This is a genomic window from Bacillus sp. MT94 (assembly GCF_058792475.1).
In genome coordinates this window covers 173,015-276,243 of sequence record NZ_JBXAEZ010000006.1, presented here as the reverse complement: position 1 = coordinate 276,243, position 103,229 = coordinate 173,015, and the positions used below count along the sequence as shown (strand labels likewise).

Sequence of the window (103,229 nt, the reverse complement as noted above, 5' to 3'; positions counted from 1 at the left end):
CCTTCTGGTTTTCCGCCTTCGCCTTCTGGTTTTCCGCCTTCGCCTTCTGGTTTTCCGCCTTCGCCTTCTGGTTTTCCGCCTTCGCCTTCTGGTTTTCCAGGGGGAATATTTTTTGATATAAATTCAATATTCACTATTTTTTCGCAAACTCCAAAACCATAATCAACGATAAATTTAATTGAATATACTCCTGGTGAACTACTAGTAAAAGTGTAATTTCCTGTCTGCATGACTTTAGGAGGGGTTTGAACAAGTACACCTATATTAGAAGCTGAACTATTTTGTCCATGATCTAAATGAAGAACAATTGAATCTCCTACATGTGATTTTAAAGAAGGACCAATAATGTTTAATTCACAAATAAATTCGCCAATAATAGTCCCCTCAGTTATACATTCTTGTCCATCGTTATACGTTACAATAAATGTAATTTTATATACGCCCTTATTAATAACTTTAAATGTTCCATTCCCAAGACTCTTTAAACCATTCTTATCATAGTTCGTATCAATGCGTAGAATACCAGATTTATTTGTGTGTACAAGCGAGAATGTAACAACCTCTCCTACTACCTTATTAAATCGTGATGTAATTAAATTTAAACCACAGCTACTAATTGGGATATCATTAATAATCTGTATTTTTGAAGGCCTTGAAATTGGTTCTAATACAGGAGTCTCTATTCTTTTAAAACAACCCGCATCTTTTAACATACCTATACCTGCCATTCTAAAATGGGTAGAAGGCCTTTTAGTAAAAGCTGAGTCCCCCTCTACAATCGTCACGTAATATTCATCATTATATTCTGATTTTTTGTTATCCTTGCCCGCATCATCAGAATCATGACCATCTTTTTCTGGAGGAACGCTAGGCACCAAGTTGTCCCATTGAAAAGGAACCCTTAAATGCATTTCTTTTCCTAACCCTGTAATTACTTTTATCCAGACTTCATAAATGCCTTCTTTAGACATATTCATAAAGTCGTACATAGGTGTACCATCACCTAGGTCTTTTTGCGTAAAAGCAATTCCTTTAACTCTCCTTAATTCATGGTTTACTTCATCATCCTCTAAAGCAATTACTGCCCCAGCTTCTCCAATTTTATAGGGTTCCTCTATTAAAAGCTGATCTTTTTCTCTTAAAAATCTGATATATGCTGTTACTTCAACGATATCAGTATCTTTTAGGAAATAAACATCAAGGTAAGATACACCATGCTTGTTAATATCTATGGTAAGTGGCCCATGAGAATGATATGTAATTACGTCATCTACGTCTTTAAAAATGTACCTGGATGGTAAATGCCTCCATCTAATTGAATGTATAATTGGTAGTGAATCAGTTCCTTTAAACCCTTTATTTTGCGGTACTGATAAATTAGGAACGGGAGTTAATGCCATATCAAAATCACCTCTACGCTTTTATAATTTCCACGGTAAAGCCTTGTAATTCTAAGTCTCTTTTAAAATATTCCATAAGATATAATTTATTAGATTTATTGATTGTTGGAGGATTTTTTCCGCTCTTTGTAATTAATTTATGTGGAATCCCCTTAATTTCTCCTCTAAACCTTATTCCAGTTTGAACATTCAAAATATTATCCAAAGATTTTACAAGAGATTCATTATTACCGCTTACTCTGACTTGATGTTGAATATCACCTTCATTATCAATAAAGGCAAAATCTTCTCCTCTTTTTATCTTAAGAATCATTATATTTTACCTCCTACAGTTTTGGATCAATACCCATTTCTTTTAATTTATTAACTATAAAATCGTGTTTATCTTTAAAATTTCTAGCTAAAAATTGTCTATTAATGATATACATCATAAAGGCCTCAGCAAAATCTTCGGCCGGGCTAAAACATCCATAATCTGATACCGGAGCAAGTTTTCCATTATCTAACGCTGTACCCGGCGAGCTTTTCGTTAGTTCATTAAATGAACCATCAATATTCTCGATCCACCCACTAATATTTAACCATTCTTGCATTTCATGTAGTTTTTCACCTAATATGTCATATCCATAATTAGATAATGCATGACCCATCTCATGTACAGCTACTTCTGCGGCAACATAAGGTATATAATTATCATCAGTCATATCCTGTAAATAATATGCTTTATATTCTCCATCAACAACATGACTGCCAAAACCTATGTTAGGTTTTATATAGTCATATGGGCGATGTGCCTTGGCAGCTGAAATATTATAAAGCAGCACCTGAGGTTCAAAGTTAACTAGAGAACGAAAAGAAGATAAAATATTTTCCTTTTTCCCATTACTATGCATGGCTGTAGCAAAACTATCCATTACCCAAGCTCCAACAAGACCTGTATCATCTTCGTTTTCAATAAATACGTTATTAAAGTCAATCCAATCATATATAGCACTTGGTACTTTCTTAATTAAAGGAAGCATTTTATCTAATATATCGCCCTTTAAAAACCCCTCTGAACCTGGGAAAAATAAGACAGGTTTATTGAGTTTAGCTGACATAAATACTGAGGCTTTTTGCAATTCATTTAAACAAGGTAAATTTGCCTTTCCCCACTCGTTAAAATCTAGCCATCTATCTTGTAAACTATAACCTTCATCTTTAATATCTTTTAAAGTTTTCCATAAAAATTTATGAAAATCTTCAATTTTTATTTTAGAGTTATCCAAATGATACTGACTTTGAGGCTCCTGTAAATAATCTAACCAATCATTTCGCCCCTCCCAGAACGATTTGCTTAATTCCTTTCCAATACCATCTGTGCTGTTAGCCAAATAATCTTGCGTAATAACAGAGGGATTCCAATAAGTATCATCTACTGCTTGTGCCCTTACTGCCCCATCGCAATAATAAGAAAATTTATTACCTTTATCAGAATTGGAATTAGAATTATTGGTTGAATCTCCTAAATGCACATGAAGATTATTCAGTTCGCTTGTACTCTTAGCAATTCCCCACTCTAATTTAGTAGATTCTTTAGGTACCTCAGGTTGATATTGAGATTCATTACATTCTTCACACCAATAAGGGAACACTAACTTCTCACCTTCGGAAACATTAATAACGGGCAGAAGTACGATATTAGGAATATACCCTAATACCCCATCTTCAGGATGCATGACTGTTGCACGAGATGTATGAATCTTATTACTATACCTAGATGCATGAAAATCGTATTGATAGTAACCATATCTTAAATAATTCCATGCCCTTGGGTACTTACGAGCATATTCTTCCTCCTTCTCGGTTCCTTGTGCATTTTTGACCATTCTTAATTCTTCACGAGTAGGTGGCATTAGATTAGGTGGCACGTTCCAACGTAAAAAATGTTCTTGATAACGTGCTCCATATTTTGTTTTTTTGATCATAACGGAATCTACTCCGTTTGATGGATGGTTTACATAATTTCTTGTGATAGGTTGTAAAATTTCAGTTTTAGTCTCTATACTATCAAAGTCAAAAAATTCTCCTACTTGCCTACCTCCAAGCATAGCGATTGGTGTTTCATTTTTCGAAGATGTATTTTTAGATACTAGATTTCCAAAGAAAAAGGGAATTAAAGTCACCATATTATTTTCCCAGCTAGGAGCCGAATCTACTTTTAATGTGAAAAATGCACTTGTCTCATCAAATACACCTTTTAACTGAATTAAAGAGTCCCCCCACCAATTCGTATTAGTTCGATAATTTAATTTCCCTATGGAGGCAACTAAATCACCTGTATCTCCTTTTAATTGCATGGTAATAATCGGTGATTGTTTCATACTTTCATAGTATTCATCCTCACCGTAGTACTCTATATCCATGCTATCCCTAAATATATCCAAACCATGATTTTCACTCATGATAGTAACTGGAGCAAGTTCACCACTAGGTGATACATAATGCGTATATCCAGCATATGTGTCTAGTGTGTATGAATAAACAGTTGTATAGTCTACAGATTTTCTATAAAAATTAGAAATCCATTCTAAGAAACCTTCTTTTTCTCTAGGAATATCTTTAGTGTTAATTTTTACAGCCCCTGTTGACTGTGCGAATGCTAAATACTCATTATCCCACCTACGCATAATCATATGCCGAGTGATGCATAACATACCTTCTCGAGATTCAAAAGGGGTTAGATATCCCTCTTCTCCTTTTACAAATAACCCTTTTTCAAAAGTAATTTTATATAGATCTACTTTTGGAACTTGATTGTTAAAATTCTGCCACCAGTAATTACCTGATTTATCTTTAAATCTTCTAAATACTTTATCAAACATATCATCTAAAAAATTATCGTGTCTTAATGTTTCCTCTACCCAAGGCATTTATATCCACCTCTCTTATTTGTTGGGATTATCCCTTAAACATTGAAAGTTTATCCAAACATATTTCGATTGCCCACCTTTATTATCAAAGCGGAATGTAATTGGGGTACCTGCTTTTACTGTTTTCACAGCCATTAAATAAGCACCTTCTGGTAAATCCTTCGTATATATTTCATCAAATATGTAGTTATTTTTATGATTATCTCCAATAAACAAACTCCAATTATCAAAGGAATGATATCTAGACGCTCCTACAGCTACGGAAACCAGCTCAATATCAAAATCAGGGATAAATTGAATATCAAAGTGCCCTAAAGTACCTAGTACCTCTAAAATTTTCCCCTTTATATAAGGAACTGTTTTTGTAGGCATAAATGGATAATCTAAACGTCCACCACCCAATCTACCTACTCTATCTATTTCCCCTCCAACTACTACATTTGCTCCAAAACTCATGTAGGACCTCCTCTCTAAATTTCATCTGTTACCTTTGGTCCGAGTTCCACATTCACATCTACAGGAGACGATGGATTGTATCCATCAGACCAACCATCTGGAGAGATTTCAATTTCTTCATTAGATGCATATCCTATTTCTGCATAGTCTACATAATCTTCTACTATCACTTCTTCATAATTACTATATTTACCGTTATAAAAATCAGATGGATTTTCATATTTAGACGGTATAGAATCTTCTTCGATTTCTTCCTCACTCGAGCCCCATTCCGAGTCAAAATACGTAAGTTTAACCTTTTTAAAATTACCGTAATCATTTTCCCTTGTAATCTTTGCAACAACTTCTTGGAATTTACCAAACCACTCTGTTCTTATAGAAACTTCTGTAATCATAATATTGTTGATGTACTCATAATCTTGAATTTCATCAGATACAGGTGGATTGAGTCCACGGACTAAAGAGATTTTATCTATTGCACCATTTCGATAAATAATTCTAATCTCATTAATTACATGATTAGCTATTGAATTTTCTGTTTCCCTTATGACTTCAAATGACTCTACTTGCCATTGAGAAGAATTCAATGTTGTTACACCATTGTCGTTATCATTATTGAATAGCGGACTAGTAAAATGGTGTCTTGTTCCCTTTCCTTGATTAACTTTTCTATTGATCATATCAAGTATTGGATATACATCATTTACGTTCATATGACTCTTTTGCGCCATTTTCCCACCTCGCTTTCCATAGCATTATAAGAAAAAACAAGGAGATTCCTAACGTTCTGTAGGAATCTCCTTGTTTTTTTAGCTATAATAATTCTCTTTGTCATGCCAAGTAAATTCTAGGAAATTTAACATCCCTTCCTTATTTCCAACAAGTCGGTTCCCTTTTATGACATAATACCCTGCATTAGAAGTATTACTATCATAAACATAACAACCATCTAATAACTCTATCATTGGATTTCCTTTAACAACGGCATTAAAAGTACGGGCTTGTCTTTTCATATCAAAAAATAATTTGTTCGAAATATCCTCTTTGGTTCCTCTTGCATTTGAACCAAATCGCTCATCAATCCAATCAGCAACAATCTTAGCCGTTCTCATATTACCCTTTGTAGATATAAGAAGATCTTTATCTACAAAATGCTCAATTTGCCCACCATTACCAACAATAATAAGATGATTACGTATACGAGAATGGTCAATAGAAGTGGAAAGAGAATATAAATTCTCACCATCTATAAATGACCATTTTGCCTCACTTGCATTAATTTTACGGATATTTTCCAATCTAAATGTTCCATAACGATCACAGTAGGAGCGATACATAATATCTCCAATCACTTCATGAACCGCATCAGATGCCCTTGTACCTTCTAAAAAATCTATCGCCTGTACATAAGGATTTTTATAACCTTGTGCATCTTGTACAGTTGCTATATCTTTTTCAACATATTGTTGACTTTTAGTATCCCAGACGATTGCCTTTTTCCCACCCCTATCAATATCAATATAATACGTTTCTTCAATGATTGCATCAGCATATCTCAAATCATCTTCATGGATTCTCCATCCAATCATTCCTGCCTCATTTACGATATTATGAATAATAGATGATTTAACCCACATGGTTACTGGTTGTTTTTCATCACCATGTATCTCATCTCTTCGAGGAAAAGTTAGGACCCTATCAAAAACATGTTCTTCTAACATATCGTACATATCTACACAATTAATAGTAATTGTTTTTTCATCAGAATTTTGCTCAATTTCTCCTCTTATACGTCCTGTAAAAACCCTTACTAGGTTTTCACCATAGCCTGCATAAATACGTACTGGGGTAGCTTCACTTAACACATGTCTGATTGCACCATTCTCATAATATGACATCTCTGCTTCTCTTAAATTTTCAGGGAAGATATTGGCTCGTTCATATGTAGGAGAATAAATACCATGTTTATTGTCTAAAGTAATTCTTGCAGTTGCGACTCTGGCGTCAAAATGGCTATTTATCTCCCACTGTAATACATCTTGGTCTACTGTAAAGGTTTTATCGTATACAAATGCCCCTGTATCAACCCATACATCACGTTTACGAGCCTTAATTCTTTCATCAACATATTGTGCGCCGTATTGAGTTTCAATTTCCACTACTTTAAAGCATTTTAGTCCAAATACAGCCTCACCACTTACATTATTTAAGGAGAAATCTAATATATGTGAATTGACTCCTTGTATATCACTTGCAACCCATTTTGCATAAACTGGAGGTTCATATGTAGGTTGTGTTGTATTGTTCTCTTTTGTATATCGTTTTACAATCATTCCGTCATATGTAACCGTTACAGAATCTCCTTCTTTAAGATCTGCATAGAAAGCATATTCATAAAATCCGTCTGAAGAGAAGTTATGTTTATATCCAAAATCTTCAACGGCTCCTTTGGCAATATTCTCATTAAAGCCTAAATACTTTTCACCTGTTGACCAAGCTGTAAAATGGGTTATGTTCTCTTGTCCGTGCCAATTTCCATCCAGATTTGCATCCCTATCAAAACACTTATTAAACTTAATATTTTGGGTAATGGTCATTTGGGGTGGTGGTTGACTAACACCACTTCCATTTCCTGTACTATTATCATCTCCACCACCTTCACCATTTCCGCCCGTGTTACCACCGCCATTATTATCTCCACCGCTTGGTGCTACTCCCAATTTTTGAGCACCTGTTAAAACAGGATATGGATCAATATGATTATTTCCACCATAAATCCATTCACCTTTCCAAATTTCAAAGTGTAAATGAGCACCATAAGATTGACCTGTATTCCCGGCTTTTCCTAAACGTGTTCCTGGATTAACTAAATCACCTTTTCGAACCTGTAAAGAATTATTTTGCATGTGGGCATAAACTGTCATATATCCATTACCATGTTGAATCATTACACAATTACCATAAGATGTACTTTTATAAGCTTTATGTACATATCCAGCCCAAGCCGCTACTACCCACATACCATTAATCTTACCTTGGGATGTATGTACAATATCAGTACCCTTATGCCCTGAACGTGCACCTCCGCCCTTATGTTTCATATGGTGTGAAGATACTTTCGCACCATTTCCAAATGAAATTCCTTCAACAGGAAAAGTAGCACCGGATAACGCATTAGAGCTTGCATTATGAACTTCTTTCCTTTGTTCCTCAATTGTATAAGTCTCAGCTTTCTCACAACCACAGTCTTCCTTCTTCGAAACATTTAGATTTGTAGAATGCTTTGGAAACAGATTTTTATTAATAATAGAACCAGATTCTTTACAATGCCATTTTTTTTGACTAGATTCACCAATAATTCTATCAAAATAGCTTTTCACAAGTTTTTTCCAATTAGGTCCATCTGCTGACCATTTCCATTTTTTATACCCTTTATCTCCACCTTCATGGAAATAATCAACATCACTAGCATCCATATATCCATTAGAAATTTTTCCGTATCTGCTCCTCATTGCCTCGGAAAAACGTTTTGCAGCATACTTCGCTTGGGTATCTATACCTTTATATGCAGGCTTGCATGAACCCGGGCAACCATATCCTACTATATAACTTCCATTTTCAGGTTTCCCTTGTCCCAATGTTCCAAATCCTGTTTCATGTTTCGCTACAGCTAATAGAAAGAAATAAGCAACATTGGGACACTTATAATGTTTTACCCATTTATTTAAGGCACATTTAATATACTCAAATCTATCCCCTGACTCTCCACCTTTTGTAACAGAACTTGGCTCAGCACCTGCTACTGGTGTTGTTAAAGTCGCCTCTGCTGCCTGATGCACAATAGATGCTTCTCGAATTCTGTCCCAAACTTCAAACTTATTTTTCATTCCTGGTACATAGGCCATTTTGTCAAATTCAATAATAACCCTAGGTTCATGACCTAAAGCATTAACTTTTCTCATTACGTCATTTAACAACTGAGGCGCAGGAGTTCTATGATCAAATACGTTCGGCATACCTTATTCCCCCCTATCTAAATCTTTCTAGTGCCCATTCTGTAAATCTATGTAAATATACAATTGCTTCAGCTCTAGTTACACATACCTCAGGTTGAAAGGAATCATCTGCGTAAAGTGGAAATACATAACAACCATCATTAAATTTTTCATCTAATATATTTAAGACTGATTCGGCATACCATTTTCCTACAATCTTATCTTTATCTTTAATGTATCTCTCTGTTTGCTTAATTGTGTTATTCACATATCCTCTATCTGTATATCGATTATAAATATTCATTCTAAAACGTTGTAACAAAGTAAAAAACTCTCCTCTATATATCGTTATATCAGGAAAGAATCTATCATTATAGAGTGCGCAACTTGACATAGGGACAACTTTTTCTCCCTGCCTATTTTTGATTTGAGCACCCTTTTGATAATTATAATTTACATAAATAGGAAATTGATTTAAATTATAAGATACATAAAGATATCCATTAATTATAGTAAAACAGTCTCGTTTAAATCCTAAGGTTCTTGTAAGCGCATCTTGTATGGATTCATCTTCATTTACATCTACATGTATTCTCTTTAACTTCTTGTTCATGCAAACTGCTATTTCATTTAAAGAGTAAGTGATATCAAATACGTAATTATTTGCTTTTTCTAACTTTTTTGCCGGATATGCTAATGAGCATCCGCTCATCAAAGGATAAATCTGACAGTTTTCAGGTGTATGATCTCCTTCATGCATTTCCACTACACCAGATAAAAGAATACTAACTTCTCTTCCATTGGTTAACGGGTAACCAATATGTATAAAATTATCCTCAAGTTTAGATGGAAGTGTAGGCACCCCATCAATATAAACAAACACCATTTCCCTAGAATCAGGTTTATATCCACTTACTTCAAACTTGGTTTGTCCCTCTGTGGAAGTAAAATTATGAACCTGACGTGACTTGCCACCAATAAATTGGTTATAGGTTTTTCCACTAAATAAGGTTTCTTCTTTTTTTGCATCAATAAACATATTATCTGTTTCTAATACTGCGCGATAAAACCAATCCTTTGGACCCACATCTAACCATCGCTTTGGCATTTTTAATACCCCCTCAATATCTTTTCGATGTATTTAAAAGTCCTTGTCATATAGGATGCCGTTTGAGCCCTTGTAATCCAAACTTCAGGTTGAAAATATTGTACAGGTGTTCCATCACTAGCATAAGTAGTGACAAGGCCCCTTTTTTGCATTTCATCTATATACGTTTGCGCCCAATGATTTTCAATATCTATAAAAGGATATTGATGACGATATTCGAAATCTTGTTTTCGAATTAACATAAGGTTTACAGTAATGATATATTTCGTCTCAAATTCTGCTGTTTTAATATCTAAATCACCATTAACAATCCCTAAATAAATTGTGCCTTTTTCATCATAGTATTTGTGTTCTGCGCCAATAAACTGCAGCCAATCTGCAAATTCCTCTTTGCTCGCAAATAAAAATTGAATGGTAGTAGAATAATGAGAAGTCCCTTTCCCTACCAATCCTGCAGAAGATTGAATATTTTCGTTTATATGGGATTTTAATACTGGTGTTGGTGGCTTATAATCGCCAGTCATACGCCCCCTTACTTGTACAAAACGAATCCCGTTATCATAAAATAATTTACGTTTAAATACATCATCATTAGATTTACTTGGTTTTTGTTGTGCCATTTAATCACCCCTTAGTATTATAAGAAACCCCACCTAATAATTAGATGGGGTTTTGTAATTAGAATGTTGGATATCCCCAAGGGGCTGAATTTAACTGATTTCGTAGTGGTGTTGTTCTACCTTGTGCTAACCCTTTTCCTAAATTCATTCCAAGATTCGCTAACTGTTGACTAGAAGTTTGTCCAGTTACATTAGGTAAAGTAATATTGACATACATATCTCCTGATTGAACACTAAAGTTTGAATGTGTACCTTTACTTGTTAGATAATCATACTGAGACATAACCTGTACGCCTTCAGGAAGATTAAACGTTCCACCCATTTGTGCTCTTAACTCTTGGTGGATACCAATCTGTGCTTGTAAAGATTGCTTTGTCAATTCTCGAATATCTTTCATGATTTGTTCGTATTCAGATGAACCTTCTTCAAACTTACCACTATTTCGCTCTGCAATTCTTACCGCTAAGGTCTTATCTATAAGTGATTTACGATCTTGTAATTCTCTTACTCTTAGGTCACGTGCTAAGAAACTATCATCTCCTATACTTGGTCCAAAGTTCACACGTTCCTGCATGTACTTAATTTCCAAATCATCCATATTATTACCGAAATCATGTCTCCAAGCTGTAAGCCTTTGTATCCTTAAATTTTTAACTTCTAATTCAGCACTTGCGATTTGTTGACTCAATCCTTGAATAGTATCTTGTAACTGACCATCTGGATCTGCTAACTGTTGGGATTGCAGATTTGCCAGTTTACTTTTCATTTCTCCAATCATAGATTGGCTTGAAACAATTTGCGAATCAATATAAGTAGGGCTCTCTGTGTTCATACTAATAGCATTTAATGTATCCTTATACTGTTTCTTAGCCTGAGCTCTAGAAAACCCTTTCTGAGTGTCGTTAACATAAAATTCTGTTTTAATACGTTGTGCTTCAATTTGTTTTTTCTTATATTCTAGATCAAAATCAGCTTTTAATTTCTTTTCTTTGTCCTTACTTCTTTCAACAGATTCTTTAATTTTTTTATAATCATCCGTCTCTATTCTTTCTTTAGTTTCTGGATCCTCAGTATATCTTTTTCCATTTTTTTCTAAATATTCCAACTCAACTTCTCGCTGTTGAGTAAAATTATGAAGCTCGTCCATCTCTTTTTTGTAAGCTTCGCGCTCTTGTTGAATTACTTGTAATCTAAGTTTCATATACTCTTTTGAGTCAGCTTTCACACCATCTAAAAGGGCGGTAATTAAGTTAAGTTCTCCCTTATTATTAGCAACTTTCTGGCTCTCTTGAATACGAGATTTTAAATCATCATAAGAAAAGGAATCATATTGACCCTCACCTAACATTTTATTTTCCCGGGCTTTACGAGCTTTTTCTGCATCATCCCTTCGCATATTCTGCTCTGATTCAGAGATGGCTGCTTTCGTATATTGATCTATAAACTCTTCTTTTTCCAATTGCTGCTTCTTAGCATACATTCCAGATTGATTTAAATACGATTGTGTTAAATCTGTTAAAGATGCTTTTGAATAATTCCCATCTTGACCTTTAGATTTTGCATCATTTGCCCTTTTCTCATTCTCTTTTCCTAAAGCTTCATTCCAATCTGATGTTCCATATTCTTTCTTCATCCAATTTTTAAAGTTTCCTTCAAACCCCTCTACATCTGTAATATCTAATTCAGGATGTCCCGGCGATGCTAAATTTACTAATCCATTCCAAGCCAATCCTCCTTTTCGTAAAATATTTCCATACCAACTATTACCTTCTTCATTTTTAACATAAGCATCTGCGGCCCCTGTAGTTTTAATCTGGTAATCACGTATTTTTTCCTGGTTTGCCGTTAACCCTAGAGTTTCAGCACTATTTGATATAACGTCACCCACAGCCATGGCAACCGCTATTTGTTTTACAAAACGGCCCATGCTACGTGCTAATCCTACAATTGCACCACCAGCACCTTTTGCACGTTGAGGAATAGTGTCAAGAAAATCAAGAAATCCCTTCATTCTATTTTTAGATGCACCTTCAGCTTCATCAGCCACTTTTTTTACAGCACTCGATAAATCTCTATACGCAGTGGTACTTTGTCTTGTTTGTATAGTAACCTTACGGTTATTAGCCTCATATTCATCGAGTGCCTTATTAAGTCCATCCATATTATTTATTGATTTGCCTACACTTTGATAGTTTTGATCTAGATAGGTCTCAAATCCAATACGTTTTTGATCATCCATTTGAGCCAAACGACCAGCTGTTGATTTTTGATTCTCATTCATACTGTCAAAGTTAGTTCTATTTGATAAGGTATTGACTAAATGCTCTGAGAAATTTGTAGTAAAAACGTCTGTTAATAATTTACTTTGGGTAAGGTTGCGAGCATTATAGGCTGAACGAGTATGTAATTCATCAGCTGTTAATTCTTTCTTTTCACCTTTATAATAGCCTTTAGATTCATCCATGATGCTAAGAAAATCGGCCATATTTTCAGCTTTTCCACCATGATCTTTTACATATTCTTTTATCTCATTCTTTCTATCCTCTTTTAAATTTGCTAATTCTTCAAAATAACCTTTTAACGTATCATTTTTCATAGCCGCACGGTAGAATTTTTTGTTATTTACTTGATTACGTAAATTTTGGCTCTCTCCCAAAACATGATCATTTAAAAAACCTACCGCTCCGTCCTCTTTACGATTTGTTAGAGATGTACCACCAAAGAATTTATTTTCCATATTGGCTTTCTTGTAATACTCTTCATAATTACTCAATTGACCTAATCGTTTTACTCCATGAATAGCACCAAAACCTACCAAGGCATTACCTAAAATCGTAATTAACTGTGCAAATAGCCCTGCATGTTCCTTCATTCCCTGGGCTAAGTTTGTAATAATTTTTGCTAAAGTTTGTACCTCTGGATTTAGCGCATCTAATACTGACACTAATGCGTTATTAACAGATACCCCAGCTCGTTCCATTGTCACAGAAGGTGATTTCATTGTCACAGCCATCATTTCTTGAAGACGTGCAGGATCTTTTTTAAATTCATTAATTTCTTGCTTAATTTTCCAATACGATAAATCCTTACTGTTATTTATCCCTTCTTTATGCATGGTCTCTAAAAAGGACATCAGTTTTGGTGGCTGATTTGCCCCACCTTCTCCATACAGAATGGATTTTACTTTATCTTCTCCAATATATTTATTTTTGCTTGCTTTCGCGGTGTCTGATAGGATATCAATGAAATTCCGACGTACTTTCATACCACTCTCATTTTTTTCAAATACCTTTACACCATAATTTTCTAATTGTTTAGAAACAGATGGTAAAGTAATACGCTCTGCAATCGTTTTTATGGCTGCACCTGCATTCTCCCCTGTTTCTCCTGAAGTTTGAATAGCTAAAGCATTTAATGTCACAGCATCTTCTGCATTCACTCCCACTGAATGGAGTGCTGTACCCGATTTTGACATAGCCTTCATAACATCTTCACTGTTCGCTTTAGTTTGACTCGTAGCAACAGCAAAAGAGTTAACTACTCCATCCAACTCCCAGACAGATAATTTAAACTGTGCCATAATTGTCTGTAATCCTGGAGCAATTGTTTCAACTAAGTCTGATTTGTTATCTAAGCGATAAACCTTAGAAGCTTGATCAACAAATTGTCGTGCAGATTGTTTATCTCCTGTTACATTTGATGCTATACCAGCTACCTTAGACATTCTTTCATAATCAATACCGTAAAGAGTGGATAAATCACGTACATTATTCATTAGATTTCCAGTATCATTATCTAATTTTAACCAATCTGTATTTCCATTTTTGTTTTTATATTCTGGTTTCAAAGAGAAGTTTTGTGTAATCTTTAACTGTTCTAACTGAGCAATTTTAAAGGTTTCCATTGCCTTAGATATTGCAGCCATCGGATCTAGCATTGAGCCCGAAGCAAGGCTCCTAACTTGTTTGGTAACCGCTCCAGCCATTCCAAACCCGTCAAAAGGATTGTCTTGTTTTGTGGATTTACTTGTACTAGAATCGCTATTATTTTTATTTGTATTACTATGATTTGATCCACTTGAGTTATTTAAAGTATTAGCACTATTTCCTGCAATAAAGCTTAACTGTCTATTACTATTCGCCTTTTGAGGGTTAGTATTAATTTCTAGAATTTCATTTCTTATATGTGCAAACTGCTTATCAACGGACTCCTTGATTTTTTTAATAATTTGCTTATTCAGCTTGTTAATTTCACTAGTTAAATATTGCGTAATATTAGAATGAGGTTCAAAGTCCACAGCTCTTACTGATTGTTTCATTGACATCATTATTTTATTTGTTCCTGCAGTTAATTTTTTATTAATTGTATTTTCCATACCCTCAAACTGCCTTTTTAAAGCATATCCTCTTAGAGATCCTCTATCCACAGAATGAAAAGTATGAGCTAACTCGGCTGGAGAAACACCTAAATCATTTGCAATATACCTTTGAAGTTGTTTAGATATATTTTTCATAGGTACTTCTACAGATTTGAGATCAATCTTTTGCAGCCCTCCTCGTATGCCTTTTATATAATTTTCTATTAAACTATCAATACGCTTAGCTGTTTTTATAATCTCGCTATCAATGCTATTCTCTTCGCTAATAACACCCTCGAAATCAAATTTTATAGAATCTTTTATTTTCCCTCTTACTTTTTTCGTTAATTCAGATAAATCTTTCGATGAAATTGTGAATGTCTGTCCTTCAATAGCAACCTCAGGGTTCAGTAAAATAGGTTTTAATTGATTTTTAATACTTACTAAAATTTGCTTAACCGTTCCCTTAGAAATATCTAATTTAAGTCCACTCAAGTTATCTGCATTTACTAAATCCCCCCCATTTTCGCGAATGGAATTTACTAATTGTTTAATTTGATTACTAATTAACTTAGAAATTTCTTTATTAATTTTATTAAATTCATCTTTTCCAACTGGTACTACGCTATTATTCATAGCAGAATCCATATTAATGTTTATATTTTTGATCATCTTTACAATCGTTTTATTTAACTCTTTATCTACTTTAGACATCAATTGTTGAACGGTTTCTTGTTTAATACTTAAAGGTGCTGTCCCAACTGAAGATAAAGGAATACCATTTGCCTGGACGATATTATTTAATTCTTGCTCAAGTTTTGCTCTAAGGTTACTTCCCGCTGCCTTAGATGTCTGAGCCGATAACGAAGATAAAGAGCTTTTCATAGTATCTATACGTTTTTCTATACTACCAAAACGATGATCTAGCTGTTCCAACTGTACTCCAAACTCTTTCATATTTTTTATTGACTTATCAAACTCTAGTGCAATAGTAGCACCAATATTTTGATTATTGACTGTCACTTATTTCACCTTCCTTTTACATAATAAAATCCCGCCCTATCCTCAAATAAAAAGGAAGGGCAGGATTATTTATTAGAGAATACCTGCTAACCACTCCATGTCATCAGCATTTGCAACCTCATATCCGTCAATTACTTCTTTTCCATCACTATGTTTTAGATTATCCTGTTCGGTAGCTTGAGCTGAACCGCCCCCAAATAACCCAGTGAAGGACATTGAATGTACCTTAACTGTAAACTCTATATGCTTATGGCATTTCTTTAAGTAATAGTTTAACTGAGGTAATGTCAAATCCCATATATCCTGTTTTTTCATCCCCAGGTAGTGACCTAAGTTAAAGAAAATTTCTGCCCAATCAACGTAGGCATTTTCGTCATATTCTTTTTCTTCTTCCTCAGAGTCTATAAAGACTTTTTTAAGCCATTAAGTCCAATCATAATATCTATAATTTCTTTAGCTGTTACAATATCAATATAATCCCCTAAATACTGAGCTGAAATTTCTTTATAATACGGTTTAAAGCCCATCAATAGGACCTCTAATAGTTCATCATAACTATCATTACCTGTTTCATCTGCAATTAAATTAGCAATAATGACACCTGTATCAATTGTATTCAACTTTTTCATTAGGTTTTTAGCATCTTTTAATCCTAAAGGAGGGATAGCATAGGTTTTTCCATCACGTAATGTTACCTTTTCATCCTCTTCGAAGAATACTTTTTCAATAAACTCTGATTCCTGCTTAGTTAACTTTACTTCCTCTTGTTTATTAGGTTCTTGCTGTTCAACCTTTTTCTCTGCTTCCTCTACAAGAGTAGGTTCCTCAATAGCTTCTTCTCTACTTGGAATTGCTAAATTACGTTCACTCATTTAATCTCCCCCTATATTACTCTATTACCCCTTAATAAATTTATAGAGGACGCAAGGAAGGGGATCACCTAAACGACCTCGTAACTAATATAAGAATTTATGTGTTAAATGTAACAACCTTATGAAAAAAGGTTTAAGTGATAGATATTTTTTATAATCCATTCTCACCCTTATCTAAAGTTTTAAAAATGAATTAATAAAAAAAGAGGATACATTAGTATCCTCCTCTCTAATTAACAAACATCGCCATTTTTTTCAATTTGATAACGCTTAATAGAACCTAAACGACTGTCTGTACGTTCCCCATCAATAACTGTAAGTGTAATACTATGAGTCGCTGCTGTTTGTCGTGCTGTGTCTAATGTAAAATTAGATTTCACTCGGCAAGAATACAATTCAACTTGGAATCCTTGAATGCTACCATCCATTTGTTCAAAATGTCCATCATGAACAACAGATACTGTAAGAGGAAAATCACGAGAACCAATTGCCATTACATCTACAACTTCTGGTCGTTTGTAGTTCACATAAATTTGCTCTCCTTCAAGATAATCATTAAACTTAATCTCCCCTGTAGAAGGATCAATTGTATACTCACCTTTTGCAGGATTAGTTGTTACTTTCTTAAGTAATTTATTCTCTTTTACTAATCTTACAGATACATGCTCTGTCTTAGAAGAAGCTGAACCTAAAGATCCACCAAATAGAGGATTCTTAAGAGTTACTAGTCCACCTTTAACATCATGACGTTCTTCTAATACCCATACAAAACCATCAGGATCGATAGAAGATGACGCTACAGGATAATAAACTACTACAGTATCACCTTCAACCGCACCACCTTTTAGTGTTACTGCTGATCCATTTACTGTAATTGCTGATTCTGGTACAAATGAACCTGCAACTTGGTTGAAAATTTGTACTTTAGGTGCTCCGCTACCTGTTAATACTGGACTAGATAATTTAATAGAAACAGGTTCAGTATCACCAGCAATTGTTACTGTTTCATTTTTCAATTCATAGGCTAATCCGCTAACTCCTTCTCGAAGTTTTGCCCCTAACACAAGACGTACCATGTTTAAATCAAATTTTGCATCCTCTGCAGTAATATCAATTACCTTTTTACGTAGTAAAGTATCAATAGGTGCTGAAGAGTCTCCCCCTTCAATATCAACCATATCCAACTGCACATCAAGACGCATATTCGCCATGTGACCTAGTGTAATTAATTCATCACACCCTGGAATTTTAGCCATAAATTTACCTGCACCTTTAATAATCATTTTCTTATTTTTACTGTTAAACTTGTCAAATTGTGACATTAACTACACCCCTCAATTTCAAAAATAAATTCAAATCTAGTGAAATACTTATAAGAGTGTTCTATTTCACTTGCAACCTCTGCAAATCCTACATACTGACCCTTGAAAAATACTCCTTTAAATAACCGCAGAGATTGATTATCGAATAATTGATTTATTCTATCTGCAAGGTCTAATGCCAATTCCACACCATCATTTGTGTAAATATCGAAGTCAAATGTTACCACATGAATATTATTGTTCCGTTCCTTTTGAACAAATGAATTGTAAAATACAATTAAAGGAATTTGTTTATTTAGTGCCTCTTTAGGAGACATACGCTTTTGTATGTGCATATCATTTTCCATATCTACTGTAATATTATTAAGACCCATACATTTACGTATTACACTATCTTCTCTCAATGTCTTATATATGCAAGCATAAACATCAATGATACGTGGAAAGAACAACTCATCAAACCCTCTTGTAAGTATTTGCAGTAACAATATAAGAAAATCACAATGAAAATTTAACATCACTTAGAATAAATTTAGTCAAACTCTATCTCACCCCATAATTACTCTTAACGAAATTGATTTTTAAACTTAGATTCTATTAAACACTCACGTACATTCTTAACTATTGAATTGACGTGATCAAAGATTTTCTTATTTATTCTTCAATTAACAAATTAGCAATTCTATTAAAAGAAGTATTTGTCATTTAACATAAAACATGTAAACGATTTATTTCTCTGAATTTGTTTATAAATTACACTAAATAATTAAATCCACTTTGAAATTGATGGAATTCAATATAAAAATAATGGTTTTAAATATTTTTAGTTTCTAAAATGAGATAGCATTGAATCTATTTTTATATCAAATAATCATTATTAAATAATAGATAATAATTTATTAATAATATTATTTAGCTTTAATATGGTTGATTCAGCTTTTACCTTTAAATTAAATGCTGCAATTTATACTTTGTGATTCAGCAACAACCTTTAAACTAATAAGTCTCTTTAAAATTCACTTGCAACTATAGTTACTTAAATCTCGATAACTACAGTGAGGTGATATCTTGAATTTACATAAAGATAGAAATTTAAATGCTACTGATATAAAAAAATATTTTTCATTTTTATACAATGATAAACAGATAAGAGTCGTTCTTACTACAAGTAATCAATTCTTATTTGTTGGATACGATATAGGAAAAAATGCGATTGGAATAAAAAATCCTTATAGCTTAATCGAAAATATGGACAATCGATCTAAATACAGTGCTGTAATTACCTTTAATCAGGATATTAACCCTCAACGCTATATTTTAGTTGATTTAGAGGGACTCCATCATATGGTCTATAGAGCCAGAAAAGTTAAGGTTAATAGATTAGATTTTATTCATTGGGCCATATCTATAGAAAAAAATATACTTTAATTCATTTTATTAAATTGGCTTTTACTGAAGTAACTATCCTTCATATGATTTAATAAATATCCCGGCTAAATATTAATTATTTTGTAACCCTCAACTTTCTAACAACTTATTACGACTTTTAAATAGGAATTGGAGGTGAGAAAATGAATTTAGATATAAGTATAAGCCTGTTGCTATTTATATCCTTAGGGGTACGCGCATTTTTATTTGAAATAAAATTTCAGTACACACGTGAAAGATTACGCAGTATTCATGAATTGTTTGAAATTTTTTTAGACTGTTCTTTTTGTAATGGCTTTTGGACTGGATTTTTTGGTTATGTAATTGTAAATGGTATTGATATTATTCTAATACCATTTGCTATTTTAGTTGGTTCTTCCTCATACCATTTAACGTTATTTGTTAAAAGTCTTACACAAAAAAATTAAGAAGCACAGTTTATGTCGTTTATTTCCTAAATTATCCATTACACATCTTTATCTACTTAACCCTACTAAACTTTAGTAGGGTTTATTTAATATTCCTATTATTTCTATCTCTATACAAATTTCCAAACTAAGAAATTGCTCAAAATAGCAAAGTACATTTTGTACCTTACCTTGTTTACGCAACTAAAACAATAAATAAGACGACTATTAAAGTATCGATTACCTTTAGAAATGGAGTGAACAATATGATTTTCTTTTCAAGTAAGCACCGAATTAAAGATCTTTCTTTTCTAAATAAACTTTGGATGACACCCGTAGCTTATGGACTAAAATATCTTGCCGGAACTGTAATATACATTGCAGATAAATTTGATGAAAAGGTAAGATTTGAAATCCTAAAAAGACATATCTAAAATGGAGGAAATGAGAAAATATATTCTCTTTTTAAAACAAAACGGACACCAATTCATTAAAACGTTTTTTTATCGCTTTAATGAATTGGTGTCCTCTAATTTTTTGACCAAAATATATCTTATTTTAAAGAATATTTTCAGTTCCTTTTTTCTCACGTCTAGTAAAATTTTGTATTTTCTTTAAAATTCATATTAAGAATATTCTTCAAACCCTGAAAGTATAAGTTTGCGGTAAATTTATGCTTTCTATCACATTCCACACCAATTAAGATAGTTAACACTATTAAAATAGTGCTAACTATCTTAATTGAATATTAGTAATAGTGAATCTACATATTATCAATTCACTTTATATTACATATATGTAAAAATAATAACATGATAAGCTTTTTCAAATTATTCTCCTAATAAAAATTTGAAATTAGCATTTCAATACTCTCCTTACTGTTAATATGCCTAGAAAAAGAACCCTATAGGGTTCTTTTTCAGTTCATTCCCAAAAATCCCATAAAAAAAGAAGAGGGATATCTCCCCTCTTCACCAATAAAATCGAACATATTTACAATTAAGAAAGAGCATACATACATTCATTCATCAAGAAATGAAACGAACAATAATAGTTCATTTAGTGAATTATAATACAAATCCAATTCCACTAATAGATATTATTTACATTTTTGGAATAGTAATCAATCAACTGTAATACCCCCTCCATACAAAAATAAACTCAACGAAATATTCACTATAAAACCAACGTATGTAAAAAAAACAGCTACAAGTCCATTCATAGTTTTAAAAATTTGTCCTCCTCTTCTTCTAAGAATATTCAAAATCTCAAATAGATTATCTTATATCGCCACCTTATGTATGCAGAATTACATATCAAGCCATATCGAAAATCATTCTCATTGTAACTATAATGGTTTCAAGAAGTGGTATTTTTACTTCCTTTTCAAATCTCAAAATATATTAAAGGAGGCACTAACATTATGAAAAAAGCTATTTTAGCAGGGGCACTAGGAATTATAGTACTATCAGGTATGAATTTATCAGGAGTAGAGGCATCAAAAGCAAGTGCAGCAACTACAAATTTAGAAATTCAAGAAGTTACAAAATACTACTCTATGAGTTCCTATGAAGTTTCCCAAAAAGAATCATTTAATCTTAATAAAGGGGAAGAACTTACTGTCTTTGTACAAAATTCCGGGTTTCCAATTTCTTATACAGTCTTTGATGCAGATAATCAAGTAATTGGCACATACAATGCTAATTCACCATATGGTCGCGTATTCAAAGCACAAAAAGACGGTAATATTTCTGTTCAATTTCAAGCAGGAGTAAATTCTTCTTACATGAAGAAAATGAATTTCACAGCTCTATTCGCAGTTTCTAAACTTAACCAACAATAAAAAATTTAACGATCCTCTTTAAAAACAAATTAAAAAGGTATATCCCTTCAATAGGATATACCTTTAACTTTAGTGAAGTTTATATTGACCAGATAACCGCTCTTGCGCCATACGAACTAAACGTTTCGTAATCTCTCCACCTACTGAACCATTTGCTCGTGAAGTTGAATCTGGTCCAAGTGTAACGCCAAACTCCTGAGCAATTTCATACTTCATTTGCTCAATTGCACTTGCTGCCGCCGCTACCAAAATCTCGTTTGAATTATTATTTTCTCGAATTTGCATTTCTAACACACCTCCATTTAATTGGTAATATCATGCTCTATTTCCAATTAAATATGCAAAATTTATATTTATTTAAGTAAGCGTGTGATTTACATTAATACATTCCAATTAAAAAAGGTTTTTCAAATGAATCAATATAATCCTTATTGAATTTTAAACTCTCCAATTAATTCTTGTAACTCTTGTGATAGCCCACTTAATGATGTTGCTAGTTCTGCAATCTCTTGTACATATACTTCTTGTTCTTTCATACTAGTCTCTACATTACTACTGCTATCCACATATGTATTGGCAATATGTGATAATTCATTTACAATCTGAATTATAGTTTGACTATTTTTAAAAATATCACTTGAATTACTCGAAGTCGCTTTAATTTGATTTGTAACAGCTTGTGCAGATTTTGAAATTTTTTCGAAGAAAGCACCACTACTTTGAACAGGAGTTATTCCTGATTCGACTTCTTTTGAGCTCTTTTGCATTGAAACTACAGCCTCTTCTGCTTCAGCTTGTGTTTCACTAATTAATTTAGCTATACCCTTTGCAGATGCCTTCAAAAGTCGTGAGTTTAGTGTTTCACTTAACTCTTTGATGTTCGGATATTAACAATATATTGTTAATAATCACCATTTTATAGGTACACCTACATATAGGCCAAGTATGCAATTACAGAACGTTTGTTATAAAAAAACGTAAACATGTCAAACAAAAAAGACTCAATTACTATATCTCATCCCTTCTTTTAAATATAAATCTACTACCTCGTTCTTAAATTCTACATTGTTAGTGACTCTAATTTTCCCCATAGAAAAATCCGCTCTTAACTCTCAATTAATTTCTTAAATTTCTTTTCTAATTGATCTGGTGGTAATACACCTCGTACATGATCTACTATAATTCCATCTTTATTAACAAAAAATGTCGTCGGTAAAGAGAATACTTTATAATCTAGTCCAGCTACTCCGTCCATATCTAATAGAACAGGAAACTCAAACCCATAGCGATTAGCAAATGCGCTTGCTTCTTGTACTGGGTCACTAACAGTTGCATTCACCGCAAAAATTTCAACATCCTTTTTATATTTATCATACATATGAACTAAATCAGGTGCCTCCATTTCACACGGCCCACACCATGATGCCCAAAAATTAATAATATATGGTTTTCCCTTAGCATCATTTAACGACTGCAACTTTCCGTCTAATCCTTTTAATGTGATGCTAGGTGCTTTAAAACCGACTTGTGGTAATACTTCTTTCTCCTGTAACTCTGCTTGCTTTGCTTTTCTTTCCTTTTCTTCTTTCTTTGAATTATAAAAGTTAACCCCCGCCCAAACGAGAGCACCTACTAGTATAATAGCAATTAGTTTCTTCACTTTTCTTCCTCCTCATTTTTAAAAACCTGTAAATCCACCGAATAGTCGAATAAAGAATGCTGTAATTTTCGTCATTTGATTTGTATACAATAAAATACCCGTTACAATCATCATTCCACCGCCAATTTTCATCATGACATTGGCATATGTAACAATCCATTTTACCTTCCCAATAAAGAATGCCATCACGAAAAATGGAACCGCAAACCCAAGAGTATACGCTGTAATATAAAGAAGTGCCCCTTCAGGATTCGTCGCGCCAAGCATGAGTACAGCTAAAAATATCGGTCCAACACATGGCGTCCAACCCGCTGCATATGTCATACCGACTAAAATCGAGCGAATAAATCCAGTCGATTTACTTCTATACTGCACCTTTTTCTCTGCCATAAGCCACTTAGGCTGAAACAAGCCCGTCATAAATAGCCCCATTAAAACAATAAAAATCCCACCAATTTGTTGAATCAATTTTTGGTTAGATGAAAATGTTATTCCAATCCAACTTACCGATAAACCTAACGCGTAAAATATAACCGAAAATCCGATCATAAAAAATACTGTATGTATAATCGCTGATTTTTGCATAATCCCACGATTTTCTTTTAAATCTTGAATAGACACACCTGTAATATAAGATAAATAAGATGGATATAGCGGTAAAGAGCACGGTGATATAAATGACAATACTCCCGCCCCAGTCACAAGCCAAATTGTTAAATCTGCTGCATTCATTTTATTCCCCCTGAAACACTACAATGAGTAGTGTTTATCCTAAAAAAAAGAGGCTATATGCACTCTCCAACAATAAGTACAATCGACACACAGAATAACCCTATTGTTACATATACCGAGTTCGTATGTAACGGAATAGTAAGCTTAGCAACCTTTTCATTTAACACTTGCTCGATTCGTAAATTTATTGCTGTTTTTGCAAATGAAGCTGTAACACATCGATTCTCCATTGTCTTTATTTTAATTAATTTTAATAACGCGCTACCTAACTCAAATGAAGATTCCATTTTTTGCATCGCATATTTATCTGCTGCTAACTCTTGATACGTATGATATCGTTGTAACAATTCTTTTAATATCGGGATGTACATCATTCCTTCTGCTAATAACGTAAAACAAAATAATTTTAGCGGATCCCAATTATTTTGATGATATTCTTCATGGAAAATAATCGCATCAATCTCTTCATCTGAAAACGTCTGAAGCAAACCTTCCGACATGACAACTTTCGGACGGAATAATCCAATTGTAAACGCTGCAACTTCCGCAGTCGGCAGTATATATATTTGTTTTCCTTTTCTAATAAATGGGATAAGTACTTTTTGTACTTTTTTACTATAGAAAAATTGCCGCCAAATTCTTTTACACACAATCAATACAGTAATTAATAATAACCCCGCTACTATAATACGAACCATTGATAGTTCTTTCATATGTTTTTCTAACTGAAACAAGCAAAACTTTGAAAGGAAGAATGCCTTGTTTTGAAAGAGAAATGGATATGTAACATAATACAATAACAAGCTGAAAAAGAGGGTACTAACAATGAGCGCTAACAATACGATTTTACGCATTTGCCATTTCATTTCATCGATCCTCTTTTTTTAACTGATTCAATTTGTCTTCTAATTTTTTTATTAAATTCGGATCAGCCTGCTCTAGCTCATCTATCATATGAGTTACAACTAAATCTCCAAATTCCCCCACTAATTCCTGTGTCATTTTCTTCGTTTGATTGGATAAGAATTCTTCTTTTGTTTGTACAGCACGATATATGCCACTTCTTTTTACAGTCTGTTTTTCTAAGTGTAATTTCTCTACTAACCTGTTCATAACTGTCATAACAGTGTTAAAATTCACAGGTGATTCTTCACTTAATTTCTGCTGCACTTCTTTAATAGTAATACCTTCAGTAGACCAAATAATCTCCATAATTTTCGCTTCAAGCGGTCCAAAGAAATGATTTAATCCTTGCTCATTTAACCTATAGTTTTGCGTAAACATCGTATGACTCCTTTCACACTACGAATTGTAGTACAAATTAAATGAGAGGTCAAACGCGAGTAATATAAACTAAAATTCAGTACCTATAAATACGTACATCATTCTATTCATTATAAGCCTAACTTATCTCCAAATGTATCAAAGAGATACTGCTCTAATATTTGTACACTAAACTTCTCATTACGCCCAAGGGCAAATAATTCCCGATCTTTCGCTACGATAGTATCTAACGGAATAACTACATTATCCACTATTTTTACAATTTCGATTATATTACTTTTCACATTCACTTCTGTTTTAAATTCAACGTTTTCTAACACTATATGTGAACGTCTTCCTGATGCAAAAAAAGTAAAATTAGGATTTTTAACAACGCCAATTTCAGTCTCTAACGCATATAAATAGTGAAAAATTACATCTCTATGTCCATCTTTTATTATTTTTTCATCCTTCTCATCGTCTAAGTATTCTTTCAGCTTCGTTGTAAATTCAAATCGAAAATCCACTTTTTTCACGCTCCTTCTTTGTATTTCATATTAAATAAATATATTGAAATAATTTTACCATATTGTAATACAACTTCCTATTAAAAGTAAAAACTGTTTTAGAAAATCGCTATTATTTCCGATACCCTTTTAAAATATAAGTATGAATTCAATATGAATGAATGCGTCATTATATCTATTTAAACATATTTTTTCCATATTTTGAAACATTAGTATGAAATATTATATATCAATGAATGGTTTCTAATGCATTGGTATATATAGTCAGTGGTTTCTTTACTATTCCGATATACTTAAGCTATATTTTCTAATTATTGATTACATTACGGAAGGAATGTAACTCTCTTCTATCGAATTTTTATATAACAAAAATGATTAGGTGGTGCTTTACTATGAAATTAGCTGTCATTGGTGGCGGTGATTTACAAGATTCAAATCACTTGCCTATTAATGAACGCCTTATAGAATTAACAAATAAACAGTATCCAAAAGTATTGTTTATTCCAACGGCTAGTCATGATGATGAAAGCTATATAAAATTATTTTTAGACACGTTTGAAAAACAATTACATTGTGAAGTACAAATTTTACGCATTACAACAGATTCACCTTCTAAGTATGAAATAGAGGAGATGATTCATTCAGCCGATTTAATTTATCTAGGTGGCGGAAACTATATTCACATGCTTACGCAATGGAAAGAACATAGACTTGATGAAAAATTATTATTGGCTCTGCAACAAGGAACACTTATTGCTGGTTATAGCGCTGGTGCTATGTGTTGGTTCACGTCTAGTATCCGATCAGATTATGAAGGTTCTGGTTACATAGAGAGTAACGGATGGGGTATTGTTAATAAAAGATTTTGTCCACATTATAATCAATTAAACAGAATGAACGCCTTCCATTCCTTTTTACAAAATCATCAAGGGAATATAGAAGGAATTGCACTGGAGGATAATTGCGCTTTATATATTACAGAGGAATCCTTTGAGATTATCGGTGAACCGGAAAAAGCGTGGGAGTTTTATATGAGTGATAAAACACTCATTAGACAACATTTTGATATAACTTTAAAAAGCTATTTGTAAACCTGCACTTACGAAAAAATGTCCCTAAGTCTAATAACTTAGGGACATTTTTCTATTTAACTAACTAATCGTGTAATTCGTTTCTTTTGCCATGAAAGCTTATAATATGCATACTGCAATAGTAAGCTGACAATAAATGCTGCTGGATACCCGATCCAAATGCCTTCTATTCCAAGACTTGTATGGTAAGAAAGATAATATGCTACGGGTACTTCTACAAGCCAAATTGAAACAACTCCAATAACAGTTGGCCAAAGTACTGTACCGCTCGCTCGCATTGTCGCACTAATAATTTGTGCATGACCGAAAATTAAATAACTCCATAACGTAATCATAACTAAGCTATGAGCAATTTCAATTGTAGTTTGACTCGTTAAAAATAGTGATAAAATGTCTCTTGAGAATAAATAAATAAGAGATATTAACACACCACCGATGACGTAGTTCATAATAATTCCGGCCTTCACAACTTTCTGCAATCGATCAAATTGATTCGCCCCAATTGATTGTGCTGCAAAAATAGAAACTGTAATACCAAGGCTAACTGCTGGCATTTGTACATAACTTGCAACTTGATTCACAACGCCGTAAGCAGCTGTTGCATCCGAACCGTAACGATTTACAAATGCGATTACGGCAATCTCAGATAATGAAACTAATATCATATTTATACTTGCCGGTATACCGAGCCTTAGCAATAGCTTTAATAACTCCCCATCCATTCGAAGGTATTTTCTAACCGTTCCATCTAGTTGTAATGGGTGATTTTTCTTCTTTAAATACACAAGCATGACAATAAACGTAATAACTGTAGATATAACAGATGCATAGGCTGCTCCATACACATCTAATTTCGGAGCTCCTAACCATCCAAAAATAAGAACTGGTAATAAAATCATATTTAGTGCTGTACTTACAATTAAAAAGTAAAATGGCGTTTTAGAATCTCCTGTACCTCTCATAAATGTTGTATATGCGAAATATAAAAATAATACTGGCATCGATATAAATAAAATCCGTGCATAATGTACACTTATTTCAATAATATTTTCTGGCGTTCCCATTAGACGCATAATATCCATCGCAAAAATACTTCCTATTATCGCCAACACAACTCCAATAATAAAGGTAAATGTCAGCGTCGTACCAACGATAGCTTTTAAACGATCTTCGTTTTTAGCACCAAACGCCTGACCAATTAAAATAGAGCTTCCTGAACCGATACCAATTACAAATGAAACGAGCAAGAAAAATAATGGGAAGAATGCTGATATGGCCGCTAAATCATTAACTCCAAGCCATCTTCCTACTACTACCATACCAAATAATTGTCCAACTGATTGTAGTACATTACTTAATAATAACGGTACTAAAAACATCGACATCGATTTCCAAATTGGTTTACTCTCACTTTCCAACTTATGTGACTCCGCACCTTCTTTATTGTTATCTGCAGGTGGTTTCAAATTTCATTTCTCCTTTTCTTAAAAATCTATTTTCAATCTCTATCTCTTTGTATAGTTGTTATAATACTGTGCTTCTATTCATTTTCTTTTCATATGATTATAACTTCACCCAATATTGACTTCCATCGGCTGTTCGATCTAAAAATCCATATTCGATTAAATATCTTCTTAACGTTACGAAATCAGGGTATACATTTTCTATCACTGTATTTACTTCTTTTTCAGTATACTTTTTATTACTATCAAACTTCTTCACTAAATGACGCAATATAATTAATTTACGCTTTTGTTTCTTCGGAAATTTAGAGAGAGGTCCATCTAACCCTTCTGTAAAATGAGCTTTTAATACTTCATCATTTTCTTCTTCCGTAATATTGTATCGATCATCCACCATCGTTGCTGTTCTATGAATTGGCACAAATTTCGTTTGTACTTTTGATTTTTCTTCTGATAATTCCATTAGCGCTAAAAATACTTTTGCTTGTTTCATTTTCTCTCGCAGTGTAAATCGATGATTACGAATTGTTGATGTACTTCCGCCATCCATCTCTTTTACAATTTCTTTATCATTCAGTCCCATATAGAAAAACTGAACCATTTTCTTTTGTAAATCCGTTAATCCAGTAAATTTCTTATCCATATTTAGCAAATAATCAAACATAGACGTATGCTCATTTTGAATATGCAATTGGACGAACTTCTCTGCTTCATACAAAACTTGATTATCTTGATAAATAACACCTTTAATAAATGTTTCACCACAAGCTAAGCAAATGTACCCCTCTTTTTCTTCATCAAACACATACCCTTTCTTTAATTCCTCTATTGACGCATCCCAAAACTTCTCTGAAATATCGCTCATACTAAACACTCCTTCAAAATGTTTATTTAAAAACCAAACAAATCGCTATATCGTTTATTATTACTTCATCATCTTATCACAACACAAACAAACATTTCAACGTTTCGTTTGCCCATTTTATAAACTTTTATAAAAACATCTATCGAAAGGATTTAATACAACGAAAAGCGAATATGTTTATACAAATTCATTTTATAGGATGTAAAATAGAACATGAATATTCTTCAAGACCCTTGGTTTACCGTTAAGTAAATTGCACAGAACGCATATGCGATTAGTGAATATGGAACTGGTATTCACTCATTACAAAACTTCAGTATTCAATTTTAACTACAAAAAAGATGTTTTCGTATAAGAAAACATCCTTTACTTTTTATATATTCTATTTACAGTCTCTACTAAAACCTTACTTGCTTGTACAAATGTATGCTTTCGATTTCTATCTTCAACAAATTTATTAGCACAACTACTCATAATCATCATACAACTAATTATGACTAACGCTATCTTTCTATTCTTGTAAGTCACTTTATGCCACTCCACTATTACAAAACTTCTTTTGAATTTATCCCATCAAGACATTTTACATGAATAATAAAACGTGTGAATATGCAATTCTGCATATTCACACGTTTTATCACAATGTTATGATTTAATTTAGTTAAAGAACAAGTATACCGAGGTGACTAACTTGAAATTTAAAGCGAAAAAAAATCCATTCCACGTCATTTTCATTACATTATTTATAATTATTTTTTTCGTTTCGTTATTCTTTCAAAATGAAAATTCTATTTTTTTCACTCTCATGATGCTGCTAAATATCGTGAATCTTTCTTCATTCTATTTCTCTCACTACAACGTAACGGAATCATCTCTTGTTGTAAAACACGGTTTCATACTTCGTACTGAAATCCCATTTAAAGACATTCGCCATATTAAGCACTCTGGCAAAAAACTTCGTTCAAAAAAATGGACTAGGCAACAATTAGAAATTAATTATAATTTATTTGACTCAGTGACCACTTTCGTACCACAAGAAGAAGAAAAATTCATTTCACTCTTAAAAGAGAACTGCCCACAGATGAAAGTAATGAATACGCCTGCTAACAAATAATATATTTTGAAGCTTGCATTATTGCAAGTAGATGAAACTTAAAAATGAACATCAAAAAAGCCAAGATTCTATACTAAGAATCTTGGCTTTTTCTATTACTCTTTTGGAGCAATCATTTTCTTTGGATCTACAATTTCATTAAATTGCTCTTCTGTTAGTAGTCCAGATTGCAACGCTGCTTCTTTTAAAGTTAATCCTTCTTTATGAGCATGCTTCGCAATTTTCGCTGCATTTTCATATCCGATATGTGGGTTTAGCGCTGTTACAAGCATTAGTGAACGATTCACATTTTCATTAATTACTTCTTCATCTGCTTCAATACCAACTGCACAATTGTCATTAAACGAAACAATTGCATCCGCTAATAAGTGAGCTGATTGTAAGAAGTTATAAGCAATAACAGGTTTAAATACATTTAACTCAAAGTTACCTTGGCTCGCAGCAAATCCGATTGTTGCATCATTCCCCATTACTTGCGCTACAACCATCGTTAACGCTTCACTTTGCGTTGGATTTACTTTACCTGGCATAATAGAGCTTCCCGGTTCATTTGCTGGAATAATAATTTCTCCAAGACCACTACGTGGACCACTTGCAAGCCAACGTACATCGTTAGCAATCTTCATTAGATCCGCAGCTAATGCTTTTAATGCACCGTGAGTATATACAACTTCATCATGGCTCGTTAATGCATGGAACTTATTTGGTGCAGAAACAAATTGTTTACCTGTAAATTGACTAATTTCCTCTGATACCATCTCACCAAATTTAGGATGAGCATTAATACCTGTTCCAACCGCAGTTCCACCAATTGCTAACTCTTTCATATATGTATTGCTCTCTGCAATCATACGCTCTGTTTTTTCAAGCATACGGTGCCATCCGCTAATTTCTTGCCCTAAAGTTAACGGCGTTGCATCTTGTAAATGTGTACGACCAATTTTTATAATATGTTCAAATGCAGTTACTTTTTCTGCTAAAGTTTCTTTTAATTTCGTAATTGCTGGTAATACGTGATTTTCTACTGCGATTACACAAGCTACATGAAGCGCCGTTGGAAATGTATCATTTGAACTTTGTGACATGTTCACATCATCATTCGGATGAATATGTACGTCAGATCCCTTCTCTTTCAAAATTTGATTCCCACGATTTGCAATTACTTCATTCACATTCATGTTTGACTGTGTACCACTACCTGTTTGCCATACGACAAGCGGAAAATGTTCATTCCATTTCCCTGCAATCACTTCATCCGCAGCTTCTACAATTGCTTCTGCTTTTTCTTCTGATAGCTTTCCTAATTTTTGATTGCTAAGCGCTGCACTCTTCTTTAAAATTGCAAATGCTTTTACAATTTCAAGCGGCATTTGCTCTGTTCCAATTGGAAAGTTTTCTTTACTACGTTGTGTTTGTGCTGCCCATAATTTATCAGCTGGAACTTTTATTTCTCCTAATGTATCTCTTTCAATTCTGTACTCCATGTTTTCATCCCCTTGAAAATATAATACCTACATCTCTTATAATAACAGACTTTCTCTTAAATGATAAGGATTCTCACTCTTATATATAGATATTCTATATTTATTTTAAAAAATTCCTCTTGACCTAAACTTAAGTTTAGGCTGTATCCTTTCCATTGTAACCTACTATAACACTACTGGAGGAATTCAATATGAAAAAATATGCTTTTATAACAGGTGCGAATAAAGGAATTGGATATGAACTTGTTCGTCAATTAGCAGAAAAAGATTACCACGTATTTTTAGGTGCTCGTAATGAACAACTTGGACAACAAGCCGTAGAATCTTTAAATGTTTCAAACGTTTCCTATATTCAAGTAGATATTTCAAATTCACAATCCATTCAAGAAGCAACAAAGAAAATTTACGAAACGACTGACCACTTACATTTATTAATTAATAACGCAGGCATAGCGCTAGACTTCAATACGCTACCTAGTGAATTAAATATTGAAACTTTACGCCAAGGATTTGAAGTTAACTTTTTTGGAACTTTCCAAATGATGCAAGCCTTTTTACCATTATTAAAGAAATCAAGCAACAGTAAAATCATAAATGTAACAACTGACATGGCCTCACTAACAATGTTTGCTAATGGTGAAACACATCCAATTAATACACTAGGATATAATTCTTCCAAAACAGCTATTAATGCTTTAACATTAGCTTTTAGTAAAGAATTTGCCACTAACGGTCCAGAAGTATTTGGAGTAACTCCTGGTTTTACAACTACGGATCTTAATGGAAATTCCCCCGGTGGCCATACAACCACTGAAAGTGCTAAAATTATTATTAAATATGCATTAAGTGAAACAAACTATAATGGTAAAATATTTAACAAAGATGGCATTATACCTTGGTAATAAAAGGATGAATGATATGTATTATACAATTGGGCAAGTCGCCAAAATGCAACACTTAACTATTTCTCAAATACGTTATTACGATAAACAAGGACTGTTTCCTTTTCTGCAAAGAAACGAAAAAGGAGATCGAGTTTTTGATGAAGAAGCACTGAAATATTTAGAGATGATTTTGTGTTTAAAAAACACTGGTATGCCAATTCAAAAAATAAAACAATTTATCGACTGGTCTATGGAAGGAGAATCTACCATCCTTCAAAGGTTAGAATTAATGAAACAACAGGAGACCAATGTCTTACAGCTCATTCAAGACACTGAAAAAAACTTAAAAAAGATACAACAAAAAATTGCTAAATATGAGAATGAAATAACTTCAGAAAATGCTATTAAAAAATAAAAAAATCACCTTCTACATATTGTAGAAGGTGATTTTTATTTTATGATGCTTGCTTTCCTTTATCTGCATCATCTACATACCAGATGAATTTGCCTGTATATCCGTAAATAACTGCTAAAATTAACGATACGAAGCTTAACCACATAAACGGAACGTATGAGAACGTTGCTACACCTAAAATACCAGCCATAAAAATACCATTATCAGACCATGGAACCATACCTGAAGTTAACGTTCCACCTACTTCTGAGTTACGTGCTAATACACGACGGTCTATTTTTAATTTATCATAGCTATCTTCCATAATTTTTGGTGTTAAAATTAGTGATACATACATCGCACAACCAAATATATTAGCTAAGAATGCCACGATTAATGTAGACAATGTTACATTACCTGCAGAATTTAATTTCTTCTCAAATTTTGATACGATTACTTTTAAAACACCTAGTTTTTCAAGTAATCCACCAAATCCTAAACCGAAAATAATAACGGCTACTGAGCCAAGCATGCCGTTAATTCCACCACGGTTTAATAACTTGTCAACAAACTCAACACCAGATTGAATTGAGAATCCGTTATAAGCTGTTCCAATCGCCTCTCCAAAGTTCATCCCTTGGAAAAGAGTTGCCCAAATTGCACCAATTAAAGCTCCCATTGCAATTGTTGGCATAGACGGTTTCTTCATCGCTAATAGAACGATAACAATGACCGCTGGAATAAGCATCCATATTTTAATATCAAATTGCTTTAATAAAGCTTCTTTTAAAAATTCTACTCGATTCAAATCTACATTATCGCCGCCATACATCCAACCAGCTACAGTAAACATAATACTAGTAATAATATAAGCCGGAACATCTAATACGAGCATAGCTCGAACGTGAGCAATAACATCTACTTTCGCCATAGAAGCTGCAAGAACTGTGCTATCAGAAAGTGGTGATAATTTGTCGCCGAAATAAGCTCCTGAAAGAACTGCACCAGCAACAAGCGGAAGTGGTAAACCAAGTCCTTCACCAATCGCCATCATAGCAATACCTGCTGTTCCCACTGTTCCCCAAGATGTTCCTGTTGCGATAGAAGTTATAGAACAAATAATTAATGTTGCTAATAGGAATATGCTAGGGTGAATAAATTCTAATCCATAATAGATTAATGTTGGTACTACCCCACCAGCAATCCATGTTCCAATTAAAGCACCTACTGCAACTAAAATCAGTATTGCTTCTAATCCGTTAGAAATCCCTTTCGTAATTGCATCTTGCAATTCTTGATAACGAAATCCTAATCTTAATCCAAGCGCAATTACTAAAAACCATGAAATAAATAGCGCTAATTGAATTGGGAGATCAAAAATCGTTTGGAAGGAAAAGACAACAGCAAGAAATAGTAATAAAAGAACTATGATTTCTAGCATCGATGGTAATCTTACACTTTTCATTTTTTTCTCTCCTTACAAGTCGATAACATGACGTATGTCGTCTTACATGTATGTAATATACAATTAGCGAAGACAAAACAAAATTTTCATATTATTTCGATTTATTTTTCCAGTATAATATATTCACAACCCTTTCTATTGTAAAAGTAGATTACGTTTTTCGCAATGAAAAATATAAAAAATGTTGTATTTTTATTTATCCCGATATTTTCGGTCAATAAGACCCTTGTATCAAAATTTAGTAAGTGCAAAGTACCTAGTTAAGAAATTAACTACTGTAAAATCCCGGATTGATATGAACGTATTAAAGCTTTATTTTATTTACAAGGAACAATCCCATACTAACTTTTTTAATATTTGCTGCAACAAAACTTTTTACAACTATCTTAACTTTTTAATTCACACCATTATTTTCTACATAAAAAATAGGGCACACATCATAAAAATGATGCATGCCCTACCTTTATTTATACATATTTTGTATTTCTTTTTTATTTTTAAGTATTTCTTCAAACTTATCACTACAACCCTTCGGAAATAACACTCCCAGTCCATATGAATGCGCAAATTGAAAATGAGGATACTTCGCTTTTACCTCATCCCAAAACTTATATACGCCGAAATCACCACTTCTAACTTCAATATCATGAAATAATACAATACCGTTTTTCGCGACTTTCGGTAGCCATGTATTATAATCGTGAGAAACAGCTTCATACGTATGATAGCCATCAATATGCAAAAGATTTATCGTTTCATCTTGAAACCGCTCTACAGCATCATCAAAAGTAGATCGAATTAAATTTCCTATATTAAGGTAGTTATCGCTCACTACTTTTTCTACTATTTGAAAAACCCCTTCTCCATATGGACCTGTATGCCCATCTCCAGCCCAAGTATCTACTGCAAAGCATTTAGTCGATAACCCTCCATCTTTTACTCCTTGACAAAAACTGAAGAAAGAAGCACCTAGATGTGTACCTAACTCAACTAAAGTTTCTGGTTTTTCAAATCGTACTAAGTCATATGCAAAATCTAAATGTCCACTCCACGCAGATTGTGACCGAATAATAGGACTAAATGTTTCAAATTCAAATGATGGTTTATGAGTAACCCAGTTCATCGCATAACTCCTTCTGCACATATTTTTAACAAACCAAATTACTCTTATCTTTATTTTTTTATCGCCATGATTATGATTCTATTTCATGAAAATATGAAGAATTTATTCTTTTCTATTGAGGTAAAGCATCATATACATATGGGTCAGTTGGCTTATTAATTTTCTTGATTTTGTTTACTTTTACAAGTGGAAAGACTGTTCCTTTATATGTCGTTTCACCTAATAATCCTGTTATTTCCACCCATGTTTCTTCTGGAATTTTTTCAACATTTTGCCCGGTAACAATCATCCCCCAGACTGATGCATCCGCAATACAACAAGTTATGCCATATCGAGCCACTACTGTTTTATTACCCGTCACATCTTTATCCTTATATATAAACCCTAAGAATGTAATTTCTTTCCCTTTAAACCAATTAACATTTTGACCAATTACATTCATTGTTTGAACATAGTCCTTATCCTTTACTTGTAGTTTACGCTGTCCTAACATACTTTTTACTACTTGCTCTTCCGTTTTATAAGTCGTTGATAAATTTGATGTTTCTTCTGGATCAACGGATACTTCTCGCCCATCAAAATTAACCTGCTCCCCCTCTTTTTCATTCCTTTCCAGACTTCTCGACTGTACACTTTGATTCATACCCCTTTTTCCTGCTAAACTTCCATCAATTGTTACACTTCCAAAGAGAAAAGCACTAACTATCGGAACGACAAATAAAACATATACAAAGAAACTTTTTATCCCTGATTTTGATGTTGTATGATGTTTACAACAATTACAATCATGCTGTTTCTCTCTTCCATCTCCCCAAACTTGTACAGTACCAAAAATTAAAATTACTACAAAAGCTATATACGTAAATTTGATCATTTTTGGAGCGATAAAATTATAAATATTACCTGTTACAAGTAGTTTAAATAAGAGCATTGCTAAACCAATTAAAATAATGCCACGTATATAGCGATGATACGCCTTCTGCTCCTCTTTCTCCATTCTTTCTCACCTCCTATAACATTATGATTTGCAGGATGGTATACACAGATGCAATGACAATTCCTATCAAAAAGAATACAAATCTCTTTTGAAAATATGCAAATAGCATTAACGTATTTTTCATATCAAGCATAGGCCCAAATACAAGAAATGCGAGAAGTGCCTTTACCGAGAAAACATGTCCAAAAGATGCCGCTATAAAAGCATCGGCTGCAGAGCAAATTGATAAAACATAACCAAATCCCATCATAATAAAGGGGGCAATTACTTCGTTATGTGCTACTGCATCCAGTACATTCCGATCAAAAAACGTTTGAAATACACTTGCTAAAAAAGCACCAATCAATAAATACTTACCAGTATCAAAAAACTCATCTACAATATGATTCATAACATCTTTCCAACTCTTTTTATTGCTTGTTTGAACTGAAACCTCTACGTCTTTTAAAACATTTCTTTCGCGATAGCAATAATACACAATTAGACCTATGAATAGAGCAACTAAAATTGTTATCCCAAAGCGTGCATATACTACGTAATCATTTTTTGGAAACGCATATACAGTAGATAAAAGAACAACTGGATTCATAATGGGTGCACTCAGTAAAATAACAATGCCTACATGAAGTGGTAACCTCTTTTGAATGAGCCTTCTTACAATTGGTATAATGACACATTCACACATTGGAAAAAGAACTCCCACAAATACTGCCGGAATCATTGCAACAATCGGAGATTTCGGCATTACTTTTTGAATCATATCTTCCGTCACAAACACTTGAATACATGAAGAAACAATTACCCCTAATAAAATAAAGGGTATTGCTTCAAAAATGATACTTAAAAATACTGTATTCACATTTAACCATTCCTGTGGCATATTTTTGTGCAAATTTGCTAGACTTGTAAAATCTACAAAAAATAATAAAAAGAGAAACATAGCGATAAGAGCTATGCCTACTAATTCTTTTGAAACTCTATTAAAGACCAAGCTTCTCGCCTCCATTTTATTTATATGTAAACATGTGCTTGTCCAAATGCTTCATACTACAGCACAAATTTTATAGTCTATTTCTATTCTTAAATCGTAATCATTATGATTTATTCTTGCTTTTTCTTTTCCCATCGTTTAACATAAAGCGTAATCATTACGATTTAAAGGAGAGATCATTTCATGAAAAAAGTACCTATCACTGTATTAAGTGGTTTTTTAGGATCTGGAAAAACTACCTTACTACATCACATTTTGACTAATAAGAATAGCTTAAAAGTAGCTGTCATCGTTAATGATATGGGCGAAGTAAACATTGATGCATCTCTTATAAAAAAGGGTGGTTTTTCACGTACGGAGGAAAAACTAGTAGAAATTCAAAATGGCTGTATTTGTTGTACACTACGAGAAGATTTAATGATAGAAGTGAATCGTCTTGTTGAAAATGGTGATATTGACTATATTATTATTGAATCTTCTGGTATAAGTGAGCCTATTCCAGTTGCTCAAACGTTTACTTATACAGACGAAGTTCTTAACATTGATTTAACGAAAAATTGCCGCCTCGATACGATGGTTACAGTTGTAGATGCAAATAGATTTTGGGATGATTTTGCAGACGGAGAAAGTTTATTAGACCGAAAACAAGCAATCGATGAAAATGATACCCGGGAAGTTATTGATTTATTAATAGATCAAATTGAGTTTGCAAACGTAATTATTCTTAATAAGATAGATTTACTAGAAAAAGAAGATGTGATAGAGCTTCATCATTTACTAAAAAAATTAAATCCTAATGCAAAAATTCTTGAATCTTCGTTTAGCAAAGTACCATTACAAGAAATTTTAAACACAAATCTATTTAATTATGAAGACGCTAGTCAATCGGCCGGCTGGATACAAGAATTAAATAGTGAACACCATACACCGGAAACGGAAGAATACGGTATCAATTCCTTTGTTTACCGTCGCAAATATCCTTTCCATCCCGAGCGCCTTATGAATTGGCTAGAAAAATGGCCTTTAGATGTTGTAAGAGCGAAAGGATTCTTCTGGCTTGCATCTCGTAATAATATGATAGGACTTCTATCTCAAGCAGGTTCCTCTATTACAATTCAAGGAGCCGGTGAATGGATAGCCGCATTACCTGAAACTGAAAGAAATCAAATGATTGCAGAAGAACCAGAAGTATTGAAAAACTGGGATAAACAATATGGAGATCGAATAACTGAGCTCGTATTTATCGGTATTGATATGAATCGTTCTGTGATTGAACAATCATTAGATGATTGTCTATTAACAGAAAAGGAAATGGAACAAAAGTGGAATACATTTATTGATCCTATTCCGGCTTTTACTTATACTTCATAACAATTAATAAAAGGCTTCAGTAGAATGAAGCCTTTTTACTTTATAGTACTCTTATTTAATAAGTTTGCTTTAATTATAAATACAACTGTACCTAAAACAATTAATATAGCATATATGATACTAACTACATCACCTATTTTTTCTAAGCCAAGCGGTAATATTATAGTAGCAACTCCGACTATATAAGAAAATGCTCCTGAAAGCTTCGCTAATTTATTTTTATCTCCAACAAACGTTTCTTCTTGATATCCTGCTAACAAAAACAACCTCTTTTTCACATGTATTTGATACACTAAAAAAATGATAAGTAACCCAACAAATAAACAAACTAAAAATCCAGCTAACATATACTCCCCCTCCTCTACAATATTTTACTATACATAAAAAACAAATCAGAAATTTCAGTTTATTAACGAGTCATTCTGTGATATATTGCATATTGTATTCAATTTATATTTTTAGAAAGGAGAATTTTAGATCATATGGATTCAAATCGATTAAAAGGAATTATAATGGTCATAATCGGTGCTTGTTTATGGGGCTTGTCTGGTACAGCTGCACAACAACTTTTTCAATATGACAATGTTTCAACCGAATGGTTAGTTACGATCCGTTTACTTATATCTGGAATTATTTTGCTCATTATTTCCTCATTCGGAACGAGAAAAAAAGAGATATTTGGCATTTGGAAACAAAAATCTAATGCTATTAAAATGATTTTGTTTGGTCTATTCGGTATGCTTGCTGTACAGTATACGTATTTCGCTTCAATTAAAGAAGGAAATGCTGCCGTGGCAACATTATTACAATATTTAGCTCCTATATTCATCACTGTATACTTACTTTTCAAATGGAACGTTCGTCCATCAAAAATTGATTTCATTTCAATTACCCTTTCATTAGTAGGCACTTTTCTCTTACTAACAAACGGGTCTGTTCATAACTTGGCTGTTTCTACACCAGCTATTATTTGGGGTGTTTTATCTGGATTATCTCTCGCTTTTTATAGTTTATATTCAAAGGAATTGTTAGAAAAATGGTCTTCCTCCGTTATCGTTGGATGGGGCATGATTATTGGGGGTATTGGTGTAACGATTGTACACTTTATTTCTACAAACGAATTCATTTTATTATCAACTATGAAATATGTAAAACTAAGTACCCTACCGCTCATCACATTTGTCGTCATTTTCGGGACACTTATTGCCTTTTATTTATACTTAGACAGCATACGATACCTGACTCCGAAAGAAACAACATTATTTGGTTGCACAGAACCACTCGCAGCTATTATTTCTTCTGTACTTATATTGCACGTGCCATTTCAATCTTTTCAGTTATTAGGCGCTTTTTGTGTCATTGTAATGGTGCTCATCTTAAGCCAAAAACCGGATGAAGGGAAACAAAAATTAAAGCTTGTTCATGCAAAAAAGGAAAATATACAATGAAAGGATTGAATTCACTATGCCTGTCCCTCAAAATTATAAAAAACCAGGAAGAATTTCAGCAAAAACACTCGTTTTAAATCAACTACAAAATTGGATTATTGAAGGTGTACTGAAGCCCAATGAAAAAATTAATGATGGGGAATTGGCTGAGGCACTAGGAGTAAGCAGAACACCTGTAAGAGAAGCACTTCAAATATTAGAGCTTTCTGGATTAGTGGAAATGGTACCAGGGCAAAAAACGAAAATTGCTCCTATTAAGTTAGACGACGTATCTATCATTTATGAAACGATGGCTGGTCTTCACTCTATTATAGGAAAGCAAGCTCTTCAAAACATTACAGACGCTGATATTCAACTACTTTCTGAAATAAATGATCATTTTCAGCACTCTATAGAGAAAAAAAACGCAAAACAAGCTTTAGAATTAGATATACAATTCCACAATACAATTTCTTCTATTGCTAAAAACCAATATATTGAACCCTTTCTAGAAAATATGCAACTTCACGTTTTACGTCTTGAATATTTGTTTTTCCAAAACTTTGTTCCGGCAAGTCAATCTATTGAAGAACATCACTCTATCATTCAAGCATTACAGAAGCAGGACGAAAAACAAATGGAACAAATAATGACCCAAAACTGGCTCCGTCCCATGAAAGAAATACAAAAAATAATTTCTACGAAATAAAAAGAGAGCTGGTTACACAAAATCGTAACCAGCTCTCCTTTTACTAATCTATATAGCTATGCCTGGATATTCGCATAATCTTCCATATCTTCGTACTCTTTTTCCAATTCCTCTAAAGACAGCTCGTATAATTGTCGGTCGCGAATCTTAAACACACCTGCTCCAATTAACTCATCAATTAAATGCCTCTTACGATTTTCAACAGCAAAACGGAGTTGACTACTCATCTTTTAAAAAACTCCTTTCTACGATCATTGAAAATGATAATCTTTATCAATTACCACTTTTGATTATAAAAGATGACTCTTTATAAGTAAAGTAATTTCATGAAATATTTACCTTGCAAAGTATTTGTGGCCACATTATATATATGTATGCCGTGCGAAAAATGTTATGACACTTTTTCTTATCCTTTTTCTTTCATACTTTGCAAGTTGTCTCATCATGATTAAATTCACCATCTATTTCTACTTGAATGGTGACATGTTCTACATGAAATTTCTCCTTTAATACATACGTAGCCTCTTTTAATATACTTTGCGTTTCATTCCCTTTAATAATAAGATGACATGTTAATACTTGAAAATCTGATGTGACAGACCATATGTGCAAATCATGAACTTCTTTGACAATCGGAATATTTAATAACGTACTTTTTACCTCTTCAACATTTATGTGCTGTGGTGCACCTTCCATTAATATATGAACCGTATCACGTGTTACACGCCATCCACTAATAATGACTAAAATAGACACAAGAATACTAGCAATCGCATCTGCAGCAGTCCATCCGAAAAATTTAATAAGTAACGCAGCAATGATCGCTCCGACGGAACCCAATAGATCGCCTAGTACGTGCAGGAAAGCACTTCTTAAATTCAAATTACCTTTCACATCTCCGCCTCTCATTAATATCCAAGCTGATAAAATATTAATAAGCAGACCAAGGACTGCAATAATGAGCATCCCATTACTAGCAATCTCAACTGGTTCTTTAAAACGACGGATTGCTTCAATAAAAATGTATACCGAAATGACAATAAGAACGACACCGTTACATAATGCTGCTAACATTTCGACTCGCTTATATCCATATGTTTTCACAGTTGTTGCTGTTTTTTCTCCGAGCTTAAACGCAAGTAAACTTAAAGCTAAAGATACTGCATCACTTAGCATATGCCCCGCGTCAGATAGTAGTGCTAAGCTATTTGTTACAAATCCACCAATAACTTCTGCAATCATAAAACTTGTTGTTAGTAGGAAGGCAATTAGTAACGCCTTTTTATTTTTTGAATGACCGTGATCATGCGAATGTCCCATACTTATACTCCTTTAAGTACAATATCTGTATGTTAGTATGAAACAAACTCCCCATCTTTATCCCGAATCGACTGATTGTAAACGCCCGCTTCCTCTGTATACACACTTCGCTATTTTTTAGACAATCCCTTTTTCTCAAATAAAACAAGACTACTTCTTTTTTATTTTCATATTGTTTACTAATGAAAGAATTTTAAGGAGGTTACTTAAATGAAACGTTTATTTCTCTGTATGGAACGTGAACTTGTTGTAGTGAAAGAACAATATGATAACTATGAAACGACTTACCACTTACAAAATATGCAACCTACCTGTATCGCTGTTGATCCGTTCCACCCAAACCGTGTATATTGCGGAACATTTGGACGAGGTCTATGGTTAAGTGACGATAGCGGGGATTCATGGAGACCAATTGGAGATTCTTATCGTTACTTTGATTTCCCTAAAGAAGATGGTATTTTACACTCCTCTATCACTTCCATAACAATAAGCTCAAATGAACAAGTGAACGGATATGGGGTCGTTTATGTCGGCACAGAACCGAGCGCTTTATTTCGCTCTGAAAATGGTGGTGAAACGTGGACTGAACTTAAAAATATGAAATCATTATTATCTTCTTATACGTGGGCTTTCCCGCCTAGACCTTTTACCCATCACGTACGCTGGATTACAGTTGATCCAAACAACCCTAATACAATACACGTTTCAATCGAAGCTGGTGCTGTTATTCAAAGTAATGATAAAGGGCATACATGGATTGATAAAAAATTCGGTGCTCCTATCGATGCTCATCAATTACTTATGCACCCTGAAGCACCAAATCGTCTTTATGCATCATGTGGTGACGGATTTATGGGCGGACCTGATCGTGCTTATCTTGAAAGTTATAACAATGGAAACAGCTGGATCTCATGTAGTGAAGGACTTGAACATCATTATTTATACAGCATGGCAATTGATCCAGCTGATTGCAATACGATTCTCGTTTCAGCTGCACCGAGTGCTGATCTGGCTCATCACCGTATCCCTTATGAATCTTATATTTATCGAAAAACGAAAGATACTCCGTTCCAGCAAGTACAACAAGGGCTACCATCTGCAATCGGTACAGTCATTTCGATGTTTGCGACAAACAAGGCTGAACCACATACGTTTTACACGTTAAATAACAATGGCGTCTTTCAATCCAATGATAGCGGCGAATCGTGGGAACAACTAAATATTCCGTGGAAAGATGAATATAAAACGCAGCATCCGCATGCATTGCTCGTTACTAGTTCTTAACGAAAAAAAGACTGCCTAAATGGTTTTAGGCAGTCTCTCTTTTATTTCTTTAAATCAATGACAATATCATCTAACACAATATCTTTACTCTTCGCTTCTTTTTTCGGCACTTCTATTTTCTTCTCTTTCCCATTCACATACTCTACTCCACCATGATTTTCAGGTGTATGTACTCGCAAGTGCACGCGAGGTGTAACGATAAGCTTTGTTGCATTTTCGTTTAACTTTTTGAATGTAGCACTCCAACTACTTTTATGTGGCTCCGCTACTGTACTACTTCCGCCATTTCCTTCACCAGCATAATGATTTCCTAAATCATCTTTTATTTCTAACTCAACATCCGCACTATCCCATATATTTCTTAATACCTTAGATTCTTCCTGATTGAAAAAAACGATATATGACATCGGGGTTACTTCCATTTTGTCTATATTTACTTTTATTAATTCATTTTCAGACACCTTATTAACTTTTAATTCCTTACTATCCATTGCTTTTAAACTAAGCGCGAAATTCCAGTTCCCCTTTATTGCCTTATCTTCATAATCCAACTCAATTGCCTCTATATCCCACCAAACATTTGCAACATCTAACCTTTCACTACCATGACCACTCATCGTAGTCATACCTACATATTTTCCCTCTCCAACTTTTGTAACGTTCGAACTACCTCCTCCGCCATTAAAGCCCCTAACTTGCGGACTTCCAAATGGGAACGGTTTCTCTCCTAAATCTTTTTCGCTTTCAATAGAATATGTGATTGTAATTGTTCTACCATCAAACACAGCATCATTAATGGTAACCTTAACTCCATTACTCTCTCTCGTCATATTCAACTCAGTCGAAAATTCTTTATAATTTTCATATAACCCTGTTCTACCATTATCTAAAAATCGGAATATGTCACCGACAATTGGCAATCCCCCTGCATATGTAGGAAATCCGATACCGAGTGTTGCAACTGATAATCCTACTAAAATAGATGCAGCAGCGACACCTTTTTTCCAACTTTTCATCTTTTTCTTCGTACGTATCGATTGTTTTACATTTCGTTTTACTTTTTCCTTTTCAATTTCAGAAGCCTCAATTTCTTCTAGTTCTTTTTCATCTATATCAATATCATTTAATAGTTCATAAATGTCTTTCATATCGCACTACCTCCAAAACTAATATTCGTAGCATTTTGTTGTAGTTTCTTTTTCCCCCGGTACACTCGATTATCAATTGCTGCCCGAGTTAATCCTAACTTGTCACCTATTTCCTCTGTCTTCATACCAAGTAAATATTTCATAATGAACACCTTTTGATCTAGCGGTTCTAATTGATTAATGAGCTTCAATAATTCTTCCCTATCTTCCATAACGATTAATTCGTCTTCTGCTGATTTTTCTGTACTGATATGAAACTCATCTGAAATGATTTCTACTGTTTTAGTCGATTTCCGGTAATAATCAATTGCTTTAAACTTCGCAATCGCTACAATCCACTTTTTAAAATCGCTCGGCTCTCCATGAAATTTATTTGCGTTATTCCAAATGGAAAGAAATATATCGTTTATACATTCCTCTATGAGTCCATCATTTTGAATTGGAAGTAGCACTTTATGCGTGATCCCCTTTATGAGTGGTAAGTATGTATCGACAACAAATTCTAACGCGTCTTCTTTTTGCCGCTGTAATCTTTTTATAAAATTTTTCTCATTTGATTTCATGTAGCGATTCCCCTTATTGTTTTGTAAAAGCTTTTACACCCTATATAACGTCTGAGAAAATTTTTTCTCTCATCTTTTTTATTTTTTGTATGTAATGGAATACTTTTCCTTAGCCATTGTCTCACATAACTATGCGTTCAAAGAAAATTTTCTCAAGTCTACAATTTGGTTCATGTAGTACACTATTTATATAGTCATTCTTTAACTTAGTGTACATTTTATTTCGTTAATCTACTATTTTAAATTAGGAGATGAGATATGTATGTGTGGAATTACAGGTTGGGTAGATTGGAAAGAAGACCTTTCAAATCAACATGTTATTTTAAAAAAGATGGCAAATAGTATTCAGCATCGTGGTCCGGATGCTGAAGGATTTTGGTTTTCACCTCATGCGGCCTTTGCACACCGGCGTTTAATTGTAATTGATCCAGAAGGCGGGACACAGCCGAAGACATTCCGTGCTGGTGATTATACGTATGCTCTTACTTATAATGGAGAAATTTATAATTTCCGGGAACTTAAAGAGCAGCTTCAAAAATGTGGGCATGCATTTGAAACCCATTCAGATACAGAAGTATTACTGCATGCTTATTTAGAGTGGAAAGAAGACTGCGTACGACATTTAAACGGAATTTTCGCTTTTGCCTTATGGGATGATCAGAAGCAACAATTGTTTTTAGCACGAGATCATTTAGGTGTAAAACCACTCTTTTTTACAGAAAGAAATGGTAGTATTATTTTCGGCTCTGAAATTAAAGCATTATTAGCGCATCCATCTGTCCCTGCTGAAATTGATGCGGATGGAATTAATGAAATATTTGGATTAGGCTTATTTCGCACTCCAGGATGTGGCGTCTTTAAAAATATTCAAGAAGTACGTGCTGGACATTCTATAACATTTACACGTCATAAAAAAGTAGTTACGAAGTATTGGAATTTAGAAAGTAAGTTCCATACAGACTCTATAGAAGATACATCTTCGCATATTTTATCTATTTTACAAGATACAGTAAAAAGACAATTAATTGCCGATGTTCCTCTCGTTTGTATGTTATCAGGCGGATTAGACTCTAGCGGTATTACTGCACTTGCGGGTAAAGAATTTGCTGCTGAAAATAAAACACTTCATACGTATTCTGTTGACTTTGTAAATAGCGCAAAAGACTTCGAACTGACATTTGCTCGCACTGGTTTAGATGCACCTTGGGTAAAACGCGTTTCTGAACATGTCGGGACAGCGCATCATGATATTATTGTGAATGCTGAAGAATTAGCAAATCAATTATTCGTTCCCCTTCATGCAAAAGATTTACCGAGTGCTGGTGAAATGGAAACTTCACTATATTTACTATTTTGCGAAATGAAAAAAGATGCGACCGTAGCTTTATCCGGCGAATCGGCTGATGAAGTATTCGGTGGATATCCTTGGTTTCATCAAGAAGAACTACTATATGTAGATAAGTTTCCTTGGCTAACAAATTGGAAAAATACATCTCCTCTTCTACTAAATGAAGTAAGTAACCAATGTAATCTAGAAGACTATATTGATACACGATTCCAAGAGGCGATACTTGAAGTACCTACTCTTGAAGGCGAAAGTAAAAAATCCGCGAAACAACGTCAAATGTTTTATTTATTTTTAACAAGATTCCTTCCTTTCTTACTTGACCGTAAAGATCGCATGAGTATGGCTGTTGGATTTGAAGTTCGTGTACCGTTTTGTGATTATAGATTAGTTGAATATTTATGGAATGTTCCTTTCAACATAAAAAGTATTGATAATATTGAAAAAGGCATTTTACGTAGAGCACTACAACCAGCTTTACCTGACGATGTACGCAATAGAAGAAAAAGCGCTTATCCAACTTCACAAGATCCACTCTACTTACAAACAATCCGTAATTTAACACTTGATATGTGTAACAATAAAAACAATCCTATTTTCTCACTTATTAACCATTCCATCTTACTTTCAATTGCTGATCAAAGTAATAAAGAGATTAACAATTTTGAGGCAAGAAGTGCCATGGAGTATATGCTACAAGTAAATGAATGGTTGAAAACATATCACATCCATATTGCTTAACAAAAAGGAGTTCAAGGATAAAAACCTTGAACTCCTTTTATATTAATTAGCACATTGTTTATTATCAGTATCAATAGACCATCCAATAATCGTGGCACAGTCTCTACCTTTCCACTGCAGTACATTTGTTAATACGGGCTCAATCTGCAAGCTATTTCCGTCGTGCAATATTTCTACTAAAGATTGATCATCATCAAACCTTCGTTTGTCACACTCTAAAATACCGTCCGTTGCCATTACAATGTGATTCATTCCTTTTTCTAATCCTCTTACACCTGACGTAAAGCAAGGTGTATTTGCTGCAAAAATATTTTTCCTGCCAATATATTCGTAATTCTTCCGTTTATTTAATCGTCCTTTTCCATTTTTCGTTTTCTCAGAATGGAATAAATACGCGAAACAATCACCAACTGATAACCAATATAAAAATTCCCCTTTTCGTAAACAAATTAAGCAAGCGAGTTCCTCATCATCTTGATCACACTTTTTAATAAATAACTCATCTGTAAATAACGCTAATAAGTACATATGTGTATGATGGAAAGCTAAATGTATTGGATATGAGAATAACTCTTTTAGTTTTTCTTTTCTTTCCGAAATCGCTTCTATTATATAATCTATATTTTTTGTTTTGTGATGTGTATCAAAAATCATAACAAATTCAAATTGTAATTCAGGATCCCACCAAGCCAGCACCGCATCTCCTCGTTCATATGCATCACTCTCTTGATTTCCCCCATATACGCCGACTGAAAGAGGACCACATTTTTCAACATGTATTTCATCTACATACATCTGTTCATGACTAATCCATTTGAATGTATTCACAGCTATCATCCTCTCTCTTGCTAAATGTATACCTTTACACATAGATTACCTTATATTTCAATAAAAATAAACTTTTTCAACATTTTTTATCCAAATAAAAGGATTTTATTTCTAAAACAACGAATATATCTTACTATACGATATAAAAAAGGGGATTTATTATTATGAACAACATTAATCAACATTGGGAGAGCATTTATTATCACTTACGATACGAATACGAGGACAACCTTTCCCACCAAGCAATTCGTATTTTACAAATCGTTTCTCGTGAGAAAGATATAACAATTGGAAAAGTCGCTACTGAACTTAGTCTTTCTCATAACACAGCGTCTGAACATATAAAACGCCTTATTCAAAAGGGTTTCATCGTTAAAGAGAGAAATAAAAAAGATGAAAGAGTGGTAAACCTTACATTAACAATTGAAGGAATTGAAGGATTAGAAAAACATACTTTACTAGATAAAGAAAAGATAAAAATATTAGAATTACAGTTATCAAAAGAAGAACAACAATTAATTGAAAAAGCATTTTCGTTATTAGCGAAGGAGGCAAAATATGCATTTCCTCGTTAAAGTAATCGTTTCGGCACTTATTATCGGCATTATCACTGAAGTCGCTAAACATTACAGTACGATAGGTGGCTTTATTGCTGCCCTTCCTCTCGTGAGTTTACTTAGTTTATTTTGGATTTCATTCGAAGGCGGAAATAAACAAGAATTGAGTCAATTTGCTTTAGGGGTATTATATGGATTCCCCGCATCAGCACTACTATTATTTATTGTCTATATTGGTTTAAAAAATTCATTTACACTTAGTACATCTGTCCTACTTGGTATAGGTGTTTGGTGTATCGTTTTTGCTTGTCAAAAATTATTTCAAGCTTAGGAGGAATTAACATTCATAAATTTGTAGAAATAATGGGGCAAAATATAGAAGTACATATAAAAGGAGATGGTAAACAAACTGTAGTCATTCAAACTGGAATGACTTGCTCATTTTATGATTGGTTTCCTATTATAGAAAAGCTTTCAGAGCACTTTACAGTTGTTTCATACCATCGCCCAGGTTACGGAAAAAGTGATTTAGGCAATCAGCCGCGTACAATAAGGCAAGTTACAAAAGAGCTACATATGTTACTAAACAAACTAGCTATTCAAGAACCATTTATTCTAATCGGTCATTCCTATGGAGGATTATGTGCACAACATTTTGCGATGTTACATGAAGATAAGCTGCAAGCACTTATTTTAGTTGATTCTACTTCGATGAACTTACACCGTTTAGATGAACTTCATTTACCAATTTCTGATCAAACTGATTCTGATGATGTTTGGTTTCAAAAATATAATATATATTCCAAAATGGATGTAGACACACTTTATAATGAACTAAAACCTATTCTCACCGATCAATCAAAACAGCAAATTGAATTCTCTACCTCGCCTTCATTATATAAAGCGACAGCTTCTGAACTATCGGAGTGGAAAAACTGTGCTCTCTCACTAAAAGAGCTATGTAAAACATTAGAAATACCATTAATCGTTATCGGTAGAGATCCTCAATATTCTATTACTCAATTGACTAATGGCGGCATGCCAAAAGAGGAAGCAATACAACTTGAAGCAATGTGGCAAGAACTAATTCACGAACAATTACACCTCTCAACTAACAACCAATATATTCTTGCCGAACATGCTAGTCACGATATAGAAAATGATCGACCAGATATTATTATTGAGGCGATTCATTTCTTACAAATAAAAAAAGGAAGCAACTAAAGCTGCTTCCTTACTTATCTATTCATAATCTTCTTCATCATCGATTTCTTCGTAATATGAACTTCCATTACTTACATATATAGGGCCATTCGCAACATCAATACGTAGTACCCACGCCCATGGCACAGCTAAACGTTTATGTATCGCTCGCCAAAAGCTCATTGATTTTCTTTCGTACTCCTGGAACTCCTGAAGTAACTCTTTGTAGGAGGAACCGTCTAACTGAATATTTGCTTCTAACAAACGAGAATGGGCATAGTACTGTAACTCTAGTTCAGCAGCAATTTCCATTTCTTCTTCCGTTGCCATACCAATAATTGTTCCATCTTCTGGTGCAATTTCATATACGTTTTGAACTTCAATAAGCCCTTCTTTCTCTTTCTCAAACATGTAAACAGCCTCCTTTAACATATATTTTTTATGTTACAAAGTCATACTTCTACAATAACTTCTCTCTTTCCTCTTTTTTTGATAAACTTTTACAAAATATTTAACCGATGACCTGTTTTCTCTATTCTTTCAGCAGAAATGAAACGATTTTTATCAAAATTTAATTTATACACATCAGGCATATGAAGTGTTTTCCAAAACTCAAAATCATATTTCGAATTAAAATAATTCATGAGTAATACCATAATATTTCCATGCGTACCTATTACAATATTCTTACCTTCATATTGTTTTAATATATTTTGCATACATATTACAGCGCGCCTTTGTGCGATATCATTCGATTCTCCGCCTTCGTATGCAAAACTCCAATCTTCCCACACATTCTGCATAGCATCATTAAAATTTGATACTGGCTCTGTGCTCAATAATCTTTCACGCAAATCTTCTTCTGTTTGTATTAATAATTTATATGTATTCGCAATTCCTTGTACAGTTTGGATTGCTCTTTTATACGGGCTAGAAATCACAACCTCAATATGTTTATCTTTTAATAAGCGTGTTACATTCTCTGCATCTAAGTACCCTTTTTCAGATAAAGGTCGCTCCCGTTCTTCTTTTGTATAGGTAGAATGGGCATGGCGAACGAAATAGATTGTTGTCATTTATTCATCTCCTTTTTCCGTTTCTACCCAAATTCAATACATTACCATCAAATCCCTTTACCTTTATAATAAGTGCTTTCAAATTTAAATGTTGATTTTCATATTAATAAAAGGGAAACACCCCATATGGTGTTTCCCTCATTTAAAATAGACTACATTCAATTAAATACTTTATCAATTTTATTTCTATCGTATTCTAATATCCAATCATTATATGTATTATAAATATCCCTAATTGTATCAGGAGAGGTAGCTAATACATCACAACCTCTATCATCATAAACGTGAAATATAGTATTCTTGTTAACATTTATAAAATACACCCTATGAAAAATACTCGGTTTTATTCCCATATCTTGATTACAAATTGCTTTTAGCATAGGAATGTATGTAAAGTCAGAGATTTTACATTTCAAAGTATATCTATGTGTTTTATATGCTCCATCTTCATCTTCTTCTGGAAAAACATAAGGGATTGTATTTTTCTGTAACTTAAACAAATCGGACTTCTCTTTGACATACTTAGAAAAGATATTCAATTTCTGTTTGAAAATTTCACCATTTGCATAGTCATTTACATCCACTACAATATAAATATCATCTTTTGTTGAATGTAAAGACTGAAATAAAGTAATCGTCCTTTTATAAACGCCTTCTAAATATAGACAATTTTCATAAATGTTATTACAATCATAGTCCACACCTAATCTAAAACGAATACCAATATCCCAATTATAAAATAGAGGTGGTCTAAGTTCTAAATTCGGAAACGTTTCAAGCATATACTCATTCAACCTCATCTCAATACCTACCTTTAATAGCATGTTGTTTACATAATAAAATTATTTTATTATAATTTATTTCTAAACTCTTCATCTGTTATAGCATCTTGAATAAAATAATTTATATTATTTCTCAGCTTTTGATATACAACTTGATCTTCTATATCGTTAAACATAATTACAACTTCTACTTTATTCCCTTTCTTATCTGTAGTATACAAGCTTTTTGTCAATACGAATGCGGTAGAACCACCTTTTTGCCCCGCAAATTCTAACTTACTATTATTAACTGTTCCTTTGAAAATATTCTCGATTTCTTCTTGCATTAATTTAGGAAAATAATTTCTACTATTTATTTTTTCCATTATACTCATATAATCTTTAGCGTTTGCACTCACTAATCGATCTGACCAAATTCGCTGAAATTCCATATCTACCTTTAATGGAATTTCACGTTTTTTCCATTCTTCTTCATCTTTCATCCATTCATGAATTTGTAACACATGTTTATTATACTCATCCTTTGACATGTTACGTATCATTTCTAATGATTGATTTTCTGGCTTATGAAGCTCTTTTTCTACATACCCTCTCATATATAGTGAAGCTGTATACGAAGAGAACTTATCATGACTAGTAAGCTCTAACTCTTTTATACTTTCATTTACTCTTTCTATTCCAAGCTTATCTAACAAATATGTTGTATTTGCGTTAGAACTATAATGAATCATTCCTTTAGCGACTTCTTCTAAAGCGATTTGTCCATTTTTCACTAATTCTCTCGCTTTGGCATCTTCTAACCAGTTAGGATGTGCTCCACCATCAGTATCTTTAACGTAATATTTTTCTAGCTCGTGCAATGAAATTTGTTCATCACGACTTATTTTTCCTTCTGACACTTGCTTAGCAAATTCAACTGCTATTACGATTTTTGCCGTACTCGCTAATGGCAATTTTTTATTTTCATTTATAGATGTTAATATCTCACCATTTTTTCTAATCAGTAATGAACATGTCTCATCGTCTTTATGTTCTTTTATATAGGTTAATACGTAATCAGAATCTTTTTTTGACAAATAATACTTCATTATGACAAAGAAAGCTATAATTGCTACTATAATCACTCCTGCAACAATTCCTATAATCTTTAATATGTTCACAATATACCTCCTCTAACAAATTTCCTTCTATATCATAATTATACCGAACTAAATTACAAAATTATACAAAACAGAATAACTCTTCCTACACATAAAGAATTATTATTTTATTTCACACTGTATTGCACGAAAAAATCTCATGAATATGTCTAACATTCACATAACAAAAAAACATGCTTTCATGATGAGAGCATGTTTTGTGATATTCTTTACATTGTTTCGTTAAAAAATTATCTTTTTATTTACCATGATGTAACATTAAATCACTAAGTTCTTCTTCAATGTGATTTAATTTCGCAACGCCTTCTTTCCATTTATGAATATAACGTGAAACCCCAACGAAAAACAAAACAATAATTGTGGAAAGAATAATACCATATACGATTGCTACAGTACTCATAGTTACACTTCCTTATAATTAGTAATGTGGTTATTAGTTATATTTTTATTATAAACCTTTTTCTTTTAAAATACTTCGATTTCAACTTTTTGTAACAAAATTGATTTTTCTAACATTTCGTTCGTAAAAATGGCATATTTTTCACAAATTATACAAAACTTCACCATATGTACTATTACCATATGAGTTATATTATTAAATAGAATAAAGGGGATGATATACTATGACGACTTGGTTTATTGTGATGTTAGTTGTATTTGGAGCATTTAAAATTATCGTTTCTAGCCTTCCTAACACTGTTATTGAATCCATTATTAGCAAGTACGAAACACATCCACAACTTGACGAAGAGAATGTGACTATTACAATTCACGGAAATAACGTAGAAGGCGAAAAGAAATCAAAAATTATTCATGATTTTAACGAAGGTTTATTTTTAGATCGCTATTATGCACCACCCCATAATGAAGGCACTCCTTTAATTATCAATGCAAAACGTGGTAAAAAAGATTTCACATTTTATATTTACAGTCATGAAGAGCATGTTGATGTTGTAAAACAATATAAAAAGAAGGTAGTTGCTTATAGTTTACGCTCTAAAAATCTTCAAAACAGTGATATGTTCGTATCAGCTGATTTGTATAGTGATAATAAAGTTATTGAATTTTGACTAAAAAAGATAAGAGCCTTACTACATTCTATATGCAGCAAGGCTCTTTAAAGTTGTTTCAAATTATATCCATCTGCTTATGTAATGCTTAAAAAATGAATAATAAAGTTGTTTACTTCTTATTAAACTAACGCCCCCGTTAGTTTAAGTGTAACTCTTCACAATTATTTGATATTATATAGATAAATAGAAATATAAATCAGAATTTAGTTTATAGTTATAAAAATAAGTTATTTATACCCTTATAATTCTTCAGAAAGGAGAGTGTATGAAAAAGACTATTGTTTTTGTATTAACGATATTTATATTATTCTCAGGATTCGCAACACAAAGTTATGCGTTGTCAGATTCGAAATCTGTGGCAATACAAGCATTGCTAGATGATGCCTGTCGTACGTCAGGTGTGCCTGGAATGTCACTCTCAATACTTGCTGATGGTGAAGTGTTCTACTTTTCTTCTGGGTATGCAGATCTTGAAAAGGGACTGTCTGCAAGTGAAAATACACTCTATGAGTTGGCCTCGGTGAGTAAAGCTTTTACTGGTATGGGGATTTTGCTATTGGAAGAGCAAGGGCTGCTATCAATGACTGACCCTATCCAAAAATATTTACCTTGGTTTACGTTAAAGTATCAAGGTAAACCTGTTGATATGCAAAACCTTACACTAAATAACTTTCTTCACCATACCAGCGGCCTAACAAATATTAGACATCTTCAAAATATTCCACAAGGTAATACGCCTGATATGTTGCAAAAGACCGTGGAAACGCTGGTAGATGCAGAATTGGCGTTCTCTCCCGGTGAACAATATAACTATGGAACCGTTAATTATGACGTATTGGGTTTGGTTATTGAGATTGTATCACGACAAAGCTATGAAGACTTTATGAAGGAGCAGGTATTTATACCCTTAGGTCTTCACCAGACCTATGTTTATAAAGAAGATGCTCAAGCCACTGGACAGTTAGCACAGGGCTACCGTTCTTCCTTTTTTATAACAACTCCATTTAACGCTCCGGATTATGCTGGGAATAAACCTGCCGGCTATATCATTTCTAATACAAAAGATATGGCGCGTTGGATGGGCATACAGATGGGTATTGTGCAGGACATACCCGAAATATTTCACAGGGCTATCGAAAAATCACATAGGGGTGATATGTCTGTTTCGGCTGTCAATGATATGTATTATGCGGCAGGTTGGTCGGTAAACGCCGAACAAACGTTTATAGAACACACTGGGGGTAATCCAAATTTTAGTACCAAAGTAGCCATACTGCCAAATGAAAGAACAGCCATCTGCTTACTGAGCAACGGCGCAAATACCAATATAAACCTGGTACTAAAAGTTAAAAATATATTAAACGGCAATCTAACTCAGTCATATGAGATAAGCGGCACACAGCTTTTGGACATCATTTTGTCGTCTACCACAATTATTCTTTGCCTATTAGCCGTTCTGTTATTTTTCTTAGGATTAAGAAAAAGGAAAACGAATGAGCAGCAGCCAATGACAAAAAAGAGAACAATCGTAACAATTATTTTCCTAATCGCTACGATTGCCCAGTGTATAATGTTTTTTGCCCTCGATTGGTCAACGATACTTATTTGGCAAACATATAGTGTTCTTACAGCTTTAATTTCGTCAACATTATTAACAGCAAGCATTACTTGGTTTGTATTTACTCACCGATTAGATGCCTCGTTCCGAAAATAAGTATAATGTTAAGTAAATAAATCCTAATTTATCGATATTTTTAATTTAAAAAACAGAAGACACTTCTCCTAGTTAAACCCACTTGCTATTTCTTCCACTAACCTGCCTCGTTAGTAGAAGAAGGATTTTTAAACAACTATATTATTTTTTAAATGACTTTATTGTAAATTAAACAACTTTATTATCTCTGTACATGATTTAGCTTAATACTCATATATAAAAAGGAATCCACGAAATATGGATTCCTTTTTTCTCATTTACTGAAAAATAAGCTCTGTCTTCAAACTATCTTTCGGTAACAACCAGTCTTTTTTCTCTAAACTCCCCATTAATAATTCCCTTTGTTTTGTCGCAATACTTTCTTCATTTGTTTTAAATGACACTTCTATTACGAAGTCATCTTCTAATTTCCCAGTATTACTTAATGGCCAAATTTCAATATTTGCTTTTATGTTTTCAAACTCTCCTGTATATCGCTTCATTAATACAGGACCGTAAATACGGGAATTCTTTAACATCTCTTCTCCCCAATTTGTATACAACCATTTGTTCATTTTCCCTGGTAATTTTTCTATTAACATGTTTTGAGCAGCTTGTTCATTTGGTAAATCAAGTATCCCATATCCTTTAGCACTGTAACTTTTCTTATTTGAAATGCTTAATGTTTTCTTCTCAAATCCCCAATCTATTTCCGCCTCATAACTATCCGTATTACTATCGAATCCTTCTTTTTTAGCTACTTCTAGTGCATCTTGAATTACACCATTTTGAATAGGATATCTTTTTTTATATGTTAGTTCAAAATCTTTACTAAATTCTTTCTTTCGAATTCTAGCAAACCAACCTTCATCACTTAAACTTTTATTTGCAGTATCTAAAAATTGCACTTGTATTCTTTCATATTTTGTACCAGCCTGGAAATGTTCTAGCACCTCTTGCTTCATCTCTTTGTTATAACCTAATACTTGTTCTGGCTTTAATAATAACTTCACTTCAAAACTAGGTTTCATTGGACTAGCAGTAAACCCTTCCTTAACGTTATAAAGGAAACAACAAAAGAAAATGCTTACGAATACAAATACTTTTTTCATATACCTATCCCCTTTGTATTTTAAATGACTTCTATACGTTCCATTGCAAGTGAATATACATTTTCATATCCTGCTGTACTTAGCTTTTGTTGTAATCGATCTGTATCCTCTTTCAAAGCGTGTACTAGCACCGTATGTTCTGGTAATAATGTATTTAACATCTCTTTAACGTCTCTTATACTTTGGTGAACTTTATACGGAACTCGCTTCACCCTACATGTACTCCTTACAGGTTCTTTCATAACTCTTTCTGCAAAACTCCCTTTCGCAATGTGCCCAGTAAAAATAACGGCATTCCGCTTTTCATTCCGAAGCTGTTCATAGCATAACTGTGCTCGTTTCGTTTGCATATTCGCATCACTCATTACAACTATTCCGTAACTATTTTGCATACTAATATCATTATCCATCACTATTATGTTTCTTTTTAAACTCTCCATAATCCATTTAAATTCTTCATTATTTTTTATCCAATCTTTATATACGAACATCTCTTCAAATCCAGCCAAGATTTCTTTATCTACTATAAGCGGAAATTCTTTATATCGTTCATATAAATACAATACTATATCTTGCGCCCTACCAAGTTGTGGCAGCGGTAATAATGCTATTCCTTTATTTTGCATAACTCGTTCAATTTCTGCACATAGATCGTCTAATCTTTCATTTTGCGAAACATCATCTGTGTGATAAGCGGCATCCACAATTGCGACTTTTATATTATGGCCCAATTTCTCAGGTAAATTAGCTCGTAGTATATTAGACTCTGCTGAATAATCGCCTGAATAAAATACGTATGTATTACACATATCAACTAAAAACCAAACAGCTCCCAATACATGCCCACTATATCCCCATTGAAACCGCAATGTAGGAGTAATTTGTACCCATTCATTTGGATTACTAATCTCATCAATACATACATAATTTAAATCTTTTATGTGCTGGTCGCTATAAGGTAAATCCCACCCTTGCATCACATTATAGTTTCTCCATTTTTCATAATATAACGGCAGTTGCTCCTTCGTATAACGAGTCGTCCAAATTTTTTTCTTATAGCCATACTTCGCTAATAAAGGTAAACCCATCGTATGATCTTCATGGATATGTGATAAAAATACCGCATCTAAAAATGGAACAGCTTCTCTCTCTATTTTTGGATAACTATCCTCATAAGATCGATTAATACCACAATCAAATACTATTTTCACCTCTGTATTTTTTACAAAATAGCAGGAGCGACCGTACTCTCCTGCTCCTCCCCACACTTCCACTCTCATCATGCTACCCCTTTTCGCTTTTGCTCCATATGTTGCAGCAGTAATAAGCACATTGTTGTAAGTCCAACAGAAACAACGGCCATCGCCATGCCTATAGATACTTCACCCTGTTCAAATTGAGCAAAAATAAACGTTGCTGACGTTTCTACTGATGGAGGTAATACGAGAAGCGATGCTACTAACTCTCTTATCGAAATTGTAAATGTCATCGCCCATCCAGCAAGAATGCCTGGGATAATAAGAGGCATTATTATTTTTCTAAAAATATAAATATAATTTCCAGAAAAAAAACTTCCTGCCTGCATGAGAGAATCATCAATTTGTCCGAGTGATGATTTTACATATTGCACCGTGTAAGGTAAAAACAGAACAACATACGTTACGATAACCATGATTGGTGTATTGTAAATTGACATAGGCATATATGGTGAATTCCAAAATAGAATAAGACCTACAACCATAACGATTCCTGGTACCATATTCGGTAACATACCGCACATATCAAGCCATTTTTCAGAGGTTTTTTTCCCCTTTCGAATCATAAGTGCCAAAAAGACTCCAATCATTACCGCGATAATCGCTGTTACGAGTGAAAAAAGAAAACTATTCCATAAAGCCTCTAATCCCGGAGATCCTATTGTAAACAATGCCTCATAATGGCTTGTTGTAAAGTTATTTACATGTAAACCGCCGCCTCTTAATTTTGACAAAGAAGCAATAAGTATAGAAAAGTATGGAATTCCAATTGATACTATTAATAAACCAATTACATACATCCATGCTACAACGCGCGTAAATATAGACAAAGTATATCTTTTAGATTTCACACCTTTTCCACTAACCATTGCATATGAATACTTTCGATTCAATACATTTTGCATATACCAAATAAGCATACAAGCACTAAGTAATAAAGAAGATAATGCTGTTGCACTACTAAAATCAATTGGCCAACTCGAAATAAATTTATGGATTTCTGATGTTAACACGTGGAATCCTATTCTACGTCCGAATGTAGCCGGTGTTCCAAATTCAGCAATCGTCTTTACGAAAATGAGTAAAGCACCCATTACATAACTTGATACTAATAACGGCAATATTATTTTTCTTAAACGATAGAAAAAACTTCCGCCATGAACTGCTGCAGCTTCTTCTTTACTACTCCCAATCTGAAGTAACGTGTTTTTCAGCATGAAATAAAGGAATGGGAATAAATGCAGACTCATAATTAAGACCATACCTCCTAAACTAAAAAACGATGATGAAACTGTCTTTAGCATCGGAAAAAATTGTTCAAAATAGCCGTTAGGTTGCATGAACAAAATCCAGCCCATTGATCCAATATACGGCGGTGTCATAAATGGAATCATAAAAACAATATCTAACTTACTATACTTTCCTACATCTGTTTTGCTCATAATAAACGCCAATGGAAATGCAAATATTGTAGCTCCTATTACAACGAGTACACCTAGAAGCAGCGAATTCAGAAAAATCCCAGCTAATCCACCACTCTGCATCACTTCAAAAGGCTTTAAAAAGTTCCAACTGCTATTTTCATATATACTAGAAAATAAAATAAGAAAAAGGGGTATGACGATTAACATCGCCACAAGCAATAACGCTACCGTCATTCCAACTTGTCTTACTGATACGAATCGATTTACCATGGAATCACCATCTTATTGAAATACTTTCTTAAATTGTTTTCCTATTTCATCTTGCTCTTTCTCAACTGTTTTCCAATCAATATTTAATACTGGAATCTCTTCTACATTTGGTCTATTTTCAGCTTTTATATCTGTTCTACCAGGCAATAAATACGCTTTAGAAACTTGTTTTTGTACATCATCGGATAATAAATAATCAATAAACTCTTTTGCGCCTTCTACATTTTTACTATCCTTCATAATCCCCGCTGCGCGTGGACTAATAACTGTTCCGCTTTTTGGATATACGATATCAACAGGTTCACCCTTTGCTTTTGCGCTGTACGTCATATAATCAACACCCGCAATTACCATATCTTTCGCACCTGTTACAACTGGGTCTAACGCTTCCTGATTTGCTCCTGCTACTGTAACTTCATTTTTCTTAAGTTGTTCAAATAAATTCCATCCATCTTTTCCATTCTTTTTCACATATCCAGTTACAAAGTCTAAAGCTGAACCTGAAAGTGCTGGATCTGGAAGATTCACTTTTCCTTTCCATTCCCCTTTCGTTATATCGCTCCAATCTTCAGGCGCTGTCTTCACATTTTTTGTATTGTACACAATCCCTAATGCTGAAGCACTATACCCGAAATAATGTCCTTTATCATCTGACCATTCAGAACGCAGCTTATCAGCTTGTTTCGCTTCTTTATAAGCTAACGTTTGACCCTCTTTCTTTAATCCTTCCATCGCTGGTAATGATGCAAGTACGACTACATCAACGACTGGATTTTTCTTTTCAGCTTCCATTCTCGCTAAAATTTTACCAGTTGTCCCTTGAAACATTTCCACCTTTATACCAGTTTTCTTTTCAAAGTCTTTTTGAATTTTTTCTGCTAACCCTTTTGGCCCTGCACTATATACAACAATTTTCTTTTCAGTCGTATTTTTACTTTTTGCATCTGCATTGCCTGTCTTTGAACTACACCCTGTTACTACAGCCGAAAATAATAAAGTACATACAAATAAAGACTTAAGCGAACTGAATTTCTTCATATGATTCTCCCCCTATATGATGAATACATTTTTTGGGCACATATAACGATACTGGTTTACCGATGCTTAATTTACTATTGTGATAAGCTGTCCATATTCCGAGTGCCCCCATGTTTACTTTTATTTCATACCGTTCTCCTACATATGTAACGTGCTTAATTTCACCTGTATACATTTCGCACACTTCATTTTTCGTCCAGCTCACATGCTCTGGACGAACCATTTTTTTACCCTCTACAAGCCAATTCGCCTTACCAACAAATTTGGCAACAAATTTATGAGACGGTTTCACATAAATATCTTCCGGTGTTCCTTTTTGTAATACTTCTCCTTGTTTCATGACAATAATTTGGTCTGACATTGACATTGCTTCTGTTTGGTCGTGAGTGACATACAGTGCAGTTAAATCAATGGAATGAACGATATCCATAAGCTCTATTCTCATTTCTTCTCGCAAAATTGCATCGAGTGCACTTAGCGGTTCATCAAACAAAATAAAATGAGGTTTTGTTACAATTGCTCTAGCGAATGCGACACGTTGTTGCTGTCCACCAGAAAGTTCGTGTGGATACCTTTTCTCCATACCTTGCAGGCGAACTCGCTTTATCGCATCTTCTACTTTTTCTCGCAATTGATTCGTTTGCTTTGTAGCTCTTAAACCAAATGCAACATTTTCAAAAACAGTCATGTGCGGCCATAAAGCAAAATCTTGAAATACCATACCGATATTCCGTTCATGAGGAGATGTCTTTATCTTTTTTGCAGCAGAATACATGCACTGGTCTCCAAAATATATTTCTCCCTTATCCGGTTCTTCAAGCCCTGCTATCATTCTAAGTAAAGTCGTTTTCCCACATCCCGAAGGTCCTAAAAGTGTAGTGAATTCCCCTTGTTTCATTACAATCTGCAACGGCTTTAACGCCTGTATTTTTCCAAATGTCTTTTCTAATCCACTAATTGTAATATCCATTGCTTCACCTCTCTCCCCTCATTCTTAACCTGCTTTCATTCTATATGGAAGATTTATACTGAATGTTAATGTACTGTAAAGATTAAATTAAAAAACTTCTAATAAACTATTTATTTCTATAGATTTTTTCTATAGTTAAAATAAAAAAGGCGGCAATTCATAATGAATCTCTTAAAATTAGAAATTATAGTACTTATTAAGAAATACAAAAAGCTTACAATCGTTGCAGAAAAACTTGGCGTTAAACAACCAACTATTACATTTCATATAAAAAGCTTAGAAGAAGAACTCGGTGTATCTCTATTCGAATTACGTTCTGGAAGGTATTTCTTAACAGAGGCTGGTGAGGCTTTGCACCATTATGCTTGTAAAATAGATGCACTTATGAAAGAAGCTAGACGTGTCACGCAAGAGTTTAAAGATTTTCATAAAGGTGCTATAACAATCGGCGCTAGTTATGTACCAGCGACTTATCTTTTGCCAGAAGTCGTTCATCAATTTCAATGTGAATTTCCCAATATAAAAATAACGCTACTAGTGAAAACAGCCCCTGAAATTCGAATGATGCTACAAAATCACGAAATCGATCTTGGGATAATTTCCGCTGCTCCATTTGATGAACCACTTTTAAAACAAACGAATATAATGCCCGATACACTTGTTCTTGCCTTTTCCAAAGAACATTATTTTTCAAAGAAAGACAATGTATCGTTACAAAATATCGAAAAGGAACGCATACTATTGCATCGTAATCCATCTACAACGAGAGATTTACTTACACAATGGACGTTGGCGCACAACATTACATTCCAATCTGAAATTGAATTAGACTCATTAGAAACGATGAAACAAATTTTAAAATATGGTAATGGAATTGCCTTTATTTCTAAACTTGCTATCGAGCAAGAAATACAACGAAATGAGCTATGCTATATACCAATCCCTGAATTTGAATTTCAGCGTAACATTTATACGATTCATCATGAGGACAGATGGAATTCTAAAATCATTTCTTTTTTACTACAGAGCATCACTTCATTTGCAACAAAAAATTAAAAGGCTGTCATTATGCACGACAGCCTTTCAAACTATAAATCTATTTATTTTTCTTTGCCTCAATTTTTGCTTGCGCCTCTTCAGCCTTATCTAATGCTTCTGATACTTTCTTCTCTTTTTCTTTCACTTCATCTATACTATCGACAGCTTTAATAATTTTATCGATTCCTTCTTCTTCTACCTTTCTACGCTTTGCCACTCTTTCATTTACTTTCTCTTCCACATCTTTTGCTTTTTGAAGCATATTCTCTGCATTTGATGTTACAGCTTTTTCAAGTTCATCATCTTTTTTCTTTTGTAACACTTCATTTGCAATGTCTTTCGCTTCTAAATACTTACCGTCTTTTAATGCTGTTGCTCCGTGATCCATTCTCTCAGCAACTTCTTTATATGATTTCGCTTCATTTCCTGCTTTCTCTTTTTCTGCTTTTTCGAACCACATTGTTGCATCACTATACTTTTCATCTTTCAATGATTGCATACCTGTTTCAATATATGTGTCATAATTGCTACATCCAGCCATTACGACTAATAGAAAAAGCATAACAAAACTTAATTTTTTCATGCTGTTGTCTCCTTTTCTTTGCAAGCTCACTTTACTTTAACATACATGAAAAAGAGTTTCAAAAACTAAAATACTAATTTAGTCATTTTTATAATGATAAGTCAAATTTTTATTATTTTCTTATTTTTAAGCGGACACATCTACTTGTTTTTTCGCCATATGTTGCTTTACTCCAACTAATACAACTAACAATAACCCTCCACCTATTGTCATCATAACAATGCTAGTTGGCAACATATCTAATAGTAGTCCATATACAATCATACCAAGCGGTGCGATTGCAGTCGCAATTGTTTCAAGTAGGCCAAACACACGCCCTAGGTAGCTGGGATCTGTCGTTTTTTGCATATGTACTTGCATTGGAATGTTTACAATCATAATTGCTATACCAGTTAACATCATAAAAGCAATATAGTAAATAAAACTTGCTACTTTTGGAATGACAACTAACAACGGAAAGACTGTACATAAACTTAAACCTGCAAACAAAAACAGTCCAGTATAAATAGAACGAAATGGATTATTCACTTCTTTACGCACTGATAAAGCAATCGCTCCCATTAGCATCCCGACTGCTAACATTCCCTCTACAGTACCGAGTTGCCTTGAAGATAAATGTAATGTATGGACGATAATGTACGGAAGTGCAACTGTTAGACCACACGCAAAAAAGTTTACCCACAATGCTATTTTCATTAAACCATATATTTCACGTTGTCTTTTTACATATAAAAAACCTTCTTTTATACTCGTCAAGAAATGCTCTGTACTTTCAGCCACTTCTTTTTTATATAAATCAAATACGATAAATAATTGCAAAATAACCGCTAAAAAGAACGTAATGCTATTTAATAGGAAAAACGATTTAATTGAAAAGAAACCATATACAACTCCGCCAATAATCGGTCCTAAAATATTTGATAAAGAAGCTGCCGTTTGATTTAAAGCACTCGCTTTTTGAATACGTCCTTCATCTACTAAACTCGGAATAGACGAAGTTAATGCAACAGAATAAAAACTTGCACAAATTGATAATAATGCTGCTGAAATATAAATAAAAAGAAGTGATGGCCCAAATATAGTAGCAAGAATAAACATACTAAGCATCGTTAAACTACTTAATAAATCAGTACCAATGACAAGCCATTTTCGATTCACACGGTCTGCTACAGCACCAGCAATTGGGCCACAGATCATCCTTGGAAGTGATCCGCAAACGAGCGTAATTGCAAACCCCATCCCTGAACCAGTAGTCTTTAATACATATAACCCCATTGCGAACGTATAAATACCTGCGCCTAATAAAGACGTCATTTTTCCAATCATCATTAAAATGATATTTCTAGTTGCAATCTTCATTCTTGAATCATGTTGTCCTATACTTATATCTCCCATTTTTGACTCTCTCCCCTTAAAAGTTAAATTGTGTTAAACTTATTATATAATCAACTTTCCAATTTTCACAACAAAAAGTTAAATACAATTAAACTTTTTAAATATAAAGGAGCAATAATATGGCAACTCTCGGTGAAAAAATTAAAGCATTACGAAAAGATAAAAAGCTTACGCAAACAGCACTGGCAGGTTCGGAACTGACAAAAAGTATGCTTAGTCAAATTGAAAATGGAAAAGCTACACCTTCTATGAAAACATTACAATATATTGCGGAAAAACTTGAATGTGAAACTAGCTTTTTATTAGAAGAAGATGAAGAAGAAATTGTGGAACTCATTCAAAAAATGGAGCCATTAATAAAATCAAATAAATGCGATGAAGTATACAAGACTTTACTACCTATCGTTCAAAAAGAACTATCCCTTACTTTAAACACAGCACGTTTATATAAACAATTCATAACTGGAGCGGCCATTATGAACGATTATAATATTGAATATTACGTTGAAACAGCTGTTTCTATATTTGAAAAATATACTTTGTATCGTGAAAGTACCGAAACGAAATTACTGTTTTACTATATGCTCTACAAACGGAAAAAATATAAAGAATGTTTACAGTTGATTACCAAAATTCGCGATGAATATAAAACGAAGAATTTAGAAATGGATCTTATTACACATATACAATTATATTTAAAAGAAGCAATTATTTTACTCGCATATGGTAATTATGAAAAATGTGAAAAAATCATTTTAGATGCACTTGCATTTTCAAAAAAACATCAAGTGTATTATAAAACAGATGAATTTTACCGTATTTTATCTTATCAAAAAATCATTACAACCGATAAAGAACGATATTTATATTACATAAAAAAATCGGAGCAATTTGCCATTTTTACAGAAGATACTTTATCCGCTGCAAATATAGATATATTAAAAGCTTATTACTACAATACCGTTACAAATGAATATACAATTGCATTAGAACATTTAGAACAATTCCGAGAAAAACTAAAAGATGTACCGATTTTTCAAGAAGATGGATTGTATTATCTTGAAAAAGGAAAATCTCTGTATGGTTTAAAACGTTACGAGGAAGCTTTGGAAACATTAAAACGTGCTAATATTCCAGATTATATGAGTCATCCACTTGATCAGTCATGGTTATTAACAGCTGGCTCATATCGTGCCCTGTGTCATATAGAACTTCAAGATAAACCAGCTGCTCTGAAAGAAGCAAAAGAAGCAGTTCAAACGATAGATGGTTATCCTGATTCCATCTTTTCTTCATTTATTAAAGAAACATTACAAATAATACAAAAACTTTAAGAATGTCTCTAAATGGTATATTATTCCTCTTTTTTAGCAAAGATAATAATGATGGGAGGAATATAAATGAATATACAACGTGCAATAGAGCTTTCTGTGTCAGCGGAACAAGCCAATGTCAGTTTTCAAGGCATGCCTGTTATGATTCAACACGTCGATGAAAGCAATGAAACCGCCCGCATATATGAAGTAAAAAACCCAGGACGCGAATTAACTGTTCCAGTTAATAGCTTAGAGGAAATATAAGAAATGCCACTTCTCTTTTGAAGTGGCATTTTTCTTATTTCAGATTACTTATTATAAATTTCTTCAATCTTTTATTTTACATGAGCTGAAAAAATAAGAATTTTCTACTTCTTTTCTTTTTATGACCTGCTAAAATACAAACTATGGATTAATTATTCGTACTATACATTAAGGAGGAAAAATAATGGCATCTAATTTAGAAAAAAACAAGCCTTATTATGCAGTTATATTCACTTCTAATTTATCAAATGATACAACAGACTATAATACCGTTGCCGGAAAAATGGAGGAACTTGCAAAGCAACAACCTGGATTTTTAAGTGTAGAAAGTGCACGAGGTAATTCTGGACTCGGAATAACAATTTCTTATTGGGAATCACTTGATGCGATTGAAAATTGGAAAAAGAACGCCTTACATAAAGAAGCGAAAAAAAGAGGTCGTGAGCAATGGTATGAAAACTTCCACCTGCGTATCTGCCTTGTTGAGAAAGAATTTAAGTTTCAAAGAGGCACAATATAACTATGAAGAAAAAAGTAGCTCTCGTTATTGTTCATGAAATATATGGTGTGAACGACCATATGCATCACGTTACCAACCACTTTACTTCATCTCATATAGACGTATTCTGTCCTAACCTTCTACAATCGCAACATGCATTTCATTATAGTGATGAAGAAAAAGCATATGAACATTTTGTAAATCATATTGGATTTGATTATGGAAAAAAGCAAATTGAAGAATTCATTTCTCATCTTTCTAGTAGTTATACACATATTGGTCTTATCGGCTTTAGCGTTGGAGCTACCGTCTCATGGCTATGTAGTAGCAATCCGAAAATAGATTTTATTATCGGATGTTACGGTTCTCGTATACGCGACTATGTTCACATAAAGCCTACATGCGCTACACTACTTATATTTCCTGAAAAAGAAGCTAGTTTTTCAGTATCCTCTTTAATTCAAACATTGCAGCAACAAAATAATCCTTTATTAGAAATAAAACAACTACACGGTGAACATGGATTTCTAAATCCGTACACTGAAAAATATAACAGGCACTCTACAAAACAAGCATACAATTTAATAGATTCATTTCTTGTAAAGTGAAACTTCAATCAGTGGGGGGCATCCCCCACCTAATCTCTTTTCTTACGTTGAGTTTTAAGGTGTGGGTCTTACTGCCCATGCGTGATAAAAACAATCTTATAAAGGAGACTCGAATGACGCTGACATTACTCTTACTTGTTTTCATACTCATTGCCTTTATCTCAGCGCTAACTATCATTTTTAAAACCGTAAAAAAAGGACTATTTTTCAACCGCTCCTACTTACAATCTATTATCATTTGCATTTTATTTTTTACAAATTGGATTTTATATGTAACAACTTTTTATTCGTTACTCCCCGAGAAAGTTAGCGAGTTCATATTCCTGCCCATTTGGTTTTTCCTTTGTATTTTAGGATTTATCGCTTTTTGGCACGAATGAAGAAATAATCGTGTGTTCTCGATATGTATTGGTTTTCTTTCCTTTATTAGTTTTCTATTTTGGTTATTGTTGTTAGTTCTTTCGGGGATGTAATAGAAGAAGGAAGAAAAGCCAACTTTCAACTTTTCTTCCTTCTATGTTTACCTTTAGCTTTCACTGTCACTGATTCACAAGGTGTATAATATATTTGAGGCGTCGCCTTATCAACAAACATCATAAATGTAATAAAACCGAGAATAAAGAAAATAAACAACGTTAACAAAATTGCTCCTATCGTTAAAAGTATCATAACACCACCCCTATATTTTTCATGTTATTACACTTTTCGCTATTATATGAGCTAAATCCTTTTTAGAAAAAGAAACGTAACAAAATAATCACAACCACTCCCGTTAATACTGTACCTAATAAACTACGAGTATATATCGCTACAAGAAATGTTGGAATTGCTGCAATAAGATAATCCCACTGCATCGTCTCATGCATAAATAAAACTTGTGCTAAAAGCGCTGCTAATATCGCAATTGGTATGTAATTTAACCATTTTAAACCCCAGTCAGGAATTTGTAGTTTGCTAAATACGAGTAGAGGTAAAATACGTGGCACGAGTGTAACAGCTCCTGCTGCTAGTAAAAGTAATAATACATCTAATCTCATTTCCATTTTTCAATCACCACTCCAATCGTCGCAGCTAGTAATGTTGCGATAATAACCGCTATACTATCTGGCATAAATAGGTGTGAAACGTATGCGATAATAATCGATACAATTGCAACACTTAAATGAATTACTAGTTTTGGTTTACTACTTATGAGCTGAAGAACAAATAATCCGATAAACATCGCTGGTAATGCATAATCCATCCCGTATGTATGTGGATCTGGTATCCACTCACCAAATAGCCCACCAATAATGGTAGCAAGTATCCAATTTAAATACGCTGTTACGTTAAGCCCAATCATCCATCTTTCACCTAAATATCCTTTTTGCGCTGCATGCTGCACTGCAACGCCGAAAGTTTCATCTGTAATTTGCGAACCGATGATTACGTTTTTAAATAGAGGAATTTTCGTAAAGTACGGTGCAAGCGCTGCGCTCATTAATAAATGGCGTAAATTAACAAAAAATACAGTAAAAATAATTGCGGAAGCAGGAGCACCGGCTGCATACATACCAGCTAATATAAATTGGGCAGAACCTGCATAAATTAAAGTGGACATAAATGCAATTTCAATGATAGAAAAACCTGCTGTTTTTGCAATTACACCAGCTGCTATACCGATGCTCAAATAACCAAATACAGTTGGTAAACAATCTTTTACTCCTTGCTGAAATGTATCATCGCTCTGCAAAGCTACATGTGCCTCAGCTTTACTCATCCTTATCATCCTCCATTCCTTCTAAAGTTCGTTTTCCTGTTACGACATGAACTAAATCTATATTTTCACGCCATAACGTATCTAACTTATCAGCTCCAAATTCCTTTGTGATTTCTTCAACCATAATATCGTGCCGCACATACTCTGTCGCAACGAGAACTAGCGCTGGGTCATACGTTGTAACGGCCCATGAAGTGCTATCATTTGAGAAGTTCGCAATTAATACTTCCTCCCCATCACGAGCAATAACAGTTAAATGACCCCCCATTCTCTTTTCAACAACGTGGGGCGTCATATAATTATGATGAAACGTCGCTCCTATTTTTGTTTCTGGAGCTCCAAATAAGATTGAAAATATATGTACGCCTTCCTCTTTCTTTTGATGAATGTATGGCTCAATTTCATGCACTTGATCTTCCCATACAGAAATCCATAACTCTTCCTTTGCCCTATTAATTATATTGCATATTTCTTTTAAAACACGATCATTTGAGCGAATATGCGAAATTACATCTATTTGTCGCTCTTGTTCTAAACAATTTAGTTTCTCATCTAAAAATTCAAAGGATTTTTCAAAGTCTTTTCGCATTCGATTCATTAATTCGGTAGCTGGTACTGGTACATATTTAACTGGTTCAGAAGGTACAATATGCACCGCTCCTTTATCCATTAACTTACCGAGTACCTCGTAAATCATAGAACGAGGTACTCCTGTTTGTTTACTCACTTCATAGCCTGTTACTGGGGAGTGTTTTAACAATCCAATATACGCTTTACATTCATACTGGGAAAATCCTAACTTTTGTAATTCCTTTATAATTTCATCCATCGGTAACCCCTCACAATCTAAATCGCCCTTACTTCAAAACGACGATTTTGCTTCCCTTTACTTTTTACTTTATCAATAACAAGTGTTCCTATTTCACTCGTATTTTTCACATGTGTGCCTCCACAAGCTTGTTCGTCTAAATTTTCAATTGTAACAATGCGGATTTCTTGGATAGTAGTTGGCAGGAGATTTATTGCTGTTTTAATCATTCCTACAGCATTTTCTGCTTCTTCGCGGCTCATATAGCGAGTGGAAATTTCTTTATTTTGCTCAATAAGTTTATTCACTTCCTCAACAATTTCTTCTACTTCCACGCTCGATAACTCTTGTAACTCATTAAAATCGATACGGGCTTTATCAGGATAAATTTGGTTTCCGGTGCATAGAGCTCCATACTTTTCATAAACAACAGCTCCGATAAGATGCAGTAAAGAGTGATGACGCATTAAATTATGACGTCTTTCCCAATTCATCTCTAATTTAACTGGACCTAATTTTACTTGAGCTTCATCTTTTATATAGTGAACTATTTCTCCCTGCTCCTTCTTTACTTTTTCAACCTCAAATACAGACCCATCTTGTACAATAACACCCGTATCACATTCCTGCCCTCCACCAGTTGGATAAAAAACTGTTTCTTTTACAAATACTTTATTCCCTTCTACTTTTATCACTTCTGTTTCACAACTCGTTTTGTATGCATCTTCTAAATATAATGCCGTTGTCATACTCTCACCTCTTTAGTAGTTATAGTTATACCTACTAATATAAAAAATAACATTCATACAGTCAACTTATATTTCAGAATTTTTAATTTTAAACAAAAAAAGCCTTTTACAATAAGGCTTTTTTCTACATACTATTATTTATTTTAACTGTAAAGTATTTAATATGTTCCCCGCCAAATGCTCCCGTAAAGTACAACCTGTATACTCTTCCCTAAATACACCCGCCTTCACAAATAAAGGGATGACTTCACTAAAGAATAGATCTAGTGACTTTGGAGGTCCTCCTGGAATGGCAATAAATCCATCTAACGCCCCTGCCTCAAACCTATCCATAATTTGCTTCGCAACGTCTTTTGGTGTACCAACTGCAACCCAATGAGCCGATCCAACAACTTCTGGTCGTTCTAGTATTTGTTCAACTGTTGGTTCATTTTTAATAATGAAGTTCCGTAATAACTCGGCATGAGTTTTACTGCGAACAGTTTGATCCCGACTTGGCAGCATCTCTTCCGTAATTTTACTTTCTAGCGGAATCCCTCTCGCATCTAATCCGAGAACCATTTCAAGTAACGTATATCTCTTCTCTTTTGTGAGATGTTGATGAGCTTGCCTATGCATTTCTAACGCTTCTTCATATGTATCACCTATAAAGAAATATAATCCAGGTAATACACGTATAGCATCTTGCTTGCGGCCATGCTGTTCTGCTCTTCTTCTTAAATCTTGACGAAGTTCAATACCTGACTCTACATCTGGCGTTGCAGCAAAAATTGCATCAGCAACAGAAGCAGCAAAATTCCGACCAGACTCTGAAGCACCGGCTTGAAATAATGGCATTTCTCCTGATATATGCTGCGGAATATTAAGTGGACCTTTTACCTTAAAGTACTCACCATTATGCTCAATAGGCTTTACCATCTCTCTAATAACATCAGTATTATCTACTTTCAATACTTCATTAGGGTGACTCCTCCAAAGTTTTCTTACTAACTCTGTACATTCTGCCGCTTTCGCGTATCGTTCCTCAGATGATGGCATCCCTTCCTCACCAAAGTTTTCAGCACCGTCAATGGATGTAACAATATTCCACCCTACTCGGCCGTTACTAATCCAGTGTAACGATTGTAATTGCCTTGCTAATATATATGGTGGATAAAACGAAGTTGAAGCAGTTGTAACGACTCCAATTTTTTCTGTCGCATAAGCAATAGCAGTAAACAGTAACGTCGGGTCTAAAATGACACTCCCTTTATTACGAGCAATTAAATCTGGGTGCGCCACTAAATAATCGGCTTTAAAAACAAAATCTAACTTAGCCTTTTCTGCCTGTAGTGCCAACTCTACTTGTTCATCAATTCCGGAATTAAACTCATTCAATTCTTCTTTCTTTCTAGAAATTAAACATAATCCAATGCAAAGTTGATTCTTTGTAGACATATATACACCATCCCCTTGTTTTTAATTCACTTAGTTAAACAAATGTTGCTGTCATTATGAAATTCTATTCTTATGAAAAAAGATATAATGATATTGATAATCATTATCATTTTATGATGTAACTGTAATAAAAGCAATAACAAAAAAGACTCCCACTTTTGGAAGTCCTTTATCTCAATATTTCATTCGCTTCTTTTTCATAAATTTTATCAAATGACGTCATAACGCGCTGTGATGCTTGAATCATCTTTTGATCCGTCATAAGATCGGCCATCTCTTTCGTCATATCTACATTTGAATTTTCTAGCATATGATTTTTTACTATTCCTGTTCCGTTCGGTAAATTAGCAATGTTTCCTTCTGCTAGTGTAAAGCTTTTATTTTCACGTTGCACGAGTCGAGCATTCGTTTCTGCATCTACTGTTTTTGTTTGTAAACGAGCAATATTATTTTGTGTTACTTCATCATATAATGTACCGTCTGCTTGTACAGCAACCTTTGCTCCTTCCGGAATACGAATACGCTCATTATTCTCTCCCATTACGAAAGCACCTGAAGATGTTTGTAAATAACGATCACTATTTAATGTGAAACTACCATCTCTCGTTAAAAACGTTTCATCATTTTTAGAAGTAACGAAAAATGATGCTGTGCCGGCTGCGCCGTCATCTAAAAAGAAATCTGTAGCGCTATTTGTCATTTGTATATTTCCTTGTACTAAATTCACATGTGTTGCAGCTGGTACTACAGCATAATCGACCGAACCGATATTTGTTACCGCCCCATCTCCGCGGCGATATGTGTCTTGTACATCAAATACTTTAGACGTCATATTTTCTGCTTTAAATCCTGTCGTTTGAGCATTTGCAACGTTATTCGAATGAACATTAATTCGCTGCATGTAGTTCATCATACCCATAGAACCTATATAAAGACCGTTCATATTCGTTTGAATAAGGCAAGCGCCTTATTCTTCACCTCTTTTCTACGATGTTTGTAACATTTGTTTCGCTAAATGTTCAGCTGTAGCGATATGTATATTTTTCCTTATGTCTTGGCCGTCTGTCATTAATACAATAGGAGCTGATGATACTGCTGGAATTTTCAACAATTCACCACTACTTGCTGTTTCATCAAATTTTGTAAACACAATACCATCTATATGAATATCTTTAAAGTTTGTAATGATTTCAATCATATCTTTACTTTTCATCGAAGCTGATAACGTTAAACAAATATAATCTGGTTCTACTTGTCCCATCGTTTCAATCATTTCTTCCACTGTTTCTGTCGTACGATAATTTTTTCCGGCTGTATCAATTAAAATATAATCGACGCGTGCTTCTTCTTTAAAATACGTAAGCGCTCTTGTCATTGCAGCTTCATCACGCACAGCAATTACTTCAGATCCAATTGTTTTTACGTTATCTTGCAATTGCTGCACTGTCCCTATGCGCGAATGATCTGTCGTTATAAAACCAACTGTTTTGTTCTTACCGTGAAATTGCCATGCCATTTTCGCAAGCGTCGTCGTTTTACCAACACCAGTTGGACCGATTAATGCGATTGTTTGTACTTCTTTTTCAAAGACGTTTTCCGTATTGAAATGAGATTTCATATCTTCCAATATGTACCTGATAACTTCTTCTTCTGTAATCATCGTTGCATTTTCAAACTTTATTTTTAACTTTTCAGCATATGCATAAATGAAATATTGTTCTACATCGTTTTGTTCTAGCATCCGAATTACTTTTTGAATAATAAACGGTACAGATTCTTGATTTTCTTTCTTTGGAACTACTTCTTCTTTCTTTACCGGAACGACTTGTTTCACAACTTTTTTCTTTTTCGGTACTTCCGTTTCTTTCGTCTGTTTCACCACGACAATCCCTTTTTCAAACAGCTTTAATAGTTTTTCTTTTTTTCTTGCCCATTCTTCACTATTTCCTGTTTGCATTGCCGCGTATGACATAGAAGTCGTTACGTTTTCTAAATTGTGCAGTACTGATTGAATTCCATTCGCCTTCACAATTTGTTCTGAAGGATCATTCACGACATCCATTAACTGTTCATGAAATTGTGCTGTACCTTCATTCACTTCTTCCTGTTTTTCTTCTGGAAAAGCAACTAACATTTCATAATCCTTTTTCCAGAAAAACGGTATATTTCGTTTTACACTTTCATCGACAACGTAATAATAATCTGTACCATATTGGTCAAATAACTTTCGATACAATTCATTTTTCGAAGCTGCTTTTATTCGCATTAACGCTTCTTTCTTTTCTGTACTTTCCATTACTTCACCCCCTACTATTCAATATAGGCAATTTGATCCACAACAATTTCTGGTGCTAATTCGCTAATACAAAGTACTTGTGCTTCCACTTGATAACGTTCTAGCAGTCTTACAATCGCAAATCTAAAATCTTTTCTACGTGTTAATAACACTGGTTCTCTTCCCATTAAACGTGCTTGCTTAAAGACGCGTTGCACTTGCTCAACGACACGTGTTTCTAAATCTAAATCCCAGTTTAATAAGTAACCTTGATATGAATTATTCACAACATCCGCATCTAACTCAATTGAATCAGAGAAGAGCGCTGCATATATTTTTCCGTCCGGATTTTTCGCATTTTCACAAATAACTTTTGAAATACATTCACGAACAAATGATGTCACACCGTCAACGTGGTTTTGATACACTTCTTTTCCGTCAATAATACCTTCAATAATTGTTGGTAAATCACGAATAGAAATACCTTCTTTTAGAAGTTGTTTAATAACATTTTGAACGAGTGATAAATCAATTTCTTTCTTCTTAATCTCTTCTAATAGAACGCCATTATCATTTTCAAGCGAGTTAATTAAGTCTTTTACATGTTGACGCTGAATTAATTCATGAAGATTACGTCTAACGATAACATCTAAATGTGTAATTAATATGCTAAGTGGCTCTAACACTTGATAGCCTTTCATTTGTGCATCTTGCACCATATGCTCTAAAATCCAATATCCATCTTCACCGAAAATTGGATCTTTCGCTGGCTCTGCATCTAAATCAGCCATTACGTTCGGTGTTTTCAGTGCTAATAAATAACCTGATTTTAAAACACCTTCAGCCGCCTTCGCACCTTTAATACGAATAATGTAACGACCACGTGGTCTAAAACTCGTATTATCTTTAAAGTTAATTCCAGGAACGTTAATACCGAGGTCAGTAATAATCGACTTCCGCATAAGAACAACTTTATCACGAGCTGTTTCCCCGTTAATTTTCTGCTTTACAAGTGCTGCTAAATCTAAACCGAGTTCTACAATAATCGGATATTTATCCGTAAATACTCCGAATGAATCTTCCACTTGTTGCAGTTGCTCATCTTCACCTTGAATCATTTCTAATTCTTTTTGAAGCTCGTCTTCTTTTTCTTTCTTTATTCGATTTTTATTACGAATGCCTAAGAAGATAATCGTTCCACCAACGAGTGCGAATGGTAAAAACGGTAGCGGAGTAAAAATACCCATTGCAATAAATAAACCACCAAGTGCATATACAACGACTTCATGTGCTAATAGCTCTTTAAAGATACCTTCTGTTACTGTATCCGGTGAGCCGTCAAATACACGCGTTACGATAATACCTGTTGAAATTGCAAGCATTAACGAACCGATTTGGTTTACGATTCCGTCACCGACAGTTAACTGTGTATAATGAAGAGCTGCATCTGCAAAGCTCATTCCTTGCTGCATCATTCCGACAATTAAACCGAAAATAATGTTTACGAATAAAATGACAATCCCGAAAATAACGTCCCCTTTAATGAACTTTCCGGCACCATCCATCGCTCCGTAAAACTCTGTTTCCATATTTAATTTTTTACGTTTTGCCTGTGCATCTTTTTCTGAAATAATACGCTGGTTTAAATCAGCATCGATAGACATTTGTTTCCCTGGTAAAGAATCAAGTGTAAAACGAGCTGCTACTTCAGCTGTACGAGACGCACCGTTTGCAACGATAAACTGAAATATGATTAAAACTATAAAAATAACGATACCAATTAATAAGTTCCCGCCAATTACGAACTGGCCAAACTCTTCAATAACATGACCCGCATTTCCGTCTGTTAAAATCGCTCGCGTCGTCGAAACGTTAATCGATACGCGGAAAATCCCGATTAATAACAACATCGTCGGAAATGACTTTAACTCATCCCACTCGTTAATACTTGTCGCTCGCATATAAATAAGCACTGACATACTTAGTAGAAAAACGATAACGATATCAAGTATAAATGGTGGAAGTGGAATTAAGAGCGCCACAACGAATGACGCTGCTAAAAAGATAGAAAAATAGGTTCTTGCAGAATCCATCTTAAACAAAGAGATCCCCTCCAAACGCGCTATTATACTTCAAGTTCATTCGTTTGAATTAAATAGCGCATAACTTCAATTACAGCTACGTATAAATCTTCAGGAATTGTCTCATCTTCCTCGACTTGATAATATAAAGAACGAGCAAGCGGACGGTTTTCCACCATTGGTATTTCATGTTCACGGGCAAGCGTTCGTATATATAATGCGAGCTCCTCTTCCCCTTTTGCAACGACAATAGGCGCCGCATCAACTTGTTTATTGTACCGAAGCACCACTGAAATATGCGTCGGGTTGTTTACAATAAACGTTGCACCATCCATCTTCTTCGCGATTGTCCCTTGCAAGATCGCATGCATAAAGTTTTTTCGTTTCCCCTTTACTTGCGGGTCCCCTTCATTATCTTTATGCTCTTGTTTCACTTCTTCTTTTTTCATCTTAATATCTTGTTCATACTCCCATTTTTGATAAATGAAATCGATAATAGAAAGAACGATTAAAATAATTAAAATTGCTAAGAAGATAAATTTAATTTGCCTAATAATTTCAGTAAGTGACGCAGTCCAGTTAAATCCAATCATACTGACGATTTTCTCTAAATTCTTTTTAAAAAGAACGTACGAAACGTAACCGATTAATCCCATATAAAACAGTGATTTCAAAATATCTACTAAACTTTTACGACTAAACAATCTCGTAAAATAGTTTTTCGGATTGATACGTGACGCTTTCGGTTTAATGACTTTAGAAGAAAATAGGAAGCCGACTTGAATCATATAATTGAATAAATGAAAAGCATATACGAGTATTAATATCGGAGCCGATACTTTCAGTAATAAAATCCCCATTAAATAAAAATACTCGGTTGAATCTGTATTTTTTCCAATTTGATCAAACAGCACCGCTACGGAATTTGCAATCTCATAACCTAGCCAATCTCCGAAGAAATAAACGACAACTGCTAATACGAGAATGGAAAATAAATTATTTAAATCTTTACTCCGGGCAATATTCCCTTCTTCACGCGATTTTTTACGCTTCTGCGGGGTGGCCTTTTCTGTTTTATTATCCTTTGCCATGCGCGTCCCCCTACTTCGTTAAGAAAAAGTTAAATAGTTTCGTATATTCTTCAAGTAATACATCCGTCATATTTTTAAACACATAACCGAGCATCGGTACACTCATCGCAATAAACAAAATACCACATGTAATTTTAATTACGTATGCATTCATAAAAACGTTTAATTGCGGAGCATTTTTTGCAATTAAAATTAGAACAAAGTTAATGATGAATAAACTTCCCATAAGCGGCAGAGCAATTTCAACCGCTGATGTGATCGCAAATAATAACGTTGCGAGTAGACTATCTAAAAAACTAGTCGTCAACAATTTTGAAATCGCCTCTGTATATTGAAACGACTTTAAAATCGTGGCAACGAAATAGTTAATGCCGCCAAGTGAAATAAAAATAATAAGAAAAAATATATCAAAAATGGTTGATAGTAAAGTAGACTGTGAGCCCGCATTTACATCAAACAAACTTGCTTGTGATAAACCGATATCAAAGTCTAAAATATGCCCTGCCATTTTCGGAATGTTCCACAGCATCTCTACAATTTTTGAAAGTGATAAACCAATTACAATTTGCGTTGCTGCATAAGCTGCAACGTCCCAAACTGTCTTGATGTGAGAGACATCCACTTGATCGGCCACTGTAATTGAAAGAGCAAGTCCAAATGTAACCTTTGCCATCGCCGGAATTGATCGACCTGAGAAAAACGGTAGAAAATATAAAAATGAAGTAATGCGACAAAACGCAAAAAACGTCGCCGCCCATAATTCCATATTCATTTCAGTTCACCTATCTTAGTACGAACGCAATAGCGATGGGATTTTATCAAATAAATCTAAAATAAGCATCGTTAACTCTTGGAACATCCACGGACCTAAAATGATAATAACGAGCACAATACTCGCCATTTTCGGTAAAAACGTCAGCGTTTGCTCTTGAATTTGCATCATTGCCATAATAACCGCGATAATAATAACGACAATCAGACTTACAACGGCAATCGGCATTAAAATCATAACCCCTTTATAAAAAAAGGTTTGGAAAATATCTATAATTGGTGACGTATTCATTTATATGACTCCTATCACATAGCATCAAGCGCTTCAGGCGACCGTCTTAAACATAATATCGACGATTTTTGTATATCCACCTAAATATACGAAAACGAGTATTTTAAACGGTAAACTTAAAATCATCGGCGGTACCATCATCATCCCGAGGTACATTAAAAGTGTACTAATAATCAAATCTATAAATACAAATGCTAAATAAATGAACATCCCTGTTAGTAAACCTTTTTGAATTTGCGTTAACGTAAAGGATGGTACGAGTGTAAATAAGGAAAGATCTTTCAAATCTTTCGGCAACTCTTCTCCGCGTACTTTCAGCATCATTTTCAAATCATGCTTATACGTATGCTTTGACATATATTCTTTCATAATAGGAGCTGTCGTTTCCGCAGCTTGGCTTACTGTTATTTTCTCTTTCGTCATCGGATCCCACACATCGCTCTTCAGTTGCCCGAGTACAGGCTGCATCGTAAAGAGTGATAAAAATAATGCAAGTCCAACAAGCACTTGGTTTGGTGGTAAATTCATTACCCCAAGTCCTTGACGTGTAATCCCAAGAACGATCATAAAATAAGTAAAATGTGTAAATAATAGAACGATAGAAGAAGATAATGATAAAAGGGTAACGAGCGCAAATAGTTGTACACTTGAATTACTCGTAAACTCTTTTCCATTTTCGAAATTAATAAAACCGTTCGGGGCCGCATACGCTGGATTTACAAAAATAATTGAAAAAACGATAGAAAATACGAAAATAACGGCTAATAATGATAACTGTTTCTTTATTCTCATGATGGATCCTCTACTTTTTTCGTTTCAGTCTTCACCGCGTCTTCTAGTGCTTGTTGAAACTGATTTCCTGTTCCGGTTAATTGCACAGACTGCACACCGTTATTACTAATAACAGTGAACACTTGCTTTCCGTCCACTTCAAATAAAAAGGCACTCGTTTGATGATTTAAATACACGCCGTCTTTTACTTGAATATGGCCATTTTCACCCTGCTTAAAAAACTGCTGTTTGCGCGTCTTTTTCGTCATATAATATGCACCGTAACCGAGCGCACCAAACAGTAAAACGACTTGAAATAAGGTCGTCATATACGACATATGACTCCTCCTCTACTCTTTATCTTGCATTTGACTTTGCGCTTTCATAAGCGCCGCTTGTTTCTTATCAGCTTCAATTTCAGAAATGATAATACCGAATTTCTCGTCCATTACAATTGCTTCACCGATGCCGACTTTCATATTACTTAAATACACATCTACTTTATGTCCTAAGTTTTTCTCTACTTCAAGAACATCGCCAACTTTTAACTGCTTTACATCACCGAGCGTAATAGATGACTTTCCAAGCTTTACACCAAGTTCAATCGAAATATCTGAAACAGTATCAATATGTGCTTTACCTGCTTCATTTCGCTTTCCTGCAAAATCTTCTAATCCCATTAATGACACAGGAGATACTTCATGCTTCATATGGATCCTCCTACTCTACAAAACTTTTAAATAGGAGCGCCTTACGCGTTCCATCTTTTCCAATAAAACAATTAAATTTATGCTTTCCATCTACATAACCAAGTAATTCATCCGAAACTTTCGTATGAAGCGGAATAATATCGCCTTCTTCAATTTGTTCAATCTCACTCATTGTCATTTTCTGCTCACCAATCGCAACGTGAACAGGTTTGTACACTTGATTTACTTTCACTTCCACTTCAGACGTATACTTCCTACGTTTGTCCGAAGAATGTTCGACAATATTTTCAGACGTTAACTTATCCATAATTTCTTCAACAGATAAGAACGGAATCCCGATACGCACCGTCGTATTCCAAAAATCTGTTTTCATATTTACGTTAAGTAATGAAATGATATCGCTCGCTGTCGTAATCTTTAATGCATTCGGATCTGTTTCCGTTGTTACAAATTTCGGTTCAATCGCAACAACACTTTCAAATGATTGCTCTAAATTTTTACAAAGAAGCAAGAATATATTATCAAGCGTTAAAAACTCAAATGCTGTTAACGGTCTGCGCATCGTAAAGTTACGCTTACTATCTCCGCCAAGCCAACATTCATGAATATAAATAACGAATGCTAAATCAATCTCAATAACAATTTCTCCAAGCTCTGGTAAACCGAGATCAATTACGCAATATAAATAATAATCTTTCGGCATTTTCTCCACATACTCACTCGTAAATGGAACTTGCTCAACCGTTGAAGGCTCTAGTTCAATTGGAATACGCATACGCGCTGATAACGTCTGTGACGTCTGTTTCCCAAACGTAGAAGCAATCGCTTGCAAACTACGTAAATGCTCAACACCGAACTTCTCTGGTCTATTAAAATCATACTCTTGAAATTTCTCTTGCTTTCCTGCTTCTTGTGCGAAAGCTGGCATTTCCTCGCCTTCATTTACCGCCTTCAGCAGGGCATCAATTTGCTCTTGGCTTAATTTTTCGCCACTCATGACAATCCCCTTCCCTACCTTTTCAATTCAACGATTTCAACGTACATCTTCCCATTCTTCGTCAAAATCTTTCCGGTTCCAATCTCTTCATTCTCAAGCATAAGACGCACCGTATTTTTCGTTGAATTTTCAAGACGATACAATGTACCTTTCGTAATATGAAGCAGATCTTCAATTTTCTTTTTCGTATTTCCGATTTCAAAATAAATTGTTAACGGAATATCATCTTGTAATTTCAAATCTAGCCAACTCCCATATCATGTTCACGAAAATTTCATGTTCTCTCTATATATGAAACTTCTTATTTTGAAACGTCGATATTTAATATTTTTTTAATATATCCTTGCGTTTCTTTAAATGGCGGTACGCCTCCGTACTTTCTCACATTACCAGGACCAGCATTGTAAGAAGCAAGTGCCAATACTAAGTCGCCGTTATTTTTCTTTAAATAACCGCTTAACTCTTTCACGCCACCTTCAATACTTTCAGCTGGTGAAAATGGATTCTTCACACCCATCTCTTTCACATTCGCTGGCATAAGTTGCATAAGACCCATCGCACCTGCATGTGACACCGTTTTCGGATTAAAATTAGACTCTACTTCAATCATTTTTTGAATTAACGTTTTCGGAATTCCGTATGTACGACTTACACGATCAATAATATCCTCATACTTCCCTTCATTGGAAGAACGTATTTTTTGAATATTATACTTCTTCGTTAATTCCCACGTATCAGCAGCCTCATTTTTCGTTTCTGGGAAACGTCGTTCAAACTCTTTTTGCGCAACTTGCACTTCATCTGCTTTCTTCTTTTCAACCTTTTCTTCAGGCTTACTCGCTTCCTCTACTTTATTAATAGTTTCTGCCGGTTTATTAACAACCGCTTCTATTTTCGTAGATTGTACCGGCTGACTCATATCCTCTACTTTTGCCGGCTGCGTAGTTTCTTTCGTCTCCTTCGCAGGTTCACTCTGCAACTTCTCTTGAAAACGACTACTCACAAATGCTTGTGGACTACTTAACTTTTGCTGAATTTGTCCTTTTTTATATGCAAGCACTTCTTTTACTATATTTCCAACTATCATAATATCACCTTTTCGGTAAACAAAGATAATCTAATATTAGAGTTTTTTTTTAAAGTTTGCAATAATCCTTTTAATAATTATGTAATAAAAAAATGAATATATTGTTAAACTGTTATTTTTTTATATTTATTAATTCGAATTTTTAGTTGACACCCGTTGTAGCAAGGATTACAATAAATCTCGAAATTGATTTTTTCGCATATTACCGTTTTTCAATTTGCAGAAAAGTCAATATAAAAAAATGGGGGTTTCTTAACATGAGAATTAATACAAACATTAACAGCATGCGTACTCAAGAGTACATGCGCCAAAACCAAGCTAAAATGAGCAACTCTATGGACCGTTTATCAAGCGGTAAACGTATCAACAACGCTTCTGACGATGCAGCAGGTCTTGCAATCGCAACTCGTATGCGTTCACGTGAAAGCGGATTAGGAGTAGCAGCTAACAACACACAAGACGGTATGTCTTTAATCCGTACAGCTGACTCAGCATTAGGTTCTGTATCTAACATCTTACTTCGTATGCGTGACCTTGCAAACCAATCTGCAAACGGAACAAATACAAATAAAAACCAAGTTGCACTACAAAAAGAATTTGCAGAATTACAGAAACAAATCGATTATATTTCAAGCAATACACAATTTAACGATAAAAACCTATTAGATGGTTCTAACAAAACAATTAACATCCAAACTCTTGACTCTGAAGATGGTTCAAGACAAATTGGCATTGAATTAGGAAGTGCGTCTACTAAAGCTTTAGGAATTGATACACTAAGCATTGGTTCTACGAAAGTTACTCAAGCTGCAGTTGATAATGCTACTGATACAATTGGTGCATTAGCAACAGGTTCGACTCCTGATGATGTTGCAAAAGCAAAAAAAGCATTTGATGAAATTAAAGATGCTTTAACTGATGCTGATTCTAGAGAGCTAGCTAAAGCATTCGATAATTACGATAACGCAGCAACTGCTAATAAAGGTACAGCTGCTGAGGCAATTGCAACAGCTTACGGTAAAATTACAGCACCTGTAACTGCTAAAGTTTCTAAAGAGGTCTACACTGAAGCTGCTAATGTAATTGAAGGACTTAAAGTAGGGTCATCTACTGCTGAGGTTAAAGCTGCTCAAGAACAATTCAATAAAATTAAGGATCACTTAACAAAAGGGCAAAGAAATGAAATCCAAAAATCTTTCGATGCTTATAATCCAGGTGCCACACCACCTGTAACAGCTGAAACTATTTCAGCTAAATTTAAAGCTCAAGTGACAGCACCTCCAGCTTTCGCTACTGCAGCTGATGAATCTGCTGCTAACCCATTACAAGCTATCAAAGCAATTGATGCAGCAATTAAAAATATTGCTGACAACCGTGCAACTTTAGGTGCTACATTAAACCGTCTAGACTTTAACGTAAACAACCTTAAGAGCCAAGCATCTAGTATGGCATCTGCTGCTTCTCAAGTAGAAGACGCTGACATGGCGAAAGAAATGTCTGAAATGACTAAGTTCAAAATCTTGAACGAAGCTGGAATCAGCATGCTTTCTCAAGCAAACCAAACTCCACAAATGGTTTCTAAATTATTACAATAAGCCATTTGAGTTAGTTTCCTGAATAAACCTCTCTGCTTGCGGAGAGGTTTATTTTTTTCTATATAGATAGATTATTTATAAAACCTTCTTTTTTATGTGGAAGAAAGCATCTGCGGTGCATAGAAGCGGTCAGTGCTTATCTTGATCCCCTCTTATGTTAAAACACAAATAGCAAATAAGCATAATCCTTTTATCTTTTCATGACCTTTTATTAGCTTTAGAACACTAACTATATCAATCTATAAGGAGTGTCTATTATGCGTATTGGTACGAATGTTTTAAGTATGAATGCTAGGCAGTCGTTGTATGAGAATGAGAAACGTATGAATGTTACGATTGAGCATTTGGCGACTGGTAAGAAGTTAAACCATGCTTCTGATAACCAATATTGCAATTATGACTCGGATGCATGCGAGAGCAAGTGGTATGCGCGTGGCGATTCGTAATAATGAGGATGCGATATCGATGCTTCGCACGGCGGAAGCTGCCCTTCAAACTGTGACGAATATTTTACAGCGTATGCGTGATTTAGCCGTTCAATCCTCAAACGGTACAAATTCAAATGCAAATCGTGATTCGCTGAATAAAGAGTTTCAGTCTTTAACAGAACAAATTGGCTATATTGGCGAGACGACTGAGTTTAATGATTTATCCGTATTTGGTGGTCAAAACCGCCCTGTTACATTAGACGATATCGGTCATACAATAAATATGACGAAACATATTCCCCCTTCCCCTGCACAACACGACATCAAGATTTCAACAGAGCAAGAAGCAAGAGCTGCAATTCGTAAAATTGAAGAGGCTTTACAAAATGTATCACTTCATCGTGCTGATCTCGGTGCTATGATGAATCGTTTACAGTTTAATATTGAAAATTTAAATAGCCAAAGTATGGCCCTAACAGATGCTGCATCTCGAATTGAAGATGCGGATATGGCGCAGGAAATGAGCGATTTTTTAAAGTTTAAATTGTTAACTGAAGTTGCACTTAGTATGGTTTCACAAGCTAATCAAATACCGCAAATGGTTTCTAAACTACTACAATCGTAAAAGTTCATCTTCCATCTTTGGAACGATTCCATACAAAATAAAAGGGAAATACATATAAACTATGTATCTCCCTTTTATTTTGTACCCAAATTTTTTTACTGTGTTACGGTCATAACTTGTCCACTACGATCAACCATAATTTTCATTTTACCGTCTTGTGCATTATATAGCCCTAGTTTATGTAATTCCATTTTACAATCTTGTACGAAAGTTGGTAATTTACGAATTTGATCGATATCAGAACTTGTAATGAAATGAATTAAAAGCTGCGTCATGCCTTTAATATCTTGTACAAGCTCTTCTTTCTCTCGTTTTAACCTTTCATTTTCTAGTTGTAACGACTGCAATTCACCTTCTAAGCTACGTGTATTCTTTGCTTCTCTAGAACGCCCTGCTGCCATGCTAGAAAGCTTATAAATACCTTCCATAAACTGATGTAGTTCGTCTTCTTTCCTTTCACTACACTGATTAATTGTTTCAAAGTTATCAACGATACCAGATATAACTGTTACAAGATTTTTTTCATCCTCTTTATGCTGGATTTCTTCTTTTAATTCGTACTCATTTTCTTGTTTTCTTGCAACGATTGTCTCTTTTACTGGTATATATTTTCTCTTTCGTCCTGGTTTTTGTTTTTCAATATTTTCAAACGGTATTTCACGTTTTTTCAATTTATAATACGTATTTTGCAATTGACTTTCTGTTTTTGGAAAAAGATTTAGTTCATTTTTACTTACGTATTTTGAAATATTTAAAATGTTTAAACCGTGACGTTGACAAAATTGATACACTTCATACAATAGCTCTAGTTCAGACTTCAGCCATGTAATTGCTGATTTTTCATATGCTCGCATCCCGCCATTTTTTTCTATATCTATTTGAAATAATACCATTCTATTATGTAAATCAACTAATTCTTCATACTTTACTTGGAATTCTTTTTCTATTTTTTTAAATTCCACCTCTAGTTGCATATCGTTCATTTTATTATTTGACATGTTTTGTAAAAGACCTAATACATTAATTGCTGTGTGGTGATACATAATCTGTGCCACTCCCCCTCATCCTTTCACAATTCTCATCTGACTCCCATGTCTTTTAAGAAAATAGCAATTTTTACATATCCATATTATAACAGTTCGAAATTATCTGTCAAATAATTAACATACAAAAATGTATAGAAAGTATAAAAATTTGGAAAATGTTTTTTTATTAATATGCAAAATTACATATTAATTACATTTAATTATATTATATGGTATTTTGAATATTTTTTCACCGAAAAAATTTGCGTTACCACGAAATATTACTAAAATAACCATCGAAAATACGTTTGCTTATATTTTTAAATCAAAAATCTCTAAATAAAGATTATTCACACATACAGCGACAAACACCCAAGAAACCTTTCATTTTTCTACCAGCTTAAAGTATAGAATACTAAAAAGGAATTAGCCATATGTAGCATTGGCTAATTCCTTCCCCTCTCTAACAGAATAGAGTTATAAATCCAGTCTTCAGATCCTCAATCAAAGTCTCACTTCTTCTTACCTAAAACTACTTCATACCTCTGAACTCACATCGCATAAGACTCTATTAATCACTAAAAACTTCCTTACATAAGTAGTTCCCCTATTCCTACTAAATAGAAAAATGTTATACGCCAGCTCTTCTACTTACCTATAACCACTCCATATGTCTGGTCTCAACATCGCATAGGGCTCTATTAAGCACTGACTGCTCAACACTTAGCTAGAGCTTCTATTCTGGCTAAATAGAAGCTTTTAAAGCACTAACTTATCAACTAAACCAATTAGCTCTTGAATATCTGGCTTACTTACTTGAGCATTTGCTCCTACAGCTTCACCTTTATGGAATAATTCATTTGTAATTAATGAAGAGAAAATAATGACTGGTAAACGATTCATTACTTCACTATCCTTAACCACTTTCGTTAAATGATGTCCATCCATTTTTGGCATTTCAATATCCGTAATTAGCAAGTGAATATGCTCAAACATTTTTTCGCCTTGCTCTTTCGCTAATTTTTCAATTTGCGCTAACGCTTCTGCACCATTGCTGAAGAAGTTCATTTTTGTATATCCAGCTGATGATAATGTTTCTTCTAATATTTGGCGAAGCATCGCTGAATCTTCTGCAATGTAAATTACTTTTTCAGCTCGATCTGTTTTTTGTTCTAATCCTGCAATTGACTTATTGTCATAACCAGTGCCGCTAATTTCACATACAATTTTTTCATAATCTAATAGTAAGATGATTTTTCCATCTAGTTTTACAATACCAGATGTCGTTTCTTCTAGTCCCATAGATAATGAAGCTGGTTCATCAATTTGTTCCCATGAAATACGTTGAATACGATGCACTTCATCAACGCGGAAAATAACTTTCATTTGGTTTAATTCTGAGATGATAAATTTCGTTTGATCAAGTGGCTTTGTTGACTTTAAATTAAGAGCCATTGCTAAGTTAATAACAGGTAAAATTTCACCACGTACTTGAACAACACCTTCAACTGCATGATGAGATTCTGGCACAGTTGTAACAGGGAATGGATTAATGATTTCACGTACTTTCATTACATTAATACTAAATAGGTTTTCACCAACAGTGTACGTAACAATCTCTAATTCATTTGTTCCGCTTTCTAATAAAATACTTTGTGCTTGTGACATAAAGGTGTCGCTCCCCTTCCATTAATTCCGTATATCTAATTATTAAGCTTTATAAAAGAGAAAAAGTCAACTACCTATATAAAAAATATAGATAGTCGATCGATTCATTTTATTAAAAAACAATTAATCTTGTATAAACGAAGCAAGTGCCTCTAATAACACTTCTTGTGCTCCTACAACTTCCGTCGGCATTGCTTCCCATTTTTTCGAAAGCTCGGTCTCTACTCTTATTCTCAGCTCAGAATTCATTTCTGCTAGCACATATTCTTTCGTTGCTATATCAACATCAAGTAGCGCAAGTGCATATAATTCCGGGTCATTTATTTCTTCGAATAATCGTTTTAATACCACCGGTGCTATATGTTTTAATTTTTCAATATGAATTTCCTTATCCGAAAATAGTAACTCATACTGAATAAACGTAACATTTTCTTTAATCACTTTAAAATAACAATTATTTTTTTTATCATTCACAAAATAACCGTTTGGATCTGCAATAATACTCTCTACTTTACGAATTAAATCTGGCAAACTATTCGCCGCCATTACAGTCCGCTGCTCAACCTCACTCGGCGAAATGAATGTAACGCGATACTTATTTTGCGCCATCCTCCTCACCTCTCCTTTTATAGAAATTCAGTCTAATTGTATACTACAACTACCTTAAATTAACTTAAAACTATTTTATATTACCACTTCTTACACTACCATACTACTCTAGTAACGCTACATATCTCTGGTCTTACACATCGGTCGGGACTCTATTAGGCACTAACCGCTCCAAAACATCGCCAGGTCCTCTCTCAAAACCTAAAAAGTGCTTTTAAGAACCTTTCAATAACTCTATGTTATTAAACCAAAACGCTATCTGCTGATCCGTAATATCAGGCAACATAACAAAAAACTCACGACACTTCATCTCATCCTTAAACAGTTGATACTTCCAAACGCTATCGCTACCAACACTTATGAAATAAAACTCATGGATACGGCCAATGATTGCTTGTTTTTCGCCAAATGAATACGGAGGCACTTGCTTAATTTCAAATTGATCTGGTAAATATACATGCTCTTCTCGTTCTATTTTTAATACTTGCTCGGCAAGTTCACGTTTATTTTCGAAAAAAGGCAATTGTAAAATTCGCTCTTGTCTTGTCATACGAATAAAAAACCCTTTCTACTCCATTACATTTTTTCATTACGATATATTATCGAATTAAGTTTACAACTTCATTTAATACTTCATCTGAAACTTTAATTACTTTCGCATTTCCTTGGAATCCGCGTTGGTATAACATTAAGTCAACGAACTCTACAGATAAATCTACGTTTGCACCTTCTTGTGCACCACCACGTACTTTACCCGCACCGTTTTGACCAGATGCACCAAGAGCTAAAATACCTGTTGTATTCGTCGCTGTATAGTTACCATTACCTGTTTTCATTAGTCCGCCTTCGTTCGGGAACATCGCAACAGCTAATTGACCTGCAGATTTCATACTTCCATCAGAATATTTTACCATCACATATCCACCGTCAGCAATGAAGCAATCTTTAACCGTCGCTGCTGCTCTACCATCTACGTCTGTTACTGATAATGTTTTATCTGTTGGATGGTTTGTTAAATGACTTAAGTCTAATTTTATAGAGCCGCCATCAAATGGAATATTGGCCCCTTGCTCTTTCGGATTTGGATTTCCAACAGCATCAAATGTCATATTACCACCTGCACCTGGAACATCCTTAAACTCTGTTTCTTTTTTCGAGTCATTACGCATTTGTACTTTATATGTATAATTATGTTCGCTCGTTTGTTTAAACTCGACACGCATTGTCCATGTATTCCCCGCATTATCATATACAGGTAAATCTTGTGTAATTTGTTTTTCACCAGTTGGAATATTACCTTTAATTGTCCCTTTCGATGTTCGAATACCACCAATTGCTGTTCCCATTGGAATTTGCAACGGTCCTGGAATTCCAGATAAATCAACTTCACCAGTTGCCTCATTCGCAGGGTATGCAAATACATATTGACCTTCAGTATTCGTAATATAGTAATCTGAAGATATCCCAAACGTACCTTTACGAGTAAATTCCATATTTCCGCCTTTTGAATCACCTACAACGAAGAAACCATTACCTTCCATTGCGGCTTGTGTTTTGCCACCTGTTAACGTAATTGTACCATCACTATAATCCGTAACTGTACCACTCATTTTCACACCATTACCAATACTTTTCGGATTTGTTCCTGCGTATTTACCGTCACCTTTTGCACCAATCGAATTGTTATATAGTAAATCATCAAACATTGCTTTTTGTTTTTTATAACCTACTGTTTGTGCATTGGCAATATTATTTGAAGTTACACTTAATGCATTTTGTGTTGCATTCATCCCTGTAATACTTGTATATAACGCTTTAATCATAACGTATGGACACTCCTTATGAATTTGTAGTTTTTACTTCTTCAGTTACTTTTTGATCGTCTTTCTTTGCGTCTTCTGGGTTCGTTTCCCCAATCGGTTTATCAGACACTCTCTCAACGAAACGAAGAGATACAACCTTATTATTAATAACGAGCTGTACATCGTTATTTTCCGCAAGGCGAACCGTTTCTACTTGACCGGTTACTTTGTTTCCGTCACCGTCAACACCTCTTACGTATTTACCTAAAAACTTCATTCCACCATCAAGTGCTGTTGAATACATCGTTGATTGCAGCTTATCTACTGCTTTCGTCATATTCTGTACTTGTTCCATAAGAGATAACTGCGCTGTCTGATTCATCATTTGATTCATATCCATCGCATTAAATGGATCTTGATGTTGGAAACTTGATAAAAACAATTTTAGGAAATCATCTTTCCCCATTACCCCAGGAGTCTTTTGCGCTCCTGCCGAAACTCCATTACTTTGTTGCACTGGCGATTGTACACCATTAACAGGTACATTACTTTTTTGCGCTCCTGCTTGTAACGGAATATGATTTGTACTCGTTGTATTTAATCCAACTGTTGGCACGCTTTATTCCTCCAATAATCCCGCAAATTCTGTTGATTGTTGTTTTTCATGATTTGTATTTGCTAATTTCTGTTTTTGCCTTTGCTCTTGTTCTCGCTGTTCTTTACGATTTTCATCTTTATCTGAATAGCTAATTTGAATATTGATTTCTTTTTCTTTTAACTTTAATTTCAATTCATCAAAAATGATTTCAACACGTTTTTTCGCATCGTGTTTTTCCATTTCTACGTGAACATCAATTTGATCTCCGTGTTTTTTCATAAACACTGTTAATGTACCAAGTTTTTCTGGATTTAACTGAAATAAAACACGTTCTTGTTTCACTACAAATTTTTGCAGCGCTTCTACTTGTGCTTCCATTTTCTTTCCTAAGTCAGGTAATGAAACTTTCTCAGCACCACTATTTGATTTCCCTACTTGTTCGGTACTCGTCGTTTTATTTAATAACTCTGCACCTGCAAAGCTCGAATCATTTAATGCATCAACCTCTGGCAACTCTACCTTTGCATCATCGCTCTCAAGTTTCGGAAGATCTACCTCTTTAGACTCTTCTTGTTTCTTTGCAATATTACAAGTTTCTGTTTCTACAACTTTCAATGCTTGCATCGTTTGCTCTGGCATCTTCATTTTGTCTAATACCATTTGCATTGTATCTTCTAAACATATAGCATTTTTGATATTCATATTTGAAAGAAGTTCTTGTAATTGTTGTAATTCAGCTGCAGGTAATTCATTAAGTTTAATATTGCCATATTCTTTATATAGCTCTTGTATTTTTTGTATGTATTGATATAACAATTCCGGCTGCACATGTAATTGCTCAATTGCAACCATTTGCTCAGATACAGCTAATAACAACTGTTCTGTCTCTTTTTTTTCTTCTTTCTTTACAATAGGCTCTTCTTTCGTTACCGATTTTTTAGAAAGAATATAATCTTTTTTCTCTTCTGTTGGTGCTTCTTCTCGTTTCGTTTTCTCCGTTTGCGGCTGTTTTTTATTTTCCATTCTCATCGTACGATCGAATGAAGAATCTTCATTTTTTGATTGTACTTCTAGCCCTTTTTCTTTTTGCGGAGGTAAACTTTGTTGCACCGGTAATACAGACTGTATCACTACATTCACCTCATCCATTCATACACATTTTCAAATCCAGAAGCATTTTTTCTTCCAGCTTTTCTTGTGCTTTCGCAAGCTTTTTGCAATTTTCTTGATACATCTCATCAATGACACGTTCTTTTTCTTTTACTTGCTCTAAAAGGCTTTCATTTTTTTGAATAAAACCTTCCGTTTTTTTAATTTTTCGATTCCATTCTTCTATTCTTTCAGGTGAAAACGTATGTGAAGAAAGCATGCCAGCCATAATACGTTGCCCAGTTTGTACGACTTTACTACGCGATTTCACAACATATAAATCATATTCTTTTTTTTGTTCTATTTTTCTTTTTTCAGCTGTTAATTCATACACTTCTTTTAAAATATGTTCTTTTTCTTGATTTATTTGCAATTTTATTGTGTCGTACTGCTGTTTATCCACCTGTTTTCATAGCCCCTTCCTATTATAACGTTCTCTTTTTCTATTATATAGTTTTTTTCCAAAAAAATCTGTGAAATATTAAAAAACAAAAAAATAAGACCTCTTGGGCAGAGGCCTTATACTATATGGTGTATCGCTTCAACGATATCATCAAATTGGAAACTATCCGATCGACCTTGCTTTAAAAATGTATTTATACCTTCTACTTTATTTTTACATTCAAAAATATAAGCATTTTCTTCATTTTCTTGAATCGTTCCTAACTTAAAATACAATTCATTTTCTTTATAAATTGATAAAATTTTCCTCATTTCATTTGCAAGTTGCCAATGATGTGGCGACACGATTTCTTCCATAATCCTACTTACTGAATCTAATACTGAAATTGCAGGATAATGACTAAGCGTTGCAAGCTCACGCTTTAATACAATATGTCCATCTAAAATACCACGTGCTAAATCTGGTACAGGACCATTTAAATCATCCCCATCAACAAGCACCGTATAAATACCTGTTATAGATCCCTTTTGTGTTTTCCCAGACCGCTCTAACAACTTCTTCATATAACTTTCCATTAACAGTGTTTTACCACCAATCGGTAACTCTTTAACAGCAATATCAACACTTCTTCGTGCATCGGCAAAACGAGTAACAGAGTCCATCATAAGTAATACATTATTGCCTTGATCACGGAAGTATTCAGCAATAGACGTTGCGAGTTTCGCTGCACGAAGTTGCATAAGATGACTTTCATCTGACGTCGCTACAACAACGACGCTTTTTTGCATACCTTCCTCGCCTAACTCTTTTCGAATAAAGTCTTTTACTTCCCGGCCACGTTCTCCTACTAAACTAATAACGTTTATATCAGCTTTTGCATTTTTTGCTATCATTCCAAGTAAAGTAGATTTACCAACACCTGACCCAGCAAAAATACCAATCTTTTGACCGATACCAATTGTTAGCATAGAATCAATTGATTTTATTCCTGTTTCAAATACATCGGTAATCTCTTCACGTTCAAATGCATGTATAGGCGGTGCATCTAGTTTAATTTTCTGTAATGGAATGTTTTCAGCTTCCTCATTTAACACTTCACCATTTGCACTTAACACTTTTCCGAGCAAGTGATTACCACGTGGTACAACAACATCTTCTGAAACTAATGTCACTGAATCTCCATAACATACTTTTTCTGTCTGTTCAAATGGAAGTAGCATATTATTTTCTTTTTCAATAGCAATCACTTCACATAAGACGTTATGTTCTCCAACGAAGCAAACATCTCCAATCTTCGCTTTCGGCCCTTTTGCTACGAAAAACTGTTCTTGTACACTATGAACTTTGCCTACTTTCGTATACAGTGGTGTTTCAATGAACTTATTCCATTTTTCGTTCTCATTCATTAACAGACGGCTCATACATTTTGCTCCTCAAATAGCTTCTCTTCTTCCCATTTCTGACGAAGTTTCGCAAATATAGGTGCAAATTTAAATTCAAAGAACTCTTTCTCTTCTTCCAGAACAAATTCACCAAACTGCAGGGAGAAATCATATTTCCATTCTACTAATTGTAGTAACCAATATTCTTTCGTATTTTCCTTCTCTTCTTGAATACGTTCAAACGTTTCTGGATGTACTGTAATGATTAATTTTTCAAACGAAGTTGGCAATGTTTGCACGATGCCAGTTAAAATAGGTAACACATCAAGCGATCGTGAATCTACCGCTTGATTCACGATTTTTTCTGCTAGATGAAAAGATTGATCCCATAATAACTCTGTCCATTCATATGCTGTTTCTTGTTGTTCTTTTTGAAACTGCACACGCGCTGCTTCCATCTGTTCCATTTGTTCATGAATATGCATTTGAAATTGTTCTTTATCTTGTAATAACTGCTGCCGCTCTCGTTCTAGCATTTGCTTCTCTTGCCTTAGCTGATTCATTTCCATATGTAACGATTCTTGCTGGGCGCGAAGTTCTGCATGATCAGCTTGTAATTCTTCCTCTTCTATTTGAACTGAAGCTGGTTTTGGAAATTGTAATTCATACGTTTCTTCAGAAAAAGAAACAGAATTCTTCGGAATTCTGTTTTTAAATAAGGACATCCTCTTCACCTCTTTGAACGATAATTCTTCCTTCTTTTTCCAGCTTTTTCACTGTACCAGTGATCGTTTGCTGCGCTTTTTCAGCATCCGTCATCTTAAGCGGTCCTAAGCCATCTAATTCTTCTAGAATCATCTCTTTACGGTTTGAAGACATACATGTAAATAATTTCTCTTTAATTTCTTCTTTTGCAATTTTAAGTGCTTTCGCAAGAACACCGTTATCTGTAATTTCTTCTAATACACGGCGAAGCGCAAGATCTTCAAGACCAAGTAAGTCTTCAAAGACAAACATATTTTCTTTAATTTTCTCAGATAACTCATAATCGACTTCATCCAGCTTTTGAAAGACTGTTTTTTCAACACCACGTGAAACATTATTTAAAATGTTTACGATTGTTTTCAAGCCATCAGTTTTATTAATTGCACTGAATGCCATATTATTTAATTTCGATTTTAACAACTCACCAATTTGATTAATTAATTCACCATCAACTTGTTCTAACTTCGCAATACCCATTACCGTCTCTACTCGTTTATGATCTGGCAATCTCTCAATTAATTGAGACGCAAGTTGCGGTTTAATATAAGAAGCGATAATTGCAATTGTTTGTGGTGACTCATCATTAAGCACTGTAAGAAGTGGTTCTAAATCTGTAAGTGAATTTAAGAATTCAAATGGATTATCTTTGTTATACCAAAGATCTTCCAATAATTTTTCCAGTTCGTCTTCTGGCATGTTTTTAAATATGCGACGAATGTATTCTTTATCTGGAGTGACTAAGTTCAATTCTTTTACATTTAATTCATATAAGAACTCTCCTAGTACATTTTCTAACGTTTCTGGTTTGTATACACGAAACTTTGCGATTTCACGAAGTAATACTTCTTTTTCCTCAGCTGTCATATATTCAATGACTTTTGCTGCCACCCCTTCTTCTAATGTACGAATAAGGATGGCAGCTTTTTCTTTGGAGGAGATTTCATCTAACATCGTTGTTCCTCCCTTACTGTCCGTTTAACCATTTTTTAATTACTTTTGCAGTTCCTTCTACATGTTCTTTCGTAGCATCCTGCACTTGTTCATCTAACGTTGGTTCTTTCGGTTCTTCTGGTTCAGGTTTTGGCTCTGGCACTATTTTTTCTTCAGGAATTTCCAAGATACTTTCATTACTTGCAGCAATTTCGTCTTCTGCTAAGTATTCTTCATATTCCTCTTCTTCTTTCTTTCTCTTACGTCTTGCTAATAAGAACCATACTAGACCACCGATTGCTAATAAGCCAGCTGTAATTCCACCGAATAACCACCAGTTCATACCACTTTTTTCTGGCTCTTTCTCTTTTTCGGCTTTCGGCTGATCGAACTGAACAGTTACAACGTTAACTTGACCATTTATAAAGTTACCGTTCGGATCAGCTTGAAGTCCTGCCGCTGTTCCGATTGCTTCTTTAAAAGTTGTCATATCCATTCTACGTTTTACTAACGTATCATTATCTACCCATACAACAACATTTGTTTTCGTTAATTCTGGGTGTTTCTTAATTGTTTCAACTGTTTTATCTATTTCATAGTTTTCGATTTTGTTACCATTTTTATTATCATAGACAACTTTACCATTTTGATTATTGTTCGTACCGTAGTTTGGCACTTCACCGTTCGCTGTAATACCAGCACCTTGCTTCGTATCTGCCCCTTCTTGCGCAGTAGAGCTTTCCTCTTGCTCTTGTTTACTACGAAGTACACCTTTATCACCATACTTTTCTGACTGACGTGTAACTTCATCGTAGTTTACAGATACTTTCGTATTCACTTTATATTCATTCGGTTTAAACATCGTCATTAACGTTGCATCAATATCTTGCTTTAATTTACCTTCAAGTTGATGCTGCATCTCTACTTCTTTCTCATAAGAAGAAGAACTACTAGAATGTGCTTCATCTGTCCCTTTTGAGATAACACCTTTTTTACTATCAATAACGCTTACTTCTTCTGCCTTCACGCCAGGAACTGCTGCACTAATCATTTGCTGTATACCTGCAACTTGATCAGCTGTTAACAATTGGCCACGCTTCACTCCAACCGTAATCGCCGCTGTTCCTTTTGCTTTTTCTTCATCAAAAATTGTCTCTTTTTCAGGCAATGTAATTTGAACATTTGCCGTTTCAACTGTCGCAAAGTTTCTTACAATATCTTGCTCCAATTGCTTCTTCGTACCGACAATTTGCTTCATTTTTTTATCTTGCTCACTTGAACCGAGCGAGCTTTCTAATAAAATTTCCTCACCGCTTTTAGAATTAAACGGTAAGCCCATCCCATTCATTTCTTTTCGAACCCATGGAGCATCATTCTTTTGCACACGAATCGAACCATCGGCCGCTAATTGATAATCGACACCTAACTTCGATAATTCTGCTGTAATCTCTTGTTTATCTGTATCATTTAAATTTTGATATACAACAACATATTTATCTGGCAAGGTGAAGTATAAAAGTGCCCCTGTTACAATCGCTAAAAGCGCAGCACCAATTACTAACTTATGCCACGTTTTTAACGATTGGATAACATTTTTCATCTTTTCCATTTAAACACACCCGTCCACTTTCCTAAATTTGCATATTAATTAGTGACTTATAATTTTCAATAAGATTATCACGTACGAGAGCAGCCGTTTTCATTTGAGACTCAGCTTTCTTTTGCTGAATTAAAACGTCATGTGTTTCTCCTACCCCTTTAGTTAGTAAATCATATACTGCTGTTTGCGCATTGTTTTGCGTTTGATTCATATCTTCCAATAAATCAATAAACTTTTTCCCCTCAACTACAGATGTTTGAGAAGTTTTCGATGCACCAATTGACTGAATTGCTCCAAATGGTTGTGTATTTAACATTGGTTGGATTTTCATATTACTATCTTCCCCCTTATCCTCGGCCGATTTCTAAATCTTTATCAAGCATTTTTTTATTTGCATTTAATACACTCGTATTTGCTTCATACATTTTTTGAGCAACCATAACATTCGTCATTTCAGCAGTTACATCAATATTTGGATAACGTACATATCCTTCTTCATTTGCGTGCGGATGCGTCGGATCATACACTAAATTTTCCGTTTTGTCTGCTTCAATACTTTTTATCTTCACTCCGTTAGTAGGAGCCCCATCTAGCATACTTGCAAAACTATTGTTTGATTCTAGCACCACACTACGACGCTCATATAAATCTGCCCCCGGAGCCGCCGTCGTATTTGCATTTACAATATTGTTAGAAGTAACTTCCATCCACTTTCTCGCTGTCGTTAGCCCTGAGCCACTTGCATTAATTGCCTGAAACATCCGTTGTCTCTCCTTCTACTTTTAACGTCCGCGTGCCGCTTGGTTAATTGCATATTGTGTATTAATTGCATTAACTGAAATACCGTATAACTGATTTGTTTTCATTAAATCTAGCATTTCTGTCGTTACATCCACACTATTTCCGTCTTTATTCGTTTGCATTGATTTTGTTTGAATCTTTGCATATGTATTTTTCGTATTTACTGTCGGCAAGTGCATTTCATTCGTTTGATATAAATCTGGATTGCTCTTTAAATCAGCCGCATTGTTTTTATATAATGCACTACTTTTATTCATCTGCTCAGCAAATGTTACATCTTGTGCTTTATAGCCAGGTGTATTCGCATTTGCAATATTACTAGAAACAGTATTTCGTTTCGTCACTAAATAATTCATATAATGGCTTACATCACTCACTAAATCTGGCATATTCCACACCCTTCCTTTTCTAACGTAATGATCCACTGATAGAAGTTTCACTTCATTATTTATTTTCTTATATGCGTTTATTAAAATATTTACTATTATGTACCCTTACATATTTTATTCCATTTTTTCATTATTGTCTTTAGAAAAATACAAAAATATAAAAAAGAATGCAAAAAAACTGTATACACATAGTAATCTATAGAACATTTCAATATATAAACTACAAACTAAAGTCCATTTTTCTATTATTTAGATTACTATTATTTTTTCATCACAGTCATAAAATGAAACCTCAATCAGCGGATTTCTTTATGTAAACGAAGGAATAGATCCCCTTTTAAAAGGGGGATCTGCTTCCAGACGTTATTATTAATATTTACCGTAAAATGAATTAGCCTTCATTCGCCCATCATTTGTCATAATCATTTCTTCCAAAATCTTTTGCTTATCCCGAATATGCTGAGCGGCCTTAATAATGAACGGGCTTACTTCTGCCGCAACTTGCGCACGCGTTTCTTCATCCAATGTCATCATCCAGCGATTTAACATCTCACTCTTCTCAGCAAACTCTCTGTCTGACACTTGCAATTCACCGATTTCATTAAAACAGCTGACAAACGTCCGATAAATATCATTGTTCATTTTCAAGTGCTCCGCGGTAACCGTCTATTAAATCTTGTAACACTTTCACAATTGCATCAATATCTTTCGCTTCACGCGTTACTTTCATCGTTTGAATTTGAATGCTGATCCAATCATATAAACCATAGAGACTATCATATAAATCTTTCGTAATTTCAGGATTTAATTGAAGCTTTAGTTCTTCAAAAATACGTTCTAATTTTTCAAGAAGTGCGTCCCCTTCTTGTAGTTTAAAAGTATGTAAAAGTTCTTCTAAATTACGAAACTCTACAATACATCTTTCATAAATAAAAATTGTATTTTTAATCGGATTACTCGTCATAATATCATTTTGCATATAACGTTGCCATGCTTGCATACGATCACTTCCTCAACTTTCATTAATCATCACTTTTTTGTTTTGTCATTGCTTTAATTGTTTTTAATTGGCTATCAAGCGCTGCTAATGTACTCTCTAGCTTTTGATACTTCTTCACAATTTCATCTTGCTTTTGCAAGTTTTGCGTCTCAATATCTTTAATCTTTTTATCTAAATCACTTACACGTGAGTCAATATTTTTAACTCTCTCGCCGACTACACCTTTATCACCGAATAGTTTATCAAGTGGTTCTTCCATCATTTTTCCTAAACCGTTAGAACTAAAGAAAAATTGCTTCGCTGCATCGGGTTTTTCTTTTAATGCTTGTGTTAATTTTTCATCATTAACTTCCATCGTTCCATCTTGCTTTAATTGAATACCGAATGTGAATAAATAATTACCATCTTGAGAAAATGTTACGACATTGTTCATTGCCTGACGTACACTTTGCATAATAGCTTGACCTTGGAAAGCTCCACCTTTTCCGGCAAAGATATCTACTGTAGAAACAGCTTTATTATAATCAGCTACCATTTTTTTAATAACATTCGATGCATCTGTTACGTTTGAATCACTTACTGTAAATTTTAGATCTATACCTTTTGCTTTTGGATCTGTTGTACCAGCATCTGGCGCTCCTTCTACTTTCGGCTCAGTTACCTTTAACAATTCAATTTTCACACCAGGAAGAGCTTCAATTGTATTAGTAGAACCTTCCCCTTTGATACCATTAATAGTATACATAGCATTTTGCGCTTCATTGATTGTATTAAGCGCTACGCCATCCGCATTAGCTAAACCAATATCTTGAAATAGTGTAGATGTGTTCCCCTCAAACTTAATTACTCCATCTGTTCCTTCTTTTTTCGAGGTCATGAAAATTTTATTTCCAAGTGTATAAGCTGATACGCCATAATCTCCATCATTAATCTTATTAATTAAATCTTTATATGTCATATCAGTTGTTACTTTTAGTTCTTTACCACCTAGTTTTAATGTTTCATCTTTAGGAAGCTTCGCATTTATATCTTTAATGTCATTTGAAGCTATTTGATGACGCTGTGCAAGCTGTGTAATCGTCATATTAAAAGTTCCTGCAATCGCACCACCATCAGCTTTTACATTAATATAACCGTCTTGTGTTGTCGTTACTTTTTTCTCATTTCCTTTAAAAGCCGCTAAGTTTTTAAAAGTTTGTGTAAAAGAACTAAATTCTGATTTTAAACTTGTATATAGTAGTTTATCATTTGTAAGGTCATTCTTTTCTTTCGTATATGGTGTTTTTCTCATATCTAAAGCATTCATTTCTAATTCGACGAAGTTAGAAGTATCGATCATATTATTTCCGAGGTTCCAAATTTGTTGTCTACCACCAATACCTGTCATCGTTGTTCCTGCCATTTTTCTCACTCCTTATAGATTACATGTAGTCTAAAATACTCGTTTTACTCATCGTACTAACCGCTTTAAGCGTCGCTTCATACGTTGCATTTATATATGCCAAGTCAGAAATTGCGACCGCTAAATCAACATCCTCAATTTCTTTACGGTTTTCTTGAAGCGCTAAATTTTGCTCACTTAAAATTGTTTTAAACGTCTCCATTGTGTTCATTGTTGAACCAACTTCAGTTGTACGGTTAATGATGCCATCTAAGTTTTTCTTATTTTCTCCTAATAACGGTTGTAACGCTTTTTGGTCACCTTTTTGCATCGCTTCGCTCATCTGTTTTAACGTTTTTATAACCGGTGATAATAATGCTTCTCCGTTACGAAATGCCTTTAATTCATAACCATCATTTAGTTGCCAGTTCACATCATTTTTTCCGCCCTGGTACGTACCATCTTCTGTAAATGGTGACTTTTCTGCACTATCACCACCGAAAATATAACGGCCTTGCTCTTTCGTATTCGCTAAATATACAACTTGTTTTAAAATTTGATCAATCTCTGCACCGATGGCTTTCAATTCTTTTTCACCATTTGGCTCATTTAATGCCTGTACCGTTAATTGATCTGCTCTCGTTAAAGATTTAAAAATACCTTGTAAAGTATTTTCAGTTTGTGTTAATACATTTTTTGAGTCAGCTAAATCTTTTTGCATTTGTTCAATATTCGCCAATGAATGTTGAATCGCAAATGATTTACTCGCTGCAAGTGGATCTTCACTCATAAGAAGGTTTTTCTTCCCTGAAGTTACTTGGTTTCTATGGTATTGTTGTTGCACATTCAAATCCATTAACTGATTCTTTGCCCAGTTTGCATTTTGAAATGTAGATACTCTCATTTCTATCTCCTCCTTATATATTTCCAATCAATTATTATCACTTATCGAATAATCGAAAATAGACTATCAAACACTTCATTCATCGTAGTAATAGCTTTAGAGTTTGCGACAAAATATTTTTGGAAGGCCATTAAATTTACCATTTCCTCTTCCATATTTACACCTTCAACGCTCATTTTTTCTTGTTGAATACCTTCTAGTAAGTCGCCATGAATTTTTTGATAACCATTTACTGCACTTTTATCAGATGCAACACGAACTATAAATTGATCTAATGCTTGTTTATAAGAAAGACCTTCTTTATAATCGTCTTCTGTAACTGCTGCTAGTTTATTTGCTGTTTCAGCAGATATTTTCATTTTCGAAATATCTTTTTGGAATTCTGGATTTAACTTCATATCTTTCGCATGATCTCCAACGAAGAAATCTTTTCCCATCACTGTATTCACTTGATTTTTCATCGAACTCATTAAGTCTTCAAGATTTTTTTTATAATCAACTATCTTCGCTTTCGTATCAATCGCTGATTTTATCGCCCCGCTATTTACGGAGATTTCTGAACCGTAAATCTCAACTGACATTGGGTCTTTCTCTTTATTTAATTGAAGTGGATATGTATCTTGTCCATTTACTGTTAAAATACCATTCATTCTAACACTCGCGATATTAGGATTCATAGATTCATAAGATACTTCGATGTTTGCATACTTAGACATCTCTGTAACGATGCGATCTCGTTCGTCTAAAAGTTGATTCGGCACTTGTGTACCCGCTTGTCCAATTTTATGATTCGCTTCTGCTAAACTAGCAGCAAGACGATTAAATTCATTAACATGCGCTTCAATATCTTCTGCTGTCTGTGCTTCCACTGTATCTAAGTTTTTCGCAAGACGATTCACTTGACTTGTGAACTTCCCAGTTTCAGAAATTAATGTATCGTAGTAGTTTGGTTGCTCTGGATTTTTTGCTACTTCACGAAAGGCATTAAAGAAACCGTCCATTAAACTAGATAATGAATTCTTTCCTGTCGTTCCAACCATAGACTCTACACGTGATAAAGTCGAATTCATGTAGTTATAGTAAGAGAGCTGAGATAATTGATCATTAAACTGCTTCGTTTTTACCTCATCAGTAATACGGTCAACACCTAGCGTTTGTACACCGTAACCAATTCTCTGTTCTGGCGTATGACCATTACTTGCTCCAACAGATCCGTAATTCACCATTTGACGCACATACCCCGGTGTATGAATGTTAGACAAGTTTTGTTTCGTTGTTTGTAACCCCATTTGAGCCGCTAACATACCCGATAGCGGTGTATTATAATCAGATAATCTCATAAAGCTTCACTTCTCCTTTACAATAGTTCGTTCATAAAGATTTGCGAATTATTGTTTCGCTCTAAGTTATATTCAGAAACAGAATCCACAATACTTTCTGTAGTTTTTAATAGTACGTTTAAGTAATATTGATTTTTCAAAAGAATCATTTTTACATT

General features: G+C 34.1%; 108 protein-coding genes and 3 pseudogenes (1 of these 111 cut by a window edge). 25 read left to right on the top strand and 86 right to left on the bottom strand.

What is annotated here, in order from left to right:
* The 13 genes from AC1Q51_RS22430 to AC1Q51_RS22370 form a co-directional block, all read right to left on the bottom strand.
* A partial coding sequence (locus AC1Q51_RS22430; protein WP_492331724.1) for a hypothetical protein occupies positions 1 to 1,400 on the bottom strand: 1,400 nt, incomplete at its 3' end.
* Positions 1,401 to 1,413: 13 nt separating this feature from the next.
* On the bottom strand, positions 1,414 to 1,713 hold the full coding sequence (locus tag AC1Q51_RS22425) for a hypothetical protein (protein WP_000601027.1): 300 nt from the start codon (positions 1,711 to 1,713) through the stop codon (positions 1,414 to 1,416).
* Positions 1,714 to 1,726: 13 nt separating this feature from the next.
* On the bottom strand, positions 1,727 to 4,312 hold the full coding sequence (locus tag AC1Q51_RS22420; RefSeq protein WP_090976065.1) for a hypothetical protein: 2,586 nt from the start codon (positions 4,310 to 4,312) through the stop codon (positions 1,727 to 1,729).
* Positions 4,313 to 4,327: 15 nt separating this feature from the next.
* Positions 4,328 to 4,768: a DUF8551 domain-containing protein gene (locus AC1Q51_RS22415; protein WP_088047548.1), complete on the bottom strand. Its 441-nt coding sequence runs from the start codon at positions 4,766 to 4,768 to the stop codon at positions 4,328 to 4,330.
* 14 nt (positions 4,769 to 4,782) lie between these two features.
* Positions 4,783 to 5,499, bottom strand: coding sequence for a hypothetical protein (locus AC1Q51_RS22410; protein ID WP_492331723.1), 717 nt, complete (start codon positions 5,497 to 5,499; stop codon positions 4,783 to 4,785).
* Positions 5,500 to 5,577: 78 nt separating this feature from the next.
* Positions 5,578 to 8,784, bottom strand: coding sequence for a M23 family metallopeptidase (locus AC1Q51_RS22405; RefSeq protein WP_090976060.1), 3,207 nt, complete (start codon positions 8,782 to 8,784; stop codon positions 5,578 to 5,580).
* Between the two features lie 13 nt (positions 8,785 to 8,797).
* Positions 8,798 to 9,871: a hypothetical protein gene (locus AC1Q51_RS22400; RefSeq protein WP_001126627.1), complete on the bottom strand. Its 1,074-nt coding sequence runs from the start codon at positions 9,869 to 9,871 to the stop codon at positions 8,798 to 8,800.
* 2 nt (positions 9,872 to 9,873) lie between these two features.
* Positions 9,874 to 10,491: an S-layer homology domain-containing protein gene (locus AC1Q51_RS22395; protein ID WP_000068594.1), complete on the bottom strand. Its 618-nt coding sequence runs from the start codon at positions 10,489 to 10,491 to the stop codon at positions 9,874 to 9,876.
* A 58-nt stretch (positions 10,492 to 10,549) separates the two neighbouring features.
* Positions 10,550 to 15,871, bottom strand: coding sequence for a phage tail tape measure protein (locus tag AC1Q51_RS22390; protein WP_492331722.1), 5,322 nt, complete (start codon positions 15,869 to 15,871; stop codon positions 10,550 to 10,552).
* Between the two features lie 72 nt (positions 15,872 to 15,943).
* A complete protein-coding gene (locus tag AC1Q51_RS22385; protein ID WP_238143102.1) occupies positions 15,944 to 16,162 on the bottom strand; it encodes a hypothetical protein in 219 nt (72 codons plus the stop codon).
* A 110-nt stretch (positions 16,163 to 16,272) separates the two neighbouring features.
* Positions 16,273 to 16,743 (bottom strand): DNA polymerase III subunit gamma/tau, encoded by a 471-nt coding sequence (locus AC1Q51_RS22380; protein ID WP_090976056.1) that lies wholly within the window; start codon positions 16,741 to 16,743, stop codon positions 16,273 to 16,275.
* Between the two features lie 233 nt (positions 16,744 to 16,976).
* Positions 16,977 to 18,065: a YomU family phage tail tube protein gene (locus AC1Q51_RS22375; RefSeq protein WP_090976054.1), complete on the bottom strand. Its 1,089-nt coding sequence runs from the start codon at positions 18,063 to 18,065 to the stop codon at positions 16,977 to 16,979.
* Positions 18,065 to 18,583 (bottom strand): hypothetical protein, encoded by a 519-nt coding sequence (locus AC1Q51_RS22370; protein ID WP_175495684.1) that lies wholly within the window; start codon positions 18,581 to 18,583, stop codon positions 18,065 to 18,067. Before AC1Q51_RS22370 ends, AC1Q51_RS22375 begins: the two co-directional genes overlap by 1 nt.
* A gap of 550 nt (positions 18,584 to 19,133) precedes the next feature.
* Between AC1Q51_RS22370 and AC1Q51_RS22365 the strand changes: the two genes are divergently transcribed.
* The 3 genes from AC1Q51_RS22365 (at position 19,134) to AC1Q51_RS22355 (ending at position 21,743) form a co-directional block, all read left to right on the top strand.
* Entirely contained in the window at positions 19,134 to 19,493 is a 360-nt protein-coding gene (locus tag AC1Q51_RS22365; RefSeq protein ID WP_044584301.1) for a BRO-N domain-containing protein, read from the top strand.
* 143 nt (positions 19,494 to 19,636) lie between these two features.
* Positions 19,637 to 19,921, top strand: a complete 285-nt coding sequence (locus AC1Q51_RS22360; RefSeq protein WP_492331721.1) for a hypothetical protein — start codon at positions 19,637 to 19,639, stop codon at positions 19,919 to 19,921.
* A 1,402-nt stretch (positions 19,922 to 21,323) separates the two neighbouring features.
* Positions 21,324 to 21,743 (top strand): hypothetical protein, encoded by a 420-nt coding sequence (locus AC1Q51_RS22355; protein ID WP_327978654.1) that lies wholly within the window; start codon positions 21,324 to 21,326, stop codon positions 21,741 to 21,743.
* Between the two features lie 69 nt (positions 21,744 to 21,812).
* Here AC1Q51_RS22355 and AC1Q51_RS22350 read toward each other — a convergent pair whose 3' ends face one another.
* The 7 genes and pseudogenes from AC1Q51_RS22350 to AC1Q51_RS22320 all read right to left on the bottom strand — a co-directional run bounded on the left by AC1Q51_RS22350 (position 21,813) and on the right by AC1Q51_RS22320 (position 25,925).
* Positions 21,813 to 22,028, bottom strand: a complete 216-nt coding sequence (locus tag AC1Q51_RS22350) for an alpha/beta-type small acid-soluble spore protein (protein ID WP_046945468.1) — start codon at positions 22,026 to 22,028, stop codon at positions 21,813 to 21,815.
* A 143-nt stretch (positions 22,029 to 22,171) separates the two neighbouring features.
* Positions 22,172 to 22,582, bottom strand: a pseudogene (locus AC1Q51_RS22345) (chemotaxis protein); the annotation flags it as partial.
* A 266-nt stretch (positions 22,583 to 22,848) separates the two neighbouring features.
* Entirely contained in the window at positions 22,849 to 23,403 is a 555-nt protein-coding gene (locus AC1Q51_RS22340; RefSeq protein WP_000733188.1) for a TlpA family protein disulfide reductase, read from the bottom strand.
* An 18-nt stretch (positions 23,404 to 23,421) separates the two neighbouring features.
* Positions 23,422 to 24,135 (bottom strand): cytochrome c-type biogenesis protein CcdA, encoded by a 714-nt coding sequence (gene ccdA / locus AC1Q51_RS22335; protein WP_090976047.1) that lies wholly within the window; start codon positions 24,133 to 24,135, stop codon positions 23,422 to 23,424.
* A gap of 53 nt (positions 24,136 to 24,188) precedes the next feature.
* Positions 24,189 to 25,001, bottom strand: a complete 813-nt coding sequence (locus AC1Q51_RS22330; protein WP_000871931.1) for a M56 family metallopeptidase — start codon at positions 24,999 to 25,001, stop codon at positions 24,189 to 24,191.
* Between the two features lies 1 nt (position 25,002).
* Positions 25,003 to 25,419, bottom strand: coding sequence for a BlaI/MecI/CopY family transcriptional regulator (locus AC1Q51_RS22325; RefSeq protein WP_044584297.1), 417 nt, complete (start codon positions 25,417 to 25,419; stop codon positions 25,003 to 25,005).
* Positions 25,420 to 25,529: 110 nt separating this feature from the next.
* The gene (locus tag AC1Q51_RS22320; protein ID WP_016109724.1) at positions 25,530 to 25,925 is read right to left on the bottom strand and encodes a DUF3942 family protein; all 396 of its coding nucleotides are present in this window, start codon (positions 25,923 to 25,925) and stop codon (positions 25,530 to 25,532) included.
* A 392-nt stretch (positions 25,926 to 26,317) separates the two neighbouring features.
* On the opposite strand from AC1Q51_RS22320, the gene AC1Q51_RS22315 reads away from it, so the two are divergent.
* Positions 26,318 to 27,016 (top strand): peptidase E, encoded by a 699-nt coding sequence (locus AC1Q51_RS22315; RefSeq protein ID WP_000762121.1) that lies wholly within the window; start codon positions 26,318 to 26,320, stop codon positions 27,014 to 27,016.
* 56 nt (positions 27,017 to 27,072) lie between these two features.
* Here the strand turns inward: AC1Q51_RS22315 and AC1Q51_RS22310 are convergent, their stop codons facing one another.
* From AC1Q51_RS22310 to AC1Q51_RS22300, 3 genes are all read right to left on the bottom strand, one after another.
* Positions 27,073 to 28,482 carry an MATE family efflux transporter gene (locus tag AC1Q51_RS22310; RefSeq protein ID WP_000804128.1) on the bottom strand — a complete coding sequence of 470 codons (1,410 nt, stop codon included), beginning with the start codon at positions 28,480 to 28,482 and terminating at the stop codon, positions 27,073 to 27,075.
* 97 nt (positions 28,483 to 28,579) lie between these two features.
* Entirely contained in the window at positions 28,580 to 29,344 is a 765-nt protein-coding gene (locus AC1Q51_RS22305) for a DUF2087 domain-containing protein (RefSeq protein WP_001280278.1), read from the bottom strand.
* Between the two features lie 366 nt (positions 29,345 to 29,710).
* Positions 29,711 to 29,872 carry a hypothetical protein gene (locus AC1Q51_RS22300; protein ID WP_000221432.1) on the bottom strand — a complete coding sequence of 54 codons (162 nt, stop codon included), beginning with the start codon at positions 29,870 to 29,872 and terminating at the stop codon, positions 29,711 to 29,713.
* Between the two features lie 163 nt (positions 29,873 to 30,035).
* On the opposite strand from AC1Q51_RS22300, the gene AC1Q51_RS22295 reads away from it, so the two are divergent.
* Positions 30,036 to 30,458, top strand: a complete 423-nt coding sequence (locus AC1Q51_RS22295; protein WP_090976045.1) for a PH domain-containing protein — start codon at positions 30,036 to 30,038, stop codon at positions 30,456 to 30,458.
* Between the two features lie 95 nt (positions 30,459 to 30,553).
* Here the strand turns inward: AC1Q51_RS22295 and fumC are convergent, their stop codons facing one another.
* Entirely contained in the window at positions 30,554 to 31,942 is a 1,389-nt protein-coding gene (fumC, locus tag AC1Q51_RS22290; protein ID WP_053564799.1) for a class II fumarate hydratase, read from the bottom strand.
* Between the two features lie 191 nt (positions 31,943 to 32,133).
* Here fumC and AC1Q51_RS22285 point away from each other — a divergent pair, with 191 nt between their 5' ends.
* Together AC1Q51_RS22285 and AC1Q51_RS22280 are read left to right on the top strand one after the other, a co-directional pair.
* Positions 32,134 to 32,844 (top strand): SDR family NAD(P)-dependent oxidoreductase, encoded by a 711-nt coding sequence (locus AC1Q51_RS22285; RefSeq protein WP_000759552.1) that lies wholly within the window; start codon positions 32,134 to 32,136, stop codon positions 32,842 to 32,844.
* Between the two features lie 16 nt (positions 32,845 to 32,860).
* Positions 32,861 to 33,241: a MerR family transcriptional regulator gene (locus AC1Q51_RS22280; RefSeq protein ID WP_002153132.1), complete on the top strand. Its 381-nt coding sequence runs from the start codon at positions 32,861 to 32,863 to the stop codon at positions 33,239 to 33,241.
* A gap of 40 nt (positions 33,242 to 33,281) precedes the next feature.
* Here the strand turns inward: AC1Q51_RS22280 and nhaC are convergent, their stop codons facing one another.
* The 4 genes from nhaC to AC1Q51_RS22260 all read right to left on the bottom strand — a co-directional run bounded on the left by nhaC (position 33,282) and on the right by AC1Q51_RS22260 (position 37,811).
* Positions 33,282 to 34,685 carry a Na+/H+ antiporter NhaC gene (gene nhaC, locus AC1Q51_RS22275; RefSeq protein ID WP_000843986.1) on the bottom strand — a complete coding sequence of 468 codons (1,404 nt, stop codon included), beginning with the start codon at positions 34,683 to 34,685 and terminating at the stop codon, positions 33,282 to 33,284.
* Positions 34,686 to 35,148: 463 nt separating this feature from the next.
* The gene (locus AC1Q51_RS22270) at positions 35,149 to 35,808 is read right to left on the bottom strand and encodes a class I SAM-dependent methyltransferase (protein WP_492331720.1); all 660 of its coding nucleotides are present in this window, start codon (positions 35,806 to 35,808) and stop codon (positions 35,149 to 35,151) included.
* A 112-nt stretch (positions 35,809 to 35,920) separates the two neighbouring features.
* Positions 35,921 to 36,805 carry a TIGR03943 family putative permease subunit gene (locus AC1Q51_RS22265; protein ID WP_098235546.1) on the bottom strand — a complete coding sequence of 295 codons (885 nt, stop codon included), beginning with the start codon at positions 36,803 to 36,805 and terminating at the stop codon, positions 35,921 to 35,923.
* A gap of 13 nt (positions 36,806 to 36,818) precedes the next feature.
* Positions 36,819 to 37,811 carry a permease gene (locus AC1Q51_RS22260; protein WP_492331719.1) on the bottom strand — a complete coding sequence of 331 codons (993 nt, stop codon included), beginning with the start codon at positions 37,809 to 37,811 and terminating at the stop codon, positions 36,819 to 36,821.
* 168 nt (positions 37,812 to 37,979) lie between these two features.
* Between AC1Q51_RS22260 and AC1Q51_RS22255 the strand changes: the two genes are divergently transcribed.
* The gene (locus AC1Q51_RS22255; RefSeq protein WP_492331718.1) at positions 37,980 to 39,167 is read left to right on the top strand and encodes a GTP-binding protein; all 1,188 of its coding nucleotides are present in this window, start codon (positions 37,980 to 37,982) and stop codon (positions 39,165 to 39,167) included.
* A gap of 35 nt (positions 39,168 to 39,202) precedes the next feature.
* Here the strand turns inward: AC1Q51_RS22255 and AC1Q51_RS22250 are convergent, their stop codons facing one another.
* A complete protein-coding gene (locus tag AC1Q51_RS22250; protein ID WP_492331717.1) occupies positions 39,203 to 39,514 on the bottom strand; it encodes a DUF3784 domain-containing protein in 312 nt (103 codons plus the stop codon).
* A 135-nt stretch (positions 39,515 to 39,649) separates the two neighbouring features.
* On the opposite strand from AC1Q51_RS22250, the gene AC1Q51_RS22245 reads away from it, so the two are divergent.
* Both AC1Q51_RS22245 and AC1Q51_RS22240 read left to right on the top strand, forming a co-directional pair.
* Positions 39,650 to 40,615 carry a DMT family transporter gene (locus tag AC1Q51_RS22245; RefSeq protein ID WP_492331716.1) on the top strand — a complete coding sequence of 322 codons (966 nt, stop codon included), beginning with the start codon at positions 39,650 to 39,652 and terminating at the stop codon, positions 40,613 to 40,615.
* Positions 40,616 to 40,631: 16 nt separating this feature from the next.
* Positions 40,632 to 41,303, top strand: coding sequence for a GntR family transcriptional regulator (locus AC1Q51_RS22240; protein ID WP_492331725.1), 672 nt, complete (start codon positions 40,632 to 40,634; stop codon positions 41,301 to 41,303).
* A 56-nt stretch (positions 41,304 to 41,359) separates the two neighbouring features.
* Here the strand turns inward: AC1Q51_RS22240 and fbpA are convergent, their stop codons facing one another.
* Together fbpA and AC1Q51_RS22230 are read right to left on the bottom strand one after the other, a co-directional pair.
* The gene (gene fbpA / locus AC1Q51_RS22235; RefSeq protein ID WP_000098302.1) at positions 41,360 to 41,530 is read right to left on the bottom strand and encodes a Fur-regulated basic protein FbpA; all 171 of its coding nucleotides are present in this window, start codon (positions 41,528 to 41,530) and stop codon (positions 41,360 to 41,362) included.
* 193 nt (positions 41,531 to 41,723) lie between these two features.
* Positions 41,724 to 42,623 carry a cation diffusion facilitator family transporter gene (locus AC1Q51_RS22230; protein ID WP_090976037.1) on the bottom strand — a complete coding sequence of 300 codons (900 nt, stop codon included), beginning with the start codon at positions 42,621 to 42,623 and terminating at the stop codon, positions 41,724 to 41,726.
* A 210-nt stretch (positions 42,624 to 42,833) separates the two neighbouring features.
* Between AC1Q51_RS22230 and AC1Q51_RS22225 the strand changes: the two genes are divergently transcribed.
* Positions 42,834 to 43,907 carry a WD40/YVTN/BNR-like repeat-containing protein gene (locus AC1Q51_RS22225; protein ID WP_000825318.1) on the top strand — a complete coding sequence of 358 codons (1,074 nt, stop codon included), beginning with the start codon at positions 42,834 to 42,836 and terminating at the stop codon, positions 43,905 to 43,907.
* 41 nt (positions 43,908 to 43,948) lie between these two features.
* Here AC1Q51_RS22225 and AC1Q51_RS22220 read toward each other — a convergent pair whose 3' ends face one another.
* Positions 43,949 to 45,055 (bottom strand): DUF4179 domain-containing protein, encoded by a 1,107-nt coding sequence (locus tag AC1Q51_RS22220; protein ID WP_492331715.1) that lies wholly within the window; start codon positions 45,053 to 45,055, stop codon positions 43,949 to 43,951.
* Complete coding sequence (locus AC1Q51_RS22215) at positions 45,052 to 45,618, bottom strand: sigma-70 family RNA polymerase sigma factor (protein ID WP_086423768.1); 567 nt, start codon at positions 45,616 to 45,618, stop codon at positions 45,052 to 45,054. Before AC1Q51_RS22215 ends, AC1Q51_RS22220 begins: the two co-directional genes overlap by 4 nt.
* Before the next feature lie 262 nt (positions 45,619 to 45,880).
* On the opposite strand from AC1Q51_RS22215, the gene asnB reads away from it, so the two are divergent.
* Positions 45,881 to 47,704 carry an asparagine synthase (glutamine-hydrolyzing) gene (asnB, locus tag AC1Q51_RS22210; RefSeq protein ID WP_098211647.1) on the top strand — a complete coding sequence of 608 codons (1,824 nt, stop codon included), beginning with the start codon at positions 45,881 to 45,883 and terminating at the stop codon, positions 47,702 to 47,704.
* A gap of 42 nt (positions 47,705 to 47,746) precedes the next feature.
* Here the strand turns inward: asnB and AC1Q51_RS22205 are convergent, their stop codons facing one another.
* Positions 47,747 to 48,574 carry a PP2C family serine/threonine-protein phosphatase gene (locus AC1Q51_RS22205; RefSeq protein ID WP_002040904.1) on the bottom strand — a complete coding sequence of 276 codons (828 nt, stop codon included), beginning with the start codon at positions 48,572 to 48,574 and terminating at the stop codon, positions 47,747 to 47,749.
* Between the two features lie 122 nt (positions 48,575 to 48,696).
* Between AC1Q51_RS22205 and AC1Q51_RS22200 the strand changes: the two genes are divergently transcribed.
* The 3 genes from AC1Q51_RS22200 to AC1Q51_RS22190 are packed head-to-tail and all read left to right on the top strand — an operon-like array spanning position 48,697 to position 50,313.
* Positions 48,697 to 49,107 (top strand): MarR family winged helix-turn-helix transcriptional regulator, encoded by a 411-nt coding sequence (locus AC1Q51_RS22200; RefSeq protein ID WP_090976032.1) that lies wholly within the window; start codon positions 48,697 to 48,699, stop codon positions 49,105 to 49,107.
* The gene (locus AC1Q51_RS22195; RefSeq protein ID WP_000545616.1) at positions 49,091 to 49,420 is read left to right on the top strand and encodes a DUF3147 family protein; all 330 of its coding nucleotides are present in this window, start codon (positions 49,091 to 49,093) and stop codon (positions 49,418 to 49,420) included. Before AC1Q51_RS22200 ends, AC1Q51_RS22195 begins: the two co-directional genes overlap by 17 nt.
* Complete coding sequence (locus tag AC1Q51_RS22190; RefSeq protein ID WP_492331714.1) at positions 49,381 to 50,313, top strand: alpha/beta fold hydrolase; 933 nt, start codon at positions 49,381 to 49,383, stop codon at positions 50,311 to 50,313. The genes AC1Q51_RS22195 and AC1Q51_RS22190 overlap by 40 nt, the downstream gene beginning before the upstream one ends.
* An 18-nt stretch (positions 50,314 to 50,331) precedes the next feature.
* Here the strand turns inward: AC1Q51_RS22190 and AC1Q51_RS22185 are convergent, their stop codons facing one another.
* The 6 genes from AC1Q51_RS22185 to AC1Q51_RS22160 form a co-directional block, all read right to left on the bottom strand.
* Positions 50,332 to 50,703, bottom strand: a complete 372-nt coding sequence (locus tag AC1Q51_RS22185) for a hypothetical protein (protein ID WP_000461779.1) — start codon at positions 50,701 to 50,703, stop codon at positions 50,332 to 50,334.
* Positions 50,704 to 50,792: 89 nt separating this feature from the next.
* Complete coding sequence (locus AC1Q51_RS22180) at positions 50,793 to 51,368, bottom strand: histidine phosphatase family protein (RefSeq protein WP_090976027.1); 576 nt, start codon at positions 51,366 to 51,368, stop codon at positions 50,793 to 50,795.
* Positions 51,369 to 51,526: 158 nt separating this feature from the next.
* Positions 51,527 to 52,150, bottom strand: coding sequence for a DUF3885 domain-containing protein (locus tag AC1Q51_RS22175; protein ID WP_065486054.1), 624 nt, complete (start codon positions 52,148 to 52,150; stop codon positions 51,527 to 51,529).
* A gap of 68 nt (positions 52,151 to 52,218) precedes the next feature.
* Positions 52,219 to 53,310: a serine hydrolase gene (locus tag AC1Q51_RS22170; RefSeq protein ID WP_029441930.1), complete on the bottom strand. Its 1,092-nt coding sequence runs from the start codon at positions 53,308 to 53,310 to the stop codon at positions 52,219 to 52,221.
* A 238-nt stretch (positions 53,311 to 53,548) separates the two neighbouring features.
* Positions 53,549 to 53,710, bottom strand: coding sequence for a hypothetical protein (locus AC1Q51_RS22165; protein ID WP_000108701.1), 162 nt, complete (start codon positions 53,708 to 53,710; stop codon positions 53,549 to 53,551).
* A 65-nt stretch (positions 53,711 to 53,775) separates the two neighbouring features.
* Positions 53,776 to 53,892 (bottom strand): hypothetical protein, encoded by a 117-nt coding sequence (locus AC1Q51_RS22160; RefSeq protein WP_001987133.1) that lies wholly within the window; start codon positions 53,890 to 53,892, stop codon positions 53,776 to 53,778.
* A gap of 41 nt (positions 53,893 to 53,933) precedes the next feature.
* Between AC1Q51_RS22160 and AC1Q51_RS22155 the strand changes: the two genes are divergently transcribed.
* The gene (locus AC1Q51_RS22155) at positions 53,934 to 54,380 is read left to right on the top strand and encodes a YfmQ family protein (RefSeq protein WP_029441929.1); all 447 of its coding nucleotides are present in this window, start codon (positions 53,934 to 53,936) and stop codon (positions 54,378 to 54,380) included.
* A gap of 268 nt (positions 54,381 to 54,648) precedes the next feature.
* Positions 54,649 to 56,097 carry a serine hydrolase domain-containing protein gene (locus tag AC1Q51_RS22150; RefSeq protein ID WP_090976023.1) on the top strand — a complete coding sequence of 483 codons (1,449 nt, stop codon included), beginning with the start codon at positions 54,649 to 54,651 and terminating at the stop codon, positions 56,095 to 56,097.
* Positions 56,098 to 56,354: 257 nt separating this feature from the next.
* On the opposite strand, the gene AC1Q51_RS22145 is transcribed toward AC1Q51_RS22150, so the two are convergent.
* From AC1Q51_RS22145 to AC1Q51_RS22125, 5 genes are read right to left on the bottom strand one after another with little or no spacing between them, the layout of a single operon-like run.
* Positions 56,355 to 57,188, bottom strand: coding sequence for a hypothetical protein (locus AC1Q51_RS22145; RefSeq protein ID WP_048565277.1), 834 nt, complete (start codon positions 57,186 to 57,188; stop codon positions 56,355 to 56,357).
* A 20-nt stretch (positions 57,189 to 57,208) separates the two neighbouring features.
* Positions 57,209 to 58,471 (bottom strand): MBL fold metallo-hydrolase, encoded by a 1,263-nt coding sequence (locus AC1Q51_RS22140; protein ID WP_139213202.1) that lies wholly within the window; start codon positions 58,469 to 58,471, stop codon positions 57,209 to 57,211.
* Entirely contained in the window at positions 58,468 to 60,138 is a 1,671-nt protein-coding gene (locus AC1Q51_RS22135; protein WP_492331713.1) for an ABC transporter permease, read from the bottom strand. The genes AC1Q51_RS22140 and AC1Q51_RS22135 overlap by 4 nt, the downstream gene beginning before the upstream one ends.
* A gap of 12 nt (positions 60,139 to 60,150) precedes the next feature.
* A complete protein-coding gene (locus AC1Q51_RS22130) occupies positions 60,151 to 61,176 on the bottom strand; it encodes an ABC transporter substrate-binding protein (protein ID WP_000714686.1) in 1,026 nt (341 codons plus the stop codon).
* Positions 61,154 to 62,146: an ABC transporter ATP-binding protein gene (locus AC1Q51_RS22125; RefSeq protein ID WP_090976019.1), complete on the bottom strand. Its 993-nt coding sequence runs from the start codon at positions 62,144 to 62,146 to the stop codon at positions 61,154 to 61,156. The genes AC1Q51_RS22130 and AC1Q51_RS22125 overlap by 23 nt, the downstream gene beginning before the upstream one ends.
* A 162-nt stretch (positions 62,147 to 62,308) precedes the next feature.
* On the opposite strand from AC1Q51_RS22125, the gene AC1Q51_RS22120 reads away from it, so the two are divergent.
* Positions 62,309 to 63,202, top strand: a complete 894-nt coding sequence (locus AC1Q51_RS22120) for a LysR family transcriptional regulator (RefSeq protein WP_001050585.1) — start codon at positions 62,309 to 62,311, stop codon at positions 63,200 to 63,202.
* A 40-nt stretch (positions 63,203 to 63,242) separates the two neighbouring features.
* Here AC1Q51_RS22120 and AC1Q51_RS22115 read toward each other — a convergent pair whose 3' ends face one another.
* Both AC1Q51_RS22115 and AC1Q51_RS22110 read right to left on the bottom strand, forming a co-directional pair.
* Positions 63,243 to 63,767, bottom strand: a complete 525-nt coding sequence (locus AC1Q51_RS22115) for a COG3014 family protein (protein ID WP_000736425.1) — start codon at positions 63,765 to 63,767, stop codon at positions 63,243 to 63,245.
* A 126-nt stretch (positions 63,768 to 63,893) separates the two neighbouring features.
* Entirely contained in the window at positions 63,894 to 65,162 is a 1,269-nt protein-coding gene (locus AC1Q51_RS22110) for an MFS transporter (protein ID WP_065228583.1), read from the bottom strand.
* Positions 65,163 to 65,281: 119 nt separating this feature from the next.
* Between AC1Q51_RS22110 and AC1Q51_RS22105 the strand changes: the two genes are divergently transcribed.
* From AC1Q51_RS22105 to AC1Q51_RS22085, 5 genes and pseudogenes are all read left to right on the top strand, one after another.
* The gene (locus AC1Q51_RS22105; RefSeq protein WP_000212337.1) at positions 65,282 to 66,496 is read left to right on the top strand and encodes a helix-turn-helix domain-containing protein; all 1,215 of its coding nucleotides are present in this window, start codon (positions 65,282 to 65,284) and stop codon (positions 66,494 to 66,496) included.
* A 66-nt stretch (positions 66,497 to 66,562) separates the two neighbouring features.
* Positions 66,563 to 66,742, top strand: a complete 180-nt coding sequence (locus tag AC1Q51_RS22100; RefSeq protein ID WP_001025734.1) for an H-type small acid-soluble spore protein — start codon at positions 66,563 to 66,565, stop codon at positions 66,740 to 66,742.
* Positions 66,743 to 66,926: 184 nt separating this feature from the next.
* Entirely contained in the window at positions 66,927 to 67,262 is a 336-nt protein-coding gene (locus tag AC1Q51_RS22095; RefSeq protein ID WP_097853432.1) for an antibiotic biosynthesis monooxygenase family protein, read from the top strand.
* A 2-nt stretch (positions 67,263 to 67,264) separates the two neighbouring features.
* Positions 67,265 to 67,849 carry a dienelactone hydrolase family protein gene (locus AC1Q51_RS22090; RefSeq protein WP_090976015.1) on the top strand — a complete coding sequence of 195 codons (585 nt, stop codon included), beginning with the start codon at positions 67,265 to 67,267 and terminating at the stop codon, positions 67,847 to 67,849.
* A gap of 113 nt (positions 67,850 to 67,962) precedes the next feature.
* Positions 67,963 to 68,322: pseudogene (locus tag AC1Q51_RS22085) on the top strand (hypothetical protein).
* Positions 68,323 to 68,347: 25 nt separating this feature from the next.
* On the opposite strand, the gene AC1Q51_RS22080 reads toward AC1Q51_RS22085, so the two are convergent.
* The 18 genes from AC1Q51_RS22080 to AC1Q51_RS21995 all read right to left on the bottom strand — a co-directional run bounded on the left by AC1Q51_RS22080 (position 68,348) and on the right by AC1Q51_RS21995 (position 82,677).
* Positions 68,348 to 68,518 carry a DUF3951 domain-containing protein gene (locus tag AC1Q51_RS22080; RefSeq protein WP_000602245.1) on the bottom strand — a complete coding sequence of 57 codons (171 nt, stop codon included), beginning with the start codon at positions 68,516 to 68,518 and terminating at the stop codon, positions 68,348 to 68,350.
* A gap of 62 nt (positions 68,519 to 68,580) precedes the next feature.
* A complete protein-coding gene (locus AC1Q51_RS22075) occupies positions 68,581 to 68,892 on the bottom strand; it encodes an AzlD domain-containing protein (RefSeq protein WP_000425944.1) in 312 nt (103 codons plus the stop codon).
* Entirely contained in the window at positions 68,883 to 69,608 is a 726-nt protein-coding gene (locus AC1Q51_RS22070) for an AzlC family ABC transporter permease (RefSeq protein ID WP_090976013.1), read from the bottom strand. Before AC1Q51_RS22070 ends, AC1Q51_RS22075 begins: the two co-directional genes overlap by 10 nt.
* Positions 69,601 to 70,437 carry a TrmB family transcriptional regulator gene (locus AC1Q51_RS22065; protein WP_000343355.1) on the bottom strand — a complete coding sequence of 279 codons (837 nt, stop codon included), beginning with the start codon at positions 70,435 to 70,437 and terminating at the stop codon, positions 69,601 to 69,603. Before AC1Q51_RS22065 ends, AC1Q51_RS22070 begins: the two co-directional genes overlap by 8 nt.
* Before the next feature lie 17 nt (positions 70,438 to 70,454).
* A complete protein-coding gene (locus tag AC1Q51_RS22060) occupies positions 70,455 to 71,165 on the bottom strand; it encodes an alanyl-tRNA editing protein (RefSeq protein WP_088114225.1) in 711 nt (236 codons plus the stop codon).
* Between the two features lie 138 nt (positions 71,166 to 71,303).
* A complete protein-coding gene (locus AC1Q51_RS22055; protein ID WP_492331712.1) occupies positions 71,304 to 72,602 on the bottom strand; it encodes an NtaA/DmoA family FMN-dependent monooxygenase in 1,299 nt (432 codons plus the stop codon).
* Positions 72,603 to 72,771: 169 nt separating this feature from the next.
* Positions 72,772 to 73,545 (bottom strand): flagellar basal-body rod protein FlgG, encoded by a 774-nt coding sequence (locus AC1Q51_RS22050; protein WP_090976009.1) that lies wholly within the window; start codon positions 73,543 to 73,545, stop codon positions 72,772 to 72,774.
* Positions 73,546 to 73,587: 42 nt separating this feature from the next.
* Positions 73,588 to 74,898 carry a flagellar biosynthesis GTPase FlhF gene (flhF, locus tag AC1Q51_RS22045; protein ID WP_071730842.1) on the bottom strand — a complete coding sequence of 437 codons (1,311 nt, stop codon included), beginning with the start codon at positions 74,896 to 74,898 and terminating at the stop codon, positions 73,588 to 73,590.
* 14 nt (positions 74,899 to 74,912) lie between these two features.
* A complete protein-coding gene (gene flhA / locus AC1Q51_RS22040; protein WP_016082170.1) occupies positions 74,913 to 76,979 on the bottom strand; it encodes a flagellar biosynthesis protein FlhA in 2,067 nt (688 codons plus the stop codon).
* 23 nt (positions 76,980 to 77,002) lie between these two features.
* Positions 77,003 to 78,049, bottom strand: a complete 1,047-nt coding sequence (gene flhB / locus AC1Q51_RS22035) for a flagellar type III secretion system protein FlhB (protein ID WP_492331711.1) — start codon at positions 78,047 to 78,049, stop codon at positions 77,003 to 77,005.
* A gap of 10 nt (positions 78,050 to 78,059) precedes the next feature.
* Positions 78,060 to 78,821: a flagellar biosynthetic protein FliR gene (locus AC1Q51_RS22030; protein WP_001055695.1), complete on the bottom strand. Its 762-nt coding sequence runs from the start codon at positions 78,819 to 78,821 to the stop codon at positions 78,060 to 78,062.
* Positions 78,822 to 78,836: 15 nt separating this feature from the next.
* Positions 78,837 to 79,112 carry a flagellar biosynthetic protein FliQ gene (locus tag AC1Q51_RS22025; RefSeq protein WP_001098080.1) on the bottom strand — a complete coding sequence of 92 codons (276 nt, stop codon included), beginning with the start codon at positions 79,110 to 79,112 and terminating at the stop codon, positions 78,837 to 78,839.
* Positions 79,113 to 79,145: 33 nt separating this feature from the next.
* Positions 79,146 to 79,904, bottom strand: a complete 759-nt coding sequence (locus AC1Q51_RS22020; RefSeq protein ID WP_001220582.1) for a flagellar type III secretion system pore protein FliP — start codon at positions 79,902 to 79,904, stop codon at positions 79,146 to 79,148.
* A complete protein-coding gene (locus AC1Q51_RS22015) occupies positions 79,901 to 80,221 on the bottom strand; it encodes a hypothetical protein (protein ID WP_000121178.1) in 321 nt (106 codons plus the stop codon). Before AC1Q51_RS22015 ends, AC1Q51_RS22020 begins: the two co-directional genes overlap by 4 nt.
* A 12-nt stretch (positions 80,222 to 80,233) precedes the next feature.
* Positions 80,234 to 80,593 carry a flagellar motor switch protein FliN gene (gene fliN, locus AC1Q51_RS22010; protein WP_000680010.1) on the bottom strand — a complete coding sequence of 120 codons (360 nt, stop codon included), beginning with the start codon at positions 80,591 to 80,593 and terminating at the stop codon, positions 80,234 to 80,236.
* Positions 80,594 to 80,603: 10 nt separating this feature from the next.
* Positions 80,604 to 81,590 (bottom strand): flagellar motor switch protein FliM, encoded by a 987-nt coding sequence (gene fliM / locus AC1Q51_RS22005; RefSeq protein ID WP_000012361.1) that lies wholly within the window; start codon positions 81,588 to 81,590, stop codon positions 80,604 to 80,606.
* A 14-nt stretch (positions 81,591 to 81,604) separates the two neighbouring features.
* The gene (locus AC1Q51_RS22000; protein WP_000775712.1) at positions 81,605 to 81,829 is read right to left on the bottom strand and encodes a flagellar motor switch protein FliN; all 225 of its coding nucleotides are present in this window, start codon (positions 81,827 to 81,829) and stop codon (positions 81,605 to 81,607) included.
* A 62-nt stretch (positions 81,830 to 81,891) separates the two neighbouring features.
* Complete coding sequence (locus tag AC1Q51_RS21995; protein WP_090976007.1) at positions 81,892 to 82,677, bottom strand: lytic transglycosylase domain-containing protein; 786 nt, start codon at positions 82,675 to 82,677, stop codon at positions 81,892 to 81,894.
* A 257-nt stretch (positions 82,678 to 82,934) separates the two neighbouring features.
* Between AC1Q51_RS21995 and AC1Q51_RS21990 the strand changes: the two genes are divergently transcribed.
* Both AC1Q51_RS21990 and AC1Q51_RS21985 read left to right on the top strand, forming a co-directional pair.
* Complete coding sequence (locus tag AC1Q51_RS21990) at positions 82,935 to 84,272, top strand: flagellin N-terminal helical domain-containing protein (RefSeq protein ID WP_090976005.1); 1,338 nt, start codon at positions 82,935 to 82,937, stop codon at positions 84,270 to 84,272.
* 257 nt (positions 84,273 to 84,529) lie between these two features.
* Positions 84,530 to 85,325, top strand: a pseudogene (locus AC1Q51_RS21985) (flagellin N-terminal helical domain-containing protein).
* Positions 85,326 to 85,420: 95 nt separating this feature from the next.
* Here the strand turns inward: AC1Q51_RS21985 and AC1Q51_RS21980 are convergent.
* The 21 genes from AC1Q51_RS21980 to AC1Q51_RS21880 form a co-directional block, all read right to left on the bottom strand.
* Positions 85,421 to 86,368 carry a DNA-binding domain-containing protein gene (locus tag AC1Q51_RS21980; protein ID WP_000274682.1) on the bottom strand — a complete coding sequence of 316 codons (948 nt, stop codon included), beginning with the start codon at positions 86,366 to 86,368 and terminating at the stop codon, positions 85,421 to 85,423.
* A 741-nt stretch (positions 86,369 to 87,109) separates the two neighbouring features.
* The gene (locus AC1Q51_RS21975) at positions 87,110 to 88,018 is read right to left on the bottom strand and encodes a chemotaxis protein (protein WP_000075943.1); all 909 of its coding nucleotides are present in this window, start codon (positions 88,016 to 88,018) and stop codon (positions 87,110 to 87,112) included.
* Positions 88,019 to 88,141: 123 nt separating this feature from the next.
* On the bottom strand, positions 88,142 to 88,627 hold the full coding sequence (locus AC1Q51_RS21970) for a hypothetical protein (protein WP_000068299.1): 486 nt from the start codon (positions 88,625 to 88,627) through the stop codon (positions 88,142 to 88,144).
* A gap of 214 nt (positions 88,628 to 88,841) precedes the next feature.
* On the bottom strand, positions 88,842 to 89,177 hold the full coding sequence (locus tag AC1Q51_RS21965) for a DUF3964 family protein (protein ID WP_000198165.1): 336 nt from the start codon (positions 89,175 to 89,177) through the stop codon (positions 88,842 to 88,844).
* 49 nt (positions 89,178 to 89,226) lie between these two features.
* Positions 89,227 to 90,450 carry a flagellar hook protein FlgE gene (locus AC1Q51_RS21960; protein WP_000588320.1) on the bottom strand — a complete coding sequence of 408 codons (1,224 nt, stop codon included), beginning with the start codon at positions 90,448 to 90,450 and terminating at the stop codon, positions 89,227 to 89,229.
* A 16-nt stretch (positions 90,451 to 90,466) separates the two neighbouring features.
* A complete protein-coding gene (locus AC1Q51_RS21955; RefSeq protein ID WP_001143462.1) occupies positions 90,467 to 91,045 on the bottom strand; it encodes a flagellar hook assembly protein FlgD in 579 nt (192 codons plus the stop codon).
* Between the two features lie 3 nt (positions 91,046 to 91,048).
* Positions 91,049 to 92,158, bottom strand: a complete 1,110-nt coding sequence (locus AC1Q51_RS21950) for a flagellar hook-length control protein FliK (RefSeq protein ID WP_016513059.1) — start codon at positions 92,156 to 92,158, stop codon at positions 91,049 to 91,051.
* Positions 92,159 to 92,168: 10 nt separating this feature from the next.
* Complete coding sequence (locus AC1Q51_RS21945; protein WP_000360860.1) at positions 92,169 to 92,579, bottom strand: hypothetical protein; 411 nt, start codon at positions 92,577 to 92,579, stop codon at positions 92,169 to 92,171.
* A gap of 116 nt (positions 92,580 to 92,695) precedes the next feature.
* Positions 92,696 to 94,000 carry a flagellar protein export ATPase FliI gene (gene fliI, locus AC1Q51_RS21940; RefSeq protein ID WP_000088687.1) on the bottom strand — a complete coding sequence of 435 codons (1,305 nt, stop codon included), beginning with the start codon at positions 93,998 to 94,000 and terminating at the stop codon, positions 92,696 to 92,698.
* Complete coding sequence (locus AC1Q51_RS21935) at positions 93,997 to 94,686, bottom strand: FliH/SctL family protein (protein WP_016082179.1); 690 nt, start codon at positions 94,684 to 94,686, stop codon at positions 93,997 to 93,999. The genes fliI and AC1Q51_RS21935 overlap by 4 nt, the downstream gene beginning before the upstream one ends.
* Positions 94,673 to 95,677 carry a flagellar motor switch protein FliG gene (fliG, locus tag AC1Q51_RS21930; protein ID WP_000883364.1) on the bottom strand — a complete coding sequence of 335 codons (1,005 nt, stop codon included), beginning with the start codon at positions 95,675 to 95,677 and terminating at the stop codon, positions 94,673 to 94,675. Before fliG ends, AC1Q51_RS21935 begins: the two co-directional genes overlap by 14 nt.
* A gap of 13 nt (positions 95,678 to 95,690) precedes the next feature.
* Complete coding sequence (locus AC1Q51_RS21925) at positions 95,691 to 97,265, bottom strand: flagellar M-ring protein FliF C-terminal domain-containing protein (RefSeq protein WP_000413958.1); 1,575 nt, start codon at positions 97,263 to 97,265, stop codon at positions 95,691 to 95,693.
* A gap of 22 nt (positions 97,266 to 97,287) precedes the next feature.
* Complete coding sequence (gene fliE, locus AC1Q51_RS21920; protein ID WP_000701684.1) at positions 97,288 to 97,587, bottom strand: flagellar hook-basal body complex protein FliE; 300 nt, start codon at positions 97,585 to 97,587, stop codon at positions 97,288 to 97,290.
* Positions 97,588 to 97,603: 16 nt separating this feature from the next.
* The gene (gene flgC, locus AC1Q51_RS21915; protein ID WP_000484680.1) at positions 97,604 to 98,017 is read right to left on the bottom strand and encodes a flagellar basal body rod protein FlgC; all 414 of its coding nucleotides are present in this window, start codon (positions 98,015 to 98,017) and stop codon (positions 97,604 to 97,606) included.
* Positions 98,018 to 98,038: 21 nt separating this feature from the next.
* Entirely contained in the window at positions 98,039 to 98,497 is a 459-nt protein-coding gene (gene flgB / locus AC1Q51_RS21910) for a flagellar basal body rod protein FlgB (RefSeq protein ID WP_074789290.1), read from the bottom strand.
* A 318-nt stretch (positions 98,498 to 98,815) separates the two neighbouring features.
* Positions 98,816 to 99,088: a hypothetical protein gene (locus AC1Q51_RS21905; protein ID WP_001058088.1), complete on the bottom strand. Its 273-nt coding sequence runs from the start codon at positions 99,086 to 99,088 to the stop codon at positions 98,816 to 98,818.
* Entirely contained in the window at positions 99,078 to 99,446 is a 369-nt protein-coding gene (locus AC1Q51_RS21900; RefSeq protein ID WP_001149516.1) for a flagellar export chaperone FliS, read from the bottom strand. Before AC1Q51_RS21900 ends, AC1Q51_RS21905 begins: the two co-directional genes overlap by 11 nt.
* Before the next feature lie 22 nt (positions 99,447 to 99,468).
* Positions 99,469 to 100,848, bottom strand: coding sequence for a flagellar hook-associated protein 2 (locus AC1Q51_RS21895; RefSeq protein WP_000929290.1), 1,380 nt, complete (start codon positions 100,846 to 100,848; stop codon positions 99,469 to 99,471).
* 19 nt (positions 100,849 to 100,867) lie between these two features.
* Positions 100,868 to 101,731 carry a flagellar hook-associated protein 3 gene (locus AC1Q51_RS21890; RefSeq protein ID WP_001266403.1) on the bottom strand — a complete coding sequence of 288 codons (864 nt, stop codon included), beginning with the start codon at positions 101,729 to 101,731 and terminating at the stop codon, positions 100,868 to 100,870.
* Positions 101,732 to 101,772: 41 nt separating this feature from the next.
* Positions 101,773 to 103,071, bottom strand: a complete 1,299-nt coding sequence (gene flgK / locus AC1Q51_RS21885) for a flagellar hook-associated protein FlgK (protein WP_001239709.1) — start codon at positions 103,069 to 103,071, stop codon at positions 101,773 to 101,775.
* Between the two features lie 17 nt (positions 103,072 to 103,088).
* Positions 103,089 to 103,229 carry the end of a hypothetical protein gene (locus tag AC1Q51_RS21880; protein WP_000275878.1) on the bottom strand. It continues 312 nt past the right edge of the window, so only the last 141 of its 453 coding nucleotides appear in the window; its start codon lies off the right edge, out of view — the gene reads right to left on this strand; the stop codon is at positions 103,089 to 103,091.

What these genes read in the sequence shown, in the direction of transcription:
- flhB (WP_492331711.1), bottom strand. Translation starts at nt 78,049, where the DNA reads ATGGCAAAGGATAATAAAACAGAAAAGGCCACCCCGCAGAAGCGTAAA.
- AC1Q51_RS22355 (WP_327978654.1), top strand. Translation starts at nt 21,324, where the DNA reads ATGAAAAAAGCTATTTTAGCAGGGGCACTAGGAATTATAGTACTATCA.
- AC1Q51_RS22415 (WP_088047548.1), bottom strand. Translation starts at nt 4,768, where the DNA reads ATGAGTTTTGGAGCAAATGTAGTAGTTGGAGGGGAAATAGATAGAGTA.
- AC1Q51_RS22230 (WP_090976037.1), bottom strand. Translation starts at nt 42,623, where the DNA reads ATGGGACATTCGCATGATCACGGTCATTCAAAAAATAAAAAGGCGTTA.
- fumC (WP_053564799.1), bottom strand. Translation starts at nt 31,942, where the DNA reads ATGGAGTACAGAATTGAAAGAGATACATTAGGAGAAATAAAAGTTCCA.
- AC1Q51_RS22405 (WP_090976060.1), bottom strand. Translation starts at nt 8,784, where the DNA reads ATGCCGAACGTATTTGATCATAGAACTCCTGCGCCTCAGTTGTTAAAT.
- AC1Q51_RS22220 (WP_492331715.1), bottom strand. Translation starts at nt 45,055, where the DNA reads ATGAAAGACATTTATGAACTATTAAATGATATTGATATAGATGAAAAA.
- AC1Q51_RS22400 (WP_001126627.1), bottom strand. Translation starts at nt 9,871, where the DNA reads ATGCCAAAGCGATGGTTAGATGTGGGTCCAAAGGATTGGTTTTATCGC.
- AC1Q51_RS22095 (WP_097853432.1), top strand. Translation starts at nt 66,927, where the DNA reads ATGGCATCTAATTTAGAAAAAAACAAGCCTTATTATGCAGTTATATTC.
- AC1Q51_RS21895 (WP_000929290.1), bottom strand. Translation starts at nt 100,848, where the DNA reads ATGGCAGGAACAACGATGACAGGTATTGGTGGTAGACAACAAATTTGG.
- flgC (WP_000484680.1), bottom strand. Translation starts at nt 98,017, where the DNA reads ATGTTTCAGGCAATTAATGCAAGTGGCTCAGGGCTAACGACAGCGAGA.
- ccdA (WP_090976047.1), bottom strand. Translation starts at nt 24,135, where the DNA reads ATGAATGCAGCAGATTTAACAATTTGGCTTGTGACTGGGGCGGGAGTA.
- AC1Q51_RS22050 (WP_090976009.1), bottom strand. Translation starts at nt 73,545, where the DNA reads ATGAACGGTCTTTATATAGGTTCTATGGGTATGATGAACTACATGCAG.
- AC1Q51_RS22080 (WP_000602245.1), bottom strand. Translation starts at nt 68,518, where the DNA reads ATGATACTTTTAACGATAGGAGCAATTTTGTTAACGTTGTTTATTTTC.
- fliG (WP_000883364.1), bottom strand. Translation starts at nt 95,677, where the DNA reads ATGTTAGATGAAATCTCCTCCAAAGAAAAAGCTGCCATCCTTATTCGT.
- AC1Q51_RS22110 (WP_065228583.1), bottom strand. Translation starts at nt 65,162, where the DNA reads ATGGGAGATATAAGTATAGGACAACATGATTCAAGAATGAAGATTGCA.
- AC1Q51_RS22165 (WP_000108701.1), bottom strand. Translation starts at nt 53,710, where the DNA reads ATGAGTACTGTAGCAATCGTATATGGTATTATTCTTTCCACAATTATT.
- AC1Q51_RS22315 (WP_000762121.1), top strand. Translation starts at nt 26,318, where the DNA reads ATGAAATTAGCTGTCATTGGTGGCGGTGATTTACAAGATTCAAATCAC.
- fliE (WP_000701684.1), bottom strand. Translation starts at nt 97,587, where the DNA reads ATGAAAATCCAACCAATGTTAAATACACAACCATTTGGAGCAATTCAG.
- AC1Q51_RS21905 (WP_001058088.1), bottom strand. Translation starts at nt 99,088, where the DNA reads ATGAACAATGATATTTATCGGACGTTTGTCAGCTGTTTTAATGAAATC.
- AC1Q51_RS22120 (WP_001050585.1), top strand. Translation starts at nt 62,309, where the DNA reads ATGAATCTCTTAAAATTAGAAATTATAGTACTTATTAAGAAATACAAA.
- AC1Q51_RS22020 (WP_001220582.1), bottom strand. Translation starts at nt 79,904, where the DNA reads ATGAGAATAAAGAAACAGTTATCATTATTAGCCGTTATTTTCGTATTT.
- AC1Q51_RS22395 (WP_000068594.1), bottom strand. Translation starts at nt 10,491, where the DNA reads ATGGCACAACAAAAACCAAGTAAATCTAATGATGATGTATTTAAACGT.
- AC1Q51_RS22185 (WP_000461779.1), bottom strand. Translation starts at nt 50,703, where the DNA reads ATGTTTGAGAAAGAGAAAGAAGGGCTTATTGAAGTTCAAAACGTATAT.
- AC1Q51_RS22060 (WP_088114225.1), bottom strand. Translation starts at nt 71,165, where the DNA reads ATGACAACGGCATTATATTTAGAAGATGCATACAAAACGAGTTGTGAA.
- flgK (WP_001239709.1), bottom strand. Translation starts at nt 103,071, where the DNA reads ATGAGATTATCTGATTATAATACACCGCTATCGGGTATGTTAGCGGCT.
- AC1Q51_RS22380 (WP_090976056.1), bottom strand. Translation starts at nt 16,743, where the DNA reads ATGAGTGAACGTAATTTAGCAATTCCAAGTAGAGAAGAAGCTATTGAG.
- AC1Q51_RS22205 (WP_002040904.1), bottom strand. Translation starts at nt 48,574, where the DNA reads ATGTGTAAAGGTATACATTTAGCAAGAGAGAGGATGATAGCTGTGAAT.
- AC1Q51_RS22055 (WP_492331712.1), bottom strand. Translation starts at nt 72,602, where the DNA reads ATGTCTACAAAGAATCAACTTTGCATTGGATTATGTTTAATTTCTAGA.
- AC1Q51_RS22100 (WP_001025734.1), top strand. Translation starts at nt 66,563, where the DNA reads ATGAATATACAACGTGCAATAGAGCTTTCTGTGTCAGCGGAACAAGCC.
- AC1Q51_RS22375 (WP_090976054.1), bottom strand. Translation starts at nt 18,065, where the DNA reads ATGTCACAATTTGACAAGTTTAACAGTAAAAATAAGAAAATGATTATT.
- AC1Q51_RS22280 (WP_002153132.1), top strand. Translation starts at nt 32,861, where the DNA reads ATGTATTATACAATTGGGCAAGTCGCCAAAATGCAACACTTAACTATT.
- AC1Q51_RS22370 (WP_175495684.1), bottom strand. Translation starts at nt 18,583, where the DNA reads ATGTTAAATTTTCATTGTGATTTTCTTATATTGTTACTGCAAATACTT.
- AC1Q51_RS22240 (WP_492331725.1), top strand. Translation starts at nt 40,632, where the DNA reads ATGCCTGTCCCTCAAAATTATAAAAAACCAGGAAGAATTTCAGCAAAA.
- AC1Q51_RS22105 (WP_000212337.1), top strand. Translation starts at nt 65,282, where the DNA reads ATGGCAACTCTCGGTGAAAAAATTAAAGCATTACGAAAAGATAAAAAG.
- AC1Q51_RS22115 (WP_000736425.1), bottom strand. Translation starts at nt 63,767, where the DNA reads ATGAAAAAATTAAGTTTTGTTATGCTTTTTCTATTAGTCGTAATGGCT.
- AC1Q51_RS22030 (WP_001055695.1), bottom strand. Translation starts at nt 78,821, where the DNA reads ATGAATATGGAATTATGGGCGGCGACGTTTTTTGCGTTTTGTCGCATT.
- AC1Q51_RS22360 (WP_492331721.1), top strand. Translation starts at nt 19,637, where the DNA reads ATGAATTTAGATATAAGTATAAGCCTGTTGCTATTTATATCCTTAGGG.
- AC1Q51_RS22140 (WP_139213202.1), bottom strand. Translation starts at nt 58,471, where the DNA reads ATGATGAGAGTGGAAGTGTGGGGAGGAGCAGGAGAGTACGGTCGCTCC.
- AC1Q51_RS22200 (WP_090976032.1), top strand. Translation starts at nt 48,697, where the DNA reads ATGAACAACATTAATCAACATTGGGAGAGCATTTATTATCACTTACGA.
- AC1Q51_RS22125 (WP_090976019.1), bottom strand. Translation starts at nt 62,146, where the DNA reads ATGGATATTACAATTAGTGGATTAGAAAAGACATTTGGAAAAATACAG.
- AC1Q51_RS22075 (WP_000425944.1), bottom strand. Translation starts at nt 68,892, where the DNA reads ATGGAAATGAGATTAGATGTATTATTACTTTTACTAGCAGCAGGAGCT.
- AC1Q51_RS22195 (WP_000545616.1), top strand. Translation starts at nt 49,091, where the DNA reads ATGCATTTCCTCGTTAAAGTAATCGTTTCGGCACTTATTATCGGCATT.
- AC1Q51_RS21970 (WP_000068299.1), bottom strand. Translation starts at nt 88,627, where the DNA reads ATGGCGCAAAATAAGTATCGCGTTACATTCATTTCGCCGAGTGAGGTT.
- AC1Q51_RS22065 (WP_000343355.1), bottom strand. Translation starts at nt 70,437, where the DNA reads ATGGATGAAATTATAAAGGAATTACAAAAGTTAGGATTTTCCCAGTAT.
- AC1Q51_RS22325 (WP_044584297.1), bottom strand. Translation starts at nt 25,419, where the DNA reads ATGTTTACGCAAAACTATAGGTTAAATGAGCAAGGATTAAATCATTTC.
- AC1Q51_RS22270 (WP_492331720.1), bottom strand. Translation starts at nt 35,808, where the DNA reads ATGAACTGGGTTACTCATAAACCATCATTTGAATTTGAAACATTTAGT.
- AC1Q51_RS22145 (WP_048565277.1), bottom strand. Translation starts at nt 57,188, where the DNA reads ATGAAAAAAGTATTTGTATTCGTAAGCATTTTCTTTTGTTGTTTCCTT.
- AC1Q51_RS22215 (WP_086423768.1), bottom strand. Translation starts at nt 45,618, where the DNA reads ATGAAATCAAATGAGAAAAATTTTATAAAAAGATTACAGCGGCAAAAA.
- AC1Q51_RS22285 (WP_000759552.1), top strand. Translation starts at nt 32,134, where the DNA reads ATGAAAAAATATGCTTTTATAACAGGTGCGAATAAAGGAATTGGATAT.
- AC1Q51_RS22025 (WP_001098080.1), bottom strand. Translation starts at nt 79,112, where the DNA reads ATGAATACGTCACCAATTATAGATATTTTCCAAACCTTTTTTTATAAA.
- AC1Q51_RS21925 (WP_000413958.1), bottom strand. Translation starts at nt 97,265, where the DNA reads ATGGAAAAGATGAAAAATGTTATCCAATCGTTAAAAACGTGGCATAAG.
- AC1Q51_RS22245 (WP_492331716.1), top strand. Translation starts at nt 39,650, where the DNA reads ATGGATTCAAATCGATTAAAAGGAATTATAATGGTCATAATCGGTGCT.
- AC1Q51_RS21965 (WP_000198165.1), bottom strand. Translation starts at nt 89,177, where the DNA reads ATGACAAGACAAGAGCGAATTTTACAATTGCCTTTTTTCGAAAATAAA.
- AC1Q51_RS21935 (WP_016082179.1), bottom strand. Translation starts at nt 94,686, where the DNA reads ATGTCCTTATTTAAAAACAGAATTCCGAAGAATTCTGTTTCTTTTTCT.
- AC1Q51_RS21900 (WP_001149516.1), bottom strand. Translation starts at nt 99,446, where the DNA reads ATGCAAGCATGGCAACGTTATATGCAAAATGATATTATGACGAGTAAT.
- AC1Q51_RS22420 (WP_090976065.1), bottom strand. Translation starts at nt 4,312, where the DNA reads ATGCCTTGGGTAGAGGAAACATTAAGACACGATAATTTTTTAGATGAT.
- AC1Q51_RS22255 (WP_492331718.1), top strand. Translation starts at nt 37,980, where the DNA reads ATGAAAAAAGTACCTATCACTGTATTAAGTGGTTTTTTAGGATCTGGA.
- AC1Q51_RS22175 (WP_065486054.1), bottom strand. Translation starts at nt 52,150, where the DNA reads ATGCTTGAAACGTTTCCGAATTTAGAACTTAGACCACCTCTATTTTAT.
- AC1Q51_RS22070 (WP_090976013.1), bottom strand. Translation starts at nt 69,608, where the DNA reads ATGAGTAAAGCTGAGGCACATGTAGCTTTGCAGAGCGATGATACATTT.
- AC1Q51_RS22015 (WP_000121178.1), bottom strand. Translation starts at nt 80,221, where the DNA reads ATGTCGTATATGACGACCTTATTTCAAGTCGTTTTACTGTTTGGTGCG.
- AC1Q51_RS22160 (WP_001987133.1), bottom strand. Translation starts at nt 53,892, where the DNA reads ATGGTAATAGTACATATGGTGAAGTTTTGTATAATTTGTGAAAAATAT.
- AC1Q51_RS22090 (WP_090976015.1), top strand. Translation starts at nt 67,265, where the DNA reads ATGAAGAAAAAAGTAGCTCTCGTTATTGTTCATGAAATATATGGTGTG.
- fliN (WP_000680010.1), bottom strand. Translation starts at nt 80,593, where the DNA reads ATGAAGCATGAAGTATCTCCTGTGTCATTAATGGGATTAGAAGATTTT.
- nhaC (WP_000843986.1), bottom strand. Translation starts at nt 34,685, where the DNA reads ATGAAAAGTGTAAGATTACCATCGATGCTAGAAATCATAGTTCTTTTA.
- asnB (WP_098211647.1), top strand. Translation starts at nt 45,881, where the DNA reads ATGTGTGGAATTACAGGTTGGGTAGATTGGAAAGAAGACCTTTCAAAT.
- AC1Q51_RS22155 (WP_029441929.1), top strand. Translation starts at nt 53,934, where the DNA reads ATGACGACTTGGTTTATTGTGATGTTAGTTGTATTTGGAGCATTTAAA.
- AC1Q51_RS21960 (WP_000588320.1), bottom strand. Translation starts at nt 90,450, where the DNA reads ATGATTAAAGCGTTATATACAAGTATTACAGGGATGAATGCAACACAA.
- AC1Q51_RS22350 (WP_046945468.1), bottom strand. Translation starts at nt 22,028, where the DNA reads ATGCAAATTCGAGAAAATAATAATTCAAACGAGATTTTGGTAGCGGCG.
- AC1Q51_RS22330 (WP_000871931.1), bottom strand. Translation starts at nt 25,001, where the DNA reads ATGAAATGGCAAATGCGTAAAATCGTATTGTTAGCGCTCATTGTTAGT.
- AC1Q51_RS21890 (WP_001266403.1), bottom strand. Translation starts at nt 101,731, where the DNA reads ATGAGAGTATCTACATTTCAAAATGCAAACTGGGCAAAGAATCAGTTA.
- AC1Q51_RS22305 (WP_001280278.1), bottom strand. Translation starts at nt 29,344, where the DNA reads ATGAGCGATATTTCAGAGAAGTTTTGGGATGCGTCAATAGAGGAATTA.
- AC1Q51_RS22260 (WP_492331719.1), bottom strand. Translation starts at nt 37,811, where the DNA reads ATGGAGGCGAGAAGCTTGGTCTTTAATAGAGTTTCAAAAGAATTAGTA.
- AC1Q51_RS22425 (WP_000601027.1), bottom strand. Translation starts at nt 1,713, where the DNA reads ATGATTCTTAAGATAAAAAGAGGAGAAGATTTTGCCTTTATTGATAAT.
- AC1Q51_RS22135 (WP_492331713.1), bottom strand. Translation starts at nt 60,138, where the DNA reads ATGGTAAATCGATTCGTATCAGTAAGACAAGTTGGAATGACGGTAGCG.
- AC1Q51_RS22410 (WP_492331723.1), bottom strand. Translation starts at nt 5,499, where the DNA reads ATGGCGCAAAAGAGTCATATGAACGTAAATGATGTATATCCAATACTT.
- AC1Q51_RS22265 (WP_098235546.1), bottom strand. Translation starts at nt 36,805, where the DNA reads ATGGAGAAAGAGGAGCAGAAGGCGTATCATCGCTATATACGTGGCATT.
- AC1Q51_RS22130 (WP_000714686.1), bottom strand. Translation starts at nt 61,176, where the DNA reads ATGAAGAAATTCAGTTCGCTTAAGTCTTTATTTGTATGTACTTTATTA.
- AC1Q51_RS22150 (WP_090976023.1), top strand. Translation starts at nt 54,649, where the DNA reads ATGAAAAAGACTATTGTTTTTGTATTAACGATATTTATATTATTCTCA.
- fliI (WP_000088687.1), bottom strand. Translation starts at nt 94,000, where the DNA reads ATGAGCCGTCTGTTAATGAATGAGAACGAAAAATGGAATAAGTTCATT.
- fliM (WP_000012361.1), bottom strand. Translation starts at nt 81,590, where the DNA reads ATGAGTGGCGAAAAATTAAGCCAAGAGCAAATTGATGCCCTGCTGAAG.
- AC1Q51_RS22250 (WP_492331717.1), bottom strand. Translation starts at nt 39,514, where the DNA reads ATGTTAGCTGGATTTTTAGTTTGTTTATTTGTTGGGTTACTTATCATT.
- fbpA (WP_000098302.1), bottom strand. Translation starts at nt 41,530, where the DNA reads ATGAGTAGTCAACTCCGTTTTGCTGTTGAAAATCGTAAGAGGCATTTA.
- AC1Q51_RS21990 (WP_090976005.1), top strand. Translation starts at nt 82,935, where the DNA reads ATGAGAATTAATACAAACATTAACAGCATGCGTACTCAAGAGTACATG.
- AC1Q51_RS22225 (WP_000825318.1), top strand. Translation starts at nt 42,834, where the DNA reads ATGAAACGTTTATTTCTCTGTATGGAACGTGAACTTGTTGTAGTGAAA.
- flhF (WP_071730842.1), bottom strand. Translation starts at nt 74,898, where the DNA reads ATGGAAAGTACAGAAAAGAAAGAAGCGTTAATGCGAATAAAAGCAGCT.
- AC1Q51_RS21980 (WP_000274682.1), bottom strand. Translation starts at nt 86,368, where the DNA reads ATGTATCACCACACAGCAATTAATGTATTAGGTCTTTTACAAAACATG.
- AC1Q51_RS21995 (WP_090976007.1), bottom strand. Translation starts at nt 82,677, where the DNA reads ATGATAGTTGGAAATATAGTAAAAGAAGTGCTTGCATATAAAAAAGGA.
- AC1Q51_RS22180 (WP_090976027.1), bottom strand. Translation starts at nt 51,368, where the DNA reads ATGACAACAATCTATTTCGTTCGCCATGCCCATTCTACCTATACAAAA.
- AC1Q51_RS21975 (WP_000075943.1), bottom strand. Translation starts at nt 88,018, where the DNA reads ATGTCACAAGCACAAAGTATTTTATTAGAAAGCGGAACAAATGAATTA.